Source organism: Methanococcoides sp. NM1 (assembly GCF_900774285.1).
GTDB lineage: Archaea > Halobacteriota > Methanosarcinia > Methanosarcinales > Methanosarcinaceae > Methanococcoides > Methanococcoides vulcani.
Window position 1 is genome coordinate 114,208 of record NZ_CAAGTW010000002.1, and the last position, 115,343, is coordinate 229,550.

General features: G+C 42.9%; 122 protein-coding genes, 4 tRNA genes and 3 pseudogenes (2 of these 129 only partly in view). 88 read left to right on the forward strand and 41 right to left on the reverse strand.

What is annotated here, in order from left to right:
• From E7X56_RS02510 to E7X56_RS02525, 4 genes are all read left to right on the forward strand, one after another.
• Positions 1–406, forward strand: the 3' portion of a protein-coding gene (locus tag E7X56_RS02510; RefSeq protein WP_135604552.1) for a hypothetical protein. It extends 41 nt beyond the left edge of the window; the window shows 406 of its 447 coding nt (coding positions 42–447); its start codon lies off the left edge, out of view; the stop codon is at positions 404–406.
• A 29-nt stretch (positions 407–435) separates the two neighbouring features.
• Positions 436–1,596 carry a tRNA (guanine(10)-N(2))-dimethyltransferase gene (locus tag E7X56_RS02515; protein WP_135604884.1) on the forward strand — a complete coding sequence of 387 codons (1,161 nt, stop codon included), beginning with the start codon at positions 436–438 and terminating at the stop codon, positions 1,594–1,596.
• 134 nt (positions 1,597–1,730) lie between these two features.
• Positions 1,731–2,309, forward strand: a complete 579-nt coding sequence (locus E7X56_RS02520) for a MarR family transcriptional regulator (protein WP_135604554.1) — start codon at positions 1,731–1,733, stop codon at positions 2,307–2,309.
• 24 nt (positions 2,310–2,333) lie between these two features.
• The gene (locus E7X56_RS02525; RefSeq protein WP_135604556.1) at positions 2,334–3,023 is read left to right on the forward strand and encodes a DUF2110 family protein; all 690 of its coding nucleotides are present in this window, start codon (positions 2,334–2,336) and stop codon (positions 3,021–3,023) included.
• Position 3,024: 1 nt separating this feature from the next.
• Here the strand turns inward: E7X56_RS02525 and E7X56_RS02530 are convergent, their stop codons facing one another.
• Positions 3,025–3,759 carry a V4R domain-containing protein gene (locus tag E7X56_RS02530; protein WP_135604558.1) on the reverse strand — a complete coding sequence of 245 codons (735 nt, stop codon included), beginning with the start codon at positions 3,757–3,759 and terminating at the stop codon, positions 3,025–3,027.
• Between the two features lie 261 nt (positions 3,760–4,020).
• Between E7X56_RS02530 and E7X56_RS02535 the strand changes: the two genes are divergently transcribed.
• The gene (locus tag E7X56_RS02535; RefSeq protein WP_135604560.1) at positions 4,021–5,034 is read left to right on the forward strand and encodes a class I SAM-dependent methyltransferase family protein; all 1,014 of its coding nucleotides are present in this window, start codon (positions 4,021–4,023) and stop codon (positions 5,032–5,034) included.
• 113 nt (positions 5,035–5,147) lie between these two features.
• Here the strand turns inward: E7X56_RS02535 and E7X56_RS02540 are convergent, their stop codons facing one another.
• From E7X56_RS02540 to E7X56_RS02555, 4 genes are all read right to left on the reverse strand, one after another.
• Complete coding sequence (locus E7X56_RS02540) at positions 5,148–5,621, reverse strand: DUF2124 domain-containing protein (RefSeq protein WP_135604562.1); 474 nt, start codon at positions 5,619–5,621, stop codon at positions 5,148–5,150.
• Positions 5,622–5,682: 61 nt separating this feature from the next.
• Positions 5,683–6,645 carry a methenyltetrahydromethanopterin cyclohydrolase gene (gene mch, locus E7X56_RS02545; protein WP_135604564.1) on the reverse strand — a complete coding sequence of 321 codons (963 nt, stop codon included), beginning with the start codon at positions 6,643–6,645 and terminating at the stop codon, positions 5,683–5,685.
• Positions 6,646–6,896: 251 nt separating this feature from the next.
• Complete coding sequence (locus E7X56_RS02550; RefSeq protein ID WP_135604566.1) at positions 6,897–7,253, reverse strand: hypothetical protein; 357 nt, start codon at positions 7,251–7,253, stop codon at positions 6,897–6,899.
• A gap of 476 nt (positions 7,254–7,729) precedes the next feature.
• A complete protein-coding gene (locus E7X56_RS02555; RefSeq protein ID WP_135604568.1) occupies positions 7,730–8,833 on the reverse strand; it encodes a hypothetical protein in 1,104 nt (367 codons plus the stop codon).
• Between the two features lie 346 nt (positions 8,834–9,179).
• On the opposite strand from E7X56_RS02555, the gene E7X56_RS02560 reads away from it, so the two are divergent.
• The 8 genes from E7X56_RS02560 (at position 9,180) to E7X56_RS02595 (ending at position 16,293) form a co-directional block, all read left to right on the forward strand.
• Positions 9,180–9,671 carry a GbsR/MarR family transcriptional regulator gene (locus E7X56_RS02560; RefSeq protein WP_135604570.1) on the forward strand — a complete coding sequence of 164 codons (492 nt, stop codon included), beginning with the start codon at positions 9,180–9,182 and terminating at the stop codon, positions 9,669–9,671.
• Positions 9,668–10,894 carry a COG1361 S-layer family protein gene (locus tag E7X56_RS02565; RefSeq protein ID WP_135604572.1) on the forward strand — a complete coding sequence of 409 codons (1,227 nt, stop codon included), beginning with the start codon at positions 9,668–9,670 and terminating at the stop codon, positions 10,892–10,894. The genes E7X56_RS02560 and E7X56_RS02565 overlap by 4 nt, the downstream gene beginning before the upstream one ends.
• A 118-nt stretch (positions 10,895–11,012) precedes the next feature.
• Entirely contained in the window at positions 11,013–12,119 is a 1,107-nt protein-coding gene (locus tag E7X56_RS02570; RefSeq protein WP_244603370.1) for an ABC transporter permease, read from the forward strand.
• A gap of 1 nt (position 12,120) precedes the next feature.
• Positions 12,121–12,822, forward strand: coding sequence for an ABC transporter ATP-binding protein (locus E7X56_RS02575; RefSeq protein ID WP_135604576.1), 702 nt, complete (start codon positions 12,121–12,123; stop codon positions 12,820–12,822).
• A 302-nt stretch (positions 12,823–13,124) separates the two neighbouring features.
• Positions 13,125–13,316, forward strand: a complete 192-nt coding sequence (locus E7X56_RS02580; RefSeq protein WP_048194214.1) for a TRAM domain-containing protein — start codon at positions 13,125–13,127, stop codon at positions 13,314–13,316.
• A 389-nt stretch (positions 13,317–13,705) separates the two neighbouring features.
• Positions 13,706–15,112 (forward strand): DEAD/DEAH box helicase, encoded by a 1,407-nt coding sequence (locus E7X56_RS02585; protein WP_135604578.1) that lies wholly within the window; start codon positions 13,706–13,708, stop codon positions 15,110–15,112.
• 127 nt (positions 15,113–15,239) lie between these two features.
• Positions 15,240–15,596, forward strand: coding sequence for a CidA/LrgA family protein (locus E7X56_RS02590; RefSeq protein ID WP_135604580.1), 357 nt, complete (start codon positions 15,240–15,242; stop codon positions 15,594–15,596).
• On the forward strand, positions 15,589–16,293 hold the full coding sequence (locus E7X56_RS02595) for an LrgB family protein (protein WP_210409231.1): 705 nt from the start codon (positions 15,589–15,591) through the stop codon (positions 16,291–16,293). The genes E7X56_RS02590 and E7X56_RS02595 overlap by 8 nt, the downstream gene beginning before the upstream one ends.
• A gap of 298 nt (positions 16,294–16,591) precedes the next feature.
• Here the strand turns inward: E7X56_RS02595 and E7X56_RS02600 are convergent, their stop codons facing one another.
• A complete protein-coding gene (locus E7X56_RS02600) occupies positions 16,592–17,689 on the reverse strand; it encodes an ATP-binding protein (RefSeq protein WP_135604582.1) in 1,098 nt (365 codons plus the stop codon).
• A gap of 373 nt (positions 17,690–18,062) precedes the next feature.
• Between E7X56_RS02600 and E7X56_RS11700 the strand changes: the two genes are divergently transcribed.
• Positions 18,063–18,200, forward strand: coding sequence for a hypothetical protein (locus tag E7X56_RS11700; RefSeq protein ID WP_167879425.1), 138 nt, complete (start codon positions 18,063–18,065; stop codon positions 18,198–18,200).
• A 148-nt stretch (positions 18,201–18,348) separates the two neighbouring features.
• Here E7X56_RS11700 and E7X56_RS02605 read toward each other — a convergent pair whose 3' ends face one another.
• Together E7X56_RS02605 and E7X56_RS02610 are read right to left on the reverse strand one after the other, a co-directional pair.
• Positions 18,349–18,666 carry a hypothetical protein gene (locus tag E7X56_RS02605; protein WP_135604585.1) on the reverse strand — a complete coding sequence of 106 codons (318 nt, stop codon included), beginning with the start codon at positions 18,664–18,666 and terminating at the stop codon, positions 18,349–18,351.
• A gap of 96 nt (positions 18,667–18,762) precedes the next feature.
• Positions 18,763–19,254: pseudogene (locus tag E7X56_RS02610) on the reverse strand (class I SAM-dependent methyltransferase); the annotation flags it as partial.
• A gap of 311 nt (positions 19,255–19,565) precedes the next feature.
• Between E7X56_RS02610 and E7X56_RS02615 the strand changes: the two are divergent.
• Positions 19,566–20,237 (forward strand): molybdopterin-dependent oxidoreductase, encoded by a 672-nt coding sequence (locus E7X56_RS02615; RefSeq protein ID WP_135604589.1) that lies wholly within the window; start codon positions 19,566–19,568, stop codon positions 20,235–20,237.
• A 20-nt stretch (positions 20,238–20,257) separates the two neighbouring features.
• On the opposite strand, the gene E7X56_RS02620 is transcribed toward E7X56_RS02615, so the two are convergent.
• On the reverse strand, positions 20,258–20,455 hold the full coding sequence (locus E7X56_RS02620; protein WP_135604591.1) for a hypothetical protein: 198 nt from the start codon (positions 20,453–20,455) through the stop codon (positions 20,258–20,260).
• 204 nt (positions 20,456–20,659) lie between these two features.
• Between E7X56_RS02620 and E7X56_RS12015 the strand changes: the two genes are divergently transcribed.
• From E7X56_RS12015 to E7X56_RS02640, 4 genes are all read left to right on the forward strand, one after another.
• Positions 20,660–21,430 (forward strand): hypothetical protein, encoded by a 771-nt coding sequence (locus E7X56_RS12015; protein ID WP_244603371.1) that lies wholly within the window; start codon positions 20,660–20,662, stop codon positions 21,428–21,430.
• Between the two features lie 209 nt (positions 21,431–21,639).
• The gene (locus tag E7X56_RS02630; RefSeq protein WP_135604593.1) at positions 21,640–22,050 is read left to right on the forward strand and encodes a hypothetical protein; all 411 of its coding nucleotides are present in this window, start codon (positions 21,640–21,642) and stop codon (positions 22,048–22,050) included.
• A gap of 61 nt (positions 22,051–22,111) precedes the next feature.
• Entirely contained in the window at positions 22,112–22,438 is a 327-nt protein-coding gene (locus E7X56_RS02635; protein WP_135604595.1) for a hypothetical protein, read from the forward strand.
• Between the two features lie 122 nt (positions 22,439–22,560).
• The gene (locus E7X56_RS02640; protein WP_135604598.1) at positions 22,561–22,953 is read left to right on the forward strand and encodes a hypothetical protein; all 393 of its coding nucleotides are present in this window, start codon (positions 22,561–22,563) and stop codon (positions 22,951–22,953) included.
• 103 nt (positions 22,954–23,056) lie between these two features.
• On the opposite strand, the gene E7X56_RS02645 is transcribed toward E7X56_RS02640, so the two are convergent.
• Together E7X56_RS02645 and E7X56_RS02650 are read right to left on the reverse strand one after the other, a co-directional pair.
• Positions 23,057–23,142, reverse strand: a tRNA-Ser gene (locus tag E7X56_RS02645).
• Positions 23,143–23,232: 90 nt separating this feature from the next.
• A complete protein-coding gene (locus tag E7X56_RS02650; protein WP_135604600.1) occupies positions 23,233–23,955 on the reverse strand; it encodes a peptidylprolyl isomerase in 723 nt (240 codons plus the stop codon).
• A 383-nt stretch (positions 23,956–24,338) separates the two neighbouring features.
• Here E7X56_RS02650 and E7X56_RS02655 point away from each other — a divergent pair, with 383 nt between their 5' ends.
• The 4 genes from E7X56_RS02655 (at position 24,339) to E7X56_RS02670 (ending at position 28,756) form a co-directional block, all read left to right on the forward strand.
• Positions 24,339–26,015, forward strand: a complete 1,677-nt coding sequence (locus tag E7X56_RS02655; protein ID WP_244603372.1) for a cell wall metabolism sensor histidine kinase WalK — start codon at positions 24,339–24,341, stop codon at positions 26,013–26,015.
• Between the two features lie 126 nt (positions 26,016–26,141).
• Complete coding sequence (locus E7X56_RS02660; RefSeq protein ID WP_135604602.1) at positions 26,142–27,644, forward strand: homocysteine biosynthesis protein; 1,503 nt, start codon at positions 26,142–26,144, stop codon at positions 27,642–27,644.
• Between the two features lie 2 nt (positions 27,645–27,646).
• Positions 27,647–28,033: a 4Fe-4S binding protein gene (locus E7X56_RS02665; RefSeq protein WP_135604604.1), complete on the forward strand. Its 387-nt coding sequence runs from the start codon at positions 27,647–27,649 to the stop codon at positions 28,031–28,033.
• 9 nt (positions 28,034–28,042) lie between these two features.
• Positions 28,043–28,756, forward strand: a complete 714-nt coding sequence (locus E7X56_RS02670; protein ID WP_135604606.1) for a UPF0280 family protein — start codon at positions 28,043–28,045, stop codon at positions 28,754–28,756.
• A gap of 54 nt (positions 28,757–28,810) precedes the next feature.
• On the opposite strand, the gene E7X56_RS02675 is transcribed toward E7X56_RS02670, so the two are convergent.
• A complete protein-coding gene (locus E7X56_RS02675) occupies positions 28,811–29,509 on the reverse strand; it encodes an AIM24 family protein (protein WP_135604608.1) in 699 nt (232 codons plus the stop codon).
• Positions 29,510–30,168: 659 nt separating this feature from the next.
• On the opposite strand from E7X56_RS02675, the gene ftsZ reads away from it, so the two are divergent.
• From ftsZ to E7X56_RS02710, 7 genes are all read left to right on the forward strand, one after another.
• Positions 30,169–31,353, forward strand: a complete 1,185-nt coding sequence (gene ftsZ, locus E7X56_RS02680; RefSeq protein ID WP_135604610.1) for a cell division protein FtsZ — start codon at positions 30,169–30,171, stop codon at positions 31,351–31,353.
• A 116-nt stretch (positions 31,354–31,469) separates the two neighbouring features.
• On the forward strand, positions 31,470–32,936 hold the full coding sequence (locus E7X56_RS02685; RefSeq protein WP_135604612.1) for a dihydropteroate synthase-like protein: 1,467 nt from the start codon (positions 31,470–31,472) through the stop codon (positions 32,934–32,936).
• A 15-nt stretch (positions 32,937–32,951) separates the two neighbouring features.
• Positions 32,952–33,410, forward strand: a complete 459-nt coding sequence (locus E7X56_RS02690; RefSeq protein ID WP_091690115.1) for a hypothetical protein — start codon at positions 32,952–32,954, stop codon at positions 33,408–33,410.
• A gap of 212 nt (positions 33,411–33,622) precedes the next feature.
• Positions 33,623–33,817, forward strand: coding sequence for a TRAM domain-containing protein (locus E7X56_RS02695; RefSeq protein WP_048194224.1), 195 nt, complete (start codon positions 33,623–33,625; stop codon positions 33,815–33,817).
• Positions 33,818–34,081: 264 nt separating this feature from the next.
• Positions 34,082–35,272: a geranylgeranyl reductase family protein gene (locus E7X56_RS02700; RefSeq protein WP_135604614.1), complete on the forward strand. Its 1,191-nt coding sequence runs from the start codon at positions 34,082–34,084 to the stop codon at positions 35,270–35,272.
• Positions 35,269–35,643, forward strand: a complete 375-nt coding sequence (locus E7X56_RS02705) for a gamma-glutamylcyclotransferase (RefSeq protein WP_135604616.1) — start codon at positions 35,269–35,271, stop codon at positions 35,641–35,643. Before E7X56_RS02700 ends, E7X56_RS02705 begins: the two co-directional genes overlap by 4 nt.
• Positions 35,640–36,260 (forward strand): TatD family nuclease-associated radical SAM protein, encoded by a 621-nt coding sequence (locus tag E7X56_RS02710; RefSeq protein WP_135604618.1) that lies wholly within the window; start codon positions 35,640–35,642, stop codon positions 36,258–36,260. Before E7X56_RS02705 ends, E7X56_RS02710 begins: the two co-directional genes overlap by 4 nt.
• A gap of 89 nt (positions 36,261–36,349) precedes the next feature.
• On the opposite strand, the gene engB is transcribed toward E7X56_RS02710, so the two are convergent.
• The 3 genes from engB to E7X56_RS02725 all read right to left on the reverse strand — a co-directional run bounded on the left by engB (position 36,350) and on the right by E7X56_RS02725 (position 39,898).
• Positions 36,350–36,973, reverse strand: coding sequence for a GTP-binding protein EngB (engB, locus tag E7X56_RS02715; RefSeq protein ID WP_135604620.1), 624 nt, complete (start codon positions 36,971–36,973; stop codon positions 36,350–36,352).
• Between the two features lie 68 nt (positions 36,974–37,041).
• A complete protein-coding gene (locus E7X56_RS02720) occupies positions 37,042–38,145 on the reverse strand; it encodes a hypothetical protein (RefSeq protein ID WP_135604622.1) in 1,104 nt (367 codons plus the stop codon).
• A 160-nt stretch (positions 38,146–38,305) separates the two neighbouring features.
• Positions 38,306–39,898 (reverse strand): BatD family protein, encoded by a 1,593-nt coding sequence (locus tag E7X56_RS02725; protein WP_135604624.1) that lies wholly within the window; start codon positions 39,896–39,898, stop codon positions 38,306–38,308.
• A gap of 272 nt (positions 39,899–40,170) precedes the next feature.
• Here E7X56_RS02725 and E7X56_RS02730 point away from each other — a divergent pair, with 272 nt between their 5' ends.
• From E7X56_RS02730 to fdhD, 13 genes are all read left to right on the forward strand, one after another.
• Positions 40,171–40,491 (forward strand): transcriptional regulator, encoded by a 321-nt coding sequence (locus tag E7X56_RS02730; RefSeq protein ID WP_135604626.1) that lies wholly within the window; start codon positions 40,171–40,173, stop codon positions 40,489–40,491.
• Between the two features lie 271 nt (positions 40,492–40,762).
• A tRNA-Cys gene (locus E7X56_RS02735) sits at positions 40,763–40,833 on the forward strand.
• A gap of 103 nt (positions 40,834–40,936) precedes the next feature.
• Entirely contained in the window at positions 40,937–41,728 is a 792-nt protein-coding gene (locus E7X56_RS02740; protein WP_135604628.1) for a sulfide-dependent adenosine diphosphate thiazole synthase, read from the forward strand.
• A gap of 205 nt (positions 41,729–41,933) precedes the next feature.
• Positions 41,934–43,103, forward strand: a complete 1,170-nt coding sequence (locus tag E7X56_RS02745; protein ID WP_135604630.1) for a cysteine desulfurase family protein — start codon at positions 41,934–41,936, stop codon at positions 43,101–43,103.
• A gap of 31 nt (positions 43,104–43,134) precedes the next feature.
• Positions 43,135–43,770, forward strand: coding sequence for an iron-sulfur cluster assembly scaffold protein (locus E7X56_RS02750; RefSeq protein WP_135604632.1), 636 nt, complete (start codon positions 43,135–43,137; stop codon positions 43,768–43,770).
• 46 nt (positions 43,771–43,816) lie between these two features.
• On the forward strand, positions 43,817–44,104 hold the full coding sequence (locus tag E7X56_RS02755) for a hypothetical protein (protein WP_135604634.1): 288 nt from the start codon (positions 43,817–43,819) through the stop codon (positions 44,102–44,104).
• Positions 44,105–44,370: 266 nt separating this feature from the next.
• Positions 44,371–44,964 (forward strand): FmdE family protein, encoded by a 594-nt coding sequence (locus E7X56_RS02760; protein ID WP_135604636.1) that lies wholly within the window; start codon positions 44,371–44,373, stop codon positions 44,962–44,964.
• Between the two features lie 16 nt (positions 44,965–44,980).
• Positions 44,981–46,003, forward strand: a complete 1,023-nt coding sequence (locus E7X56_RS02765; RefSeq protein ID WP_135604639.1) for a 4Fe-4S binding protein — start codon at positions 44,981–44,983, stop codon at positions 46,001–46,003.
• Positions 46,003–47,757 (forward strand): formylmethanofuran dehydrogenase subunit A, encoded by a 1,755-nt coding sequence (locus E7X56_RS02770; protein WP_135604641.1) that lies wholly within the window; start codon positions 46,003–46,005, stop codon positions 47,755–47,757. The genes E7X56_RS02765 and E7X56_RS02770 overlap by 1 nt, the downstream gene beginning before the upstream one ends.
• 4 nt (positions 47,758–47,761) lie before the next feature.
• Entirely contained in the window at positions 47,762–48,571 is an 810-nt protein-coding gene (locus tag E7X56_RS02775) for a formylmethanofuran dehydrogenase subunit C (protein ID WP_135604643.1), read from the forward strand.
• A gap of 9 nt (positions 48,572–48,580) precedes the next feature.
• The gene (locus E7X56_RS02780) at positions 48,581–48,970 is read left to right on the forward strand and encodes a molybdopterin dinucleotide binding domain-containing protein (RefSeq protein ID WP_091690130.1); all 390 of its coding nucleotides are present in this window, start codon (positions 48,581–48,583) and stop codon (positions 48,968–48,970) included.
• A gap of 1 nt (position 48,971) precedes the next feature.
• Positions 48,972–50,279, forward strand: coding sequence for a formylmethanofuran dehydrogenase subunit B (locus E7X56_RS02785; RefSeq protein WP_135604646.1), 1,308 nt, complete (start codon positions 48,972–48,974; stop codon positions 50,277–50,279).
• A 2-nt stretch (positions 50,280–50,281) separates the two neighbouring features.
• Positions 50,282–51,130 (forward strand): formate dehydrogenase accessory sulfurtransferase FdhD, encoded by an 849-nt coding sequence (fdhD, locus tag E7X56_RS02790; protein ID WP_135604648.1) that lies wholly within the window; start codon positions 50,282–50,284, stop codon positions 51,128–51,130.
• 32 nt (positions 51,131–51,162) lie between these two features.
• Here the strand turns inward: fdhD and E7X56_RS12265 are convergent, their stop codons facing one another.
• From E7X56_RS12265 to E7X56_RS02805, 3 genes are read right to left on the reverse strand one after another with little or no spacing between them, the layout of a single operon-like run.
• Positions 51,163–51,903, reverse strand: a complete 741-nt coding sequence (locus tag E7X56_RS12265) for an endonuclease NucS (protein WP_135604650.1) — start codon at positions 51,901–51,903, stop codon at positions 51,163–51,165.
• 39 nt (positions 51,904–51,942) lie between these two features.
• Positions 51,943–52,731 carry a Rossmann-like domain-containing protein gene (locus E7X56_RS02800; RefSeq protein ID WP_135604652.1) on the reverse strand — a complete coding sequence of 263 codons (789 nt, stop codon included), beginning with the start codon at positions 52,729–52,731 and terminating at the stop codon, positions 51,943–51,945.
• 25 nt (positions 52,732–52,756) lie between these two features.
• Entirely contained in the window at positions 52,757–53,548 is a 792-nt protein-coding gene (locus E7X56_RS02805) for a nicotinate-nucleotide pyrophosphorylase (protein WP_135604654.1), read from the reverse strand.
• A 664-nt stretch (positions 53,549–54,212) separates the two neighbouring features.
• Between E7X56_RS02805 and E7X56_RS02810 the strand changes: the two genes are divergently transcribed.
• Both E7X56_RS02810 and E7X56_RS02815 read left to right on the forward strand, forming a co-directional pair.
• Positions 54,213–54,953: a Nif3-like dinuclear metal center hexameric protein gene (locus E7X56_RS02810; protein ID WP_135604656.1), complete on the forward strand. Its 741-nt coding sequence runs from the start codon at positions 54,213–54,215 to the stop codon at positions 54,951–54,953.
• Positions 54,954–55,196, forward strand: a complete 243-nt coding sequence (locus E7X56_RS02815) for a hypothetical protein (RefSeq protein ID WP_135604658.1) — start codon at positions 54,954–54,956, stop codon at positions 55,194–55,196.
• Between the two features lie 174 nt (positions 55,197–55,370).
• Here the strand turns inward: E7X56_RS02815 and E7X56_RS02820 are convergent, their stop codons facing one another.
• Together E7X56_RS02820 and E7X56_RS02825 are read right to left on the reverse strand one after the other, a co-directional pair.
• Complete coding sequence (locus E7X56_RS02820) at positions 55,371–55,907, reverse strand: tRNA (cytidine(56)-2'-O)-methyltransferase (protein WP_135604660.1); 537 nt, start codon at positions 55,905–55,907, stop codon at positions 55,371–55,373.
• A gap of 5 nt (positions 55,908–55,912) precedes the next feature.
• A complete protein-coding gene (locus E7X56_RS02825) occupies positions 55,913–57,433 on the reverse strand; it encodes an AMP phosphorylase (RefSeq protein ID WP_135604662.1) in 1,521 nt (506 codons plus the stop codon).
• A gap of 233 nt (positions 57,434–57,666) precedes the next feature.
• Here E7X56_RS02825 and E7X56_RS02830 point away from each other — a divergent pair, with 233 nt between their 5' ends.
• The 3 genes from E7X56_RS02830 to E7X56_RS02840 are packed head-to-tail and all read left to right on the forward strand — an operon-like array spanning position 57,667 to position 61,796.
• Positions 57,667–59,619, forward strand: coding sequence for a type II/IV secretion system ATPase subunit (locus tag E7X56_RS02830; protein ID WP_244603373.1), 1,953 nt, complete (start codon positions 57,667–57,669; stop codon positions 59,617–59,619).
• Positions 59,612–60,535 carry a type II secretion system F family protein gene (locus E7X56_RS02835; RefSeq protein ID WP_135604666.1) on the forward strand — a complete coding sequence of 308 codons (924 nt, stop codon included), beginning with the start codon at positions 59,612–59,614 and terminating at the stop codon, positions 60,533–60,535. Before E7X56_RS02830 ends, E7X56_RS02835 begins: the two co-directional genes overlap by 8 nt.
• 4 nt (positions 60,536–60,539) lie before the next feature.
• Complete coding sequence (locus E7X56_RS02840) at positions 60,540–61,796, forward strand: type II secretion system F family protein (RefSeq protein WP_244603374.1); 1,257 nt, start codon at positions 60,540–60,542, stop codon at positions 61,794–61,796.
• Positions 61,797–61,867: 71 nt separating this feature from the next.
• Here E7X56_RS02840 and E7X56_RS02845 read toward each other — a convergent pair whose 3' ends face one another.
• The 3 genes from E7X56_RS02845 to E7X56_RS02855 all read right to left on the reverse strand — a co-directional run bounded on the left by E7X56_RS02845 (position 61,868) and on the right by E7X56_RS02855 (position 63,381).
• On the reverse strand, positions 61,868–62,440 hold the full coding sequence (locus E7X56_RS02845) for a FumA C-terminus/TtdB family hydratase beta subunit (protein WP_135604668.1): 573 nt from the start codon (positions 62,438–62,440) through the stop codon (positions 61,868–61,870).
• Positions 62,440–63,279 (reverse strand): fumarate hydratase, encoded by an 840-nt coding sequence (locus tag E7X56_RS02850; protein ID WP_135604670.1) that lies wholly within the window; start codon positions 63,277–63,279, stop codon positions 62,440–62,442. The genes E7X56_RS02845 and E7X56_RS02850 overlap by 1 nt, the downstream gene beginning before the upstream one ends.
• Positions 63,280–63,295: 16 nt before the next feature.
• A tRNA-Leu gene (locus tag E7X56_RS02855) sits at positions 63,296–63,381 on the reverse strand.
• Positions 63,382–63,538: 157 nt separating this feature from the next.
• Here E7X56_RS02855 and E7X56_RS02860 point away from each other — a divergent pair.
• The 7 genes from E7X56_RS02860 to E7X56_RS02890 all read left to right on the forward strand — a co-directional run bounded on the left by E7X56_RS02860 (position 63,539) and on the right by E7X56_RS02890 (position 69,574).
• Positions 63,539–63,997 carry an ester cyclase gene (locus tag E7X56_RS02860; RefSeq protein ID WP_244603375.1) on the forward strand — a complete coding sequence of 153 codons (459 nt, stop codon included), beginning with the start codon at positions 63,539–63,541 and terminating at the stop codon, positions 63,995–63,997.
• Positions 63,998–64,108: 111 nt separating this feature from the next.
• Entirely contained in the window at positions 64,109–65,854 is a 1,746-nt protein-coding gene (locus E7X56_RS02865; protein ID WP_135604672.1) for a site-2 protease family protein, read from the forward strand.
• An 87-nt stretch (positions 65,855–65,941) separates the two neighbouring features.
• A complete protein-coding gene (locus E7X56_RS02870) occupies positions 65,942–66,946 on the forward strand; it encodes a TrkA family potassium uptake protein (protein WP_135604674.1) in 1,005 nt (334 codons plus the stop codon).
• 10 nt (positions 66,947–66,956) lie between these two features.
• The gene (locus tag E7X56_RS02875; protein ID WP_135604676.1) at positions 66,957–67,646 is read left to right on the forward strand and encodes a TrkA family potassium uptake protein; all 690 of its coding nucleotides are present in this window, start codon (positions 66,957–66,959) and stop codon (positions 67,644–67,646) included.
• Positions 67,647–67,668: 22 nt separating this feature from the next.
• Complete coding sequence (locus tag E7X56_RS02880; RefSeq protein ID WP_135604678.1) at positions 67,669–68,445, forward strand: sulfite exporter TauE/SafE family protein; 777 nt, start codon at positions 67,669–67,671, stop codon at positions 68,443–68,445.
• Between the two features lie 91 nt (positions 68,446–68,536).
• Positions 68,537–68,631: transfer RNA gene (locus E7X56_RS02885), tRNA-Arg, on the forward strand.
• A gap of 85 nt (positions 68,632–68,716) precedes the next feature.
• Positions 68,717–69,574, forward strand: a complete 858-nt coding sequence (locus E7X56_RS02890; protein ID WP_167879426.1) for a hypothetical protein — start codon at positions 68,717–68,719, stop codon at positions 69,572–69,574.
• A gap of 48 nt (positions 69,575–69,622) precedes the next feature.
• Here E7X56_RS02890 and pheT read toward each other — a convergent pair whose 3' ends face one another.
• Positions 69,623–71,269 (reverse strand): phenylalanine--tRNA ligase subunit beta, encoded by a 1,647-nt coding sequence (gene pheT / locus E7X56_RS02895; RefSeq protein ID WP_135604682.1) that lies wholly within the window; start codon positions 71,267–71,269, stop codon positions 69,623–69,625.
• A gap of 219 nt (positions 71,270–71,488) precedes the next feature.
• Between pheT and E7X56_RS02900 the strand changes: the two genes are divergently transcribed.
• Genes E7X56_RS02900 through rnhB form a run of 3 tightly spaced genes read left to right on the forward strand, consistent with a single transcriptional unit; the run spans position 71,489 to position 76,687 of the window.
• Positions 71,489–73,729 carry a type II/IV secretion system ATPase subunit gene (locus E7X56_RS02900; RefSeq protein ID WP_135604684.1) on the forward strand — a complete coding sequence of 747 codons (2,241 nt, stop codon included), beginning with the start codon at positions 71,489–71,491 and terminating at the stop codon, positions 73,727–73,729.
• A gap of 19 nt (positions 73,730–73,748) precedes the next feature.
• A complete protein-coding gene (locus E7X56_RS02905) occupies positions 73,749–75,995 on the forward strand; it encodes a type II secretion system F family protein (RefSeq protein WP_244603376.1) in 2,247 nt (748 codons plus the stop codon).
• 47 nt (positions 75,996–76,042) lie between these two features.
• Positions 76,043–76,687 carry a ribonuclease HII gene (gene rnhB, locus E7X56_RS02910; RefSeq protein WP_135604686.1) on the forward strand — a complete coding sequence of 215 codons (645 nt, stop codon included), beginning with the start codon at positions 76,043–76,045 and terminating at the stop codon, positions 76,685–76,687.
• A 207-nt stretch (positions 76,688–76,894) separates the two neighbouring features.
• On the opposite strand, the gene purQ is transcribed toward rnhB, so the two are convergent.
• The 6 genes from purQ to E7X56_RS12275 form a co-directional block, all read right to left on the reverse strand.
• Positions 76,895–77,590, reverse strand: coding sequence for a phosphoribosylformylglycinamidine synthase subunit PurQ (purQ, locus tag E7X56_RS02915; RefSeq protein WP_135604688.1), 696 nt, complete (start codon positions 77,588–77,590; stop codon positions 76,895–76,897).
• A complete protein-coding gene (gene purS / locus E7X56_RS02920) occupies positions 77,591–77,839 on the reverse strand; it encodes a phosphoribosylformylglycinamidine synthase subunit PurS (RefSeq protein WP_091690769.1) in 249 nt (82 codons plus the stop codon).
• An 87-nt stretch (positions 77,840–77,926) separates the two neighbouring features.
• Complete coding sequence (locus tag E7X56_RS02925; protein ID WP_244603377.1) at positions 77,927–78,472, reverse strand: CDP-alcohol phosphatidyltransferase family protein; 546 nt, start codon at positions 78,470–78,472, stop codon at positions 77,927–77,929.
• Between the two features lie 117 nt (positions 78,473–78,589).
• Positions 78,590–79,210, reverse strand: coding sequence for a tetratricopeptide repeat protein (locus E7X56_RS02930; protein WP_167879427.1), 621 nt, complete (start codon positions 79,208–79,210; stop codon positions 78,590–78,592).
• A gap of 141 nt (positions 79,211–79,351) precedes the next feature.
• Positions 79,352–79,477, reverse strand: a complete 126-nt coding sequence (locus E7X56_RS12270; protein ID WP_371413338.1) for a hypothetical protein — start codon at positions 79,475–79,477, stop codon at positions 79,352–79,354.
• Complete coding sequence (locus tag E7X56_RS12275; RefSeq protein ID WP_371413339.1) at positions 79,474–79,677, reverse strand: MMPL family transporter; 204 nt, start codon at positions 79,675–79,677, stop codon at positions 79,474–79,476. The genes E7X56_RS12270 and E7X56_RS12275 overlap by 4 nt, the downstream gene beginning before the upstream one ends.
• A 221-nt stretch (positions 79,678–79,898) precedes the next feature.
• Here E7X56_RS12275 and E7X56_RS02940 point away from each other — a divergent pair, with 221 nt between their 5' ends.
• The 3 genes from E7X56_RS02940 (at position 79,899) to E7X56_RS02950 (ending at position 82,993) form a co-directional block, all read left to right on the forward strand.
• Positions 79,899–81,440: an asparagine synthetase B gene (locus tag E7X56_RS02940; RefSeq protein ID WP_167879428.1), complete on the forward strand. Its 1,542-nt coding sequence runs from the start codon at positions 79,899–79,901 to the stop codon at positions 81,438–81,440.
• A 14-nt stretch (positions 81,441–81,454) separates the two neighbouring features.
• Complete coding sequence (locus E7X56_RS02945) at positions 81,455–82,144, forward strand: diphthine--ammonia ligase (protein ID WP_135604696.1); 690 nt, start codon at positions 81,455–81,457, stop codon at positions 82,142–82,144.
• A gap of 306 nt (positions 82,145–82,450) precedes the next feature.
• Positions 82,451–82,993, forward strand: a complete 543-nt coding sequence (locus tag E7X56_RS02950) for a TIGR00288 family NYN domain-containing protein (protein WP_135604698.1) — start codon at positions 82,451–82,453, stop codon at positions 82,991–82,993.
• A gap of 108 nt (positions 82,994–83,101) precedes the next feature.
• On the opposite strand, the gene E7X56_RS02955 is transcribed toward E7X56_RS02950, so the two are convergent.
• From E7X56_RS02955 to E7X56_RS02985, 7 genes are all read right to left on the reverse strand, one after another.
• A complete protein-coding gene (locus E7X56_RS02955) occupies positions 83,102–84,280 on the reverse strand; it encodes a homocitrate synthase family protein (RefSeq protein WP_135604898.1) in 1,179 nt (392 codons plus the stop codon).
• A gap of 69 nt (positions 84,281–84,349) precedes the next feature.
• Entirely contained in the window at positions 84,350–85,186 is an 837-nt protein-coding gene (locus tag E7X56_RS02960) for an NAD(+)/NADH kinase (protein ID WP_135604700.1), read from the reverse strand.
• A gap of 4 nt (positions 85,187–85,190) precedes the next feature.
• Positions 85,191–85,991 (reverse strand): bifunctional fructose-bisphosphatase/inositol-phosphate phosphatase, encoded by an 801-nt coding sequence (locus E7X56_RS02965; RefSeq protein ID WP_091690751.1) that lies wholly within the window; start codon positions 85,989–85,991, stop codon positions 85,191–85,193.
• Positions 85,992–86,017: 26 nt separating this feature from the next.
• Entirely contained in the window at positions 86,018–87,025 is a 1,008-nt protein-coding gene (locus E7X56_RS02970) for a type II glyceraldehyde-3-phosphate dehydrogenase (protein ID WP_135604702.1), read from the reverse strand.
• A 163-nt stretch (positions 87,026–87,188) separates the two neighbouring features.
• Positions 87,189–87,377, reverse strand: coding sequence for a CooT family nickel-binding protein (locus tag E7X56_RS02975; RefSeq protein ID WP_091690748.1), 189 nt, complete (start codon positions 87,375–87,377; stop codon positions 87,189–87,191).
• Between the two features lie 138 nt (positions 87,378–87,515).
• Positions 87,516–88,391 carry a DUF89 domain-containing protein gene (locus tag E7X56_RS02980; RefSeq protein ID WP_135604704.1) on the reverse strand — a complete coding sequence of 292 codons (876 nt, stop codon included), beginning with the start codon at positions 88,389–88,391 and terminating at the stop codon, positions 87,516–87,518.
• Between the two features lie 338 nt (positions 88,392–88,729).
• Positions 88,730–89,140 carry a helix-turn-helix domain-containing protein gene (locus E7X56_RS02985; RefSeq protein ID WP_135604706.1) on the reverse strand — a complete coding sequence of 137 codons (411 nt, stop codon included), beginning with the start codon at positions 89,138–89,140 and terminating at the stop codon, positions 88,730–88,732.
• A gap of 166 nt (positions 89,141–89,306) precedes the next feature.
• On the opposite strand from E7X56_RS02985, the gene E7X56_RS02990 reads away from it, so the two are divergent.
• From E7X56_RS02990 to E7X56_RS03010, 5 genes and pseudogenes are all read left to right on the forward strand, one after another.
• Positions 89,307–89,963 (forward strand): corrinoid protein, encoded by a 657-nt coding sequence (locus E7X56_RS02990; protein ID WP_135604708.1) that lies wholly within the window; start codon positions 89,307–89,309, stop codon positions 89,961–89,963.
• A 16-nt stretch (positions 89,964–89,979) separates the two neighbouring features.
• A pseudogene (locus E7X56_RS02995) lies at positions 89,980–91,356 on the forward strand (monomethylamine:corrinoid methyltransferase).
• A 1,015-nt stretch (positions 91,357–92,371) separates the two neighbouring features.
• A complete protein-coding gene (locus tag E7X56_RS03000; RefSeq protein ID WP_135604711.1) occupies positions 92,372–93,748 on the forward strand; it encodes an APC family permease in 1,377 nt (458 codons plus the stop codon).
• Positions 93,749–93,766: 18 nt separating this feature from the next.
• A complete protein-coding gene (locus E7X56_RS03005; RefSeq protein WP_135604713.1) occupies positions 93,767–94,030 on the forward strand; it encodes a monomethylamine transporter in 264 nt (87 codons plus the stop codon).
• A gap of 13 nt (positions 94,031–94,043) precedes the next feature.
• Positions 94,044–94,286, forward strand: coding sequence for an AcrB/AcrD/AcrF family protein (locus tag E7X56_RS03010; protein WP_135604715.1), 243 nt, complete (start codon positions 94,044–94,046; stop codon positions 94,284–94,286).
• A gap of 156 nt (positions 94,287–94,442) precedes the next feature.
• On the opposite strand, the gene E7X56_RS03015 is transcribed toward E7X56_RS03010, so the two are convergent.
• Together E7X56_RS03015 and E7X56_RS03020 are read right to left on the reverse strand one after the other, a co-directional pair.
• Positions 94,443–95,438 carry a hypothetical protein gene (locus E7X56_RS03015; protein WP_135604717.1) on the reverse strand — a complete coding sequence of 332 codons (996 nt, stop codon included), beginning with the start codon at positions 95,436–95,438 and terminating at the stop codon, positions 94,443–94,445.
• Positions 95,439–95,479: 41 nt separating this feature from the next.
• Positions 95,480–96,742 carry a right-handed parallel beta-helix repeat-containing protein gene (locus E7X56_RS03020; protein ID WP_135604719.1) on the reverse strand — a complete coding sequence of 421 codons (1,263 nt, stop codon included), beginning with the start codon at positions 96,740–96,742 and terminating at the stop codon, positions 95,480–95,482.
• A 311-nt stretch (positions 96,743–97,053) separates the two neighbouring features.
• Here E7X56_RS03020 and E7X56_RS03025 point away from each other — a divergent pair, with 311 nt between their 5' ends.
• The 17 genes and pseudogenes from E7X56_RS03025 to E7X56_RS03105 all read left to right on the forward strand — a co-directional run bounded on the left by E7X56_RS03025 (position 97,054) and on the right by E7X56_RS03105 (position 111,733).
• Complete coding sequence (locus tag E7X56_RS03025) at positions 97,054–97,857, forward strand: winged helix-turn-helix domain-containing protein (protein ID WP_135604721.1); 804 nt, start codon at positions 97,054–97,056, stop codon at positions 97,855–97,857.
• A complete protein-coding gene (locus E7X56_RS03030; RefSeq protein ID WP_135604723.1) occupies positions 97,857–98,642 on the forward strand; it encodes a winged helix-turn-helix domain-containing protein in 786 nt (261 codons plus the stop codon). The genes E7X56_RS03025 and E7X56_RS03030 overlap by 1 nt, the downstream gene beginning before the upstream one ends.
• Positions 98,643–98,672: 30 nt before the next feature.
• On the forward strand, positions 98,673–100,859 hold the full coding sequence (locus E7X56_RS03035; RefSeq protein ID WP_135604725.1) for a histidine kinase dimerization/phosphoacceptor domain -containing protein: 2,187 nt from the start codon (positions 98,673–98,675) through the stop codon (positions 100,857–100,859).
• Position 100,860: 1 nt separating this feature from the next.
• Positions 100,861–101,271, forward strand: a complete 411-nt coding sequence (locus E7X56_RS03040; RefSeq protein WP_135604727.1) for a response regulator — start codon at positions 100,861–100,863, stop codon at positions 101,269–101,271.
• Positions 101,272–101,933: 662 nt separating this feature from the next.
• Complete coding sequence (locus E7X56_RS03045) at positions 101,934–102,590, forward strand: corrinoid protein (RefSeq protein WP_135604729.1); 657 nt, start codon at positions 101,934–101,936, stop codon at positions 102,588–102,590.
• Positions 102,591–102,606: 16 nt separating this feature from the next.
• Positions 102,607–103,983, forward strand: a pseudogene (locus E7X56_RS03050) (monomethylamine:corrinoid methyltransferase).
• A gap of 253 nt (positions 103,984–104,236) precedes the next feature.
• Positions 104,237–105,610 (forward strand): APC family permease, encoded by a 1,374-nt coding sequence (locus E7X56_RS03055; RefSeq protein ID WP_135604731.1) that lies wholly within the window; start codon positions 104,237–104,239, stop codon positions 105,608–105,610.
• Between the two features lie 15 nt (positions 105,611–105,625).
• Positions 105,626–105,889, forward strand: coding sequence for a monomethylamine transporter (locus tag E7X56_RS03060; protein WP_135604733.1), 264 nt, complete (start codon positions 105,626–105,628; stop codon positions 105,887–105,889).
• Between the two features lie 12 nt (positions 105,890–105,901).
• The gene (locus tag E7X56_RS03065; RefSeq protein ID WP_135604735.1) at positions 105,902–106,147 is read left to right on the forward strand and encodes an AcrB/AcrD/AcrF family protein; all 246 of its coding nucleotides are present in this window, start codon (positions 105,902–105,904) and stop codon (positions 106,145–106,147) included.
• Positions 106,148–106,232: 85 nt separating this feature from the next.
• Complete coding sequence (locus tag E7X56_RS03070) at positions 106,233–106,709, forward strand: class II SORL domain-containing protein (protein WP_135604737.1); 477 nt, start codon at positions 106,233–106,235, stop codon at positions 106,707–106,709.
• A gap of 102 nt (positions 106,710–106,811) precedes the next feature.
• On the forward strand, positions 106,812–107,216 hold the full coding sequence (locus tag E7X56_RS03075) for a response regulator (RefSeq protein ID WP_135604739.1): 405 nt from the start codon (positions 106,812–106,814) through the stop codon (positions 107,214–107,216).
• 83 nt (positions 107,217–107,299) lie between these two features.
• Positions 107,300–107,824, forward strand: coding sequence for a VIT1/CCC1 transporter family protein (locus E7X56_RS03080; protein ID WP_135604741.1), 525 nt, complete (start codon positions 107,300–107,302; stop codon positions 107,822–107,824).
• A gap of 52 nt (positions 107,825–107,876) precedes the next feature.
• Positions 107,877–108,317: a universal stress protein gene (locus tag E7X56_RS03085; protein WP_135604743.1), complete on the forward strand. Its 441-nt coding sequence runs from the start codon at positions 107,877–107,879 to the stop codon at positions 108,315–108,317.
• A 41-nt stretch (positions 108,318–108,358) separates the two neighbouring features.
• The gene (locus tag E7X56_RS03090; RefSeq protein ID WP_135604745.1) at positions 108,359–109,306 is read left to right on the forward strand and encodes a calcium/sodium antiporter; all 948 of its coding nucleotides are present in this window, start codon (positions 108,359–108,361) and stop codon (positions 109,304–109,306) included.
• Positions 109,307–109,429: 123 nt separating this feature from the next.
• The gene (locus E7X56_RS03095; protein ID WP_244603378.1) at positions 109,430–109,876 is read left to right on the forward strand and encodes a hypothetical protein; all 447 of its coding nucleotides are present in this window, start codon (positions 109,430–109,432) and stop codon (positions 109,874–109,876) included.
• 202 nt (positions 109,877–110,078) lie between these two features.
• The gene (locus E7X56_RS03100) at positions 110,079–110,357 is read left to right on the forward strand and encodes an ACT domain-containing protein (RefSeq protein WP_135604747.1); all 279 of its coding nucleotides are present in this window, start codon (positions 110,079–110,081) and stop codon (positions 110,355–110,357) included.
• A 14-nt stretch (positions 110,358–110,371) separates the two neighbouring features.
• Positions 110,372–111,733 (forward strand): PFL family protein, encoded by a 1,362-nt coding sequence (locus tag E7X56_RS03105; RefSeq protein ID WP_135604749.1) that lies wholly within the window; start codon positions 110,372–110,374, stop codon positions 111,731–111,733.
• A 28-nt stretch (positions 111,734–111,761) separates the two neighbouring features.
• Here the strand turns inward: E7X56_RS03105 and E7X56_RS03110 are convergent, their stop codons facing one another.
• Positions 111,762–112,328, reverse strand: coding sequence for a shikimate kinase (locus E7X56_RS03110; protein WP_244603379.1), 567 nt, complete (start codon positions 112,326–112,328; stop codon positions 111,762–111,764).
• A gap of 86 nt (positions 112,329–112,414) precedes the next feature.
• Here E7X56_RS03110 and E7X56_RS03115 point away from each other — a divergent pair, with 86 nt between their 5' ends.
• The 5 genes from E7X56_RS03115 (at position 112,415) to E7X56_RS03130 (ending at position 115,191) form a co-directional block, all read left to right on the forward strand.
• Positions 112,415–112,654 (forward strand): hypothetical protein, encoded by a 240-nt coding sequence (locus E7X56_RS03115; RefSeq protein WP_135604751.1) that lies wholly within the window; start codon positions 112,415–112,417, stop codon positions 112,652–112,654.
• A gap of 164 nt (positions 112,655–112,818) precedes the next feature.
• The gene (locus tag E7X56_RS03120) at positions 112,819–113,925 is read left to right on the forward strand and encodes an MFS transporter (protein ID WP_135604753.1); all 1,107 of its coding nucleotides are present in this window, start codon (positions 112,819–112,821) and stop codon (positions 113,923–113,925) included.
• Positions 113,926–113,946: 21 nt separating this feature from the next.
• Positions 113,947–114,114 carry a hypothetical protein gene (locus tag E7X56_RS11705; RefSeq protein ID WP_167879430.1) on the forward strand — a complete coding sequence of 56 codons (168 nt, stop codon included), beginning with the start codon at positions 113,947–113,949 and terminating at the stop codon, positions 114,112–114,114.
• A 107-nt stretch (positions 114,115–114,221) separates the two neighbouring features.
• Positions 114,222–114,488 (forward strand): aspartate/glutamate racemase family protein, encoded by a 267-nt coding sequence (locus E7X56_RS03125; protein WP_256360042.1) that lies wholly within the window; start codon positions 114,222–114,224, stop codon positions 114,486–114,488.
• A 118-nt stretch (positions 114,489–114,606) separates the two neighbouring features.
• Positions 114,607–115,191 carry a hypothetical protein gene (locus E7X56_RS03130; RefSeq protein WP_135604756.1) on the forward strand — a complete coding sequence of 195 codons (585 nt, stop codon included), beginning with the start codon at positions 114,607–114,609 and terminating at the stop codon, positions 115,189–115,191.
• Positions 115,192–115,299: 108 nt separating this feature from the next.
• Here the strand turns inward: E7X56_RS03130 and E7X56_RS03135 are convergent, their stop codons facing one another.
• Positions 115,300–115,343, reverse strand: the 3' portion of a protein-coding gene (locus E7X56_RS03135; protein ID WP_135604758.1) for a TrkH family potassium uptake protein. The gene runs 1,393 nt beyond the window's last position; the window shows 44 of its 1,437 coding nt (coding positions 1,394–1,437); its start codon lies off the right edge, out of view — the gene reads right to left on this strand; the stop codon is at positions 115,300–115,302.

Here is a 115,343-nt window from a genome sequence, read left to right on the forward strand (position 1 = left end):
TTTATTGATGGCAGGGTGTATCGGGGATAATGGGGAAGAACCTGAAGTCGAGAATGAAACTCCTGTAGATGTTCCTGTTGACGAGAACATCTCAGAGGATGATGTTCCTGTTGATGATAATGGAGAGGTCATTGAGCCTCAGGTCTACACAATAAGGCTCGGTAGGCTGGATAGGTATACTGCAGTACCTAATTATCTTGAGATCAACAGGGGAGATACTGTCTACTGGAGAAATGAGATGAAAGAGAGGAAGCTAATATTTACAGTAATAAGTGAAGATGGCCTTTGGGAGGAGCAGAGAATTAGTTACGGCATGCAGTTCAATTACACCTTCACCGAGGCAGGAACATATAATTTCACTGTCCCTCCATGGCAAAGCATGAACAGTACCGTTATTGTTAAATGATGGCGGGCTGTACAGCGTGCAATATGCAGATGAAGAGCACAAAGGTAACCGAAGGTAATACTACGGTCCTTGTACCGGTACCTCCTGAAGGCGTACCATTCCCGCCATCAGAAGCGCCGGTATTCTACAATCCTCATATGGAACTGAATCGCGATATCTCCGTCGCAGCTACTTTAGCGTATGCAAGGAGACTGGCATTCCAGAAGGAGATCGAGATATCGGATATACGGTATGTTGATACCATGTCCGCATCAGGCATCAGGGGACTTAGGATCGCCAATGAGGTTGGCGTTTCAACAACTTTGAATGATTGGAGCGATGAGGCCTTTGCACTTATTCTTGAGAATATTGAACTGACAGGTCTATCGGAAACCACAGAAGCCACATGCAAGAACGCGAATGTGCTGATGCACGAGAGGCGCTTTAATATTGTGGACCTCGATCCTTTTGGGAGTCCTGCACCTTATCTGGATGCTGCGACAAGGTCAGTTGTTCATCTTCTTGAGGTCACGGCAACCGATACAGCTCCACTTTGCGGTGCACATTTTAATTCAGGAATGCGAAAATACGCTTCTGTGCCATTGAATAATGAGTTCCACAGCGAGATGGGCGTGCGTATACTTCTTGGTAAAGTCGCAAGGGAGCTTGCAAAGCATGACAAAGGCATGACCCCGCTTCTTTCGCATGCTACAAGGCATTACGTCCGTGCTTATCTTCAGGTTAAAAAAGGCGCTAAACAGGCCGATAGGTCCCTCCGGGAACTTGGATTCCTTGCCCATTGTGAGAAATGCGGTCAAAGGAGATTTTTCTATGGTCTGGCTGTTGCGATCGATGACAAATGCCCTTCATGTGAAAGCAATATGCAGATCGCGGGTCCTCTATGGCTGGGACAACTGCATGAAAAGGAGTTCTGTGATGAGGTCCTAGCAGAGATGGAATCTCTGGATCTCGGTAAGAAAGAGCAGGCAAAGAAGATCATTGTGGCTTGTCGGGATGAATTTGACATGCCTTTCTTCTATGACCAGCATCTTATATGCAAAAGGATCGGTATTTCAGCGCCTGCAATGGATGCTTTTGTCGAAGCGCTCAGGGTCACAGGTGCCAGTGTTTCAAGAACACATTTTAGCGGCACCTCTTTTAAGACCGATGCAGATATTGATCGCATAAATGATGTCCTTCAATCACTGTAATCCAATAGGGTTACACTATCATGTATTATCATATATGATCGATGTACTATAGAAAGTAATATATATCAAATTAGATAATCATTGTTTTGTTAAAAAAATATTAAATTATTTATATATATTCAGAGGTGATTATATTGGCAAAGGAAAATCCGGAATATCTGTTCTTGCAGGAGAAGCCAACACTTGCTTTACTGGCTATCTGGTTCTATGGAAGAACATATGCCTCTGTTATTACAAAGGAGATCAATTCCACATTTGCTCACACCACAAAGATACTGTCAAGAATGGAAGAGGATGGCCTTGTAGTATTTACTGTTGAAGGGCGCATCAAGTATGTTGAGTTGACCGAAAAAGGGCACAATGTTGTTTCCCTCCTGAAGGACCTGATCATTTCTCTGGGTGGTGAGCTTCCAGATGAATACGATCTTGAGAGCAGGCATGAGGTTAGTGGTGATGAGCTTGATCCGACTTCTGCTGAGATCCTGGACAGGATCAATAAGTTGCGCCTCAAGGTTGAGAGCATTTACAAGGGATTGGTGGATTCTGATGCTGATACTGAGACCGCCAAAAGAAAACTTGGACCATTTAGCCGTGAACTGACGATGATAGGTGATGCGATCGATTCTTCCGAAACGCCTGTCGCTGATGAGGTCATTAGTGCTTTTGATGCCACAAGGGAAGTATTCCTGTCCCTTCTGAACAAAAACGGTTAAATGCTTGCTGTTCAATGAGTAGCCATGGAAACAGCAATTTTGACTGTCAAACTATATGCTAATTTAGAACGTGCATTAAGCTCTGCGGCGTTCATGCTGGAAAACGAACTTAAGGATATTGATGCCACCGTCGAGGTTTCCGTAAATTCTGAAGGTTGGCTTCAGGCAAATGTTTCAGGTGAAGATGAAGTATTTGCAGCAAATTTCCTGATCGATAAATACGGCACCCCTGTTACCAAAGTAGAAAATACTGTAGCCTACAAGGGATCTATTTCTTCAATTGATGATGAAGGGATAACTGTTGATATCGGTGTTACTGTAAAGCTCCTACCGGAGGCTCTAAAAGCTCTTGGAGTGGGTACTGTTTCACAGATAGCATCCCGCTTTGGCTTGATCCCGCATCTACCTGTTTCTGTCAGGATCGAAGGGCAGGACGGTGTGGTTACAGGTCGTTTTACTAAAGACCAGCTCGACCTTTTCTGGGGCTGGAAAAAAGCGGCTACAGACAGGCTTATTGTGAACTCCGTGACACGATCTGAACTGAAAAGTGCGATCAAGAAGAAGGGGCATGGAAGGGATATCTACGGCATCGAAAGGGTCGGTCTGCTGGAAAGTATAGTGGTCTGCCGTGAGAAAACCGATGGTCCGGGAATTGTAGCGGAAATAGGTCCTCTGGTAAAAGCTGATATAGGTGTAATAAGGGGCACTCACTAATTCATTGCATCACGAACAGGCAGTGGTCATCGCCATTGCCATGACATTCGATCTCCACAAGATTACATTGCATGTTAAGTTTCTGGTATATTATTCCCTGAAGAAGTCCTTCACCAAAAGAGCAGAGTTTTTGTCCGATGTCAGGTGCGCTTTTGCACACAAAGCAATCATCGATCTGTATTGCCAGGGGGTCATAGGATGGAACCGAAAGGTATCCAAGCTTGTGCATCTCCCAATAATCGGCGACTTCTTCAAAAAGTCCTTCAATGTATGTGGATGTGAAATTTTCAGCGATTCTCATGCCGACATCCTGTCCGATGGTTTTCATTATTGGCCTGTGGTTGATACCCCCGGCCTCAAAGCCGCTTTGCACTGCATGAAGAATGGATGTTAGAAGTTCTCTTTCATTATCGAATGTGGTCGTAAATTGTTTCAGTGCCGCATGGTAGTGTTCCACGATGGGCTTCTGTGAGCATGCTGCATACTGGGAACACATCACATAGGTCTTCTTGCGTTTATCCTTTGGATCGATCCTTTCTTCAAGAAGGTTATTTTGCTTAAGGTCACTCAGGTGCACGGAGATCGTGGATTTTGCTTTACCTGTGTATTTTACGATCTCATCGAACGATCTTGAACTATCTTTCAATAGCTCCATTATCTGGAGCTTTACCGGACCCTCGATGGCAATAATGCCATCCCTGTTTGAAAATAGAGCAGTGTGACCCTCGCTGTTCATATCTAGTAATTGCTTAATGGAATATATATAAGTTCGGTAGTATCCGAATGATTCTCTGGAAATCTGGTCTTTACATGATGTTTATATGCTCCTGACATTGCTATTGATGATTCTTCTGCTATTGATATTGTATTGATATTAATGTCGGTCTTTCTTTTCAATCCGATCTTTCCAGCTTTCAGGTTGCCTGTTCTTTGCATCTATGATCGACTTGTTTGACCGTTAGTTTATTTTCCTCCTACGATAGATTCAGGCAGGTCTATGAAAGCAGTAATAGTTCCTGTCAGGGATGTGGAAAAAGTAAAGGCTGAACTTATTTCCATGGATGTTCTGGATAAAGGGAGAAAGATACGGATAGTTGAACATCCGGATGGCAAGTTTGCTGAGATCCCGGTAATTTCTGATGTGGGTGGATCTGATGTTATTGAACAGGAAAATCCGGATTTTTATCGTCCTGCCATGTCCCTAAAAGAGCATCTGAGTGGCCTTATCCCTGAAGAACTGCTTGGCATTGTTCCCTCGGGTTGGCAGGTGCTTGGTGATATTGTGATCGTGAGCATTCCTGAGGAGTTGCAAAGCTACAGGGAGGACATCGCAAGGAAGCTCCTTGAGATAAACCCGAGATGCAGGTGTGTATTACAGGACTTTGGCATCAAAGGCACTTTCAGGGAACCCGAACGTGAGATCATCATCGGAGAGGACACTGAGACCATCCAGAAGGAACATGGATGTTCTTTCAAACTGGACGCAACTAAGATCATGTACTCAAAGGGCAATCTTGCTGAAAGAAAACGCATGAGCAAGCTCGGTAAGGACGAGGTTGTAGTGGACATGTTCGCGGGTATCGGTTACTTCTCGATCCCTCTTGCAGTTCATGGGAAACCCAAAAAGGTCTATTCCATTGAGCTGAATCCGGTCTCCTACAATTACCTGCTTGAGAATATAAGGCTGAACCACCTTGAAGGAATTGTTCAGGCCATTAATGGGGATTGTGGAGAGGTCACGCCTCAGGCAATTGCTGACAGGGTGATCATGGGTTATGTGGGAACCACTCATCACTACCTGGACAAGGGCATCGGAGCCATCCAAAAGGAAGGTGGAATGCTTCATTATCATGAAACCACTCCTGAAGTTCTTGTCTTTGAGCGTCCTATTCAGAGGATCAAAGATGCTGCTTCTGCTCTTGGCAGGGACGTTGAGATACGTGCATGCCATCGTATCAAGAAGTATTCTCCCGGGGTCTGGCATGTTGTGGTGGATGCTTTTATTAAATGATGGCTGATCAGCTATTATTAATGCCGTTCCAACTGATGGCAGGGAATGGAGAATAAGGAATTGTAAGAACAAGAAAAAGAAAAGTAAAAGAAAGTAAAAGGTGTGTTCTTAGTTCACACCTTGATGGTACTTATGGATATATCGGAATCAATGACATAGTCAAAGTCTATTGGTCCGATCCAGCACTGGGTCTCGAACATTGACTGGAAACATACCCCGATAACGAGTGTGTTCTCAGCGTCTTCAAGAATGCTGTCCAGAGTTTCTTTCATTTCATCAACGTCAATCTTCATCTTTGGCATTGCAAGTCCTCCGAGAAGGACGATCGTGTCTGCATGATGGTCAATATCATCGCCGATCTGCATGCCGCTTGGTGTGGATACTATTGCTTTTGCCTCGTGGTGCCTGATGTCGGGAATGAAACCGACCTCAATTGGTGTATCCCTTATCACGTATGCCATAAGTTCCGCAAAAGGTGTACAAAAACCGGCGGTTCCTATGAACATAACTCTTTTCGAATCCTTCACAATATCTCTGAATGATGTCAGCAGTCCGCCGATACCACTGGCGTTATTGATAACTTCCATGATTCCTCCAATAAAAAAAGAAGTTATACAGCCGGAAAGGCTGTATGTGCAATTATTGAACTTATACGTTCTTGATCCCGAATGATTCGAGCAGGATGCCAGGGTTGATGCGTCCGCTTGTGAATGACTTCTTGGTTGCAAGATCGTTGATCGTGATCTTTGCAGGAGCGAACATACCGGCATCTACCTTAAAGAAGTCGAAACCTGCTTCCTTGAAGGTTGTGTAGAATGGCTTACCGAAGTCCCTGGATGTGCTGGATGGTGCCTTCTTTACGAAGTCCTCGAGCTTCTCTGCGTCTCCGTATTCAACGGTGTAGTAGGTCTCACCACAGTAGATGATACAGTCATTGGTTGAACCCATGCACTTTGTGTCATCTCCGACAATAGGTGCGATAGGTGCGACACCGAAACCGCTTTTGATGGTGTTGATGTCGAAACCGATGGATTCCAGTTTGTGGATACCTGTCTCAACGACCCTTGCGGAGATCTGTACGGAACCTGCAATTGATGAGGTTGGTGCAACTGCGATGTAAACATCCTTTGGATCGATGCTGCAGTGCTTTGCGATGTACTCAACGACCTCTTCGGTAGGGAGCTTGTCGGATTCCATTACGAGAACTGCTGCATCTGCATCGTCCTTGTAGCCGATCTCTTCATAGAGCTCTTTTGGCTTGAGTCCAAGACCCCTTGCAGGACCGGATCCCATTCCAAAATAGTCGCCGACTGAAATTCTCCATCCTGCATACTGGGATGCCATACATGCTACTGTTGGGTGGTCTGTAGCAACCTGGATAGCAGGTACTGCAAGGCCATCCAGATCGACCTTTGTGTATGAGATCTCTGCAAGGTCTGCAAGGCAGAGGCGTGAGAGGTACATACCTGCATCATATCCACCTTCTACATTGACACCACAGTCAATGATGGTAGCGCCGTTCTCAAGTTCCTTTGATTCGACCTTGATCTCATCTTCCCAGTCTAACATCTCATCAATAATTGCTAATCCCTTTTCGTTGACACTTATCATATTAATCACTCTACACGGTTTGGTGTCAATGATTGGGTTGGTTAGAATATGAATTTATCGGTATCTGAAAAGTGTTTGAAGGAGAATTATGGCATCGGTGTACGTGATTTCCGGGGGTGGCGTATTACATGAAAAAGAAAGCAAAGGGTGATATGCTGTTCCAGAACCTTCTCAGCTTCTTCCATGGGCATACCACTCTTCACAGCAAGAGCAAAGTCCTTATAATCGGAGTTGAAGTAATTTTTTATATTTCACATTCCCATTACAACAGATGGCAAATAGCCATCAACCGCATCTAAAATATTCCAAAAGGCCTTTGCATCCCCGATATTATCAAAGAAAAACACCTTATCATTGAAAGAGGTCATAAAGAATATAACACCAAAAGCCATCTCTTGATTGTAGGGTACAGGAGCTTCTCCACCCATATGACAATACTCGATATATTCCGTAGCGGGCTCCACAAAAAGCTTTCCTTCGGGTGAATACTTTCCACCATGACAGTAAACACAGCATTCACTTAGGAACTTCTTGTAAGCCTCAACAGCTTCTTCAAACTTCTCATTGTCAATTCCAAAGTTCACAATCTCTATCTTCTGTTCTCTCATAACTTTACATCCCTTTTCTGAGGGTATGTAGGTTATAAGCATATATAATTATTTGAGTATTTGGATAATTATATACTATTTCATTTTATTCTATTTATTTTAAAATAGTTCAGACCTCAAGCTTCTACAAAATACACGTGCTTTCGATCAGGACAATACATATCCAATTCAATCTTCATCCTCTGAATCTGATCACAACAATACTTCGCAGCAACTCCAAAGTGCTTCTTCAGCAACTTACAGAACTCATCAGTCGTGATGCCATCATACAAGCAACAGCTAAGCACATAGGGAATATAAAGTGCAAGCTCTCCATAACTACAATACTATAAAAAAAGCATAACAAAAAAAGAAGGATGCCACAACATCCTCCTTTCATAAATCTCTTCTTCAGACTTCCCTGTGGTGCTCGGTTGCTGCTAGGAGACCAATGCCGGTTTCCGCAAAGTGTTCGGTAACCTTGTTCGTAATATCTATCAACCTTCTCTATCTGACTCTTCTTCTCCCTCTTCTACTTCCCTTTCTTCTTCCTCATCGATCTGCTGCACATCAAACACAGGAATTTCCACATCAGGATACCATTGCTGCAGGAATGTTATCATATGATATTTCATGAACACCCTTGCAGGCAGGGCGATAAATGTAAGCAAAAATATGAAGAGTATCAGCTCGATCAAAATCATCGGTACTAGCATTATCCAGATGATCACATCTGATCCGGGTAGAATTGCTGAAAGTGCAAAATAAAATAGCACGTCCGCGAGCAAGATGAAAAGACCCACTGCAATAATTACTAGCAGCAAAACGATACCTACTACGATTGCAACAGCAATGCCAAGCACTATCCTTCCAAACCAATAACCAATTATTTGCTCCCAGTCCTTTCTGAACTGACTGAATACATTGGCAAATGCACGGAAAATGCCGGTTTGTGTGTAAATAGCGACAGGTATTGACAGGTTGATAAATGAACTAATGATCCCTCCGATTATTGCTGCTACCAGAATTATGCCAATTAACAGGAATATTGCGGAAACAATGGCAATCGCTATATTGTCTGCGAAGTTCTCGCCTGAAGAAGCTATCAACGGTAGGACAAAGGGAAGAGCCATGAGCGCAATGATAGCAAGTAAAAGAATGCCTGCCAATATCCTGAATGCGAACAGTCCCAGACCTTTCCTCAGGTATCTGCGGGAGTATTCCCAGAACCTCACGTCGTTGCCGACGAGGGAGTCAACAAATACGAATTCCATTACACTTGAAACGTATGAGAAGAACAGGATCAGGACAAATATAAAAATTATTATCCCGATGATCAATCCCAGGTCCGGACCAGTAGGGATCTGATCAACAAATCCTCCGAAAGCCTCGGTGAAGCTATCAACTGGACCTGAATCCTGAAGGTTGTAATCATTAGATGAATAGCTATTTCCACCAACGTTGAAATTGCTTCCGCTACCGCCGATAAGCATAACGATGATAACAAGTTTCATCCATTTCCAGAAATCAAAAGGCTCAAACAGGCACTTTTTTGTTCGCCCAAATGCCTTGTCTACGGCGTCTACGACATACCATCTCATAAAAATAAATTGACAATGTTATCATAAATAATTGATGGTGTATTATTCCGGAAATTAGCAGAATTGTAGGAGTGATAAACCGTTTACTCTCAATATAGGTGTAAGGGAAAGGTTGGAAGAATGAGGACAAGAGCTTCTGCTGTTGAATACTACAAGTAATGTCAATATTTGTCTCATTGAGCTCGTGGATAAGCACTGTCAGATTATATCACAACACCTTACAGATCATCTCGTTGACAATTACCTGTGATTTTTAATTTTTATCGAAGTTTCATAATCAAAACATATAAATCCCACATCCACAATATCTATTAATTACTGGAAATTGTGTAAATAAGGCGTTGAAATGAAAACAGCAAAAAAAGAATTTGAGAATCTTGTGTATCAAGGGATGAAATCCCAGGGACTTGATGAACTTTCCTCTAAATTGCTGGCAATACTTTATTCTGCACCAGGTCCACTAACTTTAGAAGAGCTTTCTACAATGACCGGGTATAGTTTTTCAGCAGTTAGTGCGGAAATGAAAATGCTTAGTGGAATTAAATTAGTGGAAAAAACAAAGAAATCCGGTTCAAAAAAATTGTACTTCTCAGTTCAAAGAGATATGCTGACAATGACCATTAATGCAGTAAGATCCAAGAATGAATTCATGGTCAGTCCTGCGCTTAAAGATCTTCCTGCAATAATTGAAAGATGTAAAAATAGTAAAGCAGAGGACTCCGAAGAGATTCTCAACATCATCGAAGATTATTATCAGCAAATGGTTGCATTGGAATTAATTCTCAAAAAATTAACTGAATACACAGAAAATATCAGGGCTGAGGTGAATAAAAGATGAATCCGAATGTAAGACCTTTATGTTTGTTCCTGTTCGTTCTTGCCATTGTTCTAACAGGAGTAGCTGCAGCTGACTTTACCGGCGGGGAGATATGCGTAAACGCAGAGATAACGGAATTAAGCCCCAGTTCGGTAGGCATCGATGAAGAATTCACCCTTGCTATCGATCTCGAGAGCTGCGGTTCCAAAGCCCCTGAAGACATTACCTTTGAAATAATCAGCATTCCTCCGGATATCATCGTCATAGAAGATCTGGTCACCAGAATTGATGAATTCTCATATCCTACAAGTGAAAGGCATCTGGTATACCACATGAGGACAACTCCTGATGCTAATCCCGGCCCTCATATTATCAAGATGAAATTGACATATGCAAATAAGGCTCTTGAAACAACAAAGTATTATGAGGTCGAAGTTAGAGTGACAGGTGAGGATGCAGAACCAAGGATCTCTACTGTCAAGACAAATCCTGAATATATCTATGAAGGGGATACGGTCGACCTGACATTGGGTATAGAGAATTTCGGTGAAGCAATTGCAAAATCTGTATCAGTTAGCCTGGATCATGAGTTTAAAGGAATAAAAAATTCTACAATTGGAACTCTTGGCTTAAATGATAGTCAACCTGCATTATTCAAGTTTAAAGCAAACAAGTCAGGAGAGTTTGAAATCCCTGTTATCATAGAGTATGAAGATGATTTTGGCAAGCAAAAAGATGAATATGACATTAAAATAACCGTGCTTGACAAAAAAGGAAGTCTGAATCTTGCATCTGTAAAGGTCGATCCTGTTCTTCCTTACATGGGTGATACTGTAGAATTGACCATGAGAATCGAAAACTCTGGTGACAGGACAATAAATTCAATAAGGGTCTATGCTGACCATCCATTCAAAGGACTGAAAGAATCCTTTATAGGAACTCTTGATCCGAATGAAGACGGGCCTGCAGTGATCACTTTCATAGCTGACCAACCAGGAGAATATGAAATCCCTGTGACCATAACGTATATTGATGATTTTGGAGAAGAGCAGATCGAAACGAATATCAATCTCATAGTCCTGGAAAGTAATGGTGTAGCAGGAACAGTTGCAATCGTATTGATTATCCTGGCAGTTATCGGAGGATTAATTTACAATAATTATAGAACAAAAAAGTCAAAAGATGAGATAATCAAGCAGTTAATGGAAGGCGGCGCCAGCTCTGCTAAAAACAAAGAACAATGAAGAGGTCTCCAATATGATCAACGATATCAGGGTGGGAGCTCTCATTGCATCAAGTAGTATAAAAAGAGGGAACAAAAAAACACTAATGTTCATAGTTTTTGTTCTCTCGCTCATTTTTATGAACTTAGTGTTCCTCCCATCCATGATAGGGGGAATGATGGTTCTATTTACTGCATATATGCAGGACTATCCTTACGGGGATATTGTCATTGAACCATCAGGTGACAACACCTACATCAACGATGCTGATAGCGTCTTGCAGAAGGTCCGGGCTGTCGAAGGAGTAAGGGCCGCAACAAAGAGACTGGATGTGGGGGCATCTATTGAGCATAAACAGAATGTCGTGGGTGTAACTTTAACAGGATTGCTTCCGACAGAAGAGTATGAAATTTCGCGATACCCATACATTATCACTGAAGGGGATTTCTTAGGGGAACTTTCCCGGGATGAGATCATCATTGGTGCTGCAATCGCAGGCACAAGTCCAGTTTTTGGAGAAATATATGATGACCTGGGTGAAGCCAGAGCAGGATCGCTTGTTGATGTAACATACAGCAATGGTGTAAAAAGGACCTATAAGGTCAAAGGCATCATGGAAGGCACATTCGAACTTGTTGACCTTAATGCCCTGGTTCACTACAAAGAGATCGAAGATGTGTATGATCTGGAAGGGAGTAAAGCTACCAGTGTAGTTGTAAGGGTTGACAAGTCCGGGACTGAAGAGGAGGTTCAGGATAAGATCCGGGAAGCCGGCGTGAACGAGCAGGTTTTCACATGGGCTGATAAATCAGAGACTCTCATAAAGCAAGCAATGCAAAGCATGGGGGCAATAGATGCCATGTCAAAGTTTGTGAGCCTGATCGTGGGTGCGGCATTGATCCTCATCATAATCTATATCAACGTGCTTCACAGGAAAAAAGAGATCGGCATTTTAAAAGCAGTAGGCATAACCCCAAGATCGATAGTGTTGTCCTATGCGTTCCTTAGCTTGTTCTATGTTTCCTTAGGAATACTTGCAGGATTGGTTTTATACCTCTCACTTATGCTTTACTTCCAGGCAAATCCGGTAATATTTTACGAAACCATGGAAATTAGGCCCGTGATCGATCCTATGCTGCTGATCCAGAGCATGGTTACCATGCTTACACTATCAGTGATAGCCGGCACACTTCCTGCATGGAGTGTATCAAAGGAGAGCATACTCAAAGCCATATGGGGAAGATAATATGATCGTTGTGAAAGACCTGAAAAGATATTATGGGTCAGGGGAAACTGCTGTCAAGGCTCTCAATGGTGTTTCGTTCGAAATAAAGAAAGGAGAATTTGTAGCGATAATGGGTGCATCTGGAAGTGGGAAAACGACCCTGCTGAGGATACTGGCATTACTGGACGACGCAACAGATGGGGAATATACCATTCGGGGATTAAAGGTTTCCAGCCTGCCGGAAGCAGAAAGAAGTTATTACAGGCTGACACAGGTCGGTTATGTTTTCCAGGATTATGCACTCATTAATGAAATGAGCGCTGCAGAAAATGTCTATGTGCTTTCCATGATGGAAGGTAAGTCCAAAAAGGAATCCTATAAGATCGCTCTTGAAGCACTGGACAAGGTTGGTCTTAAAGATAAACCTGACAGGGTCCCTGATGAACTCTCCGGTGGAGAAAAACAAAGGGTGGCTATCGCAAGGGCCATAGCAAAGAAACCCGACATAATGTTTGCTGACGAGCCTTGTGCAAATCTGGACAGAAGAAACTCAAAACAAGTACTGGATGTGTTCAAGGAATTGAATGACAAATATGGTCAGACAATTGTGATGGTGACACACGAGCCATGGCATGTTGAGTATGTTGACAGGGTGATCACTCTCGAAGATGGTATTTTAGTTAGCGATGAGCAAGTAAACGAAAAAGAGGCAAATGAAGTATAATTCCTATAAAACCTCTTTTAATTTATACAAACTCATACAAATTTATACAAATATATTCAAATTCAAATTTTGGTCAATGTCATGATTTCTGGTAACTGTATGAAATATGGATCACTGCACGAAAAGGTTTATATAACATCATTACTTGGTAAGAGTGCTTTTAGAGGCAAAAACTAATTTAATAAATTATAGGTCTAGATGGTATTTCCTTAACTGTATTTACTATTTTTTCGTATGTTTACTAGAGTCTGTTTATTATCTTTTTAAGCACTTTAAAGGAAGTGAAATATTTGTTCAACAACATGGAATCAACTGCTCCAGTAGAAGCTGGCGAAACATACGACGTAACAATTGAAGATACCGCAAGAGAAGGCGATGGAATCGCTAGAGTAAGCGGCTTTGTAATCTTTGTCCCAAGCACAAAAGTTGGCGATGAAGTAACAATCAAGGTTACCAAAGTAATGAGAAAATTCGCATTCGGCGAACTCGTTTAATTACTCTAATTAATTAAACATGTTTGGAAGGTCAAGTTTTTGATCATCCATTCTTATTTTCTTATTTTCTTATATTTTTATATGGACATTTTGTCCTGTTGCAATTTACTTATCAGAATCAACAAGCAAAACGTAATCGATCATTAATCATGAGGGAGATACAAATATATAGATGGTAACTTTTAATGATCGGACCTATCAGAATCTGCTTTGTGATTCCTGTTTGATATTATTAAAAGTGTTCAATAATATTATCATTCAATTTATAGACCTTTACTGTGCGCAATTAACTGGAGGGGTTGACCCATAAACCAGCATGATCTTTTCTTATCATATAAGATGAGTCAGATCAATTTCCAACGATTTTTAACTCTAACCCGAGGTATAACGTGTCATTTGATAATCTAAATCTAATATTCCCGCTTCAGCGGGCATTGTCCGAGGAAGGGTATACAACACCCACTCCTATTCAGGAACTATCCATACCCCATCTGTTGAATGGTAGGGATATGATAGGTATCGCTCAGACAGGTACAGGCAAGACAGCTGCATTCATATTGCCAATTCTTCACAGTATGTCTGCATCCTACAAGGCACCACGTCCGAGATTTCCTCGAGTGCTCGTGCTTGCACCCACAAGGGAGCTTGCAGCACAGATCGGGGATAGCTTTGCCACGTATGGCAAATTCACCCGTTTCAAGCATACGGTGATATTCGGAGGTGTTGGTCAGACACCACAGGTAAGAGCTCTTTCAAAGGGTGTAGATTCCCTTGTAGCAACTCCTGGCAGACTGCTGGACCTGATAGAGCAGGGACATGTCAACCTTTCAAATGTGGAATATTTTGTACTTGATGAGGCGGACAGGATGCTTGACATGGGCTTTCTCAATGATGTGTACAAAGTTGTTGGCATGCTGCCAAAAAAGCGTCAGTCACTTTTCTTTTCAGCTACCATGTCCCCGGAGATATCCACGCTTGCCAGAAAACTGTTAACGAATCCTGCGCACGTAGAGGTTACCCCGCAGGCAACAACTGTTGAACGCATAGACCAGTTCATCTTTTTCACGGATTCAGAGGATAAGAACGAATTACTCTTACACTTACTAAGGGGCAAGCATCTGGAGTGTGTTCTCATATTCACACGTACAAAGCACCGTGCTAACAAGGTCACTGAGATGCTTAACAAGAACAATGTCCCTGCCGGTGCTATTCACGGTAACAAGTCCCAGACCCACCGTACAAAAACACTTCAGAGCTTCAAGTCCGGACAACTGCGTGTACTGGTTGCAACAGACATAGCTGCCCGGGGAATCGATATCGAGGACATATCACATGTAATAAACTATGACCTGCCGAATATCCCTGAGAGCTACGTGCACCGCATAGGACGTACAGCAAGAGCAGGAGCTGACGGAACAGCATACTCTTTCTGTGCAGCGGATGAGCGTGACTTCCTTCGTGATATCGAAGAACTCACCAACATGGAGATCGATGTCGCTGAACATAATTATCATTCCGAAAAGGCAAAGAATGCCACCGGTGATGCAGCAAAGCCAGCTCCAAAACAACAGAGAGGACGAAAGGGAAGTACCGGAGCTAAAGGCAGAGGCAGAGGCAAAAAGGGTGAAGGTAAAGCTAAAAAAGGAAACGTCAAGGCTAAAAAGGTAGAAGGCAAAGCTGGGCGATCAGAAAATCCCAACAAAGGCCAGGGTAGGAATCAGACAAAGAAAAAGTCTGGTCAAAACCCAAATAGAAGCTCTGGTCGGAATTCAGGTAAGCCCAGAAACCAGCAGTAATTGAGCATTTTCTTTCGTCAGGTCCATGAATCAATTCATGGACCGAAACTGCTATTATTTGCTACTGACCTTACGCCCGCCTAATGCCAAATGCTTCGACTTTATCTAATATAATGAAAGTGATCTAATGAAGCGTATCATTCAGTTCGCCATAATTCTTGTTATATGCTTTATGGGTGATCTCATCCATAATTTCCTTAACCTTCCCATTCCTGGAAGTGTGCTGGGAATGCTGCTATTACTGGCACTTCTGCTAACTGGTATCCTCAAGCTATCCATGATAGAAGATGTAAGCAACTTCCTGCTGAAGCATCTTTCATTTTTTTTCATACCGGCGGCTGTGGGGCTGATAACCTGTTTCTCCATACTTGAAGGAAAATGGACTGCCCTGTTGTTCATATCCGTAGTCTCGACCATCATCATTGTAGTAGTGACCGGCATAACAGTACAGATACTGATGAAAAGGAGACAATCCTTTGAGTGAACTTATTTCTTCTCTGGTGAGATCTCCGATCTTTGGCATAGGGCTATCCCTATTAACATTCTATGCAGGCAGCTTGCTCTACAAAAAGACGGGTTCTCCCTTACTAAACCCACTTGTGCTGAGTATGCTGGTGATAATGGCCCTTCTACTAAGCTTTCATATCACCTTTGATGATTACAACAGGGGAGGACAGTTCATATCTTTCTTCCTTGGGCCTGCTACGGTTATCCTGGCTGTGCCTCTGTATAAGAAAATTAGTATTTTTAAGGAAAATGTCATTCCAATACTTGCAGGGATAATTGTAGGCTCGACAGCAGGTATTGTGAGCATAATCGTCATGTGCAAGATGTTCGGGCTTGATCATCTACTAAGCATCTCCATGATACCAAAATCTGTTACAACACCCATCGGAATAGAGATCTCGAACCAGCTTGGTGGTTTACCATCCATAACTGTTGCAGGCATCATTTTCACAGGAATAGCAGGCATTCTGCTGGGTCCTCTGATCTGCAAGTTGTTCAGAATAGAAGACAAGGTAGCGATCGGAATTGCCATAGGAACCTCTTCCCATGCTCTCGGCACGACCAAGGCCGTTGAGATAGGAGAGGCCGAGGGAGCCATGAGTGGGCTTGCGATCGGCATTGCCGGATTGGTGACGGTGTTCCTTGCTCCGATACTGGCTAAGATCCTGCTGTGAAATAAGTTGTAGCTTTCCAATAAGTCCAGCAATAATAATTGCCATTACTTCCCTGGTCGGATCTGTTTTTTATGGGCATGGCATAAACTCTGACTTCGGCATTGAATCGATAATCATATTCCCTATCCTCTACGGCATCATAGGACTTATCTTAGGTATCATCATGGCAGCCATATACAACTTTGTAGCTGGTATCACAGGTGGTTTGGAGATTGAGGTCGAGAACGATTAATGATCAATATTGCTAACAAAATACAAATGCTGTCTACTAAAGCAGTTGCATTCGAGCTAATATTAATCAACTGGATGTATTTTCGAAATTTGTTGGTATACTAAACCCGAAGGTACTTCCTTTTCCAACTTCACTTTCTACCCAAACCTCACCACCATGCATCTCTACAAAATATTTCACAAGAGCAAGACCCAGGCCTGTGCCACTATATTCCTTTGAGAGTGATGAATCCACCTGACTAAACGGATTGAACAGTTTCTCCTGATCATTTGGTGAGATGCCTAAACCGGTGTCTTCTACAAAAATAGAGGCCTGCTCATTCGATGTGTTCACTCTTATTGTCACAGATCCTCCCTTATCGGTAAACTTAATAGCATTGCTTACAAGGTTATAGAGAATCTGCCTGAATTTTACTGAGTCCGCCACTATTAGGGGATTTTCGATATTTAATATACATTTCAGTTCGATGTCCTTCTTTTTTGCAAGAGGCGTCATTGTCGCTTTGATTTCATTAATGACGTCGTGAATAGCAAACTTTTCAGGGAAAAGTTCCATCTTACCAGCTTCGATCTTTGATAAATCCAGCATATCATTGATCAGTTCCAAAAGATGCTTACCACTTTTATTAACATTATATAGATAGCGTTTCTGAATTTCATTCAAGGCACCAAAGTCCTCACTACAAAGTATATCCGAGAATCCGATGATTGAATTGAGAGGGGTTCTTAGTTCATGGCTCATATTTGTGAGAAATTCCGATTTGGCCCGGTTAGCAGCCTCCGCAGCAAGTTTGGAATTGAGCATTGCTTCTTCTGCTTTCTTGCGTTCGGTTATATCTCTGACAACGGCTAGAATTGCAGGGCTTCCTTTGTATTCGATTGGACGAATATTAAGTTCAATTGGTACTAAAGAACCGTCTTTGCATCTGCACATAGTTTCGACAATTCCACCTCCCTGATTCAATTTTCCAAACATTTGCTCATATAATTTTTCTCTAAATTCCGGGGGTGTTATATCCATTCCCGTCATTTGTAGTAATTCATCCTTTTGATATCCCAAATCATCACAAGTAATCTGGTTTACTTCCAAAAAACGTCCTTCAAGATTATAGATAAGAATTCCATCGTTTACGGAATTAAAAATAGTTTCAAAAAGTTTCTCCATTTATTCCCACCAGCACATAAGACTAAAACAAATTTCCAATAAAGTACCTATGTCAGTAAATATATAGATTTCCTAAAAGCGCTCTGTAGAAATCCTCCTTCCGAAATTCGAACTTTAAAATATTTCACGCTTTTACAAAATACAAGTGCTGTCTATCGTGCTTTGCATTACATGAAGCAATTGAAAACGTTTTGCAGTTTAAGATCAGACCTTAGAGGGCAAATATACCAAAAGTCCATTCGATTGGAATAGTTCAATTTATGGTAATCTATCGGGAGTGTCATTTTCACGTAGTAAATGTAAGAAGAAGGAAATCTCAAGATTAAAAGGAGTTTGATCAACTACGATCTTTAATTGTGGAGGTAATGATACTATGACAGAAGAAAATAAATCAAGATTTAGGGCTGAATTGGAGGACGGGCGAATATACGATTCCGATACACCTGTGACTGACAAGGATAGGAAAGCAGCACAGGCTTTGTGGGATGAGCTTACAGGGGACCAGGAATAAGGCCACAATGATTCAAGGGGACAACGACCACATCACCGTGTGGGTAAAAATAGGCATACCTAGGTAATACTCAATGCTGCAAAATACTACAAAAACAAATAATCAAAAAAGAAGGCTGCACACCATCCTCCTTTCATCAATCGCTTCTTCAGGATTCCCTGTGGTGCTCGGTTGCTGAGAGCAGGTCAATGCCGGCGTCAGTGAGCCTGTAGATGTCTTCTTTGATCACTACGATATTGGCATTTGTCAGGAAATCCATGTGATACTTGAAGGCGTTATCGTCAACCTCCACCTCTTTCTTGAGTTGTTCTTCCGGTTTCCCGAAAACTCCTATGGCGCCTACCATCTTCCTTCTTATTGGATGGGATGCGGCTTTGTCAAGCATTTCATGCTCTTTCTTTACCCTTTCTCCTTCTGAAGGTTTCTGCATTATCAGATCATCAAGTTCATCGTAATCGTCTTCCATTTACTTTTCACCTCTTCAGTTGAGCGAAGATATCTATAATGATTAATCATTTATAACACTATCGTTTTCGTTTTGATCAAATATCTGATTTGTGTGTCACTTATTTGGTTTGCTGACCAAAAGCCTGAATATATCTGTAAAGGTCATGTTCCTGTCTTCTATGATCGTCGCTCCGCCTTTTTCTATATTGCCACGTGTGTTGCGATTCACATTAAAGCCAAAAAGCCCGTATGTTATCGGGTTCATAAGGTCCTGCATAAAAGCTATCAGGCGGTTTTTGGTGCGGACATGCTCCAGGTTGATGATTTTCCCGTCGGGTTTGCACACTCTCACACATTCTTCCACTCCTTTCACCGGGTCAGGGATCGAGCAAAGCACAAAGGTCATCACAACAGAATCGAATACGTTGTCCTTGAAAGCAAGATGCTGGGCGTCCATCAGTATCAGATTCACATCAACACCTGTCGCTCTTTTTTTTGATTTTGCTGCCATTCCCGGGGAGAGGTCGATGGCCACCATACTCACGCTTTCATCTTTGGGATAGTAGCTGAAGTTCTTTCCGGTTCCGAAGCCGACTTCGAGGCACCTGCCTTCAACCTTTGAGAATACCTTACCTCTCCATCTTTTAAAGACGAGCTATTCCATTATGCCTTCAAAAAGGTCATAAACATGTGAGTAGCGGTTATACCTGTGAAGTACTTCTTTTGTTTCTGCCACCCTGATTCTCCATATAAATTCTGCTCATATGGTATATTTAGTTTCTTCTTTTAATTTATTAGGAGTTTGACATGAGTTTATTGGGGGGGGTTGAAACTTTTATTTTCAGGCTCTTTTACAAAGTTCTTTCACAAAAGACATTTTATCCATCAGCACCAACCCTTCTTAGGGAGGGTTAGCATATGAAGTGGGCATTAATTGCAATTCTGGTATTTCTTGTATCTCTTGTAATATTATCTTCAGGCTGTGTGTCTTCAGATACAGATGATGGTAGCGATGGGACCTATGGGGACGAAGTTGAAACCCTTGAGTATCAGGGAGTGGAGCTAACTCCTATCAGTGAGCAGAGGAACAACGCCATAAAAGGAACTCAGCGGATAAATGATGACACATACCTGCTAAGGATCGGTGGTATGGTGGACACCCCTCAATCTCTTACCTACGGTCAGGTCACTTCATACCCGAACGTTTCAAAGGTAGTGATCCTTGATTGTGTCGAAGGCTGGAGCTTCGTAGCAAAATGGACGGGTGTTCCTGTAAAGACCCTTCTTGATGATGCAGGTGTGCAGGACGGGGCTACAACTGTGATATTCTATTCCGAAGATGGCTATTCAACGGCTCTTGATCTGGACTATCTTGTTGACAACAACATCATCCTCGGGTACAAGCTGAATGATGTGACACTTCCACAGGATAGGGGTTTTCCATTCCAGCTTGTGGCAGAAGGCAAGTACGGCTACAAGTGGGCAAAATGGGTGACTGGCATCGAGGTCACAGATGAACCTTATGAAGGGTACTGGGAATCCAGGGGCTACAATAATAATGCCGATGTCGGTGGTCCACGCTTTGGCTGAGGATTAACAGTATTTTGCTTTTAGTCCTTTGAGTAGATCGTGTATTCCACGATCAGCAAAAATAGCGGGAACAAAGTGCATAACACGATCTGAGTATCTGATCCGATCACTTCGACCTCGCTGATCATGTTCAGTGATCTGAATATCAGGAAAATTATTGCTCCTAGCGTAACGCTCTGGAGGATGCCAAAGATCCAGAAGATATTTTTGTTTTCCATTTGTGAACTCACATATTTATTTTTGTTCTTTTGTTCCTTAACGTTTTCCGCACAGCACATTCTGATTAACTTGGTTGGTGCTTTGTTTATGCCTGATCAGTTGAGTTTATGAATAATGGATGAAGTGTGATTAAAGCAAAAATCTTATATAATTTGTTAGAATATTTTTTAATTGTTTTAAAGTTGATATGGGGTACTTTTAAAATGCCAAAGATCGGAACTCAGGAGAGATACATGATAATTTTTGCAGTGCTGCTGGTATTTGTGATGGTTCTAGCATCGGCAGGGCTCGAGATCGCAAAACAGAATGAGAACGAAACTGATGCTGAGCCTTTGGTCGCAGGGTCTGATGATGCCCCTGCTGAAGGCAGTGAAGCAGCAGTAACAGCGGCAGAGTCAAGCGAAGATACTCTTAATACCAGCTCCATCACAGAGAACGAGCAAAGCACTGAACCATTGGCTGAGCAGGTTAGTGATAACTCTGGTAAAGTTACGATCGGGATCAGTAGCTGTCTCGAATACTTAAGCCATGAAGATCTGAGTGATCGGTCCGATGTAATTCTCATAGGTACGGTCAAGGAGATCCTGCCATGCAAATGGAATACTGTCGATGGGGAAAGGCCAACCGATGATATCTATGATCTAGGATGGAATGTTCTCATCTATACTGATGTAGTGGTAAGTGTGGATCAGTATCTCAAAAATCCATTGTCTGAAAAGGAAGTCATCGTTAGAACACAAGGTGGGGACGATGGTTATGTCATCATGGATGTGGAAGATGAACCTTCTTTTGCGTCCGGAGAAAAGGTGTTGCTTTACCTGACAAACGACACATACCCGCCTACCAAGGATTTTGGTCCAGAACACTTTGTGGTCACTGGTGTTTCACAGGGCAAATTCACACTAACGGATGATGGAAGAGCTACCCAAATCGGTGAATCACTCACTCTGGATGAGCTTCTGGAGACGATCTGATCTATGCAACAATAACCGGATGATATTATGCCTGCATCATGTCTACAACCACTCATCCGTGGAGTGATCATGTTCATTATCGCTATCCCGGTTACGTATTTCATGTTCAATGAAATAAAATGGAAGTTGGTCTTAGGTCTGACTATTGGTACAACCATTGGAGCATTCATAGGGAGCTTGCTCTGATAGGCAGATGCCTGAGGTGGAATATGCAAAGAAGAAATCCGGTCATTGTTGCAATTCTGGCGGTCGCGCTCGTAGGACTTATACTTCTTGCTTTTATAGCTGCTGTTCCCAAGTTGCAGATCGATGGTGCAGTACTGAGCATTGAGAACAAGGACCTTGTTGATCATGAAGTAAGGGTGAAGATACTTGATCCGGAAGGTGTGAAGCTATATAATGAGGTGTATCTCATAGGGGCAAATGAAGAAATTAGAATTAGGAAGTCAGTTCCTACAATAGGGATGTATACGTACAGGCTTACGCTGGATAATGGATCTGTTACGACTCAGAAAGGCAGTGTTGAATATTCTACAAATGTGGGAAGCTCAGAGCATCTGGAGTTTATGATAGCTTCTGATGGCGGTTTGATCGTGTATGAGGGTTCTACTATCGCATGATCTGGATAGTGCTAATATTGGGGGATTTGATGAGTGTTCGGTGAGCCAGGAGATATTTGTGTTGGGTATTGAACAGCCGGTTGGTGTGATCTATATGCAAAGTAAAAATAGGAATCGAAATGAAAATATAATTGGTGTTCTGATAGTTATAGGAACGCTTACAGTATATCATTTCCTTTCTATTGAAACAACTGTAATACCAGGATTGTTTCACTATCTGCCACAAAAATTAATTCCTTATTTTTTCGTGGTCTTGCCTGGTGTTCTTTGTGGGTGCATATTCGCCATGTTCACCAGGAATATGGTCAAGATACTACTTGCAGGGATCTTAACGATCATATTGTGGATTTACTGGTTTTCCGCTATATTCCCAGCTTTAACTCTTTAATCTAGTTCGAAAACTGATTCAGAATATATCAATAAATTTTAGTACAGGATAGTTTATTTTCAGATCTACAAAGAAAATATTCTCGTATAGTTGTAATTCTTCTGATCTTGATCGTGGGAATTATGGTGGTAAACTTCACTTTCAAGAATGCATACAATTCTGACTCCGAGAATAGATACGAGCTAGATCCTTTAAGATTTGATATCTGGAGCTACAGCCTGGATCCTCATAAAGTTGAAGTGAATGTTTTTGATGAAAACAACAATTCGATATTTAATGAAAGCTATATGATCAATTCAAGTGAAGGAATATATTCTCCTGTGATTGTTCGTTCTCCTGTAGTTACTTCGACTTTAGGATCTTACAAATATGTAGTTACTCTGGATGACAACATTACACGGGTGGAATATGTTCAAGTGCGATATGCGCAAACATTGAGTAGCTCTGATTATTTATCGATAGAAATTTATGACGATGAGGAAGAACCCCTTGTGTTTAGCATTGCAGTTGCTTAAGATTATGAAAGTTTGATGATGATCAAGCTATCACAAAATACAACTTCAGTCTACTAAAGCAATTACATTCGAGCTAGAAACAATCACAAAAAAAAGATGTGGACGCTGAGGAGGAGATTCGAACTCCTGCAGCGCGTTAGCACTACCGGTTTTCAAGACCGGCGCCGTAGTCCACTTGGCTACCTCAGCAAATGAATGTTTCCTAAATAGTGTTTTCAGGTATAATACTTTTGCTCCGATATCATGATATCGGGCCTCCAGAAAAGAATGTGAAGAGGTTTACTCTTCACTTTCTGTGATCTCTTCCTCAGCTTCTGCTTCTTCGACAGGTGCCGGGGTTTCAACTGGGTAGGTTTCAACGTAGCTTACTTCGTCAAGACCTACATATTCTATAAGTTCATTTGCAACTCTTCCCTTTGCCATGAGCCAGCGCTGGTTGAATGAAAGCATTGCAGGTACCTGAATAGCTGCTTTGTTGTCATTGACCTCTACTTCAAGGTCTGGTACTCCTGTGTAGAGTGCAAGGAGGCCTTTTACCTTCTCAGCAACGTCTTCGATCTTCTCATTGATGGTGTAATCGTAGGTAACTTCCTTTCCTGCAAGTGGGTGGTTGAAGTCAACACGTACTCTGCGTCCGATGACCTTTGTGACGGTACCTCTCTTGTTGTCGATCTCGATGTTCATGCCAGGGTGTGCTTTCTGGTCCTTGAACTTTGTAAGGGAAATGTTCTCAACAAGTTTAGGGTCATGTTCGCCAAAACCATCCTCTGGTGCGATAACAACGTTACCGTTGTATCCAACTTCCTTGCCTGCAAGATCGGCATCAAGACCTGCAATGGTGTGTCCTGCGCCTACGATAACTACATCGCCACCGTACATGCCGCGTGGGTTATAGATCTCGTTCTCTTTTGCAAGATCTTCATTGGTTGTATCAAAGATCTGGTCTTCGTCGAACTTTCCGGTGTATGACAGCTTAATAACGTCTCCTTTTTCTATTGCCACTATAATCAACTCGATTAAATTTGTAAGTATTTAGTTAATATCCAAGTGTTTGATTTATACAAGGAATTTCTTCTGGCTATACTCTTTTGCCTTTAATAAGTTTTTGGGATAATTTCCGGATGATGCTGTTCAAGAAAAGGATTCCAGCTTTAGCTGACCGTACTCTCTAAAAAAATTCGTCATTTGTCCTGTGTACTTTTGGTTAATTGTATAATTTCCAGTATCGGCCTCATCATCATGATAATAATTATTCAATCTGCTAACAATCGTAACTCAATTGGAATATATTTATTATTATACAAATCCCAACATATACATATTTATATATGCGTATCACAATTGATTATATACAGTCTACAATCTGGCCAATGGGATGAGGTCGTATGAATGAAGAACAAGATATATCTATGGATATTTGTGGAAAGGTCGATCTGGAATCTATCTTAAAACAATCTCTTGAAGAAATAAAAGATTCAGCTGAGACCAGGGTTCGGCTGGAGTCTATCATTAACAGGAGTCCTGCAGCAATATTTTTCTGGTCTGCGCAAGAAGGTCGCCCTGTAGAATTTGTGACAGAAAATGTTGAAAAGTTTGGATATACAGAGGAGGACTTTGTATCAGGAACTCTGCTTTATCATAATATATTGCATCCGGATGATCGGGACAATGTCCAAAAACTGATCGATGAAGCTGCTGCTGAAGGAAAAGAACAGTTCAACTGTGAATACAGGCTTCTGACAGAGTCTGATGATGTCCGGTGGGTATATGAGAGCACTTTGATCGAAAGGAATGCTGATCAAAGTATAAGTCATTTTTATGGTATCATTTTTGACATAACAAATCGCAAGCTTGCTGAAATGGAAATCGCGAACAATGAACGTGATATTTCTGTACTTTATTCTGCAGTCACACTTGCATCTGAGTCACTGGATATCGATGACCTGCTTTCGGAGATCCTGATGGAGATCGGCGATCTTCTGGATATCGATGCAGGTGGCGTGTATATTATCGATCACGATAAACGGGAGGCCAACCTCAGGGCACATATTGGACCTGAAGATGATCTTGCATCCAACATTTCTTACTCTAAGGAAGAGGACATGTTCAAGAATGTTGCAGACCTTCCAAAGCATGCCATTATCTCAGAAGAGGTTATCAGGAAGGATTCTCGCTTTGTAACAAGGAGCAACCTTACATTCTATCTTTATTCCAGGGACAAGGTCGTTGGTTTTGTTCTTCTGCAGATCTCGGACGATGAGTCAATTAATGAGAAGAACATAAAAGTTCTTGAACACGTGGGAAAACACATTGGTATTGCCATCGAGAATGCCCAATTGTTCGAAAAGACGCAGGGAGATTACGAGGATCTCAGATCCGTCGACAAAATGAAGAATGAGTTCTTTGCAAACCTCAGCCATGAACTGAAGACTCCTATGATCTCTATCAAAGGTTTTAGCGAACTTCTGGGTGAGGGGAAATTCGGTCCACTGAGCATCGAGCAGAAAAGAGCTAACGATGCTGTTGTAAGAAACGCTGAGAAGCTCAGAAGCCTTATTGATTCCTTGCTTTACATGAGCATGGAAAAAGAAGGCAAATACAAATACAATTTCACAACGGTTTCAGTCAGGAGATTTATCCTCAATTCTATTGAAGTTGCACGTGCCCAGATGGGGGCGAACAATATTGTCTTCAAAGAAGAAGTTCCTGATAGCATTCCAAACATCTGTGGTGACGAAGAACGTCTGACAACTGCATTGAACAATATTCTTGATAATGCGGTCAAGTTCATGTCTGAAGGAGAAGTGGTAATTTCCGTTCAGGATGAAGCAGATTATATTCATATCCGTGTGAAGGACAATGGTATTGGAATTCCCAAGGATAAGGTGGATAAGGTCTTTGAAAGCTTCTATCAGGTGGATGGATCTCTTACAAGGATCCATGGCGGTACTGGTCTGGGTCTGCATGTATCCAAGAGGATAGTTGATGTCCACAATGGTAATATCTGGCTGAAGAGCCTGGAAGGTTTTGGTACCACTGTACACATAACGTTACCAAAATAATTCCATCCTTTTCTTTTTTGCTTTCTCTTTTTTTGATATTGAAGCAAACTTACCTGAATTTTTAAATTACCGGAAGTAATATATGCACGTTTGATTATTACTCAATATAATGCAGAGGTAATGGACATGGTCAAAAAATCAATTCATGAGATCAATGGCAGGATACGCGATGGTAGTGTTAATGTTGTAACTGCTGAAGAAATGGTGGATATTGTAGGCGAATTAGGGGCAGAAGGTGCCGCTAAAGAGGTAGATGTTGTTACGACAGGTACCTTCGGAGCCATGTGTTCCTCAGGTGTATGGCTGAACTTTGGTCACTCGGAACCTCCTATCAGGATCGGCAAGTTATGGCTTAATGACGTGGAGGCATATTCCGGGGTTGCTGCCGTGGATGCCTACATAGGTGCAACACAGCAGTCCCAGTCAAAGGGCATGGAATATGGCGGTGCACATGTAATAGAGGACCTTGTTCGGGGTAATTCCATTGACCTGCACGGTACATCTCCTGGAACAGACTGCTATCCAAGAAAGGTCATTGATACGACCATCAACATATATGACCTGAATCAGGCTATCATGCTCAATCCACGTAATTCCTATCAGAAGTACAATGCTGCGACCAACAGCACAAACCACACTCTGCACACTTATATGGGTTCACTGCTACCTCATTGTGGAAATGTTACCTACTCCGGTGCCGGAGTACTTTCGCCTATGCACAATGATCCGAACTATGAGACCATTGGTACCGGCACACGTATTTTCCTGGGTGGTACTCAGGGGTATATTGTGGGCGAAGGAACACAGCACTCCCCTGCAGCAGGTTTTGGCACACTGATGCTAAAAGGCGACTTCAAGAAAATGAGTTCGGAATATATACGTGCTGCAACATTCGAAGGCTATGGCACATCACTGTATGTGGGAATGGGTATACCAATCCCGATTCTCAATGAGGATCTCGCAAAAGCCACTGCAATAACAGATGATGATATTGTCACTAACCTGCTTGACTACGGAATTCCCAGCAGGGACCGGCCGGCGCTCAGGGCAGTGACATATGGTGAACTTCGTTCCGGTTCTATAGATATTGACGGAAAAGAAGTTCCAACCTCTCCAATGTCAAGCTTCAAGAAATCACGTCAGATAGCCAATGAGCTAAAGGAATGGATCAAGGCCGGTGATTTCCTTGTAAGCATGCCTGTGGAACGTCTTCCTACGACCACATCATGCAATGCAATGAAACAGACCAATGTGAATCTACTTGTGGTGGATATTATGTCCTCCGATGTTACCACTATCCATGAAGATGCAGGTTTCCATGATGCTGCTAAGATCATCATGGAAATGCAATTCAACCATTTACCTGTGGTAGATAGTGGAAATCATCTTGTGGGAATTGTCACTGCATGGGATATATCAAAGGCTGTGGCAAAAGATGAACATGATCTTGTCAAGGATATAATGACCCGAAATGTTGTCACGACAAGTCCTGATGAAGCTGTCGACATTTCAGCTTTCAAACTGGATAGCAATAATGTTTCGGCACTTCCGGTGGTTGATTCTAATAAGCATGTTCTGGGTATAGTCACAAGTGATGATATCAGCAAATTGCTTGCAAGGAGGCACTAAATATGATGATAAAAATAAATATGGCTGCAGATATCGTTACAACACCTATCCTTGCGGAATCTATTATCGAAACAGGTTCATTACTGAACATCTCCCAGGCACACTTCGATCCGATCCACGGCGAAGTTGTGGCCGAAATACCTTCCGATCAGCTTGCGAAGATCCGTGATGCCCTTGTTAACAGGGGTGCTGAGGTCGTGGTACTTAACACTCCGATACACCGGGATGAGGACGAGTGTGTGGAATGTGGTGCCTGCATTTCTGTCTGTCCTGTGAAGGTATTCTCATTCGCAGATGACTGGAGTGTCGAGGTTGATTCTGATAAATGTATCCAGTGTGGTACCTGTCTTAAAATGTGCCCGCATAACGCCCTGGCCCTTGGCCAGTGATCTGGGATCATGAAAGAGCATTTTCAGCTCAAGGAGACAATTGTCACCATCGTCGGTGACGAGCAATCTCATGTTGATGCAGCAAAGGGTGCGATCGCTCTGCATAGGGCAGAACTGGAAGGGCATATCCTTCAGGATCCTTATTTTAAGATAACACTGGAGCCCTATGAATGCAGTGCAGATGCACCGGAGGTCGTCAGGAGGCTTGTAAAGGCAGGTAATGCCATGGGGATAGGTCCCATGAGTGCAGTTGCCGGTACAATATCAGCACTTGCCGTTGAAGCGATGGTGGATGCAGGTGCCTCCTTTGCGATTGTTGATAATGGCGGTGACATTGCGATCATTAATGACCGGCAGGTTATTATTGGCATATATGCAGGAACTTCTTCCATTAAGGATATTGGACTTGTAATTGAACCTTCTTCTGAAATTCGTGGGATCTGCACTTCTTCGGGCACTGTAGGTCCATCCATAAGTTTTGGTCAGGCAGATGCTGCTGTCATATTTTCAGATGATGTTTCACTGGCGGACTCTGCAGCTACCGCTCTTTCAAATTCTACGGGTATTGGCAGGGGTGCTGTTGAGGAAGCTTTCGATGTTGTAAAGGACATTCCCGGTATTGATGGTGCTCTGGTAGTTCAGGGAGCATATGTGGGAATGTGGGGCAATGTACCAAAAATAAGTCGTGCTGATGTGCGATATGAGTGCATTACCAAGGGGTAAATCAAATTTGGAAGGCGCATTGTTGCACCTTCACTTATTTCCTGCTCTTTATTTTTAAGAAGGTGGTGCTGCCTGGAAAGGTATTTCCTCATATGGCTGTATTACAACAAATCCTTCCCCTTTGAAAGCCATCTGCACACTTTCTCCGCTTGTACGTCCGACAAGTGTCTTAAGGGATATGTCGGTCTTAAGGTCCGGTTTCAGGTTGCCTGACCATGCAACTGTTGCATTTGGATCAGTGAAGACCGGCCTGTTCTTTGTCACCTTAAGTGTCAGCGGGTCATAGTGTGTGGTGATCGCTACCATTCCGGTCCCTTCAAGTTTGACGTTGAAAAGTCCTCCTGCGAGCATTCCGGTGACCTTTTTCATAATCTTGATGTCCCAGTTAATCCCATCTTCAAAGGCAAGAAGGTCATTACCATTGACAAAAATAGAGTCGTTATCAAGTTTGAGTATGGAAATCTTTTTGCCTTCATCTGCAAGGTAAACTTTCCCCTGGCCTTCTGCTTTTGTAAGGCTGACACCTTCCCCGGTGACTGCTTTTTTAAGCATTTTTCCAATTCCATGTTCGAGTACTCCCTCTCTTGTGAACTTCACGTCACCAAGATACGCTACCATTGAACCACGCTTTGTCCATACCCGTCCATTAAGGTTAAGCTCAAGCATCCTGTCTCTTTCAAGCTCAAATAAACCCTCTCCGAGGTCTTTTTGCCCGGTAATTTCAATGAATTCATCGACTGAATATCTTCCCATGTTATCATTCCTTATTATCTGAGATCTTCTTTTATCCAGGTTTGCTTTTCCTATCTATTCAAGATTTCTGTTTGGTAGCAAGTACTTTTCTGGAACGTTACAAATGATTATTGATCAGGTTATATAATAAAGTTCAGTATAATATATTATTTTACAATATTTGCAATTGGTATGTTCTTTCCTTTAAATATCAAAAGTTCGACAATATTAGAATTATAAATCGTATTAAATATCAAATCGATTGCAGTAATGTCCAAGCGCTTTGCGACAATTGTCGATAACCTTATATATTAATATCTATAAATAGTATTTTCAGACGACAGTCATATTGGAATAGGTCTGGCAGATGTTTAGGTGTTGTCATTCAGGTCTGTTCCATATGTCAGATTTATTTCTGACAGCAAGAGAGGGTGATGTGGAGAATGTTATCGGGGTTCCCGGTAGTAGTAACTCAGTCAGTGGCTACTATAGACTACTTCATTTTTGCCGGAATATAACCGTTCGCTTACAACACGGGCGGCCGCAGGGATGCTTGCGGACAAGAGAGAGTAAAGCCTCCTGACGTAATCGTAAGGAGCATAACATTGATCTAACTACAGTCGGCGTGTTTAACACACGCAAATTGCAGCAGAATGCAATATCCAAGAGAGGGGATGAACGTGCAGTCTATAGTACAAGAAGCATTAAGAAACACAGAAAAAGAGAAAGAGTACAGACAGTCAGTATCAGCAGACGACCAGTTCGAAGGATTTGGAATGCCTCGGATCACAATAGTTGGTTGTGGCGGTGCTGGAAACAACACCATCAACCGTTTGTATAACATCGGTATTGAAGGTGCAGAAACTATTGCTATTAATACTGATAAACAGCATCTGGATCATATCCGTGCTGACAAGAAGATCCTTGTCGGTAAGACCCTTACCAGAGGTCTTGGTGCTGGTGGTTATCCTGAAGTTGGCGCAAAAGCTGCAGAGCTTGCACGCGGTACCCTTGAAGAGATCTTCAAGGAAAGTGACCTTGTTTTCGTAACAGCTGGTATGGGTGGAGGAACCGGTACTGGTGTAGCACCTGTTGTTGCAGAGATCGCAAAGGAACAGGGCGCTATCGTAGTAGGTATGGTCTCCAGTCCGTTCAGGGTGGAGCGAGCACGTACTGTAAAGGCAGAGGAAGGTCTTGAGGAATTCCGCAGGGCAGCTGACACTGTTATCGTTCTTGACAACAACAGGCTTCTTGATTATGTTCCAAACCTGCCTATCGAGCAGGCATTCTCCGTTATGGACCAGCTGATCGCTGAGACCGTAAAAGGAATCACAGAGACTATCACACAGCCATCTCTCATCAACCTTGACTACGCAGATATCCGTGCTATCATGAGCTGCGGTGGCGTTGCTGTCATGCTTGTCGGAGACAGCAAGAACCAGGACAAGAGCAACGATGTTGTTCGTACAGCACTCAATCACCCACTCCTTGATGTTGACTACAGAGGTGCAACAGGCAGCCTTGTACACATCACAGGTGGTCCTGATCTTAGCCTGAAGGAAGCAGAAGAGATCGCAGCATCCCTTACCTATGAGCTTTCACCAAATGCAAATGTCATCTGGGGAGCACGTATCAGGGACGATTTCGAAGGTAAAGTGCGTGTTATGGCCATCATGACCGGTGTGCAGTCTCCACAGGTTCTTGGTCCTCAGTCCCACACGGGTGCTGTTGAGAACACAAACACAAATACAAACACATCGAGGTCCTCCTCTTTTTCTCGGGTCGAACGGGGACGTCGTACAGTAGTTGAACCAATAGGTGCACAGGCATCATACGGCGGCTCCATTATTGACATAATCCAGTAAGTTCTTTTTTCATGGATCGGTGTGAAATATCACCGGTCCTGTTCCACCATCTTTTTTTATCGATCTGCTTTTCTTCCAATAGATATTCTTTTTTACAATGCAGCTAATCTTAGGTCATGGAAATTCTGGTCGCAACCGGTAAGCTTGCAGGGAAAACTGTACGTTACTCTGTAGTTGATAACGCCGATGTTCTTGTTCTGGATATTGAAGTAGCCGCATTTCTTACTCCCCACAGGCTACTCTCTGCACTAAAAAAGCAGCAGAAGAAGTATGATGTGATCTTTGTACCGGGTCTTTGCTCCGGGGATTTTTCAATTGTTGCAAAGGAATTGGGATGCAAGGTCTTCCTGGGTCCCAAACATGCTTACGACCTTAGTAGCGTGCTCCGCTTCGTTGACGAGATTGAGTTCTCACTGGAGGTTCCTGCATGCGAACTTCTCTCCGATGTATGGAGGGATATTGCACTGGAAACCCTTGATGGGATCGAGGAAAATGCTGAACCACTTATGAACCTTAAAAATGTGAAGGTTGGTGGTGATTCCCGAATGAAAGTGATGGCAGAAGTTGTGAATGCAACTGGCCTTGATGAGGAAACACTTTCCAACAGGATCACTTCGTTCATCAAAAAAGGTGCTGACATTATAGATCTTGGTGCATCACTCACTGCATCTTCAGAGGATGTAAAGAGGGCCGTACGTGTGGCTCGTAAAGTATCCACTGTTCCTATAAGCATTGATACACTGGGGCCGGAGCTGATCAAGGCTGCACTGGATGAGGGTGTCGATCTCGTGCTGAGCCTGAATTCCAGTAACATTGATGCAGTGGCAGGAGAAGTTGCTCGCGCTGGTGTTGCAGCAGTTGTGATCTCGGATGCAGGGGAAGGCTTTGAGAGCCTTGTAAACAATATCGAAGCCGCCAGGTTAGCAGGCATTAGCAATATAATTGCCGATCCTGTGCTTGATCCAATAGGGCATGGGATATCAAGATCTATTGTACGGTATTCCAGATTCCATGAAGAGTATCCTGATGTTCCTGTGTTTTTTGGGGCAGGAAATGTAACTGAGCTTATTGATGCTGATTCTGCAGGTGTGAATGCAACCCTTTGTGGTATTGCTGCAGATGTGGGTTCATCTATCCTGTTCACACCTGAGTTCAGTGAGAAAACGCGTGGTTCTATAAGTGAACTGAACACAGCAGCAAAGATGATGGCCCTTGCAAAGGAAAGGGAAAGCTCTCCAAAGGACCTGGGCATTGATCTTCTATGCCTTAAAGAAAAACGAAGGCGTCCGGATGTTGAAGTTCCGGAAAAATATGTCATGGCGCAGAAGTTTGCCGGATGGGAACTTGATTCATTAGGGCCTTTCAGGATAGGTATAGCTGCAGATGATGGTAGTGGCGTTATCGTCGCGCAACATGAGAAAGCAACGATAGTAGGACAGAATGCAAGGGATATAATGGACACTATTATGAGGATGAAGCTCATATCAAAGGTGGACCATGCATCTTATCTCGGATGTGAACTTGAAAAAGCTGAAATAGCCCTTCGCCTTGGAAGAAGCTATTCACAGGATGATGATCTTTGATCTTTGGGTGTTATGATGAAACTGGAAATTAACGATAAAGAAGCAATTGTTGAGATACTGGCAGCAAGGTACTTTGCAGACCAGGGATGGAAATGGATCAGTCTCAGGCGTGATGTGGATCGGATCTACAAGAGCTTTGAAGAGCTCGAAGACCAGTATAATGCATATCCTTATATGAGCAAGGATTGGTATGTGGAGAACTCTGCATCAAAGAACATTCATCTATGTGCCAAATGGGATGAGCTCAAAACGTTTGTGGATTTCCTTAGGGCTTATTCAGAGGACTTTGATTTCCTTGTTAGCAACAATGACAGGAAGATGTTCTGTATTGCTACTTCTGATGGTCAGATCACGGACACTCAGAAGCGTGCCATTACAGAGGCGAGGAATCTGAGGTGTAATGTCTTTGTTTTCAAGGCAAATGTCCCGGATGAGATGGATTTTGAACTTTTACAGGTAGGCGGTGGCTATTAAAGCTGATGCCTTCCTTTATTGCTTTTTTAGACCAGAACCCTTATATTCCATCCATGCAACTTAATTAATGCTTTAAAGTATAACTTTTTGCTTCGAACGTAAGGTATTAGGTGGTATTTACTCAAGTATGTGCTTCTTTTTCCATTATGTTTTTCAGCTTAGTTAGTCCTTTCAAGCATCACAAAAAGGATGTGAAATATTTGTTCAACAACATGGAATCAACTGCTCCAGTAGAAGCTGGCGAAACATACGACGTAACAATTGAAGATATTGCAAAGGAAGGAGACGGCATCGCAAGAGTAAGCGGTTTTGTCATCTTTGTACCTGCCACCTCCGTTGGCGATGAAGTGACCATCAAGGTCACCAAAGTAATGCGCAAGTTCGCTTTCGGTGAAGTAGCTGAGTAATTTTTCAGCTTCTTTTTTGCTGTGAAGGATAGAGTCATTTATTCTTTACACAACGTTTTTTTTGTTCATTCTTGCTTATTTATAATTTGTTTGTCATTTTCAGCGATTTGGCTCTACCGACTGTCTGATCTAACTGTCTGTCTATCTACTTACCTTCCTACTTACCTAGTCGTTTGTTCCGTCCCTCAATTCCTCACTCACATCTTCGGTGTAGGAACCGCTGAAACAGATTTATAATATATCACTCTTATAGAACACATTCCCATGACGCCTGAAAACTCATATGATCTGATCATTGTTGGTGCAGGGCCTGCCGGTTCTACAGCTGCAACCTATGCAGCACAGGCAGGTGCATCCGTACTTCTCATTGATAAAAAGAAGGATATTGGTATACCACTCCAATGTGGTGGTTTCCTTCCTCATCTTGATACTCTGCAGGAGCTTGTTCCAAATGCTGAGCTTCCCTTTACTCTTGAGTCAATACCTTCGGAATGTATCTATGCTTCAAGCAGCGTACAGCGCTTTATTGCTCCGAATGGTAATTCCAAGGAATTTGAAGTAGATGCTGATGCTATCGACAGGCGCAGGTTTGACAAGTACCTTGCAAAAGAGGCAGGCAAATACGGTGCACAGCTCATGGCAGGTACCAATGTCCTTGAGGTAAATGGTACTACTGTTAAGGTCGATGGTGTTTTCGGTGAACATACGATCCACGGGAAAGTTCTCATAGGCGCTGATGGTCCAAATTCGATCGTTGGAAAAGCAAAGGGACTTGTGCGTGATCCCGATCCAATGGGTACAGGTACAGCATTTGAGTATGAGATAAGCGGTGTGAATGTTGACCGGGATGCTGTAGAGATGTACTTTGGAAAAGATTATGTTCCCGGTGGTTATGCATGGGTGATCTCCCAGGGAGGCGATACTGCCAATATTGGAGTAGGTATCAGGGAAGTCCTGTTCAGGAACGGCATGTCTGCAAGGGATTATCTTGAAAGGTTCATGTATGAGCACCCGATAGCCAGCAAGAAGCTGACAGGAGGTTCTATCCTTTCCGTTGTTTCCGGGCTTGTGCCTGTTGGCGGTGCTCCTAAAGTGACCGCTACAAAGGATACGCTTGTTGCCGGTGATGCGGCTGGCCATATCATAGCTACCAATGGAGGAGGTATATCCACTGCAATGGTTGGCGGAAAGATAGCTGGTCAGACTGTCGTTGATTTCCTTGAAGGAAAATGCAAACTAACAGATTATGACGAGCGCTGGAGAAAAGAGATGGGACTTGAGATCAAGACCGCTGTCTATGTGAGAAAACTGATGGATAACCTCATGCGCTCTGATTCAATGATGTCTGCAGCGATCAAGATGATCGATCCTGAGCATATGAAGGCATTACAGTGTGGCCAGCTACCGGATGCGGTCAGGAAAGGTCTCATCAAGATGAACTTTGGGATAAAATGAGCCTTTTATTTGTTTACGGTACTTTGAAAAGTGGATATTGTAACCACCATTTACTTGGGAATTCTGTTCTTGTATCTGAGAATTGTACAAAGGAAAGATTTCGGATGCTGGACATGAAGGATTTTCCCGGCGTGGTGATGAGTGAACCTACCTCAAGGATATCAGGTGAACTTTTTAATGTGGATCGTGAAACATTAAATGCCATCGATGATCTTGAAGGAAAGTGGTTCTTCAGGGAAGATGTATTGTTAGATAATGGTTCTAAAGCAGGGATGTATTTCCTTTCACCGAATGTTCCTCATGAGAAATTTCCAGTTATAGAGTCTGGTTGCTGGGAAAACAATGATGTAAAGACAAGAGGTTGTAAATGAAAGAAAACGAATTTGATGGAAATCTCGAGAATGTTGGTACACTTTGCTATGAAGGGCATGATAACCTGTACCTTAACATAACCAACAGATGTAGTGCAAGTTGTGTTTTCTGCATACGCGATGTCTCAGATGGAGTTTACGGTTACGATCTCCGTCTTAAAAAAGAACCCTCTGTAGAGGATATATTGAATAAACTGGAGTCGATCGATCTGGGTAAATACCGGGAAGTGGTATTTACAGGGTTCGGTGAGGCAACACTCCGTTTTGATGTTCTGTTGGAGGTCACTCGCTGGCTCAAGGAAAGGGATGTGAAGGTAAGACTTGATACCAATGGCCATGCCCAGTTACTTTATCCTGAAAGGAATGTTGTGGCTGAGTTGAAAGAAGCAGGTCTTGATGAGGTTTCTGTGAGCCTTAATGCAGAATCCGAGAGCAAATATAATGAGTTATGCAGACCTGCTTTTGAGGGTTCCTATAATGCTATGCTGGATTTTACAAGAGATGCCATTGCAGCGGGAATTCAGACTCGTATGACCGTTGTGGGTTTCAATGACATTGATGTTAAAAAATGTGAAAAGATAGCACTTGATATCGGTGCTGTTTTCCACGTAAGGTAAGAAAATAAAAGTAAGTAAGTCATAGATTAACTTAAATTGTAGATAAATGAAGACAATCTCATTTATCCCATATTTATTTCATAGTTATCTCAGATATATTTGAAAAGGTCATCTCTCTTAATATCGTGAAGGCGCTTTCGGATTAGCCCCTTAAGTGCTTTGATGTCTCCTTTTTTTGCACTTGTTGGAGCGATTATGTAATTCCATTGGTTCCAGGGTGGGGTCAGGCCAAGTTTTTCAACGATACCATCAAGTCTCTCTTGCTGTTCTACGTCTTTTATTCTATCCATCTTGTTTATGGCGACAATGGTATCAAATCCAAGCTCGTTGAATAGGTCGAACATTTCGATGTCGATAGGTATCTGATTGCGGCTTTCCCAGCGTTCGACCACATCTACGAATGAGACTGCATCAATGATAAGGACTGCTATCTTTATCCTGTCTGCATTATTCTCGATGTAACGTACGATCTGGTCCTTCACGATGTCCTGCTTTCGATCCTTCACACCGCTCATGAAACCGAATCCGGGAAGGTCCGTAATTAGTAGGTCAGAGCGCAGGCTATGGGCAGGTTTTAGCGTGACACCCGGACGCTTGCCGATTTTTACTTTTTTACCCGTAAGCTCTCGTATGATGGATGATTTTCCAACATTTGATCTTCCCGAGAGTATTATCTCGAATTTAGCTTTTTCAAATCCTTGTTCTTTTTTCATGTCTCATTCCTGTAGCCTAAACTATTGAGATGGCTAAAAAGATTTCGTTCGATATGGAATATGAATACTCACTTGTATTCAAGTGCTTCATTAATTATTCTCATCGTGTTATCGATGATGTCCTTTACAGATCGGATACGTCCAAATGAAGGGTATTCACTGTCCTCTCCATCACTTTCGGTGGTATCTTCAGAAACTTCCGTTTCCAGATCATGTTCCGGTATTTCGATGGATTCTGGTATTTCTACCTCTTCTTCAAATAAGTAGAATCTTTTCGTCTTAAAAGTGTCAGAATATCCTTTTGAGTCTGAGAAGTATATTTCTGCTGAAGGGACTATTGGATTTACTTTAAAGTCTTCGATCCTTACAGAATACTCCAGGGTTTTTACTTTATCGGGGAAGATGACCATCTCAGTTGCTGTCTTTCCTTCCATAACAACTGAATTTGGCAACATTTCATCTTTGATCTCTACATATGCTGCACGATTACCTTCATTCTTCACTTTTACAGTGATATCAAAAAGTTGTGGATTATTTCCATCAACTGTGGCTGTCTTTGTAGCATTGATGTATGGTCCGTATACAACTAGTTCTGTTGAGTTGGTGTATTGGTAGTACTTTATCCCATGGTCTACAATTTCGATCTCAGTGGGTGGGATGGTGTAGTTTCCAGGCCGTAGTGCTTTGACAGAATATTGGATCGTGTTTTTTGAATATGGACTTATATTGATCGTTTGGTCCACATTGATATCAGGGTCCATTAGAATATTTTCAGGTAACGTTTCGTTTATCAGGACGCCCTGGAATTCCAGATTCCGAAGATTGTTGATCTGGATTGCAATGAAGACCCTTTCATCAATGTAGGTATTTTTGTACTTTGCCTTGGTCACAGAGATGGTATTGTTGATCCAGCTATCGACCTTTTCCTCTGTAATGTTAAGCGTAGAAACCCCTATCTTTGTATAGGGTGCTGGAATATCATTTCCCGTAACGACCTCAAAAGCAGTTATGTTCAGTCTTTCACCAAAGATCTGAGTGTTGGGTATCTGGCTGTTGTTGACCGAGAGCAGTGCACTCCATTCTTCCGATTCATCGGAGTTGATGGTAAGCATGACGTAATCTGTTTCAATATCGAAAGGTCTTGCCTTTGAGAAATCATTCGCCTTGATCAAAAAGCCATCTACCTCGATACTATCGCCCCAGTAAAGGGTATAGTTGACCTATTCGTTCCAGTCCGTGTCATCATCGGACGAGGCGATGGCTGTATTTGCACATAGGAGTGTGGCAAATAAAATGATCAGGCAGACTTGTATTCTCACATGCATGATCTATTTATTTTCTCCTTCTTATTGCCAGATAAACACCAGCAAGCGCAGCAATTGCGAAAATCGATTCAAAGCCAGGTTCCACGACCTCTTCATTTGATTCAGTTCCTGGTTGTGAACTGCCATCGTTCGATGGGTTGCTTGTACCTGATGAAGTTGAGCTTTCTTCAGGCTCAGGGATCTCGACCGTTATTTCAGGCATGTTAGAGATCTTTTCACCTTTGTAGCTTTCCATATCGACGAATGTTGCAGTTGCAGGTGAGATCTTGAAAGTTCCTTCCTCATCCATCTTGAGAATGTATGAATAGCTTCCGGATTCGCCTTTTCCCAATACTTTATCATAAGTAGTTTCACCACTTACAAAACTTGTACCTTCCGGGAAATCCGTAGAGGATACTCTTGTGCTCGCATCCCTGTTCCCCTCGTTCTTAGCGGTTACAGTGACTTTAACCTCGGTTCCAGGTTCCACTTTTGTTTTATCGAGTTTCTGGGTTAGGGTGATGTAGGGTCCATTGATCTCGATTTTCGGATCTTCTGATTCATATGTGTAGGTTTTATCATTGGATGCTGAGAACGTTGCAACTGCTTCAGGTGATGTATAACTTCCAGGTTTGATGGGCTTTAGTGCATAGGAGAAGACTTCAATGGTTTCTCCAGGGTTGAATGACACCGTTTTCTCAAGTGTGATACTGTCTTTCAGCTCCATACTGGAAAGTACAGTATCTTTTATTGTAACTGAATTTATACTGTAGATCCCATAATTACGGACAGCGACCTTTACGTATGCCGTCTCGTCCATGTAGAGTTCTTCAGCAATTGATTTTGTAAGTATTAGTTCAGCTTTTGGCTGTACCGTTATGGTCTTCTTCTCACTGTCTTCGTGGATGTCACCATTGATATCTTTGGCTCGTACAGTCACTTCAATTTCGAGATCTGTCTCTTCCCACAGGTGGGGTACTTCAAGGTTGACCTCTATAAGCTCAGATGTCTCATCTTTAACTAATCTGGTTATGCTGGTCTTGAGATCTCCATTGGCCAGTTCCATTCCTGCAGGATCGATGATAACCTCAACATCTTCTGCTTCTGCATATCCTTTATTTTTAACCGTTATTGTAGTGACCACTTCTTTTGGATTGCTCGGGGATCTTGGATCATACTCGTTCTTTTCCGTCTTGATGTCAATGTCAAAATCAGGAACACCTCTTCTGTATACTTCTATCTTCACAGTAGGGTCTTCCATGTTACCGGTCCACTGATCGATATTGGTCTTGAGTTCCTTGACAACGAGTTTTATATCCTGCCCATTCTCTTCATCCCTGTATTCCCAGCTGTCAGCGAAACCGAGGGAGGCAATGTCTTTGATCTCCCCGTCCTTTGATAGGGATATAGATACAAATCCATCAATTGCAAAATCCTCTGCCTTGATCACATATGTATCATAGGAATCATCTTTTGCTTCTCCGTTTTCGAAACTATGCCCCCAGTGGAGTGTAGCTGTTTCTGTAGACTTCCATTCGATATCGTCAAGCGTATATGCAGATGCTGTGACAGAGAACACACAAAGCATCATCAGTAGTATGACCAAAGCTTTCCTGAACATGGGACCCCTCTTTTAGTGATTAAGATTATGATCTATAAATTTTATTTATCAATTGACAATATATAATATCATATTTTATTTAACTCTTATACCTATAATGTAGCCACATAAGAGTAAACACTTCCAGATCGATCAATCTTTACAAACATCTTCTATTTATATTATTCACTCTATAGAATTTCACAATAGTGAATACCTATATATGTTACAAAGCCATATGCTATGAAAGCTATATAGTGTGTAATGTGCTATAGCATAGCGTAAGTGATATTATGAATCTGGAAACTCCCTGTCAGGCAGTTGTATGGGATATCCTCCCTGCGATCCGTGCAGCTCTTGCGATGGAACTTGTGAAGAACGGGATCGCACAGAAGGAAGTTGCAAAAATGTTTGGTATGGCCCCTTCTGCCGTATCTCAGTACCTGACAAAAAAACGAGGCTATCGTATAGAGTTCGATGATGATGTAAAAGAGTCGATAGCACGTCTTGCTCTTGAGATACAGGAAGGCAAGGTGGATAATGTCTCTGCGAAGATCTGTGAAATATGCAGGCATTTAAGAAGGGGTGAGGGCGCTTGCCCTGCGGAAGAATGACCTGTGCTATATATTTTGAAAAGATCGAATAGTAATTTGTTGCATTTCTTCCTTCAATCCTTATTTATGTCTTTTTGATATTTCCACTTCATCAATCGATGTAGTGAAACTGATGTAATTTCAACTTCTTTATCACTTTTTACCGGTCTTTTGACAAAAGCAGGTTTCATTCTTTGTTGATATTCTTCTCAATTTGCTTGCAACATAAGCTATATATAGAATCGACATATATTCACGATTGTGACTTCACAATAGTGAATCCACATCTGCTGGCTGGATGGCAGAGTGGTTATGCGTCCGACTGCAGATCGGAGTATGTGAGTTCGATTCTCACTCCGGCCTTTGAAATAAGATGTAAGGCTAAATATCTGGCTCATTTTTGCGGACCAGATTGCACTTACATCTTCTGGCAATTTACCGATCATCTCTATAAATGGGTGAAGAAATGAATCAATTCGCAAAAGCAACTGAAAAAGATATTACGCGTTCGATAGTTGAAGAATTCCTTGGGGATTTCCTGTCCCACATCGAAAGTGATGTTATCATTGTTGGCGGAGGACCAAGTGGTCTTGTGGCAGCAAGAGACCTTGCATCCAATGGTATAAAGACCGTTGTGCTTGAGAGCAATAATTACTTTGGTGGCGGTTTCTGGTTAGGTGGTTACCTTATGAACAAGGTTACAGTAAGAGCGCCTGCACAGAAGATCTTTGACCAGCTTGGTGTTCCTTACAAGGAAGTACCTAACATAAAGGAAGGTCTCTATGTCGCAGATGCACCATCTGCCTGTTCTAAGTTGATATCAGCCGCCTGTGATGCAGGTGCTTTCATGCTAAACATGAACAAGTTCGATGATGTGGTTCTCAGGGACGGACGTGTTTGCGGTGCTGTTACCAACTGGACACCGGTCTCAGCGTTACCACGTGCCATCACCTGTGTAGATCCTGTGGCCATCGAAGCAAAATGCCTTATTGATGCAACAGGACATGACGCAGTTGTAGCCAACTCCCTGGCGGGCCGTGGTCTGGTAGATCTTAAAGGTTTCTCAGGAATGGATGTTGAGAATTCCGAAGATGCTGTGGTCAATAACACTTCAAAGCTTTTCCCTGGACTCGTAGTTACGGGAATGGCTGCAGCTACATGCTTTGGTCTTTCCAGAATGGGTCCAACCTTTGGTGGTATGTTGCAGTCCGGTGTAAAAGCTGCAAAGATCGCTGAAGAGATCGTAAGATCCCAATAATCTTTTTGGATGAGCAGTTGATGCTGCTTCATCCTTTTACCTCTTACTTTTATATTAAATGGTTAACGCTTTATACAGTTGCCAATATAATCTCTGTATATCATTTACTCTCTGCTAAGGCTGTTTGTTGTAGTTGTCTATTGTATCTCATGGCAGAGTAAGTTCAACATTAGTATATTTATTTGATCAAAGGAGTGTTTGCCAGATGTTCGACAAAACCGTATATCTTGATAATGCTGCCAGTACTCGATTGGATGAGAGGGTACTTGAGGCAATGAACCCGTATTTTTTTGATACTTATGCAGTTGCTACTTCCGAATTCGGTTATTCAATGGGCATTGATGCCAAGGAAGGACTTGAAAGGTCCCGGAAGGTAATTGCATCAGCTCTTGGTGCAAATGCCAATGAGGTGGTGTTCACTTCGGGAAGCACTGAATCGAGCAATATGGCAATAAAGGGAGTCCTTTCTGCATTGAAGGGTAAGAAAGATGATCACATAATCGTATCCCGCATGGAAGACTTTTCCGTACTGAATACTGCAAAGATGCTTGAGAAGCATGGCTACAAGGTAGATTTCATAAGCGTTGATAGTGAAGGGGTCGTCGATCTTGAAATGCTTAAGGCTGCTATTACTCCGCAGACTGCACTGGTCTCTATCCAGCATGCAAATCAGGAGATCGGTACATTACAGGACATTAAGGCCATAGCAGATATCTGTAAAGAAAAGGAGGTCCTGCTGCATACTGATGCAACTCACAGTTTCACAAGGGTCCCTCTTGACGTAGACCAGATCCCTGTTGATCTTGTAACGGTCTCAGCACATACCATACATGGTCCTCGTGGAGTTGGAGCCCTGTACATAAGAGAGGGGACTCCTATCAACAAGTGGATGGACGGAGGCTTCCAGGAGTTTGACCTGCGTGCGGGTATTGAGAACATCCCAGGTGCTGTAGGCTTTGCAACTGCTGTTGAACTGGTAACTCCTGAGGAGAATGAGCAGCTTAAAGCAATGAGGGATCGCATTATCGAAAGAGTACAGGCCGAGATACCCAGCGTTACGCTTAATGGCAGTGCTACAAGCAGGCTGCCACAGAACGCCAACATAACATTCCATTATGTTGAAGGTGAATCTATCACGCTGCATCTGGATATGATGGGATTTGCCGTGAGCACAGGTTCAGCATGTTTTAGTCGCTCACTTGAGGCAAGCCATGTTATACTTGGTATAGGTGGCGACCATGAGCGGGCCCACGGGTCATTGCGTTTCAGTTTTGGAAGGTTTAACACCATGGAAGATGCAGATTCTATTATTGATGCGTTGAAGGAAGTTATTGTTAATCTAAGGGCTATCAGCCCGCTGTCAGCAGATGAGTAAATCAATATCGAGGAATACAAGAGGTGGTCCTATGAATTTCCCTTATAGTAAAGAGGTACTTGAGCATTTCAAAAACCCGCATAACGTGGGTAAGATGGAAGATCCGGATGGGAAGGGTCTCGAAGGCAGTGCAGCATGTGGGGACATGGTTGCTGTTTACTTGAAAGTGAATCCGGATTCCCTTGTTATTGAAGATATCTCCTTCGAATCCTATGGATGTGCATCCAACATTGCTACAGCTTCTATTATTACTGACCTTGCAAAAGGAAAGACCCTTGATGAAGCCAAGAAGATCACATGGAAGCAAGCTTCCGAAGCACTTGGCGGACTTCCTGCGGTCAAAGCACACTGTTCTGTACTGGCAGTAGAAGGTCTTCGCTCCGCTATACGTGACTATGAGGAAAAGCATGGAATGGTTGTGGAGAAAGAGCCAACCGATGAGGAAGTTGTCAGAAGGCGCCTGAAACATGTGATGAACCCGATAAAGGGTCTGGACATCATCAGGACCGAACTTGTGATGAAGATCGTGGTCAATGAAGGCAATGTAAGGGTAGTGCTTGACCTTCCGTCCCATCACCAGTTCGCAGCCGCAATAAAAGAGGACATCATTGAGAAGCTGGAAGCTCTCTGGGATGTTGAAAGCGTCACGGTGGATTTCATCTCCTGATGCTTTTCTTTTGATCTTTTTATTCTAAAACGGGTTTTTGGTAAATATGGAAATAAGGTCTATTACTCCCTGTAAAAGCGGTCCGGATATTCAGCATGTGATCGCACAACTTGATAATGAGATAGATATATCAAAGGCATGCGGAGCTCTAAAAACAGAGGAAGGGGAATCTATCAAATTCTTACGTTGTTCTGAGGAGCTTGGAGCTATCCGTTTCACTTCCGGTGCTATGATGGTCCTCGTTTATAAAAGTGGCAAGATCACTGTAAGGCATGCTCCCAGCGAGGAAGCTGCGAAGGGGCTACTGGGCAGGATAGCTGAGCTTGTGGAATGAGTAATTAGTATGTAGCCTTACAAATTGAACTGATTTTTGAGCAAGGGATCTATTTTGGGAACTTTGTTCCCATCTAATATATTTGCAATATATTCCACTCAATATCCCTGATCATTTATCAGTCCCTGCCACGTTTTTGCCGGCAATGATAAACTATATATATTTTTCACCGTTATGTTCCTTAGCATTACAGGCGGTTGTATTGAATACCGTTTTAAGGATCCGGCCGATCCGATGCAGTACTTTCACATTCAAGAGGTCTTCATATGGATGACAATATGGATAATATTCTCAAACAGATAAAAGAACAAGATCCAGAGCTATTTTTACAGGTGGAGAAAATCATACCTTTCCACGGCTATTTGAGCACAGGGGCACTTATGGGTCTGCAGATGCTCAATATGGCAAAGAGACTCCTTGATGTTAAGGAAGGTGAGCGCATTTACGCTATAGCAGAGACATACAACTGTGTTCCTGACCCGTTCCAGATACTCGAGGGTGCTACCACCGGGAATAAGGGGATGAAGGTAAAGGATTATGGAAAGATGGCTGTTACGGTCAACAAGCGTGGTGCACCGGGTGATACAAAGTTGCCTGCTGTAAGGATATACCTTGATCCTGAAAAGACAAAGGCATACCCGAAACTTCATGCATGGTACATGAACACTGAGAAAGTGCCTCATGAGGTTGTTGTCCCGATAGCTCTTGAAGCCGGAGAGAATATTTATTCTTATACTTTTACAGAGATCGAAGTACCGATCAAAAAAAGCAAGCAAGTAAAGCTTTGTGACAAATGTGGAGAGAGCTTTGTCTGGTACGAAGGGGAAGCACTTTGTGAAGCATGCAGACATGAGCATTAATTACGGAGTAGATTAGATGAACGAAATAGTGGTTTCGACAAAAGATAACAAGCAAGTGGTATATCTGCCACACAAGTGCATTGGTTGTGGAACCTGTACAATGGTCTGTCCTAAGGACACCCTGATCATAGGTTCCGTGGGACCTGTTGCCAGGGGACTTATCAACAAGGACTTCCTGGACATTACAGACACCTGCATTACATGTGGAATGTGTACCAAGATATGCCCAACAGGCGCTCTTGAGATGAGAGAAGATGGAAAGCCTGTGTGTGGCGATAACTTCCTGTGCAGCACTATCGCACCAACAACTGTGAACGACGACTGTGTACACTGTGGTCTTTGTGAACAGATCTGTCCACAGGGTGCTATAGAGGTCCAGCAGTGGCTCGCAAACGATGGCAGCGCACGTGTGGATGGTAAGACTATCATCGACAACGACACCTGTGTACACTGTGGATGGTGTGCTGAAGTATGTCCAAAAGATGCTATCGCTGTCCAGAAGCCTTTTGCAGGTACCTGGGTACGTGATGAGGATGTCTGTCAGGCATGCCGCACATGTGTGGATGTATGTCCATGCAATGCACTGTTCAACCCTGAATGGGATATTGGTGAGAGAGTTGACAAGGTCGCACAGCGTCCGGATGCATGTCTGTATTGCGGTGCCTGTGCAGTCGCATGTCCTGTAGATGCTATCGATGTGCAGAAGACCGCGATTCTTACAGCTATGGAAAAGAAGACCGTCTTCGAGAAGAAGCTTCTCAACAAGCCATCAGCAACACCTGTTCTGACATCTGTACTTAAGACCGACGAAGATGCCTGCCTTGGTTGTGGTAACTGTGTCATCGTGTGCCCTGTCAATGCAAACTCCTCAAAGTTCATCGCAGCTGGTGCGCTCAACGATGTTGACGAGAAGCCTTTGCTTGAGGTAAGGAATGGTACTGTCAAGGTCATCGATCAGGAAGCATGTGGCTCATGTGGTGCCTGTGCAATGATCTGCCCGACATCCGCAATATGGCTTGAGAAGAATGAGGTGGAATAATGGCTGGAACTATTGTAATTAAAAATGGATCTGTTTATGATCCGCTCAACGAAGTGAACGGTGAAAAGCAGGACATTTTCATTAAAGACGGTAAGGTCGTATCTGAACTTTCAGATGCTGATATGAAAGATGCTAAGGTCATTGATGCAACAGGCAAGACCGTAATGCCTGGTGGTGTTGACTCTCACTCACACATTGCAGGCGCAAAGGTCAATGTCGGTAGGATGATGCGTCCTGAGGATGGTTACAAGGCAACCATGGGCAAGACCGCAATGACCCACTCCGGTTCAGGCGAGACCGTACCATCTGTCTACATGGAAGGATATGAATACTCACAGATGGGATACACAACCGTCTTCGAGGCAGCCGTTCCTCCTATGGAAGCACGCCACACACACGAAGAGATGCGCTCTATCCCAATGCTTGACATGGGTGGATATCTTGTTCTTGGTAACAACTGGTTCATGATGCGCTACCTGAAGGAAGGCGATATCGACAGGGCAGCAGCATACGTTTCCTGGATGATGAAGACCCACAAGACATATGGTATAAAATGTGTCAATCCGGCCGGTGTGGAGAACTGGGGATGGGGTAAGAACGTTTCTTCCCTTGACGAGGCAAACATCCACTTCGAGATCACTCCAAGAGAGATGATCGAAGGACTTACTGAGGTCAATGAGATGCTCGGTATGCCAATGTCCATGCACCTTCACGCAAACAACCTTGGTCACCCTGGAAACTTTGAGACTACAAAGGAATCCATGAAGATCTCCAGCAGTGTAAAAGCAAAGCAGGACATGGATGTCGAGTGGGCAGAGACAAAGATCGACGCAAGTAGGGATCAGTCAGTCTACCTTACACACATGATGTTCAATGCATTTGGCGGTACATCCTGGCGTGACTTCGAGTCCGGTGTCAAACCTCTTACCGATTATATCAACAGCACCGACCACGTTGTAATTGACAGTGGTTGTGTTCCATTCGGTGAAGCAACATGTATGACCGGTGATGGTCCTTCCATCCACGATCTCTCTGTGCTCACCGGTGGCAAATGGTCAAACACTGATGTTGAACTCGAATGTGGTGCCGGTGTCTGTCCATTCACATACCTGAAGAGCAACCCGGTCCACAGTACCCAGTGGGCAATGGGACTTGAATGCCTGCTCTTGGTCGATGATCCATGGAAGACTATCATGACAACCGACAGTCCAAACGGTGGTCCATTCACCAAATATCCACTCGTTATGACCTGGTTGATGTCCGAGAAGTTCAGGGACCAGACCTTCAGTGAATGCCACAAGTGGGCAAACGACAGAAGCACACTCGGTGGAGTCGACAGGGAAATGTCCCTTTACGATATTGCTATCATGACCCGTGCCAACACAGCAAAGACTATCGGTATGGCACACAGAAAGGGTAGTTTCGGTGTCGGCGCAGATGGTGATGTCACTATCTACGACATTGATCCAAGCAAGATCGACACAAGGGAATACTCCGATCTGATCAACAAGTTCAGCACTGCTGAATACACCATCAAGGACGGACAGGTCGTCTGCCAGAACGGTGAGATCACAATGATCCCTGAAAGGAGAACCTACTACACCGATGTGAGTGTTCCGGACGCAAACGAGAAGGAAATGCTCAAGGATGTGCAGGAATGGTTCAGGTATTATTCACACGGTTTCAACCACTATCCAACACCTGAGAAGTACCTCGTGAACCCAACAGCGATCAAGGTAAACACGGAGCAGTGATATCATGGCAGAAGTTATTCTTACAGTAAATACTGAGATCGGTATCAAAGTAGAGGCAGATGTTATCACTCCTGATACTTTCGCCGGTAAAAACAAAAGTGAGATCGAGTCTCTGCTGGTATGGCAGGGGCCAAAAGAGTTCCCACTCTCTTCCTTCTTTGATGTAGAGGGTGATGCAGGAAGTTCCGCAGAGGACACTTCCATTGTTATCAAAGGTGACACTTCCAGAGTGAAGCGCATCGGTGAAAAGATGACAGCAGGCAAGATCACCGTTGAGGGATCTGTAAGCATGCACGTAGGTTCCCAGATGGAAGGCGGCGAACTCCTTGTCAAAGGTGACGCTGACTCATGGGCAGGGATGGAGATGAATGGCGGACTCCTCCACATCGAAGGCAATGTTAAAGACCACGTAGGTTGCGCATACCGTGGAAAGTGGATAGGAATGTCTGGTGGACGCATCGTCGTCGATGGCAATGCGAACAACAACCTTGGTGGTGGTATCAGCGGCGGAGAGATCGTCGTTGGTGGAAATGTCGGTCACTACTGTGGTATTCGCCAGAACGGCGGTCTGATCGCTGTAAAAGGAAATGCGATCCGCGCAGTTGCTGCTGAGATGACAGCCGGTACAATGGTTGTTAACGGAACCATCGAAAGGTTCTCACCTGGATTCGAATATATGGCAAACGAAAGCGACCTTAAGTTCGATGATATAGAATGCCCTGGCGACTTCATGAAGTTCCTCGGTGACAATGCTATAACAAAGAGGCCAAAAGGCACACTCTATGTCAATCAGGCAGCAAACATGGATCTGTGAGGTGTGATGATGAAAGTATTACTTAACACAGGAAGTACCATTGACGAGGGCAGGCTTGCAAAAGGCGGTGACAAATATACAGAGGATTACAGACAGGAATGTGCTGTATGCTGGATCTCACCTTGTGATTTTGCATCCCTTGGAAGCCCGGAAAAAGTAAAAGTAACAAGTAAGGACGAAAAACATTCCATCATAGTTTTCACAAAGTGCACAGATGCTGTTATGGATGGAAATGTATTCATGCCAAGGGCGATCTGGTCCAACGTGGTCATTGACCCTGACACATTCTCAACAGGTTCCCCTCTCTACAAGGGTAACCCTGTAACTGTCGAGGCAGGAGAGGGCGAGGTGCTAAGCGCAGAGGATGTTGTCCTTAAACTGTACATGGGAGGTAACTGATATGGTTTTTAAGAACATTATGTGTCCGGTGTGCGGAGCTTCATGTGACGATATTCAGGTAGAGCTCGGGGACAACGAGATCACTGTCAAGAACGCATGTAAGATGGGTAATGGAAAGTTCCAGGAGATCGTAAGCTCACACCGTCTCAAAGACCCGCAGGTCAGAAAAGATGGAAAGCTTCAGAAAGCTGCATGGGACGAAGCACTTACAAAGGCAGCAGAAATGCTTGTAAACGCTGAGAGACCTCTTTTCTTCCTCGGAAGTGAGACCTCATGTGAAGCACAGGAAGTCGGTCTTCACATAGCAGAGTACCTTGGTGGTGTAGCAGATTCCAACGCTACCATTTGCCACGGTCCTACTGTAATGGGTATCCAGGAAAGCGGATGTCCGGCAGCAACAGCAGGTCAGACCAAGAACAGGGCTGATGTTAACATCTATTGGGGAACCAACCCTCTGGCATCCATGCCAAGACACATGTCAAAATATGCTGTCTTCCCAAGAGGCTACTGGTCCAAGAGAGGCAGGTTCGATCGTAAGATCATCACAGTCGACCCAAGAATAACTGACACTACAGTAGCATCAGACCTTCACGTCCAGCTCAATCCAAACACTGATTATGAGCTGTTCAGCGCACTGCTGACACTTCTAAACGGCAAGAGGCCACACCCATCTGTCGAGCAGATCACAGGTGTGTCAATTTCTATGATGGAAGATATGGTCGAGACGATGGTCAATGCAAACTTCGGTAGTATTTCCGTTGGTCTTGGTCTTGGTTCATCTATCGGTAAGCATAGAAATGTGGAGCTTGGACTAAACCTTGTCAAAGAGCTCAACAATAACCACGGAACAAAGTTCGTACTCGGTGCACTGAGAGGCCACTGTAACGTAGCAGGTTTCAACCAGATCGCATCATACCTGTACGGATATCCATTCGGTATCGATTTCTCAAGAGGTTATCCAAGATACAACCCTGGAGAGACCACAACCGTGGATCTTCTGAGGGAGAAGGACGTAGACGCTGCATTCGTTATGTGTGCTGACCTTGTCAACCACATCCCTGCAGATGCTGCATCATACCTGGCAGAGATCCCAATGACCTGCCTGGATATTGCACCATGTCCAACAGTCACTGCTTCAGATGTTGTTCTTCCTGGTGTTATTGACGCAATGGAGAATGATGGTACATTCTACAGGCTCGACAACGTGCCAATGTACTTCAAGCCATTCACAACCTCTCCATTCGAGTTCACCCAGAGCAACGAAGACACACTCAAGCAGCTCTTCGCAAAGATAAAGGAAATTGCATAATCATGCCGTTGGATTGGCACGTCGAGAGGAAGACCGGTCAGAACAACTTCTGGCGTGATGAGGAGAGGGATAATTCCGCTCCTTATCTTCCTTACAGATGTGTCGAACTTACGGAAGATGGCAATAACGAAATAGACGTGGATGTCATCGTTGAGAAAGAATTCCATCTTTCTCTCAATGATGTCCCACTTGCTTCTTTTTTTGCTACCCCGAGGGAGTTCAAGGAACTTGCTGTGGGTTTTTTGTTATGTGAAGGTTTTATTGATCATGCCATTGATATCATCTCAGTGGAAGTCGAAGACGATAAACTGATATGTCATGCGGATATCTGTCCGGATCGCATAAAAAAGACCAGGCGCGATATCGACTCGGATTCAAGGTTCGATTTTTGTAGTTGTGCCATTGGTTCCAGACCATGCAGGAAAAATATCGGAACAGAAACTGATCTGAAATTTGACAGGAAGGTCTTCTTCAAGGCAGTTGAGCACCTCAAAAAGGACGCAAAGACATGGAGACGTACCGGAGGTACTCATTCGGTCATCGTCTGTGACAGCGAAGGCGACATCTTAGCATTCTGTGAAGATGTGAGTAGGGCTTCAGCAGTTGATAAAGCAGTTGGCAAAGCAGCCCTTGCAGGTGTTGATATGTCAAACTGTGCAATAGTCGCTACCGGAAGGCTTTCAGTCACAATGGTCTCAAAGGCTATCAATGCAGGAGTTTCCGTACTTGCCAGCAAAGCAGGTCCTATCAATGAAGGTATTGATCTTGCAAGGGCGGTAGGGTTGACACTGGTAGGTTTTGTCCGTCCTCCTCACATGTATGTCTATAACGGCATCGAGAGGATTGTTTGAAGGGCTTTTGTACCCGATCATACCAGTAAATATCATTCCATCTTCTTAAGACAAAGACAATAGACCGCAATCCCCGCACCACGGCATGCTGTCATTCTGCTATTATCAATCCCTGCACAAACAATCCCCAGCCGTATATCTTCGGGATCGATCCCGTACTTTTCAGCATAAGGCAGCTTGAACCTCTGCACCTGGCCGATAGCATTGTCTCTTGCGTTGATCTCTATCTCTATCAAAAAGTGCTTTCCTTCACCATCGATGAAGACTGCATCTATTCTTCCGCCATCGACCTCCACTTCGATCTCGTGGAAGGTAAGTCCGGGTTCTATCATCTCAGGAAGGCTTGTTATCATCCTTGAGATATCATCTTCGGAAATGTGTTTTGAGTCCAGTGCGTCTTCCACACTGGGGGAATTCTGGATAAGGTTCAGGTACTGGATAGCGGTTGTTAACTTATTGTTCTTCACGTTAGGGTAAACTGAAATATCCTTGCCATCGCGTGAATGGATGAGAACCCCTACATTGCTCAGGTTCTTCTTGCGTGATATGGGAAGTGAACCCCTGCCTTTGCTGACAACCCCGATAGCGTTCTTTCTGCTGATCACACGAATGGATTCGATGAGCTCGTCCTGTTCTTCATCCGTAAGATCCTCTATATACAGTATCTCAAAGTTACATTGATGGCTAGCCATGACCTTTTCGAGTGAATCTCTGATCGGTCTTATCGACTCTATAGGTGTGTCTTCCCTTGTGTAGAACTTGAAAATATCCATATTTTGTTATTCCTGTTACTGATGGGTCCGACTCATATTTCATTTTACGAATGACACTTTCTCCCCACATTTCTTAAGCAAATGCTTCGTGCCTCCAGCTTCACTGACGACCTTTAGCATAGTATCGGTATCGTTTATTCGTGTTCCCATTACTGCTGTAAAGCCTTTATCGTAGAACGGCTGTGATAACATAACTGCAGAAGGTCCGAGAAGTATTGCTTCACGTGCGTTTTCCTTCATGGATATCAACTCATCCGTTGTCCCGTTCACCAGTGTACTGGCAGTGATTATAACAATATCGGATCCTGATAGCACTTCGGAAGCATTCTCCTGTGGAACTACAGTTATGCGTTCATCAATGATGTCCTTCTTTTCGATCACTGTCAGCTGGTCTGTGATCTTCAGTATCCGGGGGATCAGGGGGCTAAAATGACCTACCATTCCAATTTTGTCCCCTGGTCTTATAAGATCAAGCACGTCGACATCGGAAAATGCGTGCCTTTCAGGATACAGGTCGCATATCATGGTTGCCAGTGCATTTACCGTTGCTACTCCGAGAACAGCCTTAAGCAGGTTATTTGAAAGCGCCATCTCCATGACCTCTGATGCAGGTTTGCCTGTTATATCTCCTGCATTCGGGAGTGTTGCACAGTGAGCTGAGCTTGACTGCAGCTGTGTCGCAGCAATACCTCCGTAGCCGTTCGTGATCCTTACTCCGCTGTAAACGACGCCAACTCTGGCATCTTCCACATAAATATCATCCAGATCTCCGCCAAGCTCTTGTCTGATCTGATCGAGCAACATTGAAACTACAGAATCATTTTCCATTTTATTCACACCTGCTGTCTTTCCGTTAGAGTCGGTCTATTTTCGTTGTGAGGTCAAAAGGTTTTGCATAATATGGCGCGGTAGTCACAACAATATCAACAGCTGCTGCATATTTTGGTATGTCTTTAAATTCGATGCCGCCAACTGCGATCTCAAGTTTAGGATTGAGCTTGCGAAGCTCAGGTGCAACTTCCGTCAATTCCTCCGGAGTGTAGTGATCAAGAAGAAGTACGTCTGCAATAGGTGCATACTGGAAAACCTCTTCTTTTGTCCGTGGTTCTATCTCGATCTTTCTCATGGAACTAAGCTTCCCGAAAGAACCTACCACATTGAAGTGATTTTGCGTAATAAGGACCGAATCGCTCAGGGAATTTCGGTGATGATCCCCATCTCCTGCCCTGACGGCCTTAAGTTCATATTTGCGAAAACCCGGGTGTGTCTTCCTGCTGGTGGCAATTTTTATATCAGGATTAACAGCCTTTGCAGCATCTGCAATGTCTTTTGTTTTTGTGGCGATAGCACATGTCATGGAAAGGAATGTCTGTGATATCCTCCATAACTTGAAAAGCAATTTGAGATCTCCTTCTGCCTCAAAAAGGACTGCATTTTCTTTGAATCTTTCACCGTTTTCCAGAAAGAAAGTAACTTCCAGTCCTTTCTTTTCATAGAACTCTGCAAGGTCATCTGCACAGGCTGCAATACCTGTATCTCTTGACATTATCTTAAGAGTTCCTTCTCCTTCGATCTGAAGGAGCTCAGTGGTCTCATCCCCATAAGGGCAATCTTCCAATAAATAGTGTTCAAATGGTTCTATCATCCTGTCACCTTTTATAATGTATCAATACCGCCGATGCTTTATGGTATTGACTTCTGTGATTTGAATTGCAAATATCGATAGGTCTATAAATAGGTTGTCAACTTCTTCGGAAATTAACGCCGTTACATGATTACTTTCGAAAGTGGGCGTTGCAGTTTCGTTGTATGCACAGCTCCTTTCATTGTCTTTTCTATGTATTAGAAAGAGTCTTGTAGGGTCAGGTATGAAAGCACAGCGATTCTGACAGCAAGCACGCCAAATATCTCTACGTTTCCTCATACCTGATCTCTACTTTTAAGCACCGGCCCGGTCTTCAAAGCTCAAGACCGACTTTCCGATGGAAAATTTGATGATTTTTCCATGGATTGTATGATTTCGGTGCCTGCACATATGTGATGGCCCTATCTCCCTGTTCAAGAGTATCCTTCTTCCTCTGCCGGAGTAGATGAACTTATGCAGGGAATGCAGGTGAGATACAGGGGGACCGATCATATCAGTGTGATTTTCGGGCCGAATGTGCATTTATTGTTTATTTGATCTCATGCACTGGGCTGAGCGTTATGTCCTCGTTATGTATGAATGAACATAACGGTTATAAATTTATCGATTGAATATCAGACCTTTTTCCGATAAATTGATATTTCCAAAAAATTATTGCTATAGCATGGAACTATCACGCATAGTAGAAATGCTAGAAGAGATCGCATCTCCTGAACTTGCAGAGGATTTCGATGTTGGCAGGATCGGCCTTACGCTTGATCTGGATAATGATGTCACCAGGATCGCGGTTGCACTTGACCCTACGGAGTATGTGCTAAAACGTGCAGCCCAGATCGGTGCGGACCTGCTTATCACTCATCACACGCTGATATTCCATTCTGTGAACCTGATCTCAAAAGAGCTTGCAGGTCTTTTAAAGATCGCTCTTGATAATGGTATTTCTCTTTATTCTATGCATACGAACTATGATCGGGCTGAGGGTGGTGTTAATGATGTGCTTGCCCAACGTCTTGGCCTTGTTGATGTGAAGGATGCAGGCATGGGTCGGATCGGCAGGATTGATGAGTGCTCTGCTGATGTTTTCGTGAACCATGTTTCAAAGAGCCTTAACACTCATCTCCAATATGTAGGTGAGAAGGATTCCATAACAAATGTAATGGTATTTGGTGGCAGTGGCTTTAAGGACGATTTCCTTGACATCGCAAGGGAGCACAATGTCGATGCTTATGTTTCTGCCGAACTTAAACATGATGTCCTGCGTAATTATGATGACATCCTGCTTGTGGATGCCACTCATTATGCTACAGAGAACCCTGCAATGGAAGCACTTTGTGAGCGTCTGAAGAACATGCTCAACATTGATGTGGAATTTATTGACAACGACCCATTTATCAGAGTGGTATGAATGAGCACAAAAGATGAAGTCGTAGCAGTAGCAGCAGGAAAAGGAACCGAAACAGAAAAAGAAGATGATGCAGAAGAACTGACGGACGAAGAACTGGATGAACTGATGATGGAGCAGTCTAAAGCTCCCGGGTGCAAAAAGCACAGGGGCTATGGGAAGTTTGACAAACCACCTGTTAATCGGGGAGTAGCAATAAGTTCTGATGCTGACAAAGGACAGAGTAAAAAAGAAGAGCCGGAATAATAAGAATAAGAATAAGAATAAGAATAAGAATAAGAATTCATTTATTCAAAATAGGACTACTCGCAGAATAAGATAACATGGATCATATGAGCAAAAAGCAGATCGTGGGTAAATGTAGGATATTTTCCATAATATGATCCACCGTTTGTTCCTGACCTGCCTTTATTTTTTGTCTTATTCTTTCGTCTTATTATCAATTACCCGTTTACCGCATTCCATGGGTACGATAGTCAGTTCTGCATCCCCGAACTCCTGTCTTAGGGGTTCATTCTGTGCGATCCTGTCCATGGTCAGGGCAACTGCAGCAACTTCTGAGTGTGGCTGGTTACCTACCGCAACATTCCAGTCTGCCATATCATATATTTCAGAAGGAACTTTTTCAGCACCTACAACGATCATGAGCTTCTCACAGCCTTTGATATCCTCGGTCGCATCAGGCAGGTTTATTCCGTACATGGAAAGGTGGCAGACCTTGCCGCCTTCTTCTTTCCATTTTTCGATCTCGCTTTTCCAGTTGACATCGTTCTCAACGTAAAAGCTCCCTCCCCAGCGGTCTGCAACATCTTCAATGGCATTCTTAATACCTTTGTCATTGGACGCCAGGAGCATTCCTTCTGCACCAAGTGCCCGGGCTGTGAGTCCGACATGGGTGGTTATTCTCTTATCTCTCTCCGGACGATGACCCAGACGGAGTATTACTACTCTTGGCATTGGTCTCATATCTCCTTAAAGCTCTGGATGCGTTCCAGAAGCATTCCCTCTGCGATGAATGGTGGTTTTGCATTAGCATTCTGGAATGCAGTGGTAAGCTTTGCTTCTTTCTCAGCATAGATTGTGAACAATTTATCTCCTTCTTTGATTGGTTCACCTTGCTTTTTGTAAAGCAGCAATCCTGCTCCTTTATCATTTGGGGCACCTGCGATCCTTGCGATCTGAACAAGCCTTTTGTTGTCAAGTTCCAGGATATATCCATTGGTAGGGGCAAGAATATCTCTGGTAAACTCACCCACTGCAATATCCTTGTGGGTTACATTTGGGTTTCCGCCCTGTATCTCGATGATCTCTTTGAACTTTTCAAGGGCTTTTCCATTCTTCAGGGTCTCGATAGCGAGATCATATCCCTGGTTCTTAGTTGCCACCCCTCCCATTTCGAGAAGCATTCCTGCCAGTGCTGCACTCTTTTCTATCAGACTGTTAGGGCCGTCGAAATTCTCAAGGACTTTTAATGCTTCAATGACCTCGAGTGCGGGGCCAATTGTGCGTCCAACAGGTGATGCGCCGTAGGTCAAGGCACAGTCAACGTCCATCCCAAGTCTGTCTCCCAGATTAATGAGATCCCTTGCAAGTTTTCTTCCTTCCTGGACATTTGGTATCTTTGTACCGGGACCGGTTGGTATGTCCATAACTACGTGGTCTGCACCAATTGCACCTTTTTTGGCCATAATGGAGGCCAGCATCTGGCAATGTGGATCAATGGAAAGCGGATACTCGACCTTAATGAGCTTGTCATCAGCAGGTGCGATGTTCGTGGCACCTCCCCATACCAGGACGCCGCCAACTTTTTCGGTCATCCTCTTTATCTCATCAGCATCGAATTCTACTGGTGCAAGGATCTCCATCAGGTCCGCAGTTCCGCCTGCTCCGGTTATTGCTCTTGAGCTGGTTTTTGGTATGACAAGCCCGTTGGCTGCAACGATGGGTACTATGAGAAGTGATATCTTGTTTCCCGGTACTCCTCCTATGGAATGTTTATCCATGATTGGGTGCGTGTCGAACTCCAGCCTATCTCCTGTACTGATCATAGCCCTTGTTAACCATTCAGTTTCATCGTCGGTCATATCATTAATGTAGGTTGAAGTCAGGAATGCTGCAAGTTCAATCTCACTAAGGTTTTCCTCAACGATATCCCTGACAAGTATTTCGATCTCTTCTTTGCTGAGCTTTTTACCATCCATGACCTTTTTGATGATGTATGTTGATCTTGGTCTTTCTGCAGGGAATACCTCTATGCTCTCAGTCCACTCCTTCTGCATTGCTTCCTTGACCTCATGGTAAAGACCGATCATTCCCGGTGATATCATGTCCTCGGTAAAATCTACAATGGCTGTAAGCGTCTCATGATTCTTTATTCGAACGCGATCCCCTTCATTGACACCAAGCTCTTTTGCATCGATGGTGTTCAGGATAACTTTATATTTGCCAACTTTGATATCAATAGGTTGTACTTTTAGTTGCATATTTTTCACCTTAAACTCTGTACTACTTTTGTTTTTGTGGATAAATAGATTTACATTGGCTCACCCAGTATGGGTATGTTCGATCTTTTATTCTTTTGAATTAACCAATAATGATTTATAGCGCACAATATAATAATGATAATGATGAGTTAGGGGGATAATCTGCGGTAACTATATAAGCCGTAGATGCGTACTCTTTTTAGCAACAATTAAGGGCTGGCATGGGGGCCTTGATGGTTCTTATTGTTGTTATGATCAGGAATGGCGATTACCAAAGGCGTGGTATAATGGTTGAAAATTTGAATCCTCAAAGTGCCGAGAAGGAAGACGAGATAGAGTCTGTGGAAGATGGCATCGTTGATATAGTGGACATAGTTGAAGATGATTCTCTTTCAGGGGAGCTTTACACAGAAGAACTTGATGATAATATCGAGGACATGGAAAGCATTTCCACTGATGATGAAGATGGAAGTGAGGATCAAAACAAACTACCAGAGGAAATTGAATCCTTGTGGGAAAAGACGATAAAAGAGATCGCAGAAGAAGAGGAAGAAGTTGAGGAGTTTGAAGAGACTCCGATGTTCATTTTCAAGAAAGAACCTTTCTATCATCGAGTGATTAATGCTTTTAAGACAAAGGACTTCGAGGTAGAGGAATATGATGTGGGCATCCATGGTCCGCTTGTAGATATTTCTCTGGATGAAGAGTCCGGTTTTGAAGAGGTCGAGTTCTTTGAAATAAATCCCCCTTATTCTTATGTGAGAGTCTCCTATAATTCTGAACTTCACGAGTATCAATATCAGGTGCTTGAACCAGAGTTTACAGATGAAGAAGATAAATTGTTCAGGATGATCAAGGAGCGTATAGCTGAGGTTCTTCATGCACACTTGAAAAGCATGTCAAGAGAAGTTGCAGAAGAATATCTGCGTACTAACGTCAATTCTTTCCTTGTTGATTATAGGATCAGGCTCACCACCCTTACACGCGAGAAGATCATGTACTACATCATCCGTGACTATCTCGGATATGGTGAGATCGATGCCATGATGCGTGATGGACTAATAGAAGATATATCGTGTGATGGTCCTAATACGCCGATCTACATATACCATAAGAAGTATGAGTCCATTCCTTCAAACGTGCTGTTTGATTCGGATGATCATCTGGACCCACTTTCTATCAGGCTTGCACAAATATGTGGTAAACATATTTCCATAGCAAATCCGTTGCTTGATGCAACATTGCCTGATGGTTCACGTATACAATTAACACTCGGAAGGGAGATCACTACCAGAGGTAGTACTTTTACTATACGTCGATTCAATGAGGATCCAATAACACCTTCAGATCTTATTGGTTATCATACATTCTCTACAGCAATGCTGGCATACATGTGGCTTGCTGTGGATTCAAGCAAGAGTGTCGTCTTCTCCGGAGGTACTGCTTCAGGAAAGACCTCTGCAATGAATGCAATTTCAACATTTATCCAGCCGGAAATGAAGATCGTTTCTATTGAGGATACAAGGGAATTGAACCTTGCTCACCCCAACTGGATCCCTGGTGTTACACGTGAAGCCTTTGGTGGTGAATCAAAGGGTTCCATTGAAATGTACGAGCTGTTGAGGGCATCACTGAGACAGCGTCCGGAATATATTCTGGTGGGTGAAGTAAGAGGTGCTGAAGCCTATGTTCTGTTCCAGGCAATGTCAACAGGACACACAACGTTCTCTACCATGCATGCCGACTCTGTGCAGTCAATCGTACACAGGCTTGAGAACCCTCCGATCAATATCCCGAGGATCATGATACAGGCACTTGATATTGTATCTTTACAGGTTCAGGTAAAAGTCGATGGTGAAAGGGTCAGGCGGTGTAAAACTCTTACAGAGATCGTTGGTGTTGATCCAAGGACTGGTGAGTTGCTGACAAATGAAGTATTCTCATGGAATGCTGCAAAGGACCTTTTCCAGTACTCAGGTCGTTCCTATGTTCTCGAGAGTGTTATGGATGCAAGAGGCTGGACCGAGGCCAGGGTAAGGGAGGAGTTACAACAGCGTCAGGATGTCATGGAGTGGGCACGCTTGAAGAAGGTCACTCATGTCAGGGACTTCTCTAAGATCGTGGTTGCGTATAAACGTGAACCGGAAACACTATTGAAAGTTATAAGGCAGGATCTGAATGGATAATTCATATTTTAGTATTGCATTTGCAATATTTGGGAAGCACTATGTGAACAAACGTTCAAAGTATTTCTCACTTAGGAAAAACCTTTTGAGAAGCAGGATCAACATAGGTTATGACAGATACCTTTCAGGTGTCCTCTTAATGGCACTTCTAAGTACATTGCTGTTGTTTATCCTATTTAATACCCTCCTCTACGTTGTTCCAATTCCTGATATTTCTGGAATTGCACTTGGTTTCCCTGCATGGACCGCAAAATATGCTTCCTATAAGCTCCTTGCGATCCGCGTATTTGGGGGTATTGCATTTGCAGGACTTTGCTTTAGCAGTATCTATTATTTCGCCATGTTCTATCCGGCTATTGTGGCATCTGAACGAAAGCGAAAGATAGAACAAATGCTTCCCTATGGTATTAATTATATGTCTGCTATGTCCGGAGCAGGGGTTCTTCCGGTAGATCTGTTCCGTTCCCTTGCATCCAATGAAATTTATGGTGAAGTTGCTGTGGAAGCAAGATATCTTGTGCGTGACCTTGAAGTATTGGGGTATAACCTTGTGAGTGCAATGAAGAACCTTGCAGCTTCTACTCCTTCCCCAATGATGCAGGAATTCCTGCAGGGTTCAATTACCGTTGTAACATCCGGTGGTGATCTGGAGCCTTACTTTAAGATCAAGGCCGATCAATATCTCATCGACAACAGGCAAAGACAAAAGGAATTCCTTGAGACGCTTGGTATTATGGGTGAAACATATGTTACTGCATTTGTCGCAGGTCCTCTTTTCCTGATAGTCGTAATATCGATAGTAGCATTGATGGGTGGAGCAGACTTTATGTTCCTTTATCTGATGGTATATGGTATAATCCCAGTTGGAACCCTTATGTTCATAGTTCTTGTCAGTGCAATAACGCCGGAGGACTGAGATAATGAAGGATGTAGAGAATACTGGATCTGATGATATTACCGAAACCGGTGAGATTGCTGAAACCGGTGAGATTGCCGAAGCTGGCGAGATTGCCGAAGCTGGCGAGATTGCCGAAGCTGGCGAGATTGCCGAAGCTGGCGAGATTGCCGAAGCTGGCGAGATTGCTGAAACCGGTGAGATTGCCGAAACCGGTGAGATTGCCGAAACCGGTGAGATTGCCGAAATTGGTGAGATCGAAGGGGCCGGACATATGGCTGAGACCACTGAGGTGGGTCCAAACGGTGAAACCATTGTTATTCATGAGGCTGAGATCCCGGAAATGGATGAGAAGGAACTCCGTAAGATCGAACAATATATCATTAATTTAAAGCTTGGAGATTCAAGAAAGAACGTTCGTATAAAGGAATTCCTTAAGGACCCGAAAGATGCATTTTATAGATATCCTTACTATGCTATGTTATTCAGCGGACCTGCTGCTCTTTTGTTCATGATAACAGGATTCTCGTTCACCTGGGGAACGCCAATTATCGATCATGTTATCTTATTTTCGGTGTGGATATTTATCATCCCGCCAGCAATAACCTATTACAGGAAGCATAAATTTGTCAACAAGGTCGAAGAGTACCTGCCGAATTTCCTGCGTGATATTGCAGAAATGAGTAGGGCAGGGCTTACTCTCCCTGCAGCATTAGGCACTGTTGCAAAGGGTGAATATGGTGAAATGACGGATGAGATCAAGAAAATGGATGCATCTGTCTCCTGGGGTATTTCCTTTGAAGAAACCATGGAATACTTCGCAAAAAGAATGAACACTCCTCTCATATCACGTGCAGTGGCCCTGATTACTCAGGCAAGCCGTGCTGGTGGACGTGTGTCATTTGTACTTGAAGCTGCTGCGAGGGATGCAAGCGAGATAAAGACACTTGAGAGGGAACGTCGTGGTAATATGGCTGTTTACGTAGTGATAAGCTACATAGCCTTCTTCGTGTTCATCTTTGTGATATTGATGCTGACAACTCGCTTTGTTCCTACGATGTATGAAGCAAGTCAGGCTGTGGCAGGTGCTTCCGCAGGAGGTTCCTTTATTGGAGGTTTTGATCCTGATGCTTTCATACGTACCCTTTTCCACGCATGCATACTGCAGGGATTCATGAGTGGTCTGGTTGCAGGACAATTGGGAGAGAACCGGCTTTCCGGAGGTCTGAAGCACTCGTTCATACTGACCTTTATTGCCTGGGTATTCTTCCTGATCCTGTGATGAAAAGATGCTTGTGGCTAAACAAATAAACAAAAAAGTAAGCATATAATTAAATAATAAATAAGGAGAGTTCAATTCTTTGAAAAGGACTCTCTTGCTTTTTCTTTTATAGATGTGAACAGGTCATTTCCCTTTGTGTCAATACCGACAATGAGAGGGCCGAACTTAACGACTTCAAGTTCCCATACGGCTTCAGGCATTCCAAGGTCCAGCCAGTGAACCTGAGGGACATTCTTTATAGAACCTGCTGCAAGTGCTGCACATCCACCGGTGTATGCGAGGTAGATACATTTCCCTTTCAGGCTTTCAGCCACGTTGTTCATACCACCTTTTCCGACAAGGGCACGAACGTTGAAATGCTTCAGAAGGTTCGGTGTCATCTTTGACATCCTGTCGCTTGTAGTAGGTCCGGCTGCAACGACAGTCCATTTTCCTTCTATCTGCTGCATCAGGGGTCCGCAGTGGTAAATAGCTGCACCTTCCAGTTCAAAAGGTAGCTCAAGGCCTTCCTCATACATTTCAAGTATTCTTGCATGTGCTTCATCACGGGCTGTCAGGACAGTCCCTGTGAGATAGACAATGTCACCGGCATCGAGTTGTTTGACGTCTTCCTTCTTAAGAGGTGTATTTAGATGGTATTCCATTATTCCTCACCTCCAAGTATAACTGAAGCATGCCGGTTTGCCCAGCACTGGATATTAATAGCTACAGGCAGGGATGCTGTGTGACAGTGAGATGTGTTAAGATGTACTGCAAGAGCAGTGGTATCGCCGCCAAGACCCATTGGTCCGATTCCCAGTGAATTGATCCTGGCAAGGATGGTCTTCTCTTCATCGTTCATGTCATTTACAGTTCGTAAAAGTGAGGATTTCGCAAGCCTTGCAGCTTTGTCGAAAGACCCTCCGATTCCCACACCTACAATAACAGGCGGACATGGTCGGCCTCCGGCATTGAGTACGGTTTCAACAATGAAGTCATCAATGCTCTTAAGCTCGGTGGGATTCATCATTTTCAGAACGCTCATGTTCTCGGAACCTGCACCTTTTGGAGCTACTGTTATTTTCAGCTGTTTTCCTTCTACAAAGTCATATTTGATATCAGGAAGTCCTTCGCCCGTATTGTCATTGCTGTTGCTTCGGCTAAGCGGATCAACAGCATTTGGTCGCAATGGAACCTGTTGGGTTGCTATCCTGGTAGCTTCAAGTATCGCTCCCTTAAGGTCAAAATCAATATGCAGGTCCCTGCCTATATCTACATAAAATATAAGTATGCCTGTATCCTGGCAGAGTGGAATGCTGTTGTTCCCTGCAATCTCAATGTTCTTAAGGATCGCTTCAATCTGCGATCTTGCAACGTCGCTTGATTCATTTTCTTTTGCTGTTTCAAGAGCCTTTATCACATCATCAGGAAGAAGCGTCTCAGCTTCCTTTATTGTGTTAACGGTGGCTTTAACTACAGCATCATAAGTTATCTTGCCAGTCAAAAAAGATCACCTTAAATGGTGCGGGAGAAGGGATTCGAACCCCCGAACGTCTACACGAGTAGATCTTGAGTCTACCACCGTTGGCCACTTGGTTACTCCCGCATTTGAGAAATACGTTACCAGAAATAGCAGTATTTGTTATATACTTATCTATCGTTCACTCGTATGTGCCTTTTTAGTTTGAACAGAAATGCTATATTTGCGATAAATCTGCTTTTCTTTGAAGTATATTTATTAAAGAGTAAGTAATTGTAATCTAATGATGACGACAGATATACCTGAAAATGGTGCATCCTTTGATCCGCGCAGGATCGAAGAAAAGAACAAAGAAATGGTTCTGGGCATTTCAGATCGTGGTTGGCATCCAAAACAATTGACGGATAAGTGCAGCCCTGATTATCAGATGCATTTTGGCGGTGAGACTCTGGATCTTGAATCTCTCATGGATTTTATGGAATCCATCCACAAGGCGCTTCCTGACCTTCATTTTGTTATTGATGATGTTATTGCTGAAGGTGACAAAGTTGTGACCAGGTGGACTGCCAGTGGTACACATCTGGCTGATTTCCAGGGTGTTTCTCCCACACACAAGCCGGTGACCTTTACCGGGATCACGATCACACGTATAGAGGATGGCCTGATTGCTGAGGACTGGGAAGAGGTAGATCAATTGAACTTTGCCCAGCAGTTCGGTGCTTTTTCATCTGATATGCTTTGACAGGGTCCGAATAATACTCAGGTGTTAATGGCATATCTTTTATACAAACAGGTACCAGATTAGTTGAAAATGCATGGTCTTATTCCAGACATATAATCCCGGAGAATTCATTTGATAGAAACCAGAATTTTAATTGCCCTGTTCCTTTTGTACTGGATCATAGTATCGATCCTTGGCAAAAAGGGCATACTTGAGCGATATAACATCTCTGCCTATGGTCCTATACTTATGATCAGGACCCTCAGGGGCCAAAAACTGTTGGACTTCCTTGCAAGACCCAAAAGTATGTGGAAGTTATTTGCAAATGTGGGCATAGTCCTGATGTTCATTGGCATGTTCGCCATGTTCCTCATTATAGTTGTATCAGATGTTGCCATGCTATCGTCCATTGGGAATAATGCGCTCCCTGAACCTGGTAAGTTCAATGAGGCAAGGAACATTTTCCTAATACCTGGTGTAAATGAGTTCATACCTCTTTCCTGGGGTATTATTGCTCTGCTGGTAACACTTGTAGTACATGAGTTCTCACATGCGATCCTTTGTAAGGTAGAAGGTATCAGGGTCAAGTCCATGGGTATCCTGCTTGCTGTAGTTCCGATCGGAGGTTTTGCCGAACCGGATGAGGAGGAGCTTTTCGGGATAAAGAAGGAAGATGGTAAAGATCTGGACGCAAGTTCCACTGATGGTCCAATCGAAAGGAAGATCCTGGGCATAGAAAAAGAACCAGATACTAGCAAAGTGGCCACAAGGGAACAAAGGGCACGGATACTGGCAGCAGGTGTCATGTCAAATTTCGTGGTTGCAGCAATTGCGTTCATACTGTTGTTCGGTCCTGTACTTGGAGCGATAGCACCTCTTGGTGATGCCATGATAGTTAATGTTACACCTGATTCTCCAGCAGATATTGCAGGACTTCAGGATAATATGGTGATCACGCAGATCGATGATACACCTGTTGAAAATGCGAATGATATTTTACTTTACATGAATAGCGTTGAATCCGGTACTGTGGTGGAGGTGCATGCTGCCAAAGACCGGGTGGTCTCGGTCTATGATGTTCAGGCTGGAGAAGACGATACTGAAGATCTCAAAGGCATCTATGTAAATAACATAGTACCGGATTCACCTGCTGAAGCTGCAGGAATTGAAAAAGGTATGCTGCTCATCAACATTGATGGCACTCAAATAAATTCATCCGACGATTTTGTGCTCTTCATGAATTCGACAAAAGGGGGTCAGACGATCCTCGTGGAAGCTGTGATGGCAGATAGTCTTGAAGAGAATGCATCCTCTGCTTTCTTTGAAATAGAACTGGCTTCAGATACGCGTAGTGTTTCTGAAAAAGGTTTCCTTGGTGTTTATTATGGTTCTAATGGACTCAAAATAGCTCCTCTTTGGATCACTGTGGGTGAGTTCCCGGCAAAGGCCTATCTTGAAGCCTTGCGCTCAATACCTTCATTGATGACCGGTTTTGTTGGCTGGATCATCCTTCTGGGACTTCCGATCGTTGGATTTACAGGTGAAGGATTCCCTGGATTTAGTGGCACACTTGCTCAGTTCTACCATCCTGTAGGATGGGGTGAACCTCTGGGTATCGGTGTGTTCTGGATCGCCAATACTTTGCTCTGGGTCGGCTGGCTTAACTTCTATGTTGGTCTGTTCAACTGTCTCCCGGCAGTACCACTTGATGGGGGTCATGTATTCAAGGACTATCTCAGGTCCTTTGTTGGCAGGCTTGTATCGGACGAGAGAAGGGCAACAGAGATATCAGCAGCCATAGCAGCAACTTTCACATTTGTGATCCTTGTATCCTTCCTGTTCATGATATTCGGGCCATATATTGTACATGGATTCTGATGGCTACAAAAGTTTGAAAGATATCCATGAATACATTATGAAAGCACTATGGATAATGCATAACGTAAGAATTGAAGAGGTCGCGAGATGAGATATCCAAAATTCATGAGTTCGTCCATTGCAGCTTATATTGCAATTTCCATTGGCGTCGTCCTGCTTTACATAGTAATTTTCATGAATCTGATGAGATATGAGGGACAGCATGAATACGCCAATCTGGCAAATGCGATCTATTGGGTTATGGCTTCTGTAACTACAGTTGGTTATGGTGACATTGTCTTCCAGTCGATGATCGGGAAGATATTTTCCATTATAGTCATGATTTCAGGCATTCCATTGTTCTTTGGAATATTGATCACACTGGTCATCACTCCCTGGTTCGAGAAAACGATGAAGCTTCCTCTTTCTGTCAAGGTCCCGAAAAGGTATTCAGATCACATCATTGTCTGTGGCTATAATGCACTTGTGGAGACCCTGGTGGAAGAGTTCAAGGAGCAAAATACAAGTTTTGTGATTGTATCAGAAGATGAGGATGCTCTTCGTATGTTATCCAGGAAGGACATTCCCTGCATGTATGGCGATCCAAGCGATGAGATCACACTTGAGAATGCTAACATTAATTCTGCCCGCTTTCTCATTGCTAACCAGTCCGATAATGAAAATGCTAACATTGTTCTTACCGCGCGAAAAGTTAGTGATGTCAGGATAATTGCTGTGGCAGAAGATGCTTCCAAGATAAAATACCTGAAATATGCTGGTGCTGACCGTGTCATATCCCCCAAACTGGTACTGGGCAGGTTCTTTGCAAAGAAGGCTGTTGATCCCTTCCTTGGCGTGCTCTTTGGGACCACTGAGTTCTTTGATGGATGTAGCATAGTCGAGTTTCCTGTATACTCTAAAAGTGCATTGATCGGAATAACCCTGTCACAGGCGCAAATTCATGAAAGGACAGGAGCTACGATCATAGGCTTGAGGAAAGGGGGGCAGCTTACTTTTAACATTCATCCCGGTGATGTGATAAAGGATAATACTGTCATTCTTGCAGTAGGTAGCAGGGAACAGCTTCAGAGATTAGGTAAGTTTACCGATTAAAAGGGGCAATATGATGATAAAAAATGAACATTTGATCGTACTTGGCTATGGCGACGTTGGCAAACGTATAGTTGAAGTATTTATTGAGAACGATGTTCATTTCACCGTGGTCGATAAAAATGAAGCTGCATTTTCAAATGTAGATTTTGACCATGTTTCTGGGGATGGGACCGATGAAGCTGTTCTCATGCAGGCGGGTGTTGAAAAAGCATCTACTGTGATCATTACGTTGAATACTGATACTGAAGTCATCTTTGCAACTCTTATGGCACGTGGTCTCAAGCCTGATTGCATTATTTTCTCACGTGCAAATTCGGTGAATTCCATTGACAAGCTATACAAGGCCGGAGCAGATTACGTAGCTTCACTTTCCATCGTATCAGGTCAGCTGCTTGCCAAGATCACATCCAAATGCACCCGTCCGGAATGCTATCAGCTTTATGAAGAGATCGTACTCTATGAAGGTATAGAGATCGAAAAGTTCCAGCTCAAGGAAGGTTCCAGTATGGTCAATAATAGCATAGGGGAACTTGACTTTGTCAATAAATTTGACTGCAAGATCATAGGTGTTGAAAGAAACGGCTCAGTGACTGTCTCTCTTCCTTCTTCCTTCGTGCTGAAGGTCGGTGATACGATCGCTGTGGTGGGAAGCAGGGAGCAGGTCGAGAAGTTCAGGAATATCTTTATTAAACAGGATTGATCTTTTCGGTGGATATACATTTATGGAACCACTTTTTTATATTGCAATTGTTTTCTGTCTTTCCATCCTTTTCTCGTTCCTGGGAATGGGTGGTGCGATCATATATGTTCCTTTGCTGTACTGGCTTGGAATGGACCTTTTGACAGCGATCGCCATTGCATTGTTGTTAAATGTGGTGACCACTTTTTCAGCATCTCTTACATATATTAAAAAAAGGATGGTGGATTTTCATACAGCTGCACCATTTATAGTATCCTCTGCAATAGCTGCACCATTTGGGGCTTTTATCTCACAATCTGTTCCTGATACTACAACATTAAGCACATTCAGTCTGGTAGTTGCATTGGCAGGTACCATTGTTATATTTTCAAAGAGGATCGGAAATACGGAAAGTGAAGTGAAGGCCAGCCGGAAAGCACGCTTCATTATCGGTATCATTTTGGGCTTGTTCATCGGAACAGTTGCAGGAATGCTGGGCATTGGTGGCGGTACATTCCTGGTTCCTGTCTTGCTGCTTCTGGGATTTGGAATAAAGAGTGCACCTGCAACATCCGCATTAGTTGTTTTCTTCTCATCCCTTTCCGGTTTTCTCTCCCATATCGGTAGTTTACAAATAGATCCTCAACTGCTTGTTGCTATGGCATTAACAGCATTAGTAGGTGGTCAGATCGGCTCACGTCTGATGTATCTGAGATACGATAAGCTTCGCATCTTCTTTGAACAGTATTTTAGCAAAATGCTGGGTTTAGTGCTACTGTTAATATCCGTGATGGTACAGTGGTCTCTTATAGGGAAATAAGATCACAAAATTATACTCAATGATCTCATTTTCATGATAGAAAGGTTTAATACAAAACATCACAATGATACAACGCAATTCTAAACTGTAAGGGCCCGTAGGGTAGCCAGGACATCCTCATGGGCTTCGAAGTGGATTATTCCGCGAAGAGACCCATTGACCCGCGTTCGAATCGCGGCGGGCCCGTATTTTATCAACTTTATTTTTTAGCACTACTCAAGATGTAGGTTCTTATCAAAAACTTATAATGTTTTGAGACCCATTATCATTTATGAGTATTGGACTAAAAGAAGAGATCAGTAAATTCCATTTTTTGAATGTAAACTGGAAGGATCTGGACATTTTTCTTTTATTTCTTTTTATACCATCTCTTTTGATGATGTTTTTTTTCCTTCCGGATTATATGAAGTTCGATCATTTCATTCTCTTTCCATTGGAACCAAAGATCGAAACACTTTTTTTGTCCAACTATATCCATTCCTCATATTCTCACTTGATGGAGAACCTGGTCTTTTATGTGGTTATCATGTTTCTGATCATTAATTTTGAAACTGATAGAAAATTTTTCATTATATCATTCTTGTTATTTTCTTTTGTCCTTCCATTTATTGTTTCATTTTCAATGGTATATTTTATAGGCCTTCCATTTCCTGTTCAGGGATATTCAGGAATCGTAAGTGCACTGGTAGCTTACCTGATGTTTGCTTTTTATAGATATTGCAAAAAGTATTATTGTCCTAAAATAGGGCACGAGTTCGTTTATTTTTTAATATTTTTGAACCTGTTCCTGGTGCTTTTTAATTTGAAGGCTTCTATTTTCATGTATCTGGCAGTTTCTATGCTTTTACTGGTAACTGCCTACATTAATAGACCTTTCTTTGATTGTGTTTCTCTGAAGCTTCACTCAGTTTGCGGAGCAGGTATGATCAAAAAATCACCGATACCTATCATATTCTATGTCTTTATTATCTATGCTTTTCTTGTCTATTTCTTAGTAGGTCTTCCATTGTTGATCCCTGAAAATATCATAGATGGGGTATATATTGTGAACATTCTGGGGCATTATACGGGCTATGTATTTGGACTAGTGTCCACTCTTATGCTTGAAAAGGTCAATAAGATATTTTAAAAAAGAATTTCCCGGATATTCCCGGGAAAATTGAATGAATATTTAATATCATTCCTTATGGAAACTTTCGATTGATTCTGTCAGGTCGATCTCAAAACCAACGACTGGTTGCCCGAGACCAAAGTTGACGATAACTCCTGGGTAGAGTTCTCCCATTGCTCCGACCTTTTTGCCACCTACAATGATATCAGCACGCCTGCCTTCGATAAATGCAGAATCAGTTGATTCGGTTACCTCGTATGGAATATCCCTTTCTCTCATCATGGCGTCCAGGACTTCCCTGATCTCAGTGAAGTTTGCCTGTGCATGAATTGAAGCAGCTGAAAGATGGAGCCTGTTCTTTGCATTCACAACAACTTCTCCGACTTCAAAGATACGTTGTGGGAGCTCGTGGTGCTGGTTTAAGGAGAATATTTCCATGAGGTTTGGCAATATAGTGGTACGGACCATTGTCTGGTCCTCGCTTATTGGGTGAAGTAAGACAGTAACATCCTCTGTCTCTTCACGGCACATCCATTCAAAATGCACTTTCTGGCTGGTGAGCGTAAAAGGCATGACCTCGGAATATCCAAGGCTTACCATTATCTCTCGCATTGCTCCCCTTGTCAGGGATATAGGATGTGCGCTTCCAATGGTGGCATTCTTTGGGAATTTGCTCTGGATCTTGTCAAAGCCATATCCGATCGCAATATCCTCAATAACGTCGAAATTGTGCAATATGTCTGCCCTGTAGGACGGGACCATTATGTCGAAGTTCTCTCCGTCATCTGAAAGGCTGGCACCGAATCCCATTCTTTCCAGCTCGTTGATGATCTCCTCGTTGGAAAGTTCCACACCTATTAGTGAATCGATCTCTGATCTTGGAAGTTTGAGGTCGCGGGCTGTCATATCAGGGGTGACCTTTTCAGTTCCATCAGGATAGATGATCTTCACTGATTTGACCTTGCCACCTCTCTCTGCAAGTGATGTCACTACGATGTTAAGCGCAGTGTAGACCGCATCTCCAAGTCCGGTCACATCAATGAACAGGTCTGTCGTGCTTTCTTCCACTCTTGTAAGTGTTCCATTGATAATTGGCGGGAATGAAAGGACATTTTCCTTTGAATCAGTTATCAAAGGGTATTTTTCCATTCCTTCAAGGATGTCGGCAAAGCGTACGCCTTTTGGATGTTCCTCAAGGATCTCATCCATTGTCATTGGTTCTGTAAAGTCAAGAGGTACGAATTTGTAATCCGGGTCAACTGCCTGATATTTGAATGGCGGAGTGATATTTGCCATGTCATGGACACCGATGGAAACTTTCTTCCTGTTCCTTCCAAGCCCCCAGTGGAGGGATTCCTGAAGGTCCATCAGGGATTTGATAGAGCTGGATGTGAAGTTTATTCCCCTTACAACTGCGCAGCCTAGTACCGGGCGTACGTTCCCGATATGGTCATCAAGTTCTATCGTAATATCCGATGGTGTCACATCATAATGACAAAGCCCGGTTTCGATGTTCATAAATCCGCGCATGGCCCTTGCTACTCCTTCCACACTGTAAAGATCAGGGCGGTCAGGGAAGAACTCAATATCTATGGACTCTTTTTCGATACGTTCGATGTCTGCACCTATCATTGGTACACGGTCAATGATCGTATCCTTGTCTGAACGTGTGAGTGATTCCAGATCCTCATATTGTAAGGTAATTATTGGCATGTGGGATATCTCCGTGGTCATATTATATGACCATTAGCAATTTGAACCGATAATAGAACGAACATGTATAGCTTTTGATTTAATATTTTTCATCAATTTTCTTTGTAATGTACTCATTTAAATGCAATAACTTTAATAATGTATAATGATTATTATCATCATAATAATAGATCACACCATCTGTGGCTATCATATGCACAGACCCCTTGCGGTGTAACAATGGCAAAAGAAGCAGAAGAAAATCTGAATAACGACAGGGTGGATGGCATTGAAGATGCTGATCAGAAGTCTGTCGTTGGAAACGACCCTGATGCGGCTAATGAAGGAGAGGAACTTAGCGATGGCCTATCCGAATTTCACAACAGTAATGAAATTGATGAAGAAGACCTTGAAGCAGTTATTCTAACACCAAGGAGCAGATCTAGTAAAAGTTTTGGTTATCCTCCTGAAAGGAACAGTTTTGATAATGATGCTGATGAGGATCTTAATATCCTTCTACCAAGATCTGAGAATTTTTCCCGTCCGGAACTCGAATCCGGTTCCTCTATACAGGATTGGGAACCAATAGGTGGTTATTCCAATGGTTTTGAACCGGTTTCCATCGATCCGGAAGGACCCGACTTATCTTTACACGAAGAGCGTACCATCACAGAAACGTTCCCAAAGACGCATATTGAGCTTACAGATGAGGGTAATACTGATAACAAAGATATCAGTGATATCCATATTGTCGATGAACTGGGAACTAGAAAAGAGATCGCTGACTCGGAGGAAGCCAACAAGGGCTTCGAGGATGTTGTCGAAGAGAACGTTGTTGAAGATAGTGTTTCCGAAGATGTCCTTCAGGAAGAACAGGTTTCTAAGGATGATGAAGGAATTCCAGCTGAAAAGATAGGCATTATCGACAAAATAAAGAATCTCTTCAGAGGGGAGAATGAGGAGGTCGAACCTTATGACCCGGAAGTCCATGGGGTCCTTTCTGAATTCACAGGGGTTGAGGACTATGAAGAAATTGATCGTTACTGGACCTCGGAACCGTATGTTTTTATTGTCATTCTTTACAATGAGGATCGAAATGATCACATTTATTATGTGGTCGAGCCTTCACTCTCTGACTTTGAGCAGGTCTTCCTGACAGAGATACAGGATCGTCTTCATAATGAGCTTCTGGTAGAAGATATTGATGAAAATGAGGATAAGGAAGAAGTGCTTGAAAAAGAGATCCGTGACATCATCAAAGACTATGCTATCGAAATAACTCCTGCAATGCTCGAGAAGGTATTTTATTACATTATGCGTGATTTCATCAGATTCGGTAAGATCGATCCCCTGATGAATGATAGTTCAATAGAGGATATTTCCGGTAATGGTCACAGTAAGCCGATCTTCCTTTATCATCGTGTTTACCAGAACATTGCTACTAACATCAGTTTTGAGGAAAATGAACTTAATTCTTTCATTATCCAGCTTGCACAGAAGAGCGGCAAGCACATCTCAGTAGCAGATCCTATGGTCGATGCCACTATGCCAGATGGTTCAAGGGTACAGATGACACTGGGTGTCAGTGTTACAACCCATGGTAGTACATTTACGATCAGGAAGTTCAGTGAGGATCCTATCACTCCGATAGATCTTCTGAAGTGGGGAACATTCTCTTCGGAATGTATGGCATATCTTTGGCTATGCATTGAGAACAACAAGAGCCTGATCTATGCCGGTGGTACTGCATCCGGTAAGACTTCTTCCCTGAATGCCGTATCCCTGTTTATTCCTGAAAAGGCTAAGATCATCAGTCTTGAAGATACAAGGGAATTGAAATTGCCTCATCCTAATTGGATCCCAGGTGTAACTAGAGATTCCTTCACAGCAGACGATCGCGGTTCTGTAGATATGTATGATCTTCTAAAGGCTGCATTACGTCAGCGTCCAGAATATCTCCTTGTCGGAGAAGTTCGTGGTAAAGAGGCTCTGACACTATTCCAGGCAATGTCCACAGGTCATACAACTTTCTCGACAATGCATGCAGATTCTGTTCCATCCGCTATCCACAGGCTTGAGAACCCACCTATCAGTGTACCGCGTAACATGATACAGGCACTGGACATTATGTGCATTCAGGCCCAGACCTATTCCATGGGCAAGCGTGTCAGAAGGAATCTGAAAGTGGTGGAGATCATTGACATCGATCCAAATACACGAAACATCAGGACCAATGATGTGTTCGTGTGGGATTCTTCAACCGATGTCTTCAATAGAGCAGGCGATTCAAAAGCTTTGATGGATATCCGCATGAGGAGGGGCTGGGGTACAATGGATGTCAACAGGGAATTGGCAAACAGGCAGCGTATATTGGAATATATGGTCAATAATAATATTGAGGACTTTAAGCAGATCTCTGGTATTATTAATGCCTATCAATCCACACCGGAAAAAGTCTTGAAGGAACTTGATCTGCTATAACGTTCTTTGGAGTGATAAGGTGACAGAAGACGGATTTCAGGAAAAAGTTCATGAAAGCGAAATACAGGAAATAGTTCCTGATATTGCTGATCCTGTCGAAGAACAAAAGAGTCTTCAGGATATCGAACCTTCAATTGAAACGGAGGTCAGCAGCCCCTCCTCACTTTCTTTCGGGACTAAAAAGGATTCATTCCTGAGCGGTATCAAACGAAAGCTATCCGGGGGACCCAAAAAGGATAATGGCACTTTTGACAGGTTTTATGATTACTTCGCTATCTTTAAAAAGATTCCTTTTGCATTGCTTGGTGATCGGATACAGGCAAGGAAAGAAAAATATGCAAATCTCCAGGTGCAACTTTACCAGGCACGTGTGCCTCTTTCATATGAGATGTATGTCTCAAATACGATTTTCTATTCCGTGCTTTGCTGTGTAATTGGCCTTATTCTGGGTCTTATCCTTTCATATATTGTTGTGAATTTGGTCGGACTTCCTGATACTATAACAAATCTGGAGTTCAGCACATCTACTTCCTGGATACTTCAATTTAAATCGTTGTTCATTGGTCTTTTTATAACCGTTCTTTTTGCTGCAATGCTTGGAGGTGTTACCTATGGATTGTTTATGCTTTACCCGGGTTTCAAGGCAGGTGAACGCAAAGGAAATATCGACAGGCATCTGCCTTATGCCGTAACTTTCATGTATGCCCTTTGTAAGGGTGGCATGAACATTATTGAAGTATTCAGGCTGTTAGCCCGTTCAGAGGATACCTACGGTGAGGTTTCGAAAGAGATAGATGCCATCCTGCGTGAGATGGACTATTTCGGACACGACCTGAGAACCGCAATCTCGAACATTAGCGACATAACTCCTTCAGAAAGGTTTCAGGACCTGATGCAGAACCTGCTGACCAGCATTGACAGTGGTGGAAGCATTCCACGTTATTTCCAGGATAAGTCTGAACAGTATATGCAAAAAGCAGTTATAGACCAGAAAGGATTTTTGGAGACCCTAGCATTGCTGTCAGAATCCTATGTTACTGCATTCGTTGCCGGCCCCCTCTTTATCATCATACTAGGTGTTATGATGGCTGTGATGGGTTCAGGATCAGATGTCATGGTATATGCCATTATCTATGCCGTACTTCCGATCGGCTCACTGATGTTTGTTGTGATGATCAGCATTATTACTCCAAGCGAGAGCGGAGAACCTGATATCCTGCCTACCAGAATAGTGCTTGATCATGGTATTCCACAGATCCCATCATATCTTGAACCGGTATATAACGAAGCAGGTGAACTGATAGATGAGACTGAAGAAAAGGTCCGGGAGAGAGCATTGTATGAGGATCTTGCAAAGTCTAAAAGATCATTATCATTGAGGGGTTTCTTGCAGAATCCGATCAAACCACTGATGAATAAACCTCTTTATACCCTTGCTGTTACATTACCACTTGCATTTCTGGTTATTTTTATCCCCTTCTGGTTGAATAAAGGAGATCTTCAGACAACATCACAGGTGGTTGCTTTTATTGATGATTATATTGTACTTGGTCTTTTCCTTGTAATAGTTCCTCTTGCTATTTTCCATGAGGTTAAATCCCATAGGAAGAAAAGCCTTGAGAAACAGTTCCCTGATTTCTTAAAAAAACTTGCAAGCACTAATGAGACCGGAATGACTCTTCGTGATTCCATAAAACTTATGAAAGCTTCCAGTAAAGGAAACCTTGGTAAAGAGATCCACAAGATCTGGAAGGACACCTTCTGGGGAATGAATGTCAATGATTCCCTCATCAGGTTTGCCAACAGGCATCGAACTCATGTTATAGCACGTTCGATGACCCTTATTACAAGAGCCAATGAATCAAGTGGTGATGTGGGTGAAGTGCTTCTGGTAGCAGCACGTGATGCAGCATCAGAACAGTCCATGAAACATGAGCGCTCAATGAACATGATGATCTACATAGTCATTATTTATATTGCTTTCTTCGTGTTCGTTGGAGTCATCTATGTTATCTCTACGACCTTCCTGACCGAGATGGCAAATGCCGGTGAAAAGATGGCTGAAGCAGGAACACAGGGCGGCGGATTCCTTGGGAATTTTGACCTTGAAGCATACACCCGTTTGTTCCTGCATGCTTCTCTTCTTCAGGGATTAAGCTCCGGGCTCATGGCAGGAGCAATGGGTGAAGGCAATGTGCTTTCAGGACTGAAACACTCAATAGTCATGATCACTGTCGGTTATCTTATATTCACCCTGTTCGTATGAGTAGTTGTTCTGTTTAAGCAGGACAATTACAATGATGGGAGATTTCAATGAAGATCGTGGGAATTGATGAAGCTGGAAAAGGCCCTGTAATAGGTCCGATGTGCATTGGTGGTGTGAGAATTGATAAGAGTAAAAGCAATGCTCTTAAGAATCTTGGGGTTGCCGATTCCAAGAAACTTTCACCAAAAAAGAGAGTGCATCTCGCGTCCCAGATCAAGAAGTATGCAGATGATTATTTTGTTTTTGAAGTATCCCCTGACCAGATAGATGAGCTTCGCAAACTGATGACCATGAACGAGATCATGGTCCTTGGCTTTGGGAATGTGATCGAGAATCTTCCGGGTGATGAGATCTATGTTGATGCGGCGGATGTAAAAGAGGAACGATTTGGCAAACGTCTTCTTGAAGGTTATTTGAAGAATCACCCTGATGGCGTAGCTCCCACTATCGTTTCAAAACATGGAGCCGATGATCTTTTCCCGGTGGTATCTGCAGCATCTATTGTAGCGAAGGTCAGGCGCGATGAACTTATTGAAGAGCTTAAAAAAGATATCGGTGTGGATTTTGGAAGTGGATATCCCTCTGATCCAAAGACCAAACAGTTCCTGAAGGATTGGTATGATGAGCACGGTTCCCTGCCGGATATCGTCAGGCATTCCTGGAAGACCGCACAGAATATCGTTGAAAAATAAGGCTGATCGGATAAATAAAGAATAGACCAAATGCTGTCAGCTCTATAGATGTCACATTAATAGAATAGCTAGGCCAGAGTATAATAGACTATACTAAAGTCGAATGGAATGAGAGAGGCTAGAGTAAAATCTAATGGAATGGGATAAACTAGCCTAGACTATAATTAAATTAAAATGAATGAAAAAAGTGAGTATATTCAGGTAATATTACCTGTTGTTAATATACTCCACCATTGATTGGAACATCCTGACACCATCATCGGAGCCAAGGATAGATTCAGATGCTCTTTCCGGATGGGGCATAAGTCCCATTACATTCCTTTTTCCGCTCAGTATGCCTGCAATGTTCTCCTGTGAGCCATTGGGGTTTACTTCATCGGCTACATTACCATCTTTATCCACATACCTGAAAGCTACAAGCTTTTCATCTTCCATATTTGAAAGGGTCTGCTCATCAGCATAGAAATTACCTTCCATATGGGCTATGGGTATCCGGATAACTTCGCCTTCCTTGAAAGCGGAAGTAAATGGTGAGTCCGTGGTCTCTACTCTCAGGTAGGTCCCTTCACATCTGAACTTCGGGTACATGTTGGTTGCAAGGGCACCATTGAGCAGTCCTGATTCAGTGAGTATCTGGAAACCGTTACAAATACCCATTACCGGCTTACCCTCATCTGCCATCTTCTTGACGGAATCCATGATCGGTGTGCGTGATGCGATAGCACCTGCGCGCAGGTAGTCACCATAGGAGAAGCCTCCGGGTATCACTGCACCTTCGAACCTGTCAAGGTCATGCTCCTTGTACCATACAAGTTCTGCATCCACACCGACAACGTCTTTCAGTACGTGCAAAACATCAAGATCACAATTGCTTCCACCAAACTGAATGATGGCTATTGTCATTTAAGCTTCCCTCATGTCGATGGTGTAATTGTGTATGATCGGGTTTGCGATAAGTTTCTGGCACATCTCATCAACCTTCTTTTCTGCCAGTTCACTGGACTCTTCCTCAAGGTCAATGATATATCTCTTTGATGTCCTCAGTTCGTTAGTGTGATATCCAAGGTGCTCCAATGCCCTTTTAATGGTGGTACCTTCCGGGTCGAGCATTCCCGGCTTAAGCTCGATTGTTACTTCTGCACGATATTGCATTTTGATCCTCTGTTTTTGCTATAATGTGATTAGGGATATAATGGTTATCAAGCAATTAAAAATATCGCTTTAACATCCAATTTTAAGTTATAATGTTTGTTTTGCATTCCATATCCTTTGTACAAGGGTCAGGTGTGCAAGTACTGCTATAACGGCTACTGCAATTAAAATATATCCTGTGATAGCTCCCACTACCAGTATAATAAGCCTTTCAGCTCTCTCTGCAACTCCTACGTTCATCGAAGTAGATCCTGCGGCTTCTGCTCTGGCACGCGTATAGCTGACCATGTATGAGCCGATCAATGCGAGAATACACCATAACCACAACGGTGCCTGCAACAGTGTGGTCTGATAAATGCTCCCGTTCACCGAGCCGTAAATGATGCCTGCAAAGATGACAGCATCCGCATACCTGTCACAGACCGAATCCAGCACACCTCCAAATGGTGTGATATTTCCAGAGGCTCTTGCGACTGCACCGTCAAGGACATCGAAGATACCGCTTAGCATAATGAAGATCGCACCCATGGTGAGCTCACCTATGGCAAACTCAAGGGCTGCAATGCCACTGATAAGAAGTCCTATGATGGTCAGGATATTTGGTGAGATAGGAATGTTCTTTGCAAGCGGCAAAACCGAGATTCTGATCGTGTCTTTTAGTTCATTGAAAATAATTGATCCCTCTTGCGATCAAGTTCTTTTTATAGGGCAATGTTATTAATGAAATTACTGTTTGAAGTTATTTATCGTTTATTGCTCACCAGCGCCTTTTAGCTTTTTCATTGCATTTGCCATATTGTTCTTTGCATCTTCATAGTCCGGATCCATGTTGAGAACTTTTGCAAAGCAGGTAATAGCTTCCGCATATTTGCGAAGATGGTAATATGCAATACCTTTCTTATTCCATGCAAGAGCATATTTTGGATCGATCTCCATTGTGACATGGACATGCTCATAACATTTGATGGCTTCCTCATACTCTCCCAGTATGTCATGGAGCATTCCTTTATTTATCCATGCATTATCATATTTAGGATCGACCTCGAGGGCTTTCGTATAGGATTTGACCGACTCTCTATGGTTACCGAGATATGAGTGTGCAATTCCTTTGTTGTACCATATATCGGGATTAAGGGAATCAAGTTCTAATGCTTTTTCAAAACAGTAAACGGCTTTCTGATATTCACTGAGGTCACAGTAAGCGATCCCGGTGTTTGTCCAGACCAGTGCTACAGCTTCCTCCTTCCACAAAAGAGGATCTCTGGAATCGGATTCGAGTATTGCAGAATAATATTCTACTTTTTCTTCCGGATATTCTGCGTGGAAGCCAAGATTGAACAGTTGTTCTATTGTTCTTTCTTTCTCTTCCATCAAAGACGACTCCATTCTTATTTATGAATAAAAAGATAAAAATCTATCTGTTTTTAGGCATGCCAAAAATCAATTTGGATGCTTTGGACGCACAGGCATCTTTCAAATTAATAGGGCAGGCTTAGAATATATATTCAGTGGTCAATATACTTCATTGGTTTCGGGCATTGCAATTCCCAGTCTTTTGTCCCTCCAGCTGTCAAGGTAGACGAGTGCTGGTGGGAATACAATGAATGTAGTAATGAGTGCCAGTGCAACATCGATCAAGTGACCACACCAAAATTGCTGTTCATCGATAATGGGGATGCTATCAATGTTGAGAATCCAAAGAGTGTTGTGAGGCATGAGGTGATGATCGCCTTTCCTATCTTCTTACTTGCCTCACGCATGGCTTCCTCAGGGGTGTGCCCCCTCTCCTTCTCTTCAAAATAGCGGTCCATCATCAGGACCGCATCTTCGGAACCCACGCCAAGTTTTTCGAATAGTTTTTTCAGAAATATCTCTCCTTAGTCCTCATCACATTCCTTTTTTGATGGTAGTAAGACCGGAACGAGCCTATGATCCTTAAATTACTGGTTTAAAAAGAGTTGCATGGGCTATATATTTTTGTATATTCATTTGAATTTCCCGTTTTATCTCCTTGTCTTTTGCTTTTTTATGTCTGCTAATGTATCCGATACATAGATATATGGTTGACAGGTTCTTCCAAATAATGGGCAGGATCGCAGGTTATTTTAACACAGATAATACGGGAATCGATTCCGGTGCTATTTTCAGGGAGATGAAAAAGCGCGGAAACTATGATGCTCTTATCTACACAAAGGATGAAGTTCTTAGTTTCTCATCCGGATTGGAGGTCCCGGACATGTTTTCTGATGGTTCCCTGATAACTTTCTTTGATCCTGTAATGGTTCCTTCACTAATTCCTGCAATAACTCCCTCAATGATGGATCTTTCATCATCTACAAAGGATATCATAACTGTTTGTGATGCTGATCTTTATAACTGGAAACATCTGTCTGAAAGTTACGGAAATGATGTTGCAGGTGCTATCAGGAACGATGCTGATCTTCTTGTTCTGTTCCTTGAAATTTTGTTTAATAAAGTAGCTGCCGATAAGTTAAATGAATCGGAAACTCTCTCCTTTCTTGACACATCACTTCGTCAGCTGCGAGGTGTTTATGCATTTGGCTGTAAGGTGGATGACAAAGTGTATATTGCCAGGGATCTCATAGGTGTCAGACCTCTCTGGTATGATCTCTCCGGAGGTTTTGCTTTTGCTTCAGAGAAGAAGTTCCTTGAAAAAGCAGGTTACAGGGAAGTAAAAGAACTTTCTCCCCGGCAAATATTATGCTATGACCTCGAGGACAACACAATTACGCTGCACGATCGTGAGTTCCTTTCCGAACTTACTGAGGTTGAGGGGTCAGAGGATGATGTTCGCGACGAATTGCTGAAATTGCTGAAAGATGCAGTTTCAATACGTGTTCCCGATGAGAACTTCGGTGTCATGTTCTCCGGAGGTATCGATTCTACTATCCTTGCATCCATCTGTAAGGACGCAGCCGAAGCAAAGGGTGTTTCTGTTATCTGCTATACGGTTGGTCTTTCAGGTGTTACTTCTTCGCCGGATATAATATGTGCTAAAAGGATAGCCGAAGAACTTGGATTTGAACTGAAGGTCCATGAGATCGACCTTGAGACGGTTGAAGAGCACCTTAAGGTCGTCGTACCTCTTATAGAGGATGCCAGTGTCCCCAAAACCGGTGTTGCCATGACCATGTATGCTGCAAGCGTTGCAGCAAAGAAGGATGGCATCAATGTCCTTTTTGCAGGTGCCGGTGCAGATGAGCTTTTCGCAGGATACAACCGTTACAAGCAGTCCGGGAACATAAACCAGGATTGTTTGAGGGATATCCTTGAGATGCATGAGGTGAACACATACAGAGATGACACTGTTGCAGCGTTTACAGGAACTGTGCTGCGTCTTCCATATCTTGATGAGAAGTTTGTGGAGTATTCACTGGCTATCCCGGAAAAGTTCAAGATGTCTGATGACATGAACAAAGTGGTTTTGCGCAGGGCAGGCGAGGAACTCGGGTTGTCAGAAGCGATTACAAAGCGCAGTAAAAAAGCTGCTCAATATGGGAGCCGTTTCGACCAGGCATTGAAAAAACTGGCAAAGAGAGCTGGTTTTAGTAACAAGACCGAATATATCAATAGTTTTTGAAGGAGACTGATAGAGTGAAACTAGGTGTTCTTTTCAGTTCAGGAAAAGATTCGAACTATGCATTGCATATTATGCAGGAGAGGGGATATCCCATCGAATGCCTGATAACCATAAAGAGCAGGAACCCTGATTCTTACATGTTCCACACTCCCAATATCGACTTGGCAAGACTGCAGGCAGAGGCTATGGAACTACCTTTACTGGAGACCTTCACGCAGGGTGAGAAGGAACTTGAGCTTGAAGATCTCAAGAACGCTATCATAGAGGCGCAGGAAGAATTCGGCATTGAGGGAATTGTGACCGGTGCATTATATTCCAATTACCAGAAGGACCGGATCGAGAAGGTCTGCACGGAACTGGGACTTGAGTCGTTCTCTCCGCTCTGGCATATCGATCAGGAACAGGAGATGAGGGAGCTGCTGGAAAAGGGATTTGAATTCATCTTCAGCAGCATTGCAGCGTATGGTCTGAACAGCAACTGGGTCGGCAAGACCATATTTGGCAGTGATGTGGATAAGCTTGTGAAGCTTAACGAGAAAATCGGTCTGAACATTGCAGGTGAGGGTGGCGAATTCGAGAGCTTTGTTACCGATGCGCCTATGTTCGGGAAAAAGATAAAGATCAATAAGTTCAAGCTTGTCGAACGTGATGAGTACACTGCAAATGTTGTAATTGAGGATGCAGAACTTGTGGATAAAGAATAATCTTTATTTGCTGGCAAAGGGTTAATTTTGATCGAACCTATCCGATCAGAAAATAGTACCTTTGTATATCGTTATCAAATACATATTCTCAATTTCCATTTGGTACAGTTAATAGTGTCAAGCGGAGATTCTAAATAATAGTTGCTCATTTCTTAAAAGGAAGGGATGGAGGGACATATTGCAATTTAGATCGATCACTTGTAATCCAGGTGTGATCCAAGTTCTTGGATACTGCAATGCCCAGATAACATAATCATTATAATCGATTAGGGAATTTATTATATTAATAATAGAATTGAGGGAAGCATGCAGAACGTTAAAACAGGATTTAATTCCATTGTCAAATATCTTAGTACAAAAAAGGAAACCGACAGGAGACGTATAGGGCTCCTTGTTGACGGCCCGAATGTACTACGCAAGGAATTTAATGTGAACCTTGAAGAGATACGCGATGTGTTAAAAGAATATGGCAATGTCAAGATCGGCAGGGTATTCCTGAACCAGTATGCATCGGATAAACTTGTAGAGGCAATCGAGAATAATGGTTTTGAGCCTATCATCTGCTCCAGCGATGTTGATGTACGTCTTGCAGTAGAAGGAATGGAGCTTGTATATAACCCTACAATTGATACAATTGCACTGGTAACAAGAGATGCTGATTTCAAACCACTTCTAAGCAAGGCCAACGAACATGGGAAGGAAACCATCATCTTTGGTGTTGAACCTGGATTCTCAACAGCTCTACGCAACTCGTCCGATTATGTTGTAATACTTGAGAACAACCGGATGAACTATCACGATGAGGAAGAGAATGAAAGAATAAAGCAAAAAAGATTCACATCAATTTAAAGTCCCATGTGGCTATACAGCCATAAATATTCTGCATGCAAATGATTTTACATGCAGTTTCTAAAATTATTAAAACTTTGATCGATATTCTGGAAACATTAAACCAATTTATTCCTTATGGGATTGAACAGTTTTAATAAGAGTTTCCAGCCTTTCACGAGATAATCCTTTTTTAACCTCAGTACAGTTCTTTACTTTAAGAATAAGATCGCAGAGCTCATCATGGTCTAAGCTATATCCAAGATTCTGCACTATTCCTTTAAGCGCCTTTTTACCAGTGTGCTTGCCTACTATAAGATTACGCTTTCCACCTACCATTTCAGGACTAAAGAGTTCATAGGTCCGTGGTTCTTCCAAAATTGCCATTACATGAATGCCTGACTCATGAGTAAAAGCATGTTTGCCAACTACGGACTTATTCACTGCGATCGGCAATCCGGAATATTCCTGGACCTTATTTGAGATGCCGGTAAGCTTTGTAGTATCATATCTTTCAATTCCATGTTGCACCCTTAATGCAACAAGCAACTCTTCAAGGGAAGCATTGCCTGCCCTTTCTCCAATACCATTGACCGTGGTATGCAGCTGCTTTGCACCGGCTTCTGCAGCTACAAGAGTGTTTGCAGTTGCCATTCCAAGGTCATCGTGGCAGTGGATGCAAATAGGTGTATTGACCACTTTATCGATCTCAGACACAAGATAATGAGTAGTTGCAGGGCTTAAAATGCCAATAGTATCTGCGATACTCACATAATCCACTTTATAATCTTCTGCTGCTATGAACGCTTTTTTGAGAATTTCCACATCGGTCCTGGTGCCATCCTCTGCTGCGAACCTGACCTTAAGGCCATGATCTTTTGCATGCTCGATACTATTCATTGCACAGCTAAACACATCTGCACAGCTTTTGTGGTATTTGAACTTTAAGTGAAGGTCTGACATTGCAATAAAAATACTAACAATATCAACATCACAATCGATCGCCGCGTCAACATCACTTATTACAGAGCGTGCAAGACAGCAAATATTTGAATCAAGTCCCAAATTGCTGATCTCTTTGACGATCTCTTTTTCAGAACTGGAGACAACAGGAAATCCAGCTTCGATAACCTCGACGCCTATAGCGTCAAGCTCCGTTGCAAGGTCGATCTTTTCTTCCTTTGTGAAAGCTACGCCTGGAGTCTGTTCACCGTCCCTCAATGTCACATCACATATCTCGATGTCAAGAGGTTTCATATCGATGAAGTTCATAAGTTCATTTTTGGAATAATCATCAGTGTTTGACATAGTATTGATTCCCATTCGTTGTTTGAGGAAGCAATATATAAATATGTAGGTTTTGAACCTAATTTTCCATCATCTAAGCTTGCTCTGTACCCTCTCATAAAACCCGCTTGTAGAGATTTCTACAAACCTTGCAGGGAAATTAGACATTGTCAGTGTGACGACATCATTCTCCTGTATATTATGAGTGTACTGTCCGTCAACTACAAGGGCTGCTTCCTTTTCAGGGGTGATCATCTTGACCTTGATAAGACTATCCGCAGGAACGACCCAGGGTCTTGAAGATAACTTGAAAGGTGCAAGGGGCACAATAAGCGTTGCATTGACGTTCGGATCGATGATAGGTCCGCCCGCACTCATTGCATATGCAGTAGAACCGGTAGGAGTGGCGATGACAACACCATCAGCACGTATATCTTCTACTTTTCGATCATCGATAGTGATCCTGAAGGTCAGTATCTTTGCAGGTCTTGCAGTTGTAAGCACAACTTCATTGGTTGCAGGTGGTATTTTTTCCCCGTTGAGCTTGACGGAAAGGCGGGAACGTTCACTGTACTTGAAGCCCTTTAGCACTTTTTCAATGGTCTCAATGGCCTCTGAAGGATTTACATCCACAAGAAATCCCAGTGTTCCCATGTTTATGCCTAATATTGGAAGCGGATCTTCCATACGGGCAATATTGCGAAGTACGGTACCATCCCCTCCTACGGAAATAAGAAGTTCGACACCTTTTTCCCTCATTTCCTCCACAGGGGTGATTTCCACATCATGCAGATCAAGAGGGTCGGCTGTTTTCGAAGTGATAGCGATGTCAACTTTTGATTTGAAGTGTTCCACGATCTCCCTGACCATCTCAAGTGCATCTTCATGGTCACACCGCGATACGATCCCGATCTTTTTGAGGGTCATAGTATTACCTCCTAATAAGCTTCAATATCTCAGAATGCGCATGTCCGTTCGAAGCTACCATATAAAATGGATTTATTACACTGCCCCTGAGCTTAAGAGGGGAGCCTTCGCCATCAGTGACCTTGCCTCCGGCTTCTTCGATGATCAACTTTCCGGCAGCAATGTCCACAAGACGCAAGGAACCGCGAACATCGACGAATGCATCAAGCCTGCCTGCTGCCACATAGCATAATTCCAAAGCCACACTTCCAAATATCCTGATCCTGCGAACGTTCTTACAAAGGCCTACTGTTCTTTCCACATTCCTGCGATAGCCATAGAGACTTATGCAGAAATTGTTCAGGACAGAATTCCCGGAAGGGGTGATCTTTTTACCATTAAAATATGCTCCCTCTCCCAACCCGGCATGGAAAACATCACCATTTGCAAGGTTCCTCACATATCCGAAATAAACAGAAGAAAGATCCGGCTCACCGATAGCGATGGAAATGCTGTAGGCAGGAATACCATTGGCAACATTGTATGTGCCATCAAGAGGATCCAGAATTATAGAAAATTCAGGATCTTCACCCAGTTTGATCTCTCCGAATTCCTCACTTAAGATCCTCATTGAACGACCATCTTTTCTCAGGGTCTTAAGTATGGCTTTTTCTGAAACATCATCAATTAGTTTGGTATCGGTACCATCGGCACCCACATAGACCGTTTCGAAGGCCTCAGAGGTATCGACCAGATCGGAAATTGCATTTGCGGCAGCATCTGACAGGAGATCACAGAATTCCAGCGCCCATGAGTAAGTTTTCATATTAGATAGAAAAAATGATGGGCAGATCAGATGCCCATTTTACTGTTCGTTTCAACAATGGACTTCTGTCCATCGCTTTCAAGTTCCATCATTGCACGAATAGCATCCACATTCTCAGGTATGACATCTGATTCCTGGTGGATCGCCTGGAAGAAATAGAGTTCTCCTTCATACATTGTGATGGATTCATTCCATATGCAGTTCTCCCACATGTCACCCCTTGGTCTGCCAAGATCCTTTGCAAGCTCCATGATCTCAGCTGTGGAAGTAATTCCCTGACCTACGAACCTGACACGACTCTGTTCTGCAAGAATGCTCTCAACGTCCTCTGCAGTACATTCCTTCTCAAGCTCAAGGTTGATCGTATGCATGTGCATCAGTGTTGTAGGAAGCTTGACAGCTGTGGTCACAATGTCAACGTTAGGTATGACGGTCTTTACATCGGGACCGTGGTGAGATGGTAATTTGATGGGGTTTGGAATGATCGCATTGATAGGACCGTGCTTAATGTCACCCGGATCAGCAGATCTCCTCATAAGTGTGACACGGGCCTTCTTTACGCCAAATTCCTTATCAAGTGGTGAGATGACACGACAAAGGCCTGTGGTGTTACATGATACTACCCTGACAAAGTCCTTGCCAAGTGCTTCTTCGTAGTTAGTTTCAGCATTAAAGGAGCATCCTGCAAGTTCATGGGCTTCGCCACCCTGCCAGATAGCCTTAACACCTGCTTTTTCGTAAAGCTCTTTGTTGGTAGCACCCACTTTACCAGGAGTACAGTCAACTACAAGATCAGCTGCTTCTATCATATCCTCAACTGTACCTGTAACTTCAATGCCTTCCTTTTCCATTGCTTCTACCCTGTCAGCAAGAGTATAGATGGCATATCCTTTCTCCTGTGCCATTGCAGTCTCAAAGTTAGGGCGTGTCTTTGCAATACCGATGACCTCCATATCATCCTGAAGCATTACAGCATCTGCCACTCTTTTGCCGATAGTTCCATATCCATTTATTGCAACTTTAGCTTTTGTCATTTAATGTACCTTCCATTACGAATTTGACACAATTCTCTATAGTATATCAGTATGAACAGTAATAATTTGACACCCGGAGCACACGTGGACCCACGAAGATAAAGATCATCCGTAGCAAAGACCATACTTAACCACCGATGTGGCTCCTCATGTTCCTGTTAATTCAATTTCCAATAATTATCGTTTCCCCTTTTGAAAAATCGACCTCTTTTATTGTACCAAAGATGATCGCCTTTTCCCCGAATATTCCAGTAAGTTCTATGGAATCTCCATCAACCACCATTTTAGTGACTGATTCCATAACCAATTCCCTTTCATCGCCGTTGATAACTATTGCATTCAGTTCGCACATATTTGCACCTGTTATTGATATTATTGTGATGGTACGTCAGACCATCGGTGAAAGTATTTTGAACTTATTCATATGCTTTAGATTACGCATTAATATGTTCTAATAATAGATAACTACTTTCACACAATCTTCCAGACCTCATCTCACGAGCTTTGCAACGGAATATCCCATTTCAAGACCCATGTCTTCTGCTACAGCTTCGCATTTGGTACGAAGCAGGTATGCAATTGGTCCAAAATTCCTTTCGGACATGGTCTCATAGTTGGCCATACCTTTACTTATGATAAGACTTGCCTTCCCAAGAGCATCGATGAATTCAGCAGGTGCTTCCTCAAAGCAGACGCCTACAGCATTTGAGCCAGTGGTCAGTACACGATCCACTTTCTTGTCCAGCTCCAGCTCCCGAACATTCTCCATTGTAACATCAGTAAGCATAGGGGCACCGCGTACTACAAGTGTGATCTTGCCACCAACTTTCCTGATAATATCAAAAACAAGTGTATCAAGGATGATCTCGCCGCAATTGTCAACCACATACACAACATCATCAAGCATTCCGAACATCTCGGAGGTATCATCCACATCAAGACCTGTTCTGAATATCTCTGCAAAGGTCTCATCAAAAACATCTTCTCCGACGTCAAAGCCCATGATGCCGAAATCAAAGAAGTTTCCTATGACCGATGCGAGTACTGCCCTTCTGAACATCTCCTCATCTGTCGGATCACCATCATGTACCAGGGAATGGGCGTACGGATACACTTTTTCAGCGATCCGGTTGCTCAATTGCCTGAGCTCAAAATAGGGGTCTTCGTCATTGAGAACCTCATAAGCTTTCCTGTGGATGGCTGTTGATACCACCCCTGCAGGCACCCCGGGCTTATAGGTCTCTTTGAGCACATCGATCCCTGCCAGCATGGTCTTGTGTATCAGCTCAGTGTCATTGGTTGAAAGCTGTGCTTCATAGTGCACTCTGGAAAGAAGGCAATACGTACATCTTGCATCCATTTTCATTATTTTCGCTCTTTAAGTTGTAATAATAAGTAATATCGATCTTCAGATGGATGTATCAAATAGGCGTCATACACATAAGTTTAACTCAAAGTACTCTCATGTGCCCTGACACGGCACTGAACGAAGCGGAAGAATCCTTCCGGCAAGAATTATACTTAATGAAACCACGCAAATTTGTAACAAAAATGACCTTAAACGGTGAAAATAATATTCAAAAAGAACAGTTATTTCCGATTTAGGTGCATATTATATAAAGCTATTGTTGTAACTTGTTTATATACCTACATAAGTACAGAAAAAAAGAAAATATGGGGAAAAGAACAAAATAAAGTAATCTTTTAATCAAGGGACTTAAGAATAATCCTAACTTGTTTTAATGAATACTCCACTCCAAATTTCTCTTTGATCAGGCCGGCAACCCGGGCAGTTGTCCAGTTCTTTTGCACCCTCATATATAACTTCAGATCATTCCTCTGGTCTTCGCTTAGTTTAGAAGGTCTGCCACCGCCATGCCGAGGTAATAATCCTGCATAACCGTCCTTATTCCATCGTTTTTGCCACACATATGCAACCTTCTTAGTAACTCCTACCTTGGTTGCAGCCTCCTCCACGGAGTCTCCCATATATCTATATCGGATAAAGTATAAACGATCCAGTACTTTGATCAACGTCTCAATATATCGTATCCTTTTGTTGAGTTCCTGATGAGTCAATTTTTTTTGAATGGGAATCATTTCTGTTTTTACCATGTCTGTTGATATGGATTTATAAGTATAAATACATTGGTTTCAATTTAGAAAAGCTTAAATACGAGTATTCGCAAGGATTATTTGCAGTTGAACAGGACAAACGACCTTTCGGGAAAACAAGACTTTCCGATCGGGCTGTAAAACTGCTATTAAAAAGGTGATGAAAATGGGAAATCAGGAACTTTTTGACAAACTTAAAGATGCAATAGTAAACCAGGACATTAACGGATGTCCAGCAATAACGCAGGAAGCTCTCGACGCAGGAATATCTGCCTTCGACATTATCAACGAAGCACTTGCACCTGGAATGAAGATCGTAGGAGACAACTTCGAAGCAGCAACAATCTATCTTCCACAGATCATGATGTCTGCAAAGGCAATGAAAGCTGCAATGGAGATCCTTGAGCCAATCCTCGCTGAGGAGAAGGGCGAAGACGAAGGTGTCGGAACCGCTGTAACATTCGTACAGGAAGGAGATATTCACGATATCGGCCACCGTCTTGTTACAACAATGCTCGGTGCAAACGGCTTTGAGATCATGGATCTTGGAACAGATATTCCAAATGAGGATGTAGTAGAAGCAATTGCAAAGAACAAGGGTAAGAAAATGCTCCTTGTCGGTTCCGCACTGATGACAACATCAATGCTCGGCCAGAAAGATGTAGTAAGGTTACTTGAAGAAGAGAACCTCAGAGATTCTGTCAAGATCATGTTCGGTGGCGCACCAGTCACAGATGAATGGATCGCTGAGTGCGGTGCAGACGGCACAGCCGAAAACGCAGCAGAGGCAGCAAGAGTAGCACTTGAGCTTATGAGCGCATAAATTAGGGGAAATTAAAATGACATTCACAAAATCAGTAACTTGCTTTGATTTCTATGACCGTGCACAGAAGGGTGAGAAAGCTACCCAGGATGACTGGGATCTGATGACCATTCCAATGAAGGCAATGGAACTCAAGCAGAAATACAACCTTGACTTCGGCACCGAGACCGTTCCAACCGACAAGGATCAGATGGAGAGACTCTTCAAGGCAGGTTTCGAGATGCTCCTTGACTGTGGTATCTACTGTACCGACACAAAGAGGATCGTCAAATATACAGAGGACGAGATCTGGGACGCTATCAACAACCCAATGCCAGCATTCCAGCTCGGTACCGGCAGAGATTCAGTACAGATGAAGAAGAGGACAGTAGGCGACAAGAGAAAGCCTATAGTACAGGGCGGTCCAACCGGATCACCAATTTCCGAAGATGTATTCGTTCCACTTCACATGAGCTATGCACTCGAGAAGGAAGTCGACACTATCGTTAACGGTGTAATGACCTCAGTACGTGGTAAGCCACCTATACCAGGCAGCCCATACGAGATCCTCGCAGCAAAGTCCGAAACAAGACTTATCAAGAATGCAGCAGCAATGGCTGGCAGACCTGGTATGGCTGTTTAGGGACCTGAGACCTCACTTTCCGCACAGGGAAACATTGCTTCAGACTGTGTCGGTGGTCAGGTAACAAGTGACAGCCACGAAGTATCACAGCTCAACGAGCTTAAGATCGACCTCGATGCAATTGCAGTTATCGCACACTACAAGGGTAACAGCGACATCATCATGGACGAACAGATGCCTATCTTCGGCGGATACGCTGGTGGTATTGAGGAAACAACCATTGTAGACGTTGCAACTAGCCTTAACTCCATGGTAATGAGCAGTGCAAGCTGGCACCTTGATGGTCCTGTCCACATCAGATGGGGATCCACCAACACCAGAGAAACCCTCCAGATCGCTGGATGGGCATGTGCAACCATCAGTGAGTTCACAGACCTTATGACCGGTAACCAGTACTATCCATGTGCAGGTCCATGTACCGAGATGTGCCTCCTCGAAGCAGCAGCACAGTCCGTAACTGACACAGCATCCGGCCGTGAGATCCTCTCAGGTGTCGCAGCTGCAAAGGGTGTCATCACTGACAAGACAACCGGTATGGAAGCAAGGATGATGGGAGAAGTCGCACGTGCAACAGCAGGTATGGACATCGACTCCGTAAACGCTGTGATCAACAATATCGTCTCATCATATGAAGGCGACTACGCAACAGCACCTCAGGGTAAGAGATTCCAGGACTGCTACGACATTGCAACCGTCACACCAACCGACGAGTACGTCAAGGTATATGAGGGTGCAAGGAAGAAACTCGAAGACTTCGGTCTTACATTCTAAGACTAAGATCTTTACAAGATCCTTTTTGCCGGCAGGATCTGCTGGCACTCTTTTTTCTTTTCTGCTACGGCATTTTTTACTGCGCATTCAATTACTTATGTGATGGTGTGCAGGATTTATATCACTTGATTCTGAAAGCACTTCTGATCCTGCTTATAGTGGGAATCTATAATGATAGAAATATTCATTTCAGCAACAACATCATTTCTTGTATCTTGCTAAACCGCGCATGGACATAATATAATAATTCTGAAATGTAGTACTACAAGCCCATACCATACTAATGCATTAGAATTATATCCTGATACAACAGCAGGAGCTATGCTACTGTATTAAAATCATGGCCAACACACAAGGAACCACACGAGAATAAACTTAAGGTCATAAGATATTGTAGAAAGAACTTGCAGAACATTCCAATTTAACCTACATATTAGTGTTCTTGATATTTTCGAGCCAAATCATGCGTTTCCTGAATTACCCAAAAGTCTGGATATTGAAGCTCGTTTTGATGAAATTTTGATAATATGCATATGTTTTTAGAATAACATACAGACTCTTGTGTTGTTGTGCGGCATCATTTCGCAACGTTTGTAAAAAATTTTGCTGGGCGTTACACAAAATATATATACTTGATTTTTGTCAAAGCTAATGCCATGTGATTTTATTTAAAGTCGGCATTTTTTTATATATACATTAACTAACACTTATATGCAAAAAAACAAAATATATTTATAATATTTCCTAAGACACGTCATTCCGGTTACCGTTATAGCAAAAAATATATAAGTAATAATGTTATTTGTGGCAGAAATTCAGCAAACTAAACGTAATCTATCCTTAAAGGGATTTCATTGTCGATTACAAAAATTAATTGCTAGAAAAGTAAAGGTGTAGAAAAATGGATACATGGACTATTATCAATGGGATCATCTATCTGACCTGCTTCGCTCTGATCGGTTGGATGATGTTAGATGCCAGTAAAGTCTCAAAATGATTTGTTATGGAGAATTATATGTCTGGAAATACGAGTTCTGAATCTGCTGGTCTGATAAAGACACTGCGTCCATACCATGTATGGGCATTGGGTGTCGGTATCGTTCTGGTAGGTGAATACATGGGTTGGAACTTCACAGTTGCAAAAGGTGGTATACTTGGAGCCCTCTTTGCAATGCTGGTTGCCGGTACCATGTACGTAATGGTTTCTTTATGTGCTAGTGAATTAGGATCATCCACCAAACTTGCAGGTGGACCATATGATTGGGCAAGATTGTTTGTCGGACCTGGTGCTGCAGCTCTTGTAGGTCTTGCAGTATACATGGAGTTCATTGCTCTGGAAGCAGCCGACGCTATTGTCGTAGCATCCATCGCACAATCAATATTCCCGGAAATACAGACATTCCCGGTGACATTGCTCGTTATTGCAGCACTTACATTTATGAATTACCGCGGAGTCGTTGCGGCTTTAAACCTTAATTTCGCACTGACCTTCACCGCATTATTAGCGATCATCATATTCTTCTTTGCAAATATAACAGGATTTGCAGGAACATGGCATCCTGAATATCTGATCTCAGGTGCAATACCAAATGGTTTTATCGGTATTTTTGCAGCACTTCAGTTCGGCCCATGGTTCTACCTGGGTATTGAAGGAGCAGCAATGTGTGCTGAGGAATGTAAGCACCCAACAAGAGCAGTTCCTCTTGGCCAGCAGGCCGGCATGATAACACTCCTGTTAGGATCAGGAATGACATTGTATATTTGTTCAGGTATGATACCAACAGCTGAGCTTGGTGTTTCTGTTTATCCATTATTCGAAGCTGCATCAAGAACAGGAGTACCTTTCCTTGTAGCAGCCCTTGCAGTAGGTACATTGTTTACCTGTCTGGCAAGCGCAAACGGTTGTGTTTGCGACTCATCACGGTCATGGTTTGCCCTCTCAAGGGACAACTTCCTGACAAACTGGTTTGCTGCTGTACATCCTAGATACAGCACCCCCTACAGGGCAGTCATTTTCACAATGCCCATAGCTATTGCATTTGCATTCAGCGGATTCTTAGATCAGGTTATCACCTTTTCGATCGTATCAGGTCTTGTCTGTTATGTTATGATCCCATTTTCCCTGATCCGCTTTAGAAGGATGTTCCCCGAACATACCAACAAGGTCCGTCCGTTTGTCGGACCACTGCAGCCCGCTCTTGCATACCTGACGATAATAATGGCTATTGTGATCTTGTCTACCCTGAATTGGGGATACAGCTACAACCTCATCTTCGGACTGATATTCTATGTGATCGCATACTTCTACTTCACATGGAGATACAAGAGCATTGAGATCAGCCACGACTGGGGAGAAGACCTTGGATGGCCGGAACCCGCTCATCGAAAGTAAGAGGAGGAGGAGAATAATATGGTAAACAAAGCAAAATATCACAATGATCTCAGAAAAGACGCAGGAGTGATCGTTCTGGTACTGGGACTTCTGTATTTCTCAGAGACCTTTATCTTTTACAGAATAATCTCAACAACATGGGATGCAATACCGGAAGTACGCATGTTATTCCCGGTCTACCTCGTGTTCCTGATCATGTTGCTTGGAATCGAGACCATTGGATGCTTAAGAGTATATAAGTCGATCAAACAGCATATGTTCGATTTCAACTATTACGACTGAGGAGGTTGGAAATATGGCAAAAACTGAAGAAAGAAGCATGGTAATGCAGATCGTTGATATCCTCTTTATCTTCGTGGTTGCAGCAATATGTGTAGTTGTGCCTGTTATTATTCAAGGTACAGTGCTTGTAGGCTGGGACGGGACCGGAAGCATGCAATTTGTCTGGGACCCTGTAGCATATTTCGGTCTTCTGGCAGTTATCCTGACATTCTTCACAGTGATACTATATCACTCCGTGAAGAACTACAAATACTAAATCGAGCACAAAGAAGTTGTATAATTCGTGATGTAACTTCTTCTTTTTTAACTATTTTTTACTTTCTTAAGAAAAATTGAAGTGAATCAATTAAGTTAGTAATTAATTATCGGCAAATACTTACGGATCGTCTTGCGTTAATCTTTTCTATTCCCATTAAGAGCGCTTTCTGTAATGATTTATCAAAACAATAACGACAAAGATCCCGCCTGCAATTAGTCCTACTATCCCTGCCGGATGGGTATAATTCGATTCCACAACTGTGTCATTCTCTAATTCATGCTCTTCGGAATCCAAAATTTTGCTAATTTCAGAATCAACAAGATCAGACCAGACAACATCAGTTTCCGTTGATTCGGTCTCCCATATCTTGTAAACTCCACCATCAATAAGATCAGGCCAATCAACAACAAAATTAATCTGTTCGCCTGTGAAAGATGCCGTATGGTTTGCTATCTCTGTGCCATCATCATATCCAAAGTGATATTTTTGATTGCTTGATGTATCTGACCAGGTGAATGTTATATTATTTGCCGTACCTCTTTTATCCAATACCTGCCAGCGAATATTACACATTTCGTTCTCTGGATCTTCGTATAATACCTCGATCTTAACAGTTGCCTCACCAGATTCAGTACCATACAGATAAAAGATAACATCCCTTTCAGATGATGCCGACCACACAGTTGATCCACCATTATTACGATAAAATGCATTGCCAGAATGGGTGGGAGATCGATCATCAACTGCTACCATATGATTAGTTCCTGCTACCCTGTTTTTCATAACGACTGCAATTGAATAGTCATTTCCTTCCATCAACTTATAATTATTGAATTTAAACGTAATTAGCTGAGGAGAACCAGAATAAGTGCTTGCATAAACAACATTAGATGAAGCTAGAGCATTTTCAAGATTTACAGTATTCGGTATTCCGGAACTACCAGCCTTTCCCACAGCACTGAACAGCAAAGCCTGTACTTCAAAATCGCTGGATCCTGACCAACTTAGATAAAAATCAACGGAGTTTAGACTGTAATCTCTGTTTACAGTAAATGTCTGACCCCACCCGGCATCATTTGCAGTGATGCTCATTGTTGTACTGGTAAAATCAGTTCCATAACTATCAATTCCATCTGCGGATACAACCAAAGGAAAACAGGAAAGCAACAACCAGAACAAGAGCGTCCTTTTCATTTGATCACAACCCTGAACATAGGATACACCGTTACAGTAGAAGTCGTATCTGATGCCACCCTCCCGAAACTTCCTGATACACCGTGTCTGGCCAGTACAGAATCAATCATGAAAACTGTTCCATCAGTATATTCAACAGGAACAGTGCTACCAACGGTTTTAACTTTGTAATTGTTTTTTCCTTCAACCATGCTATTCTGAAGCACACATCCATACGCATTCCAAAAATAATATTCCACGTCATCCGACTCGAATCCTGTCACAGTGTTTCCTGTGATTATACTATTCTGGAACCGATGATATACATGATAACCTGCACCACTTGACACATCACCCCATGCATAATTACCAATCAGGGTCACATTTTCAATAGGATCATTGGTACTTTTTAGGAAACCTGATTCCTCAACATATGGTGCATCCCAGTATCGATTGTCTGCAATCACAATGTTTTCAGCCGGATCATCCAAATGAATACCACGAAGAACGTTCGAGAAGGAATTATTTCTGATGTATAGCCCATCCATTGTATTAATGGTCTGGTGTTGATAAATACCAGGGAAATCAGGTGAATCCGTAAATGTATTATTGTCAATGTAAATGTTGGTCAAATATCCGGTCAAGTCCAAGCATCCATGGAAAATAGGAGCAGTCGTATAGAGATTGTTATTTTTAATATGGATATTGTCACATACACCATATTTATAGTCTCCAATCAACGATATTTGATTCCACCTGCAATCATGGACATCGTTGTATTCAAACGTGCAGTTGGTAGATGATCTGATCTGGATAGAACTGTGATTCATAAATCCAAATTCATTGTTTGAAGCACTGCAGCCTTCGGCAAATCTGAACCTGATGCCATAATTGTAATTAATTATCTTAAGTCCCTGAATATCCCAATACTTGACCTTGTCACAATCGATACCGATGTGATCATCACCATTGTCATTAATGTCACCTCCATCAAGGGTGGGAGTACCATTATAAGCCCGTATTTTGATCGGATTTTCAGCAGTACCACTATTCACAGCATTGAAATGCTCTCCTTTCCAATTCTGACCAACATCAATGAAATAAAGAGTCTCGCCTGCAGAAAGCTGCCCGGCAGAATATGCCAGTGTTTGCCATGCAGTTGCTACTGTAGTGCCATTATTATTGTCATTCCCAATTGGTGATATATAATAATCAGTTGCTGATGCGGTTCCCGTACCCAATAAAATTGAAACCACAGCAAACCATAGCAACATTTTCATTTGCTCACTCCACGCCGAATAGTTCAATCATTCATTATATAGTATGTCTGCAACTTCAAATATAAATAAATCTGCAAAAACAATCATATTCCGTTATGAATTAAAATATTTGACAAATATTGAAAAATTTAAATTATGAACTTCTGTTAATCCTATTTTTCAATTATTTACCAAACTCAATGCATCGAAGGCCTGTAAATTGAATAATGCCAGAATAGAAACAACCTTATACAACGAATAATAACCATACAGTTGAAAATAGACAACTACAAAGCTATTAATAGTACAATACATCATAATTTAGGGGTACAATGACATCGTCACTGACAGATCATGTTTGGCTTTCTGAAAAAAGAACGAACCTGCTATTGTTGCTAATGGAAGGTCCTCGGGACATCGAACAGATCAAGATGTCGCTTAACGTGACATCACGAGGAATGATGCCACAAATAAAGAAGCTCAAAGATAAGCATCTGGTCATTGAAGAGGATGAGCACTACAAATTATCGAACATCGGAGAGCTTGTCGTTAAGAACATGCTACCCCTGATCAACACATTAAGCATGATTGCTGAGAACAAGAACTACTGGGAGCAACATGATATCAACATCCTGCCTCCCCATCTTTTCAAACGACTTCATGAACTCGGGAACTATCTGCTGCTTGAACCTGATCTTCACTATACCTTTGAGATCCCTAAAGAATTTACAGAAAATCTCCTGAAGTCAAAGGATATCATGTCGATTATCTCTTTTTACAGACCTGAATACCCAAAGTTCTATTCTGAACTTGCAAAAAGGGCAAATCGTCTTACACTGATACTTTCAGAATCAGCATTTAAAAGAATGAAGACTAACAATATGAAAGAACTGGATTTCCTTTTATCTGCAAAGAACACACAGGTCTTATTGTATCAGGGCGAAGGAAGACCGCCAGCAATTGATGTATCTGAATGGTTCATGTACATCAGTTTTTTAAATCAGAATGGAAGCTATGACCACAATGATATAATGAGCTTTGATGAAAGTGCTTTGAAATGGTGTACCGAATTGTTCGATTATTATTGTGCTCGATCTGTGGAAATAACAGATGTTGAAAAGGGTGGGGAGATATAATGGTATTAGACCTTATCGAAACTCTCTTCCTTTCAGAGAAAAGAGAAAATTTACTCCTCTTGCTTCTTAATGGGCCTGCAGATATAAAAAAGATCAACTCAATGCTCGACGTTAGTTCTTCTTCCATACTTCCACAGATAAAAAAGCTCCGGGAATCAGGGGTTGTCCATAAGGACGATAATGGAACCTATAAGCTAACAACCATAGGACGGCTTATAGTCGAGAACATGAAACCGTTATCCAGTATGTTGAAGGTTTTTGATAAATCAGATCTTTACTGGGATGATCGTGAACTGAACACCATTCCGGAAGAACTTCTTAACAACATAGGAGACCTGGGAGAGATCGAACTTGTCGTGCCTGATCTGGACCATATGTATGAAATTCCGGAAAAACTAATAAGCAATACTAGTGACTCACAAGAAATGAGCGCAATGCTATCATTTTTCCATCCTGATTTCCCCCGATTCTACAAAGATATAACGAACAGAGGAGTCGTTCTTGATCTGATAGTTACAGATTCTGTATTTGAAAGAATACAAAATAACTATAAAGAGGAAATGAAGACCATGTTGGAATCGGAAAATACGACTTTTCTTATCTGCAAGGACGAGGTCAAAGCGCCTACTTTTAATGTCACTGAAAAATGTGCCTATATCAGCTTCTTTAACAGCCAGGGAAGATACGACCACCAGGATATCATCACATTTGAGGATAGTGCAGTTGATTGGTGCAAAGAGCTCTTCTCTTACTATCGTGAACTTTCACGACCTGTCAACGAATAAAACCCATTACAAAACGTGTGTGGTTCAAGCATGGAATGGAAAGATCTGTCATTGAAATTTAAATTGGTCCTTTATATAGTAGTAGGCATTTCCTTCATATTATCAGCTTCATCAATTATTATAATTTCCACAGTCACAGAACAAGAAGAACAGCTTGCATACCATGACTCTATTCAGAATGCCAAAAGCTTCGCTCATGAGTACAATGCCGATATGAAGGCTAACATGGCAATAGCAAATTCACTGGCAGCACTTATGGTGAAATATGAGTCCGCTGACCGTAATGAAACAAATGAGATGTTAAAACAATTACTGGTAGAGAACCCACACCTCATTGGGGCATATGTTGGTTTCGAACCGAATGCCTTCGATGGAAGAGATGCTGAATTCATAGGAACGGAAGGTCATGATGAAACCGGAAGGTTTGTGCCATACTGGAATCTGATAAACGGTCCGATCAGTGTAGAACCTCTTGTAGATTATGAGACATCAGAATATTATCAGGGTCCAAAGAAACTCAAACAAAACGTGGTCACAGAACCTTACCTTTATCAGGGAGCACTGATGGTGAGCTATGATTCCCCTATTATCAGGAATGGGGAATTTGTTGGTATCGGCGGTGTTGATGTATCGTTAAACTATGTCGATGAGGCCGTAAGCAGCGTTAAAGCCTTTGATACCGGTTATCTTTTCATGGTTAGCAACGGCGGAATGCTCCTATCACATCCTGTGAACAAGGAATGGATCGGAACGACCTCCATCTATGATTTTGACATCCCACAAATAGCTATTGCTGCTGATGATATAAGGAATGGAGTTGGTGGCCATATTAACACCATCGATCCGGTAACCTCAAAAGAGGTCGTCATGTTCTATGAACCAATCGGAACCGGAAATTATGCCATTATACTTGTTGTACCACCCGAAGAGATGTTCGCAGGTGTTAACTCCATAAGATCCGATCTGATCTCCATTTACATATTCTCCATCTTCTTCATGGGATTAATGGCCTTTTTCATAGCGTCTTCATTCACAAATAGGATAAACGAGATCGTAATAGACTTCAAGAAGATATCCGGAGCAGCTATCAGAGGAGATTTGGATGTAAGGGCGAATACTGATGTTGAGATGGACCTCAAATTAATACCAAAAGGTTTGAACGATATCCTTGATTCCCTTACCAGCTATTCTAAAGAACTACAGCATTCCTATGAACTCATAAGGAAAATGGAAGCAGCCGTTAACAGTAGCAGTATCGTCGTATTCTGGTGGAAATATGAAGAGGATTATCCTGTCGAATTTGTTTCTGATAACATTGTACAACATGGTTATTCAATAGAGGAATTCACATCCGGTAAAGTACTATATGGTAATATAATACATCCGGAAGACCGGAAAATGGTATGGGATGAACTGCAAGCTTGTGCAGATGAAGGAAAGGATAATTTCCATAAAGATTACAGGATCGTTACAAAGAATGGAGAGATACGCTGGGTACATGAAGACACACACATCCAGCGAGATGAAGAAGGAAAGATCACATATTTCCAGGGCACTATTCTTGATATTACCGAACGCATTGAAGCCGAAGAGAGCCTCAAAGCAATGGAAGAAGTACGGACAAAGGAGATCCATCACCGCATTAAGAACAACCTGCAGGTCGTTTCAGGAATGCTCTATCTGGCATCCCTGAACTTCAAATACCAGGAGGTCATAGACGCCTTCAGGGACAGTGAGAACCGTGTACGCTCCATTGCACTGATTCATGAAAAACTCTACCAGTCAAAGGACCTTATTAGTCTTGATTTTGCTGATTACATTGAGAACCTGACCGATCACCTTTTCCATTCCTATAATGTAGATCAGGAAGACGTTAAACTGATATTGAACGTCGAGGATGTTTTCCTGGGAATGGATACAGCTGTCCCTCTTGGGATCATTATCAATGAACTGACATCAAATGCACTACAACACGCTTTTGAAAATGATAAAAAAGGAGAGATCAAGATCGAGTTCCACAAGAACAACGATGTCTTCACACTTCTAATTAGTAATACAGGGAAACCATTCCCCGAAACTCTAGACTTCAAAAATACAGACTCACTTGGACTTCAGCTTGTAACTAACCTGACATCCCAGATCGACGGTGAAATCGAGCTGGATAAGACCAATGGAACCAAATTCAAGATAACTTTCCGTGAGAACAATAAGGTGTAATATGAAAGATACCAGGATACTCGTAGTGGAGGATGAAGCAATCGTAGCGATGGCGATCAAAAAGAGGCTCATAACCCTTGGTTATAGTGTTTCAGGTGTCGCTGCTACAGGGAAGGATGCAATTACCAAGGTGGAAGGAACATTTCCTGATCTTGTGCTTATGGACATAATGCTAAAAGGGGACATGGATGGAATAGAAGCAGCCGAAGTGATACGAAAACGCTTCTCAATACCAGTAGTGTACCTTACAGCACATTCCGACGAGGGTACCTTGGAGAGGGCAAAACAAACAGAACCCTATGGATACATACTCAAGCCATTTACAGAAAGGGACCTAAGTAGCAATATTGAAATCGCGATACACAAACACCTGAAGGAAAAACAAAAAGAGAGCTCTGCTGGAGAAGAATAACACCTTTTCCATACCTTTAATATCATTTTTTCAAGATGCTACCTTTCACAAACCGAGTATCTGCAGGAATAGATCGCAGAAAAAGATGCTGTATCTTCCTTTGCAAGGGCGTAATTGCAAACATTTGAATGTTTGTTCAGCATGTTATCCCTAGACCTTGATTTTGTTGATCAAAAGCAAATTTGACAGTTTTGATCATTTGTGTGCTTTTTTGTGCTAAAAATGTCTGTGAGCTTCTGGCTCAAAGAGAGCTTTCAATAGCTTGTTGATGTCACTACCATGTTTAGTCGAATGAACATGACTAAGAACGTTATTAATTTTGACTGGCAAAGTTGGAATCAAAACAATATTTCCCGATACCTCCTACTAATTTCATTTTATTTTAGATATAGTAGTTTTGTCGATTTTAATGCCTTTGTCCTTTTTGATCACAATGTCAATTCGGCTTAAAACATACATTTGAAAGATAGTGTCAAATAACCCGGGTTTCGCCATATTATATTCATACTGTCTGTTCAGATGGCTAAGTGATATTTTAATGCAGATTCAAAAAACGCTATCGGCTAGGTTATATAACTTTCAGGCCAGTGTTCTATATAGTAATGCCTGCAATGATTTGGCATTGACTGGATCTAAAGTGAATAATACAAAAGGTGAAGAAAATGGGAAATCAGGAACTTTTTGACAAACTTAAAAATGCAATAGTGAACCAGGATATCAACGGCTGCCCTGCAATAACACAGGAAGCACTTGATGCAGGAATTAGTGCCTTCGACATTATAAACGAAGCACTTGCACCAGGAATGAAGATCGTCGGTGACAACTTCGAAGCAGCAACAATCTATCTTCCACAGATCATGATGTCTGCAAAGGCAATGAAATCTGCAATGGAGATCCTTGAGCCTATCCTCGCAGAAGAGAAAGGCGAAGACGAAGGTGTCGGAACCGCTGTAACATTCGTACAGGAAGGAGATATTCACGATATCGGCCACCGTCTCGTTACAACAATGCTCGGTGCAAACGGCTTTGAGATCATGGACCTTGGAACAGATATTCCAAATGAGGATGTAGTAGAAGCAATTGCAAAGAACAAGGGTAAGAAAATGCTCCTTGTCGGTTCCGCACTGATGACAACATCAATGCTCGGCCAGAAAGATGTAGTAAGGTTACTTGAAGAAGAGAACCTCAGAGATTCTGTAAAGATCATGTTCGGTGGCGCACCAGTCACAGATGAATGGATCACTGAGTGCGGTGCAGACGGCACAGCCGAAAACGCAGCAGAGGCAGCAAGAGTAGCACTTGAGCTTATGAGCGCATAAATTAGGGGACATTAAAATGACATTCACAAAATCAGTAACTTGCTTTGATTTCTATGACCGTGCACAGAAGGGTGAGAAAGCTACCCAGGATGACTGGGATCTGATGACCATTCCAATGAAGGCAATGGAACTCAAGCAGAAATACAATCTTGACTTTAGCAACGAGTTCGTTCCAACCGACAAGGACCAGATGGAGAGACTCTTCAAAGCAGGTTTCGAGATGCTCTTAGACTGTGGTATCTACTGTACCGACACAAAGAGGATCGTCAAATACACAGAAGACGAGATCTGGGATGCTATCAACAATCCACACAGGGAATTCCAGCTCGGTACCGGCAGAGATGCAGTACAGATGAAGAAGAGGTCCGTTGGTGACAAGAGAAAGCCAATCGTACAGGGTGGTCCAACCGGTTCCCCAATCTCCGAAGATGTATTCGTTCCACTCCACATGAGCTATGCACTTGAGAAGGAAGTCGACACGATCGTTAACGGTGTCATGACCTCAGTACGCGGTAAGCCACCTATACCAGGCAGCCCATACGAAATTCTCGCAGCAAAGACAGAGACAAGGCTCATCAAGAACGCAGCAGCAATGGCTGGCAGGCCAGGTATGGCTGTTTAGGGACCTGAGACCTCCCTGTCCGCTCAGGGTAACATCGCTTCCGACTGTGTCGGTGGCCAGTTAACAAGTGACAGCCACGAAGTATCACAGCTCAACGAGCTTAAGATCGATCTCGATGCAATTGCAGTTATCGCACACTACAAGGGTAACAGCGACATCATCATGGACGAACAGATGCCTATCTTCGGCGGATACGCTGGTGGCATTGAGGAAACAACCATCGTCGACATTGCAACTCACCTTAACTCCATGGTAATGAGCAGTGCAAGCTGGCACCTTGATGGTCCTGTCCACATCAGATGGGGATCCACCAACACCAGGGAAACATTGACCATCGCTGGATGGGCATGTGCAACCATCAGTGAGTTCACAGACCTTATGTCCGGTAACCAGTACTATCCATGTGCAGGTCCATGCACAGAGATGTGCCTCCTCGAAGCAGCAGCACAGTCCGTAACCGACACATCATCAGGCCGTGAGATCCTCTCTGGTGTCGCAGCTGCAAAGGGTGTCATCACTGACAAGACAACCGGTATGGAAGCAAGGATGATGGGAGAAGTCGCACGTGCAACAGCAGGTATGGACATTGATTCCGTAAACGCTGTACTCCACAAACTTGTCGCATCATACGAGGGCGACTACGCAACAGCACCTCAGGGTAAGAGATTCCAGGACTGCTACGACGTTGCAACCGTCACACCAACCGACGAGTACGTCAAGGTATACGAGGGTGCAAGGAAGAAACTCGAAGACTTCGGTCTTACATTCTAAGACTAAAATAGTACACCGATGATTTTGCCGGCGGAGAGATCGCTGGCATTTTTTTATTCGTCATTTGTCACTATTTAATGAGATAATTCATTGTCAAATCAACATAAAACAATGCTAAAGGGGGCATACGATATGGATCTGTGGACTTTAATAAACGGGGTTATTTACCTCATAGCCTTTGCCTTGATAGGTTGGATGTTGCTAAACGCTAGTAAGGTATCCAATGAATAAATAATAAGATGGAGGAGGATCAATGTCTGAAAATTCGAATGAACCGATCGAACTGGTAAAGACGCTACGTCCATACCATGTATGGGCACTTGGTGTCGGTATCGTGTTGGTCGGTGAATACATGGGTTGGAACTTCACAGTTGCAAAAGGTGGTATACTCGGTTCACTCTTTGCACTTCTGGTTGCAGGTACCATGTATATTATGGTTGCATTATGCGCTAGTGAACTGGGTTCATCCACAAAACTTGCAGGGGGACCTTATGATTGGGCAAGATTGTTCGTAGGGCCGGGTGCGGCTGCTATTGTAGGTCTTGCTGTTTATATGGAATATATTGCTCTGGAAGCTGCCGATGCTATTGTCGTAGCATGGATAGCGCAATCGATATTCCCGGAAATACAAACGTTTCCGGTCACATTGCTCGTTATCGCAGCACTTACATTTATGAATTATCGCGGAGTTGTAGCGGCATTAAATCTTAATTTTGCCCTAACATTCACTGCGTTGATCGCTATTATTGCATTCTTCTTTATGACCATCAGCGGGTTTGGTGGAACATGGCATCCTGAGTATCTTATTTCCGGTGCTATGCCAAATGGTTTTATTGGTATCTTTGCGGCACTCCAGTTTGGTCCCTGGTTCTACCTGGGTATTGAAGGAGCAGCAATGTGTGCCGAGGAATGTAAGCACCCAACAAGAGCAGTTCCTCTTGGCCAGCAGGCTGGTATGATCACACTTTTGCTTGCAGCAGGTATGACACTCTATGTCTGTGCAGGATTCATCCCAACAGCTGAACTTGGTGTTTCTGCATACCCACTATACGAAGCAGCAACACAAAGCGGAGTTAAGCTCCTGGTTGCTTTCCTTGCAATAGGTACACTCTTTACCTGTCTGGCAAGTGCGAATGGTACTGTCTGTGACTCATCAAGATCATGGTTCGCCCTTTCAAGAGATCACTTCCTTACACCATGGTTCTCAGCAGTACACCCAAAATACAGCACTCCATACAGAGCCGTTATCTTTACAATGCCAATTGCGATCGCATTTGCATTCAGTGGTTTCCTTGACCAGGTCATTACATTCTCGATCACGTCAGGATTGGTATGTTATGTGATGATCCCATTCTCCCTGATACGCTTCAGGAAGATGTTCCCGGAACACACACAGAAAGTACGTCCGTTTGTCGGACCACTGCAGCCTTATCTTGCATACTTTACCATCTTCCTTGCGATCGTGATCATGTCAACACTGAACTGGGGTTACAGCTACAACCTTGTCTTCGGACTGATATTCTATGTGGTTGCATACTTCTACTTCTCGTGGAGATACAGAAGCGTAGAATCAAAGCACGACTGGGGAGAAGACCTTGGATGGCCTGAACCTGCACACAGGAGATGAACAGGAGGAGATAAAATGGTAGATGAAGCATTGTATCATAATAAATTAAAGCAGGATGGAGGAGTAATCCTGCTGGTATTGGGACTGCTGTACTTCTCGGAGACATACATTGTCTACAATATCCTGTCAATCCTTTGGGGTGAAGTTCCAGCACTCGGTACGATCTGGCCGATCTACATAGTATTCTACCTATTGTTGATCGGTATAGAGACTATCGGATGTGTAAGGGTCTACAACTCCATCAAGGAACACATGTTCGACTTTGAGTATTATGACTGAGGAGGAAAAGACATGGCTGAAGAAGTAAAGAAAAGAGGCATGTTTGGGCAGATATTGGATATCCTGTTCATCTTCATATTAGCAGGTGTCTGCGTTGTAACTCCTGTAATAATTCAGGGAACAGTCCTTGTGGGCTGGGAAGGAACAGGTGGCATGCAGTTCGTATGGGATCCAGTGGCATATTTCGGCCTGTTGGCTGTAATAATTGTGTTCTTCGGTGTGATCCTGTATCACTCGGTGAAGAACTATAAGTTCTGAACATGTGAAATGGTTGTCAGCAAATTGCTGGCAACTATATATTTTCAAAGACCATATAATATATTGAATTAAGGGGTGAGATTCTATGACCGAACAAGTAATTAACCACCTGAAAGATCCGGAGAATATCACAGAAACCGAGATGAAGCACGTACCTGTCATCGAATCTGAAGATGTGATGACAGCAGAGGGCTTATTTGAAGTTACTGTGAGACTCGGAGAAGTCCCACATGTAATGCAGGATGACCACTATATCGAGTGGATAGAACTGTACCTGGGAGATACGAAGGTAGGAAGAGTGGAGCTTTCACCTTCCGATGAGAAAGCAGAAGCAACATTTACTGTAGAACCTACAGAAGAAATTGTTGGAATACGTGCATATGAGATCTGCCACATTCGTGGTGTGAACGTTTGTGGAGACTGTGGTACAAAAGCTGTGATCATGAAGCTTAAAGCATTAGCAAGCTGCAATGTCCATGGCCTTTGGCAATCTGTCAAGCAAGTAGAGATCATGTCAAAGAAGGTTGGTGAAGGTAAATCCTGCGCTTGGCATGCAAAATAAATTGAAATCTGATGTATGGGGGTACATCATAATAATGCCGGAAATTTCTCCGGCATTTTTCATATTTTTAAAAGTGATATTGTTTTCTAGGGAGTGGGAGCTATGAAAGAAAAGAACATCCTCATAGTGGAAGACGAGATGATCGTTGCCATGATGATCAAGCTCAAGCTTCTGGATATGGGATACAAATTTGCAGGACATGCCACATCCGGGGAAGATGCTATAAGAATGGTTGAAGAGGAAAAGCCAGATCTTATTATCATAGACATTTACCTGAAGGGGAAGATGGATGGCATTGATGCTGCAACAGAAATACTCAAGTCACACATTGTTCCAATTATCTTTCTTACCGGAGATTCATCCAGAGCTACAAGAATAAGAGCATCGATTGCAAATCCTGTTGGTTATCTTCAAAAGCCTTTTATGAATGAGGAATTAGAATATATTATAGAATCTGCCTTCCATAAGCATATGGCTGAAAAGCGGGCAGCTGTTCTGGCAGGATAATCAAGTCTACGGTTTAATGGGTACTCAGGCCGTTCTCTTCTGATCACCTACGAAAGTTCGAAGATACTGCAGAGATATTGGATATGAAGCTTAATAAAGAACAGGGAAGATACATTATTCTTGGTAGTATAGACGGTCTTCTGGCTGTGCTTGGTGTGGTAATTGGAACATCACAGGTTGTTGACGATCCATCAATTATCATAAATGCAGCCCTTGGAGGTGCGGTCGCTCTTGCCATGACCAATGGTATTGGATCGTATCTTGCAGAGAGTGCCGTCGAATACGGGAACCTGGCTGAACTCGAAAAACCCTTGCTAAGGAGTCTGGAATCAACTGATCTGGAGGTCCGGACAAAGAAGAAGATATGGAATGATTCCATAGCTCATGGAGGTTCGAGCTTTTTGGGATCCCTTGTCCCGATCTCACCATTCTATTTCTTTGATGAGATGGCTCTTGAGATAGCTGTCGTATTAAGCATCTCTGTTCTCGCCATACTGGGGATCTACTCAGGGAAGATAGCAAAGCAAAGTATCATAAAACATGCTGTGAGAATGGTTGGGCTTGGGGTGCTGATCGTTGCTGCTGTTACAGTACTCGGACTGGAATAAAAGGGAATCCGGTAAATAGATGGAACACAAATAAACTAATGGAGTTGTCATTATGGGGGATATAGCATACAGGAACATCCTTGTTCCAATAGATGAAAGACAAATGTCAAAGAGGGTTGTCGACCATGCACTTCATGTTGCAGAAAAAGAAGGCGGCAATCTCATGATCGTCTATGTGGAAAAAAAGAAGGAACTTGAATCCATCTTTCCAAAAGAGCTCTCCGAGAAGATGCTGGCAGTTGTCAAAGAGAACATCGAAGCTAATATGGAATATGCAATAAGCGAAGCTAAAAAAATAGGAATCACAGCTGAAAAGATCATTCTCAGCAGCGAGGATATCGGTGGCGACCTTATCAGGATCGCTGAAGAAAAAGCTGTGGACCTTACGGTCATGGGATCCGAGTCTCTGAGGAGAGATCCGCTTGGCAGTCTCACACGCTGGATAATTGCAGCAGATGTAGGACCTGTACTTGTTATTACCAGCGAGGACTGAGACATTCAGTTTAAATGTAATGGAAAGCTATAGGGTAGACCATGGTGATGTCGACTTTATTGCTTTTCCTGTTAGGGCTTATTCTGATTACCAAAGGAGCGGATTGGTTCATCGAATCCGCAGTATCGATTTCAACAAAAAGTGGCCTCCCAAAGATCATTATAGGCGCCACAATTGTAAGCTTTGCCACAACTGCACCTGAGTTCACCGTTTCTGCAATAGCTGCATACATTGGCCACACGGACCTCACCATAGGAAATGCAGTGGGCTCAGCTATCTGTAACATCGGCTTGGCACTGGGATTGGTCATAACCATCAAGGCAATACCCATGGAAGATGGAGCATTCCTCCATAAAGGTGCCATCATGCTCTTTTCAGGACTCACTCTTATAGCTTTAACACTGGATGGTAATCTGACATCAAGTGATGGTCTGATACTGCTTGCTATTTTCGTAGGTTTCCTTTACTACAACTACCGCCTCCAGTCTGCAATATTCAATGGATCTGAAAAGAAGCGGGAAAAGCTATCCCTGAAAGAAATGAAATCTGAAATCTTTTATTTCATACTCGGCTCAGCCTGTGTGGTTATCGGCAGTCGCGTACTTGTAGACACCGGAACTGAGATCGCATACTGGCTGGGAATACCTGAAATGATCATCGGCCTGACACTTGTAGCCCTTGGAACATCGCTGCCGGAGCTTATAACTGCTGTATCTGCAACATTAAAAGGACATCAGGACCTCTCCATAGGCAACATCCTTGGTGCCAATACAATGGACATTGCCATGATACTGGGATTCTCTTCACAGATCCGCGACCTTCCTATTCTCGATCAATCCATTAGCTACGACTTCCCGGTTATGATCCTCATCATGTTGATGCTGGTCATCTTTGGAATAACAAGAAAACGGCTTGACAGGTGGGAAGGCGGTGTGATCCTGATCACATACTTTGCCTATCTTGCAGGTCTTTTCATCTTCTATAATTGAAATATAGGTGTTTCCCGTAAACACCTACTAATTCCATTTTATTTTAATATCTCTAAAATAAGATGGCATTAGCCCTCGATATGCTTAAATCCTAACAAGCTGAATTTTTTATGAGGACTTATCATGAACAAAATGTGGTTGATATTATTGATCGCTATCACTATGGTAGCTGCAGGATGTGCTGGCAATGATGCTGAGACAACGACCTACACTGACGATGATGTGGAAGTTACTCTCACAACACCGGAAGATGCTGAAGGACAGTGGTGTCCTGTAGGATCTACTTGGGATGCAGTGAACCCACAAACCGGTGAAAGCATGTCAATGGAGATCGTCGGAACTGAGGTAATTGACGGAGTAACATTGTGCAAAGCAGTAGTCGAGATAGATCCTGTTGTTGAAGATATTGTAAAAATGGAATACCTGTGGTCAGAAGAAGGGGACATGGTCATCTGGACCAGTTATGATGCATCTGGAAATGTCATATCAAAAATGACGATCATCGATGGGGCTATGACCATTACCGATGAGAATGGCGAAGTGATGAACTTCGGCATGACAGGGCAATAATGTGCTTTTGTGGATATGCGGTATTTTCCGCAATATTCACCTTTTTCTTCACACTTATTCACATTTCAATTTGAATCCCTGGATCAATTTGATATTTTTGTTTTCCCGGACTATTTTCTTTACAGAAGGTAAAGAGCTATAATCCATCACATAGTATAGCTCAGCATCACATTCAACTAATCATTTAAAGAAGGATAGAGAAATGACCTCAACCCGCTTCATAATCACTGTTATCGGTATCGACAAGATAGGTATTGTTGCTAATATCACAAAGGTGATGGCAGATTTCAATGTAAACATCGTTGACATCAGCCAGACCATTATGGAAGACCTGTTCACCATGATAATGCTGGCAGGTGTGAAAGATGAGAACTTCGATCTCAAAGCATTCCAGAAAGCAATGTCTGATGAAGGAGAAAAACTTGGGGTGGAAGTACGTGTCCAGCACGAAGATGCATTCCGCTTCATGCACAGGATCTAAAAGGAGGATATCTCATGCTTGTCCATCCAGAAGAGATACTGGAAACCATCCAGATGATCAAAGCGGAGAACCTCGATATCAGGACCGTTACAATGGGTATCAACCTTCGTGGTTGCTGTCACAATGATATCGATGTGCTCAATGAAAGGATCTATGAGAAGATCACCAGTTATGCAAAGAATCTTGTCAGGACTACAGAAGAGATACAGAATCTCTATGGCATCCCCATCATCAATAAGCGCATAGCTGTAACCCCGATAGCTATCGTTGCCGAAAGCTGTGATACGGATGATTATGTGTCCATTGCAAAGACACTTGATCGTGCAGCAGAAGATGTGGGAATTGATTTTATTGGCGGTTTCACTGCTCTTGTGCATAAAGGAGCAACTCCCGGAGACATAAAACTTATCAATTCCCTTCCGCAGGCACTTGCAAGTACAAAGAAGGTCTGTTCATCCATCAACGTAGCTACCACAAAAGCAGGCATCAATATGGACGCGGTGGCAATGATGGGAAATATCATCAAAAAGACTGCTGAAGCAACAAAGGATGATGATGGAATAGGATGTGCAAAACTCGTTGTCTTTGCCAATGTCCCGGAAGATAATCCGTTCATGGCTGGCGCATTCCACGGCATAGGTGAACCTGATTGTGTGATCAACGTCGGTGTCAGCGGTCCGGGAGTCGTGAACTCCACCATCAGGGAACTTAAGGATCCTGACCTTGGGGAAATATCAGAAGCGATCAAGAAAACAGCTTTTAAGATCACAAGGATGGGGGAGATGGTCGGAAGGGAAGTTTCCCGTCGCCTCAATGTTGAGTTCGGCGTTGTGGACCTGTCCCTGGCACCAACACCTGAGATCGGTGACAGTGTAGCTGCTATCCTTGAAGCAATGGGGCTGCAGAACTGCGGGACCCATGGAACCACAGCAGCTCTTGCACTTCTCAATGACGCCGTGAAAAAAGGTGGATCAATGGCATCCTCCTATGTCGGAGGCTTAAGCGGTGCATTCATTCCTGTAAGCGAAGATGCTGGCATGATACATGCCGTTGAGATCGGTGCGTTGAGCCTTGAAAAACTCGAAGCTATGACAAGTGTTTGCTCTGTAGGACTGGATATGATAGCCATTCCCGGTGATACAACGGCATCCACGATCTCTGCCATCATTGCAGACGAGATGGCCATCGGCATGATCAACAAGAAGACAACTGCTGTGCGCCTGATACCTGCACCAGGAAAAAAGGTTGGTGACAACGTGGAGTACGGTGGACTTCTGGGACGCGCACCTGTTATGGCCGTCTCTGAATTCAGTTCAGAGGAATTTATAGGGCGCGGTGGAAGAATACCTGCACCTATACAGGCACTTACGAACTAATGTTCAACGTAAAGAATGAGTAAGCAGATCAACTGCCATTTTTCTTGAAGCAGATAGCAATGATCCTATCTGCAATGGCACTTTTTCTTTCACCCTTTTCTATTTTGATGTGGACGTCCAGGTATTTTTCATATAGCACCTTACGCTCATGATAAAGCTCTTTCAGGCTTTTATCCTTTAAGCCCACAACTCCTCTTTTAGATGGATCTATCCTGCGAGCTATCCATCCAAACGGAGCATCCAGATAAACAACAGTTGAGATAGACCTCAGATGCTCCATGGCAACTTCAGAATAGATCATACTACCTCCTGTTGCAATGATGCAACTTTCCAATGGTTCAAGATCAAGAACAACTTGTTCCTCCAATTCAAGAAAGGCAGCATCTCCAGAATTATCAATGAATGATTGCAGGCTCATACCTATCCTTTTCTTAATGAGATCGTCGACATCAACAAAACCATAACCCAGTTTCTTTGAAAGTAACTTCCCAATTGTGGTCTTGCCCACACCTGACATTCCGATAAGCGTGATGTTCATATTTTTCTCATTTGTAGTTTTCTCAAAGATTATCAGGATCGAATAAATAATTTTCATAAATAATAAATGCAATTGTAAATATATATTTATAAATATAAACAAATACCTAGTTAAGTTTATATTCTAAAAATCTCCCCTTATTTATGGGAGAATCCAAAGTGGATCAGTTAAAGGAAAGTCTGTATGGAAACCTGTCTACAAATGGGCAGAAAATACAGACACCAATAGGTCATGCATTGCGCATGGACACTGATTTTAGCGTAAGAACTCCTAAAGGAACTCTGAAGGGAAAAGCCGGAGATTATATAATTAAGCACAAAAATGGCATGGTCTCCATAATTAAATCATATGTTTTCAACAAAAGATATGACATCTTACGCTAAAAAGAATTCAATTGGCATTCTAATGAAAAAATGAATTGCTATACGGTCTTAGTTGATGCTATATGCGTATCCGGCCGGGAGCCTGACCAGAAATATCGCTCTTTTAAAATCCTTGTCAGGATGTAAAAGCTTATCTAACTTCCAGAGGAATAACAGACACTATCATGGATCATGAAAGGTTCTTACTTTATTCTTCCGCTTTTGTAATAATGGGACTTTCAAATGCAGTTGTACCTATACTGCCTGAGCTTGCTGCCACCGGACAGACAACAGCTGTTACCTCAACAAGCCTGTTATATTCATCTTTCTTCCTGGGTGCACTTTTCACCCTGCTCCCATTCGGCATTCTCAGTGACAGATTTTGCAGCATGAAATTTGTAGTACTTGGATTGATACTTTCATTCACATCAGGAATTGCTATAGCCGTCACAGATGATTTCATGGTCCTCGTGCTGGCACGCTTTATTGAGGGAGCATCATGCGGTGCGTTCTTCCCTGCTGCATTTTCAAGGTTAGCACTGTTCACAAAAAAGATGCGATACATAGGAGAATTCAACTTTCTGATCAATGGAGGGCTTGCTGCCGGTGTCGCACTCACTGGCTATCTTGCGGATATCAGCATCAAATATGGAATATACTTATTTGTTATACTAACCGCCTTTACCCTCGTTTTCGCATTCTATCATATGGTCTGCCCTACCGGAAAACAGGATAAAGGAAATGTACCAGGAACGGGCTCAATGTCAGCAAGATCCTATCTCTCATTCGTTACAAGCAAGAGTTCACTCAGTATATGGACCATTTCGTTCCTGCTTGCAGGATCAAGTGGTGTGCTCGTATCCCTTTATCCGGAGTATAGCAGCGACTTTCTGACAAAGACCGAACTGGGGATAGCCATCTCACTATTATATCTATCTACCATGATCTCATCGATCACAATAGCACGTTTTAATTTTAGCTACGATGAGCTGATAAAAAAAGGGATCTTTATAACAACATTAGGAATCCTTGCAACCATATATTTCCCTATGGCAGGATTTACTGTAATAGGTCTTGGATCAGGGATCATGCTGCTTGGACTTCCACTGGCTATCACGACCATGAAGATCGATCATGGAATGGCAATGGGCATTTACAATACCTGCATCTATGCCGGACTGGCATTGATGCCCCTGATAGCAGGAGCGTTCACAGGGTTTTTTGATATCGAGACGATATTTATAGCGACCGCATTACTATTCGGTGCAACTGTGCTCCTGAATGGAAAATAAATCGAAAATGGAGGATAGAAGGTGCTCTCCCATTGGCCTGAAAAAGTTCCTGAAGAAGTATTTCCGAATGCTGCTCTAAAAAAGAAGATCGTAAGGTCAGCATACAGACGTATCTCTATGATGAGGGGACACATTGCCATAAATACATTCATTCCTATCCTGAAGTTTCGCTTGAATGGAATAATATAAAAGTGATGGATAAGCCCTGATAAAACTAATGTATCTGGATATGGTTCACATCTAAAAGGTACTTTGTACTGGATTTAGATCTAAAAGTATAGGATTGGATCGAAATAATAACTCCAGATGAAGAATTACAGGAAAAAGTCATGAATTCAATTTATGGAGAGGAAGGGATAAAAGCAGGATATATAGAGGGAAGTGCAAGGAACGATATTTTAGAAGTAATTGAAGTGCTGATCAAAGAGGGTGCAGAAGGCATAATACTTGGTTGCACTGAACTTTCATTGATTTCAATTAAAGAGGAAGTACCTGTTCCATTGATAGATCCTTCACAGGTCTTAGCAGAAGTTGTGGTCAAAAAGGCAAGGTTGCAGATATGACTTTGGAATGCTATGAAAAGTAATATACTAATCTCAAGCCTGCACTCGTTCCTGAAGAGAATTGATATCACTAAAACCAAAAGGTATATACTATTATATACCCCATATAAATAATAGTATGTCTGAAAATAAAGGTACGCCTGAAAATGAAATAGTAGTGATCGGAAAGTACGTTGCCAGTTCAGACAACTACATTACCAAAGAAGGCTTTTTTGCTAAAAAGGGCGACAAACTCGTAATTTCTCCTGAAGAGCTTAGCTGTTATGCACCTCAGGTCATAGAAGGTGGCAGGTGTGAAAAAGCAGGAAGCAATTGGCGTTTCTTTGATGACGAACAGGATGCTGACTTACAAAACATTACTCTCATTTATGATGACTTCCAGGACTCTCTTCGTGTCTATAATTGTAAAAAACTAAAGAGAATATTTGGAGAACTTTCAGGATATTGTTTAGTGGACAATAGTTTTATTGGAACTGACGCTGTGTGCCTGTTAGAGGAATACGGAGGGCACCCCATTCAAAAAGAGGATTTCTGTATTTCATGCATTCCCCTTACTGATGAAGAGATCAAGAAATTCAAGGATTCAGTAGAGAAATATATCAATCACTATTATGATGCTAAGTTCTGTGGCTATAATACTGAAGAAGACTCACGCCTGAAGTGGTTTTTGGGTTCAATAAAAGAACTCATCGGGAATTTCTGACTTTGTCCGAGCAGAGCACGAACTCTTTTTAGTATTTTTGATCTTGCTTTGCAGAGGGCAAGATCCAAACAAATCAAAATTACCAGGATACACCAACTCCCATTTCTCTCACCGCCTCCAGAAAGCCGGTGTCAGTATTACCATGACTGTGA

Coding starts and splice junctions, on each gene's coding strand:
- E7X56_RS02515 (WP_135604884.1), top strand. CDS start 436: ATGAAGAGCACAAAGGTAACCGAAGGTAATACTACGGTCCTTGTACCG.
- E7X56_RS02525 (WP_135604556.1), top strand. CDS start 2,334: ATGGAAACAGCAATTTTGACTGTCAAACTATATGCTAATTTAGAACGT.
- E7X56_RS02530 (WP_135604558.1), bottom strand. CDS start 3,759: ATGAACAGCGAGGGTCACACTGCTCTATTTTCAAACAGGGATGGCATT.
- E7X56_RS02535 (WP_135604560.1), top strand. CDS start 4,021: ATGAAAGCAGTAATAGTTCCTGTCAGGGATGTGGAAAAAGTAAAGGCT.
- E7X56_RS02540 (WP_135604562.1), bottom strand. CDS start 5,621: ATGGAAGTTATCAATAACGCCAGTGGTATCGGCGGACTGCTGACATCA.
- mch (WP_135604564.1), bottom strand. CDS start 6,645: ATGATAAGTGTCAACGAAAAGGGATTAGCAATTATTGATGAGATGTTA.
- E7X56_RS02550 (WP_135604566.1), bottom strand. CDS start 7,253: ATGAGAGAACAGAAGATAGAGATTGTGAACTTTGGAATTGACAATGAG.
- E7X56_RS02555 (WP_135604568.1), bottom strand. CDS start 8,833: ATGAGATGGTATGTCGTAGACGCCGTAGACAAGGCATTTGGGCGAACA.
- E7X56_RS02560 (WP_135604570.1), top strand. CDS start 9,180: ATGAAAACAGCAAAAAAAGAATTTGAGAATCTTGTGTATCAAGGGATG.
- E7X56_RS02565 (WP_135604572.1), top strand. CDS start 9,668: ATGAATCCGAATGTAAGACCTTTATGTTTGTTCCTGTTCGTTCTTGCC.
- E7X56_RS02570 (WP_244603370.1), top strand. CDS start 11,013: ATGAACTTAGTGTTCCTCCCATCCATGATAGGGGGAATGATGGTTCTA.
- E7X56_RS02575 (WP_135604576.1), top strand. CDS start 12,121: ATGATCGTTGTGAAAGACCTGAAAAGATATTATGGGTCAGGGGAAACT.
- E7X56_RS02580 (WP_048194214.1), top strand. CDS start 13,125: ATGGAATCAACTGCTCCAGTAGAAGCTGGCGAAACATACGACGTAACA.
- E7X56_RS02590 (WP_135604580.1), top strand. CDS start 15,240: ATGAAGCGTATCATTCAGTTCGCCATAATTCTTGTTATATGCTTTATG.
- E7X56_RS02600 (WP_135604582.1), bottom strand. CDS start 17,689: ATGGAGAAACTTTTTGAAACTATTTTTAATTCCGTAAACGATGGAATT.
- E7X56_RS11700 (WP_167879425.1), top strand. CDS start 18,063: ATGACAGAAGAAAATAAATCAAGATTTAGGGCTGAATTGGAGGACGGG.
- E7X56_RS02605 (WP_135604585.1), bottom strand. CDS start 18,666: ATGGAAGACGATTACGATGAACTTGATGATCTGATAATGCAGAAACCT.
- E7X56_RS02615 (WP_135604589.1), top strand. CDS start 19,566: ATGAAGTGGGCATTAATTGCAATTCTGGTATTTCTTGTATCTCTTGTA.
- E7X56_RS02620 (WP_135604591.1), bottom strand. CDS start 20,455: ATGGAAAACAAAAATATCTTCTGGATCTTTGGCATCCTCCAGAGCGTT.
- E7X56_RS12015 (WP_244603371.1), top strand. CDS start 20,660: ATGCCAAAGATCGGAACTCAGGAGAGATACATGATAATTTTTGCAGTG.
- E7X56_RS02630 (WP_135604593.1), top strand. CDS start 21,640: ATGCAAAGAAGAAATCCGGTCATTGTTGCAATTCTGGCGGTCGCGCTC.
- E7X56_RS02640 (WP_135604598.1), top strand. CDS start 22,561: ATGGTGGTAAACTTCACTTTCAAGAATGCATACAATTCTGACTCCGAG.
- E7X56_RS02655 (WP_244603372.1), top strand. CDS start 24,339: ATGAATGAAGAACAAGATATATCTATGGATATTTGTGGAAAGGTCGAT.
- E7X56_RS02660 (WP_135604602.1), top strand. CDS start 26,142: ATGGTCAAAAAATCAATTCATGAGATCAATGGCAGGATACGCGATGGT.
- E7X56_RS02665 (WP_135604604.1), top strand. CDS start 27,647: ATGATGATAAAAATAAATATGGCTGCAGATATCGTTACAACACCTATC.
- E7X56_RS02670 (WP_135604606.1), top strand. CDS start 28,043: ATGAAAGAGCATTTTCAGCTCAAGGAGACAATTGTCACCATCGTCGGT.
- E7X56_RS02675 (WP_135604608.1), bottom strand. CDS start 29,509: ATGGGAAGATATTCAGTCGATGAATTCATTGAAATTACCGGGCAAAAA.
- E7X56_RS02685 (WP_135604612.1), top strand. CDS start 31,470: ATGGAAATTCTGGTCGCAACCGGTAAGCTTGCAGGGAAAACTGTACGT.
- E7X56_RS02690 (WP_091690115.1), top strand. CDS start 32,952: ATGAAACTGGAAATTAACGATAAAGAAGCAATTGTTGAGATACTGGCA.
- E7X56_RS02695 (WP_048194224.1), top strand. CDS start 33,623: ATGGAATCAACTGCTCCAGTAGAAGCTGGCGAAACATACGACGTAACA.
- E7X56_RS02700 (WP_135604614.1), top strand. CDS start 34,082: ATGACGCCTGAAAACTCATATGATCTGATCATTGTTGGTGCAGGGCCT.
- E7X56_RS02705 (WP_135604616.1), top strand. CDS start 35,269: ATGAGCCTTTTATTTGTTTACGGTACTTTGAAAAGTGGATATTGTAAC.
- E7X56_RS02710 (WP_135604618.1), top strand. CDS start 35,640: ATGAAAGAAAACGAATTTGATGGAAATCTCGAGAATGTTGGTACACTT.
- engB (WP_135604620.1), bottom strand. CDS start 36,973: ATGAAAAAAGAACAAGGATTTGAAAAAGCTAAATTCGAGATAATACTC.
- E7X56_RS02725 (WP_135604624.1), bottom strand. CDS start 39,898: ATGTTCAGGAAAGCTTTGGTCATACTACTGATGATGCTTTGTGTGTTC.
- E7X56_RS02730 (WP_135604626.1), top strand. CDS start 40,171: ATGAATCTGGAAACTCCCTGTCAGGCAGTTGTATGGGATATCCTCCCT.
- E7X56_RS02740 (WP_135604628.1), top strand. CDS start 40,937: ATGAATCAATTCGCAAAAGCAACTGAAAAAGATATTACGCGTTCGATA.
- E7X56_RS02745 (WP_135604630.1), top strand. CDS start 41,934: ATGTTCGACAAAACCGTATATCTTGATAATGCTGCCAGTACTCGATTG.
- E7X56_RS02750 (WP_135604632.1), top strand. CDS start 43,135: ATGAATTTCCCTTATAGTAAAGAGGTACTTGAGCATTTCAAAAACCCG.
- E7X56_RS02755 (WP_135604634.1), top strand. CDS start 43,817: ATGGAAATAAGGTCTATTACTCCCTGTAAAAGCGGTCCGGATATTCAG.
- E7X56_RS02760 (WP_135604636.1), top strand. CDS start 44,371: ATGGATGACAATATGGATAATATTCTCAAACAGATAAAAGAACAAGAT.
- E7X56_RS02765 (WP_135604639.1), top strand. CDS start 44,981: ATGAACGAAATAGTGGTTTCGACAAAAGATAACAAGCAAGTGGTATAT.
- E7X56_RS02770 (WP_135604641.1), top strand. CDS start 46,003: ATGGCTGGAACTATTGTAATTAAAAATGGATCTGTTTATGATCCGCTC.
- E7X56_RS02775 (WP_135604643.1), top strand. CDS start 47,762: ATGGCAGAAGTTATTCTTACAGTAAATACTGAGATCGGTATCAAAGTA.
- E7X56_RS02780 (WP_091690130.1), top strand. CDS start 48,581: ATGAAAGTATTACTTAACACAGGAAGTACCATTGACGAGGGCAGGCTT.
- E7X56_RS02785 (WP_135604646.1), top strand. CDS start 48,972: ATGGTTTTTAAGAACATTATGTGTCCGGTGTGCGGAGCTTCATGTGAC.
- fdhD (WP_135604648.1), top strand. CDS start 50,282: ATGCCGTTGGATTGGCACGTCGAGAGGAAGACCGGTCAGAACAACTTC.
- E7X56_RS12265 (WP_135604650.1), bottom strand. CDS start 51,903: ATGGATATTTTCAAGTTCTACACAAGGGAAGACACACCTATAGAGTCG.
- E7X56_RS02800 (WP_135604652.1), bottom strand. CDS start 52,731: ATGGAAAATGATTCTGTAGTTTCAATGTTGCTCGATCAGATCAGACAA.
- E7X56_RS02805 (WP_135604654.1), bottom strand. CDS start 53,548: ATGATAGAACCATTTGAACACTATTTATTGGAAGATTGCCCTTATGGG.
- E7X56_RS02810 (WP_135604656.1), top strand. CDS start 54,213: ATGGAACTATCACGCATAGTAGAAATGCTAGAAGAGATCGCATCTCCT.
- E7X56_RS02815 (WP_135604658.1), top strand. CDS start 54,954: ATGAGCACAAAAGATGAAGTCGTAGCAGTAGCAGCAGGAAAAGGAACC.
- E7X56_RS02820 (WP_135604660.1), bottom strand. CDS start 55,907: ATGCCAAGAGTAGTAATACTCCGTCTGGGTCATCGTCCGGAGAGAGAT.
- E7X56_RS02825 (WP_135604662.1), bottom strand. CDS start 57,433: ATGCAACTAAAAGTACAACCTATTGATATCAAAGTTGGCAAATATAAA.
- E7X56_RS02830 (WP_244603373.1), top strand. CDS start 57,667: ATGGTTCTTATTGTTGTTATGATCAGGAATGGCGATTACCAAAGGCGT.
- E7X56_RS02835 (WP_135604666.1), top strand. CDS start 59,612: ATGGATAATTCATATTTTAGTATTGCATTTGCAATATTTGGGAAGCAC.
- E7X56_RS02840 (WP_244603374.1), top strand. CDS start 60,540: ATGAAGGATGTAGAGAATACTGGATCTGATGATATTACCGAAACCGGT.
- E7X56_RS02845 (WP_135604668.1), bottom strand. CDS start 62,440: ATGGAATACCATCTAAATACACCTCTTAAGAAGGAAGACGTCAAACAA.
- E7X56_RS02860 (WP_244603375.1), top strand. CDS start 63,539: ATGATGACGACAGATATACCTGAAAATGGTGCATCCTTTGATCCGCGC.
- E7X56_RS02870 (WP_135604674.1), top strand. CDS start 65,942: ATGAGATATCCAAAATTCATGAGTTCGTCCATTGCAGCTTATATTGCA.
- E7X56_RS02875 (WP_135604676.1), top strand. CDS start 66,957: ATGATGATAAAAAATGAACATTTGATCGTACTTGGCTATGGCGACGTT.
- E7X56_RS02880 (WP_135604678.1), top strand. CDS start 67,669: ATGGAACCACTTTTTTATATTGCAATTGTTTTCTGTCTTTCCATCCTT.
- E7X56_RS02890 (WP_167879426.1), top strand. CDS start 68,717: ATGAGTATTGGACTAAAAGAAGAGATCAGTAAATTCCATTTTTTGAAT.
- pheT (WP_135604682.1), bottom strand. CDS start 71,269: ATGCCAATAATTACCTTACAATATGAGGATCTGGAATCACTCACACGT.
- E7X56_RS02900 (WP_135604684.1), top strand. CDS start 71,489: ATGGCAAAAGAAGCAGAAGAAAATCTGAATAACGACAGGGTGGATGGC.
- rnhB (WP_135604686.1), top strand. CDS start 76,043: ATGAAGATCGTGGGAATTGATGAAGCTGGAAAAGGCCCTGTAATAGGT.
- purQ (WP_135604688.1), bottom strand. CDS start 77,590: ATGACAATAGCCATCATTCAGTTTGGTGGAAGCAATTGTGATCTTGAT.
- purS (WP_091690769.1), bottom strand. CDS start 77,839: ATGCAATATCGTGCAGAAGTAACAATCGAGCTTAAGCCGGGAATGCTC.
- E7X56_RS02930 (WP_167879427.1), bottom strand. CDS start 79,210: ATGGAAGAGAAAGAAAGAACAATAGAACAACTGTTCAATCTTGGCTTC.
- E7X56_RS02940 (WP_167879428.1), top strand. CDS start 79,899: ATGGTTGACAGGTTCTTCCAAATAATGGGCAGGATCGCAGGTTATTTT.
- E7X56_RS02950 (WP_135604698.1), top strand. CDS start 82,451: ATGCAGAACGTTAAAACAGGATTTAATTCCATTGTCAAATATCTTAGT.
- E7X56_RS02955 (WP_135604898.1), bottom strand. CDS start 84,280: ATGTCAAACACTGATGATTATTCCAAAAATGAACTTATGAACTTCATC.
- E7X56_RS02960 (WP_135604700.1), bottom strand. CDS start 85,186: ATGACCCTCAAAAAGATCGGGATCGTATCGCGGTGTGACCATGAAGAT.
- E7X56_RS02965 (WP_091690751.1), bottom strand. CDS start 85,991: ATGAAAACTTACTCATGGGCGCTGGAATTCTGTGATCTCCTGTCAGAT.
- E7X56_RS02970 (WP_135604702.1), bottom strand. CDS start 87,025: ATGACAAAAGCTAAAGTTGCAATAAATGGATATGGAACTATCGGCAAA.
- E7X56_RS02975 (WP_091690748.1), bottom strand. CDS start 87,377: ATGTGCGAACTGAATGCAATAGTTATCAACGGCGATGAAAGGGAATTG.
- E7X56_RS02980 (WP_135604704.1), bottom strand. CDS start 88,391: ATGAAAATGGATGCAAGATGTACGTATTGCCTTCTTTCCAGAGTGCAC.
- E7X56_RS02985 (WP_135604706.1), bottom strand. CDS start 89,140: ATGGTAAAAACAGAAATGATTCCCATTCAAAAAAAATTGACTCATCAG.
- E7X56_RS02990 (WP_135604708.1), top strand. CDS start 89,307: ATGGGAAATCAGGAACTTTTTGACAAACTTAAAGATGCAATAGTAAAC.
- E7X56_RS03000 (WP_135604711.1), top strand. CDS start 92,372: ATGTCTGGAAATACGAGTTCTGAATCTGCTGGTCTGATAAAGACACTG.
- E7X56_RS03005 (WP_135604713.1), top strand. CDS start 93,767: ATGGTAAACAAAGCAAAATATCACAATGATCTCAGAAAAGACGCAGGA.
- E7X56_RS03010 (WP_135604715.1), top strand. CDS start 94,044: ATGGCAAAAACTGAAGAAAGAAGCATGGTAATGCAGATCGTTGATATC.
- E7X56_RS03020 (WP_135604719.1), bottom strand. CDS start 96,742: ATGAAAATGTTGCTATGGTTTGCTGTGGTTTCAATTTTATTGGGTACG.
- E7X56_RS03025 (WP_135604721.1), top strand. CDS start 97,054: ATGACATCGTCACTGACAGATCATGTTTGGCTTTCTGAAAAAAGAACG.
- E7X56_RS03030 (WP_135604723.1), top strand. CDS start 97,857: ATGGTATTAGACCTTATCGAAACTCTCTTCCTTTCAGAGAAAAGAGAA.
- E7X56_RS03035 (WP_135604725.1), top strand. CDS start 98,673: ATGGAATGGAAAGATCTGTCATTGAAATTTAAATTGGTCCTTTATATA.
- E7X56_RS03040 (WP_135604727.1), top strand. CDS start 100,861: ATGAAAGATACCAGGATACTCGTAGTGGAGGATGAAGCAATCGTAGCG.
- E7X56_RS03045 (WP_135604729.1), top strand. CDS start 101,934: ATGGGAAATCAGGAACTTTTTGACAAACTTAAAAATGCAATAGTGAAC.
- E7X56_RS03055 (WP_135604731.1), top strand. CDS start 104,237: ATGTCTGAAAATTCGAATGAACCGATCGAACTGGTAAAGACGCTACGT.
- E7X56_RS03060 (WP_135604733.1), top strand. CDS start 105,626: ATGGTAGATGAAGCATTGTATCATAATAAATTAAAGCAGGATGGAGGA.
- E7X56_RS03065 (WP_135604735.1), top strand. CDS start 105,902: ATGGCTGAAGAAGTAAAGAAAAGAGGCATGTTTGGGCAGATATTGGAT.
- E7X56_RS03070 (WP_135604737.1), top strand. CDS start 106,233: ATGACCGAACAAGTAATTAACCACCTGAAAGATCCGGAGAATATCACA.
- E7X56_RS03075 (WP_135604739.1), top strand. CDS start 106,812: ATGAAAGAAAAGAACATCCTCATAGTGGAAGACGAGATGATCGTTGCC.
- E7X56_RS03080 (WP_135604741.1), top strand. CDS start 107,300: ATGAAGCTTAATAAAGAACAGGGAAGATACATTATTCTTGGTAGTATA.
- E7X56_RS03085 (WP_135604743.1), top strand. CDS start 107,877: ATGGGGGATATAGCATACAGGAACATCCTTGTTCCAATAGATGAAAGA.
- E7X56_RS03090 (WP_135604745.1), top strand. CDS start 108,359: ATGGTGATGTCGACTTTATTGCTTTTCCTGTTAGGGCTTATTCTGATT.
- E7X56_RS03095 (WP_244603378.1), top strand. CDS start 109,430: ATGAACAAAATGTGGTTGATATTATTGATCGCTATCACTATGGTAGCT.
- E7X56_RS03100 (WP_135604747.1), top strand. CDS start 110,079: ATGACCTCAACCCGCTTCATAATCACTGTTATCGGTATCGACAAGATA.
- E7X56_RS03105 (WP_135604749.1), top strand. CDS start 110,372: ATGCTTGTCCATCCAGAAGAGATACTGGAAACCATCCAGATGATCAAA.
- E7X56_RS03110 (WP_244603379.1), bottom strand. CDS start 112,328: ATGAAAATTATTTATTCGATCCTGATAATCTTTGAGAAAACTACAAAT.
- E7X56_RS03115 (WP_135604751.1), top strand. CDS start 112,415: ATGGGAGAATCCAAAGTGGATCAGTTAAAGGAAAGTCTGTATGGAAAC.
- E7X56_RS03120 (WP_135604753.1), top strand. CDS start 112,819: ATGGATCATGAAAGGTTCTTACTTTATTCTTCCGCTTTTGTAATAATG.
- E7X56_RS03130 (WP_135604756.1), top strand. CDS start 114,607: ATGTCTGAAAATAAAGGTACGCCTGAAAATGAAATAGTAGTGATCGGA.